This window comes from Ruegeria sp. CDSB113 (assembly GCF_059611045.1).
This window is the reverse complement of record NZ_JBXWOU010000001.1, coordinates 397,793-512,037: the sequence shown is the minus strand read 5'-3', so window position 1 is coordinate 512,037 and position 114,245 is coordinate 397,793. Positions and strand designations below refer to the sequence as shown.

The window sequence follows — 114,245 nt, the reverse complement described above, 5'->3', positions numbered from 1 at the left end:
GAGAAGGAAACCAGCAAGAATTGGACGATTGCGGCGGGTTCCGCGACCCCCATCCAGCCGACCCAGCGTTTGGCTGCGCCGATCAAGGGAACGATCGACTGCACGATTGCGACGAGGAAAGCGAGGATCAGGGCGAAATGGCCAAGTTCTGTAATCATGCCCCGGATATAATCCTGTTGCGTGACAAGCACCAATCACTTTCGCCCCCTTGCCGCGAACATAGTGTCGCGGGTCAGCCGGTCCTTTTACGCCGCCATGACTCTAACGCTGGGTTTTCGTCGGGTTCTATTATGTCTGCTGTCAGTGCCGCGTCTGGTCCGGGCTTGGCCACACCCACGCCGTCGCTACGCATCGCCGCCAGCGCCCTTAGGTTCTCAAGCACCTGCGGAGTGCGCATCATTGTGGCCGAAATTTCGCGTTGCAATTCTTGCACTTTTGCCTGATGGCGCGCGCCAAAATAGAAGGATACGATCACCCCCAGCAACCACCACAATGGCTCGGGTACCAAGGCGACCCCCTGCATACGCGCCGAAAACCAGATCGGATCGACCATGGCCGCCACGAAAAGACCAAGCGTTCCCAGCGCCATCGCGGGCCTCGGCAGGCGGTTAAGACCGTCGATAAACCGATCAAACGGAGCTTTTCCAGCGCTCTGAAATTCTGCCCCAAATTGACCGACGGCCTGCTGTCGGACTTGCAAACCCCTCTGGGCGCCGTTTTCTGCATTTTCCCGAAAGACCTCGGCGGTTTCGCGTATGATGTTGCGCTCGTTTCCAAACAGAAAACCCAAAATGCCCGAGATCAATCCCATCGTGAAACCCTCTTTTGAAACTCTGCATCCGTTAGGTGGTAGGGCGGCGAAACAAACTCTTCCGCCCGTCGGATCCAACCTCCTTTACCGCCCGCCCTGCTACGCGCGTATTTTCGGGACGCGGGCCTCCGATCCGCAAGACGGAAATAATAGTTGCGGCGCGCGACCCCATAGGCATCTGCGAACGTTACCGGGTCGGACTTGGCCGCGCTTTGGCATGCCCGAGCTGTCTGTGGACCGACAACACCGTCAACGGCTACGTCGAATCCCATTTCGCGCAACAATCGCTGCAGAATGCGGACTGCCTGCGAACCTGCATTGACGTACATGTCAAACACCGAGGGTTGGACCATCTCGGGCAACAGTCTCAAGCGCGGAAGCTCAAAATAATGCCGGACGAAAATGTCGATGGCCTGTTCTTTGCTGAGCCTTCGCACATCCGTTTGGTTCACCACTCCATCACCAGACAAATCCAGACCCAGACGCCGCATGGTATGAACGGTCACACCATAGTTTGTTGCGCCGCCCGGATCATCCGGGTCATCTACGAAACCGCCCTCTCGCCCGACGATCTCAGTCGCAATTTTCCGAACCGTTTGCATCGCACCCTCCGCCTGTGATTGCGCAAAGGCTCGGGCAAATTAGTTAACCCGTGGCAATGAAAAAGGGCGCTGTGTGCCATGTGCACGCAACGCCCCCCTGTTTGAAGTTAGGTATCGGTCCCGGATCAGCCTCCGTCGACCTCTTTGTAGACGCCCTGTTCTTTCAGGGCATCGACGACCTCTTTCGGCATATAGGTTTCATCGTGTTTCGCAAGAATTTCAGTGGCTTCGAAAACACCGTTTACGTAAGATCCGGTGCCGATCATTCCCTGATTTTCTGTGAACAGGTCCGGCAGAACGCCGGTAAAGGCTACGGGAACACTATCGCCACCATCGGTCACTACGAAGCGTACCGTCTTGCCCTGCCCCCGCACGATCGAGCCTTCTTCGACCAGCCCGCCAATCCGAAACACTTCGGTCGGCTTGGGGGGCTCGGCGATCACCTGGCTGGGTGAACGGAAGAAATTGATGCCGTCCCGCATGGCATACCCAATCAACGCCGTCGACAGCGCCAAAGCGACAGCTGCCAGCACAATAACCTGAATTCGACGACGTTTCTTGAGCGTTTTCATACCGTCCTCACGGGAACAAGGGGGCCATCATCAGGCCCCGGGTTTCATCCTCACCTAACATCAGGTTGGCGTTCTGCAAGGCTTGGCCGCTGCTACCTTTTGTCAGGTTATCCAACGCGCCAATCACGATGGCACGGCGTTCGATCCGGTCGGCGACCACGCCGATATGGCAGAAGTTCGATCCCCGCACGTGGTGGGTCGAGGGTGCCTCGCCAAAGGGCAGCATCTGGATAAAGGGTTCGTCTACGTAAGCCTTTGCCAGCGCCTCATATACGCTGCTCGGATCACCCTTGACATAAGTCGTTGCCAGAATACCCCGGTTGGCCGGGATCAGGTGTGGCGTGAATTGCACATGCACGGTCCGCCCGGCCAGAGCCGAGAATTCCTGATCAAACTCACCCAGATGTCGATGCGTGCCGCCAACCGCATAGGCGTTGTAACCTTCGCTAAGCTCTGCATGCAGCAGGTTTTCCTTCAGCGACCGCCCTGCCCCGGACACAGCGCATTTCAGATCCAACACAATATCGTCCAGATCAATGACGCCGGCCGAAATCAGCGGGCGCAGCACATACTGACCAGTCGCCGCATTGCAGCCGGTTCCGGCCACAAGGCGCGCATTGCGGATCTCATCCCGATAGAACTCGGTCAGGCCATAGACAGCCTCTTCCTGCTGCTCCATTGCCACATGCGGGTTTCCGTACCACTTCTCGTACTCTTCTGGGTCGCGCAGCCTGAAATCCGCAGACAGATCGACGATCTTCAGGGTCTTGGGCAAGTCCCGAATGACCTCTTGGCTGGTTTTATGCGGCAGCGCGCAAAAACACAGGTCGACTCGCGAAAAGTCGATCTCGGAGATTTTGCACAGATCCGGCAAGTCCATGTGCCGCAGATGCGGAAAGACCTGCGCCATCGACTGACCAGCCTTACGCTCGGCTGCCAGCGCGACGATGTCCATATTCGGGTGCTCGGCGATCAGCCGCACCAGTTCAGCGCCGGTATAACCAGATGCGCCCAAAATTGCGATTCTATGGGTCATGTGAGACCTCTTGTTTCAGTGTGTCACAGGATACGATCGCCGGTGTGACGGTCGTTGAACTACGGGATCAAACAGGCTGCGTCCTTGACCTAAGTCAGGCAGCCTCGAAGGTGATTTGTCGTCGGAGGAATTGCGTCGCCCTGTCACTGACAAACGCGGGCTTGCCGGTGGTCAAAAATCCACCCTCGCCGTTACCTTGCATTTTTGGGTGTCGTTGCAGGTAATCCGCAAGGCTTTCGGCCACAAGATCACCCTGACTGTACACCTGCACATCCGAACCTAGGGCCCGCTGGAAGGTTTCCGCCATCAGTGGGTAATGGGTGCAACCCAGAATCGCCGCTTGCGGTTCCGGCATTTTGCGTTTCAGCGCGTCCACATGGGACCGCACCAGCGCCTCGGCCAGAATCAAGTCACCGTCTTCAATCGCGTCGACCACACCACCGCAGGCCTGAGCCTCGACATCTACACCGATGGCCCGAAACGCCAATTCCCGTTGAAAGGCGCGACTGGACACTGTGGCGGGCGTTGCGAACAAGGCCACGTGTTTGACCGCGACTTCCCGCGGCGGGCTGTTGTCACCCCACTGCCGTTCCGTCAACGCCTCGATCAGCGGCACAAACACGCCAAGCACGCGTTTGCCCTCGGGCACACCTTCTTCCTGCATCCGGCGCAATGCAGCCGCACTGGCAGTATTGCAGGCTAGAATCACAAGATCACAGCCCCGGTTCCACAGATCGTTTACAGCCTTACGTGTCAGGCCATAGATGTTTTCGGCGTCCCGCACCCCATAGGGCGCGTGCGCGCTGTCCGCGAAATACAGAAAATCCACGTCCGGCAGACGTTTCTGCGCGGCGTTCAAGACGGTCAGACCGCCCAACCCGGAATCAAAGATGCCTACTGCCATTTGCCCCTTTAGGCGCGATGCCGTTCCTCAAATTCATAGCCGTAGTCATAGGACTTCAGCGGCTTTGGGGACAGCTCATACGTGGCTTTGCGCAAGAAATCCATCATCTTGCGTTTGTCGGTGGCTAACGGGTCCAAAACGTCGCGGGAAATCGGCTCTCCGATGACCACTTTAACCGGTGTATCGACGCGTTTCTTGAACTCTTTGATCAGCAATCCCATGCGCAAAGTGTTGTGCAGATGGCTGGCAACCTGGAACAGGCGCGAGGTGTGACCGTCAAAGAAAACTGGCACGACAGTCGCGTTAGATTTGGCCACCATTCTCGCGGTAAACCCGCGCCAGCCCGGATCCATCGGATGAGAGAACGGTTTTAGGCCAGTGCTGACCGTGCCACCCGGAAAAATCCCTATGGCACCGCCATCACCGAGGTAGTCCAGCGCGGTTTTGCGCGTTTCAATATTCTGCTTCATCGCCTCTTTCGTTTCTTCAAACGATATCGGCAAGACAATGTTGTCCAAGTCTTCAGCCTTGCGAAACACATGGTTTGCCAGAATGCGAAAATCGCCGCGCGTTTCGGACAAAATGTGACCCATCATCATTCCGTCCAAAATGCCATAGGGATGATTGGCAATCAGGATTAGCGGCCCGGTTCGGGGGATGTTCGACAACGATCCGCCAACCACATCCAGCGTAAGCCCATACCGCTCGACCATGACCGACCAGAAATCGCGCCCCTCGGCCACCTCCTTTTCATAGCCATCGGCACGCTTGATCAGACGCATGCGACCCGTTGTGTTCTCCATCAACTTGATGACCATACGTCCGCTTTTGGTTTCAGCGGAATAGGCATAAGAGATGTCACGAGCAACGTGGCGGCGCGAGGGCATTTCAGACTCCGGTACTTGGCATCCGCTAGATAATGGCAAGTAACAATTTTGCCTAGCTATCGTGACAGGCTTGTGACGGATTATTCGGCGGCGGCACGCAATTCCGGCCCTCCGTTACGAATGGTCGCCAACAATTCCTCTCGCCTTTTTGCGGCCTTAACCTCGTTTTCACGCAGAACCGGCCCAAAACCCTTTATCTCTAGTGGCAACTTGGCCAAAGCAACAACCGTATCGTGAGTTTGTGGTGTAACCAAGGGCGTTATCTCTTTGAGATCGTGTTCATATTGCCGGATCAAGGCGCGCTCCATCCGTCGCTCGGTGCTGTAGCCGAAGATGTCCAGAGGAGTACCACGCAGGCTCTTCAGTTTGGTCAAGAGCTTTAGCGGACCCAACATCCATTCACCGAAGGCGCGTTTGCGCGGCCTGCCCTCGGCGTCGGTTCCGCCCAGAATTGGTGGCGCAAGGTGCAGGGTCATCTTGAAGTCGCCGTCAAACTCGGCCGCAGCCTGTTCCCGACTGCGCAGCAACAGACGCGCAACTTCGTATTCGTCCTTGTAAGACAACAGCTTATGATACCCACTTGCGACGGCCTCTTTGACGGATTCATCCTCGAAGCTATCGACAAGCTTACGGTAACGCTTTGCCAGACGGGCGCTTTGGTAGTCGGTTAGATGCTGCGCACGGAAATCAATCAGCTGTTCTAAAGTTTTTGGCAGCTCGGTCACCTGAGGGCTCAAAATCGCGGCGACGTCCTGCGGATGCAGAACGGCCCAACGGCCGATATCGAAGGCGCGTTTGTTGCGCTCAACCGCGGTCCCGTTCAACTCGATCGCCTGTAACATCGCTTCATGGCTGATCGGTAGCAGACCACGTTGCCAGGCCGCTCCCAAGACCATCATGTTCGAATAGATCGAGTCGCCCATAACCGCGCGCGCCAGATCAGTGGCGTCAAATAACGACAGGCCCTCTTTCAACCGTGCCTGCAGCGCAAGCTCTAGTCGATCGCCGGGGATCTGAAAGTTTGTGTCGCGGGTAAAGTCGCCCGTCACGGTTTCATGGCTGTTAACCACGGCACCGGTTTGACCCGTGCGGGTCAGACCCAGGGTTTTGGCCCCAGCGGACACAACAAGGTCGCCCCCGATCAGCGCATGCGCCTCGCCTGTGGCCACGCGAATGGCGCTGATATCCTCGGGTCGGTTGGCCAAACGGCAGTGGATGTGTACCGCGCCACCCTTTTGGGCCAGACCCGCCATCTCCATCATACCGGCGCCTTTGCCGTCGATCTGAGCCGCTTGCGCCATCACGGCGCCTAGAGTGACCACGCCTGTCCCGCCAATGCCGGTAATGACCACGTTATGCGTACCATTGATCGTCGGCAGAACGGGCATCGGCAAGTCCGGCAAATCGATCTCGGTCGTGGCTTCTTTGCGGATCTTGGCCCCCTCCAACGTCACGAAAGACGGGCAAAACCCTTTCAGACAAGAGAAATCCTTGTTGCAGCTGGACTGGTCGATAGCGCGCTTGCGCCCCAACTCGGTCTCTTTCGGAACGATCGAGACACAGTTCGACTGAACACCGCAATCGCCGCATCCTTCGCAAATGTCCGAGTTGATGAACACGCGCTTGTCCGGGTCGGGGAAAGTGCCCCGTTTGCGACGACGACGCTTTTCTGCAGCACAGGTCTGAACGTAGACGATGACCGAAACACCTTCGATCTCGCGGAATTTCTTCTGCACGTTCATCAGTTCGGCACGTTCAAAGGTTTCCACGCCCGACGGCATCGCCTTGAAGTTCACATCTTCTTTTTCGTCGTAGACCACCGCCACGTGCTGCACGCCCATGGCCTTGACCTCGGCAACGATCCGCTCTGCGCTCAGGTCGCCTTCGTTGTCCTGTCCGCCCGTCATGGCGACGGCATCATTGAACAGGATTTTGAAGGTGATGTTGGTGCCTGCCGACAGCGCCGCCCGGATCGATTGAACGCCCGAGTGGTTGTATGTCCCGTCGCCCAGATTCTGAAACACGTGATCGGTCGTCGAGAACGGCGCTTCGCCGATCCAGTTCGCACCCTCTCCGCCCATCTGGGTGAACCCGGTGGTTTCCCGATCCATCCACTGCACCATGTAATGACAGCCGATCCCCGCATAGGCCCGGCTGCCGTCGGGCAGTTTGGTCGAACTGTTGTGCGGGCAGCCTGAACAGAAATACGGCAAACGCGTTGCAATTTCTTCCGCGTTATCCGCCCGGCGCGCCTCGGAAAGCTTGGCCATCCCGGCGCGCACCCCGTCCGTATCGCGCCCTTCCTCGATCAGGATATCGCCCAGCTTCTCGGCGATCATGATCGGATCCAGTGCGCCGCGTGTCGGGAACAGCTCTTCACGATGCAAGGTCCCGGCCCCACCCTTGTACCAGCCGTAGACGCGACGCCCGCGGCGGTCGTCAAAGATGGCCTCTTTGACCTGAACCTCGATCAGCTTTCGTTTTTCTTCAACGATTACAATCAGGTCCAAGCCCTCGGCCCAGTCATGGAAGCCTGCCATATCCAGCGGGAATGTCTGACCAATCTTGTAAGTCGTAATGCCCAGGCGCTCGGCCTCGGCCTCATCGATATTCAGCAGTGACATGGCGTGCGTCAGGTCCAGCCAGTTCTTGCCGGCCGCTACAAACCCGATTTTCGCACCCGGCTTGCCCCAGACACGCTTGTCCATCTTGTTGGCACGCGAGAACGTCTCGGCCGCGAACCGCTTATAGTCGATGACCCGTGCTTCCTGCAGGTGCGGTGTATCACCCAACCGAATGTTCAAACCGCCTTCAGGCATGTCGAATTCGGGAACCACAACATTCATGCGATCCGGGCTGCCATCCACCACCGAAGTAACCTCGATCGTGTCTTTCATCGTCTTCAGGCCGACCCAGACGCCCGCAAACCGGCTGAGTGCGAACCCGTAGATGCCATAGTCCAAGATTTCCTGCACACCAGCGGGGCTAACCACGGGCATATACATGTCGACCAAAGACCACTCGGACTGATGCAAAACGGTCGAGCTTTCGCCGGTATGGTCATCGCCCATTGCCATCAGAACGCCGCCATGTTTGGCGGTCCCAGCCATGTTCGCGTGGCGCATCACGTCGCCGGAACGGTCCACGCCCGGCCCCTTGCCGTACCAAAGTCCAAAGACTCCGTCGAACTTGCCGTCGCCGCGCAGGCCGGCCTGCTGACTGCCCCACAATGCCGTGGCCGCCAGATCTTCGTTCAGCCCGAACTGAAAGGTCACATCGCTTTCAGCCAGATGTTTCTGGGCTCGCATCATCTGTTGATCTACAGCCCCAAGGGGCGAGCCGCGGTATCCGGTCACAAGACCCGCAGTATTCAGACCTGCCTCATTGTCCCGTGCCTTCTGCATCAGCATAAGACGCACCAGCGCCTGTGTGCCGTTCAAAAGAACAGGGTTTTTCTCAAGATCGAACCGGTCGTTTAGCGATATTTGTGGCTGACTCATCGGACGCCTCCCCTCGTCAGATCAGTGTGCTTCATTCATACGCATTTTAGGTCAAAAAAGCTGACCTGTATAGGACCTACCAGTCTGTTATTGTAACGTTTCAACAGTTTGAATGTAGAACTTGTTACCTATTTCATATAGGGCTTCGGAAGGATAACGAAAGTTGCGGCGATGGATTGGGACAAGTTAAGGATATTTCACGCGGTTGCGGATGCGGGCAGCCTGACTCATGCGGGGGACAAGCTGAATCTGTCCCAATCCGCGGTCAGCCGGCAGATCCGCGCGCTTGAAGAGTCGCTTGATTCGACGCTTTTTCATCGCCACGCCCGGGGGCTGATTCTAACCGAACAGGGTGAGTTGTTGTTCGACGCAACTTCGGCCATGTCGAAACGTCTGGACGCCGCCGCTGCACGCATTCGCGACAGCGAAGAAGAAGTGTTCGGAGTTCTGCGCGTCACCACCACGTTTGGCTTCGGTACACTATGGCTGGCGCCACGTCTCCCGAAACTATACGAGCAATACCCCGACCTGAACATCGACCTGATGCTGGAGGAGCGTGTTCTCGACCTGCCGATGCGCGAGGCTGATGTAGCCATTCGCATGAAAGAGCCCAGCCAGGCCGATCTGGTGCGAAAACGCCTGATGACCGTGCAGATGCAGCTTTATGCTACGCCGGAATACCTGGAAGAACGCGGCAGCCCGGAAAGTCCCGAAGACATCTCGAAACACAGGTTGATCTGCCAGACACCCTCGGCCCCGCAGGTTGGCGCAAGCGCGATGATGGTCCGACACCTGATGACCTACAATCCGACCTCGCTGTTGACGGTGAACAACTATTTTGGCGTTTTACAGGGTGTTTTGCACAACCTCGGCATCGGTGTGTTGCCGGATTACGTGACCCATGACTTTCCGCATCTGCAGTCGATCCTGTCGGATATCGAAACCGCCGATGTCCCGGTTTATCTCGCCTACCCCGAGGAACTGCGCCATTCCAAACGCGTCGCGGCGTTCCGCGACTTTGTTCAGGATGAGATCATTGCGCAGCGCAAGCAGTTGAAGCAGATGGGAAAACTGTAGCTATGCGCCAGTAGCATAGCGGCAATGATCTGCGATCAGTCTATAAAACCTTGATAGTACACAAACCGCCCCCTAAATGAGCAATCGAAGGCGGTGATGCTGTAACGCTCATCATCTTCACCTCCCTGTTGGACTACGGCCGAGCTTAGTGCTCGGCCTTTTTTTTGCCCGCAACACTAATTTCATATCTGAATGGGTGAAACATCTGGGAAAATCCTGCACTTAAGCCTATGATCACGAAAAAATCATCAAGACTTATGGTCGAGGACAGATTCGATGTTTCACCTCACTCGCCTGTTAATGGCGTTCTTCTCCATTGCGCTATTATCTGGGCCAGCACTTGCCCAGGTCACTAGTACCCCTAGTGCACCGACTACCGTCACAATTCCCGAGGATCTGACGCCCGAACAAGTCGATGACATGGTCGCACGTATGTCCGACGACCAGGTCCGCGCGATCTTGCTGGAGCGTCTGGACGCGGTCGCGGAAAAAAACGCCGCCGAAGCGGAAGAACGCGAAGACCCAATCACGGAAATCAATGAGATCTGGGCCGAAATGGTGGCGTCGTGGACTCAGGTTATCGTCACGGTCCCGAACATCTTCAGCGCGCAAGCCGACGCTTTCAAAAACTTTTCGGCAACCTTTGGTACAACCGGCGCGTTTACCCTGTTGGGCCTAATCCTCAGCGTACTTGTCGTCGGCTTCCTCGCGGAAAAGCTGTTCGAATTCCTTACTCGGCGGTGGCACGAACATGCTGAAGTCGGAGATGAAAATGACCTTTGGGGCGCCGTCAGGTACCTGTTTCGCCGTTTTTGCCGCGAGATCGCAGGATTGGTCGTGTTCTATGTCGTCATCCGCGCGGTCGGGCGTGGGCTTCTGACTCCGGAACAAATCACCTACGCGGCACCCTTCGTTTTCTACCTGATCTGGATTCCGCGCTTGGGCGCAGCGGCCTCGCGGTTCGTACTTGCACCCAGCAAACCTCACTACCGGCTGGTGAACATCGATGATCACTGGGCGAAATACCTTCACCGCAACCTGATCGGCCTGCTTATTTTGGTCGGTTTCACGCTGTTCCTGCTTCATTTCAACAGGCTGAACGGCATTACCAGCGGCGAAACACGCATTGGTTTCTGGCTGAACGCAGCGATCCATATCTATATCGGCGTCATCGCCTGGACCGCGCGCGAAGGTCTGTCTCAGATGATGTTGGGTACCGACCCTGATCACTCCAAATTTGATGAGGAAGTCGCCCACTACTACCCCTACTTCGCAATCGGCGTGTCGGCGGTAATCTGGCTGCTTGTCGAGTTTATCGTAGCGCAACGCAATCCTTCGTCCTTGGCGCTGCTGGTCAAGGGGGCGCATTTCACCACCATGGCTTGGCTGCTGATCGCACCTGCCTTGGATACACTGATACGTGGACTGGTTCGCCATCTGCAACCGCCGATGCTGGGCGGAGGGCCGGTGGCTGAGCAAGCATACAAGTCTACCAAACGCAGCTATATTCGCATCGGTCGGGTGTTGGCCGGTATTCTTGTCATCCTGATGATCGCCCGGGCTTGGGATCTCGACCTCAGTGAAATCGCGGGCGGTGGAGATGAGTCTGGCAGCAAGCTAATACAGTTCTTCATCATCATTGCTGTTGGCTACATCCTGAACGAAGTCGTTTCGCTGTGGATCAACCGGCGGCTGGCCAAGGAACAAACTGCGGCTGAAGAAAGCCCCGATCAGGAAGCAGGCGAAGGCGGCGGTTCTGGCGGATCACGTCTGGCGACGGTTCTGCCCCTGCTGCGCGTGACCGCTCAGGTCGCGATTGCGGTTATCTTTGTCCTGCTCGCGCTTGGCGCGCTGGGTCTGGATATCACGCCGCTTCTGGCTGGTGCCGGTATTCTTGGCCTGGCCATCGGCTTTGGTGCGCAAAAGCTGGTTTCGGACATTGTCGGCGGGATCTTCTTCCTAATCGACGATGCGTTCCGGGTTGGTGAATATGTCGATATCGGCGGCACCATGGGAACGGTAGAAAAGATCTCGATCCGCTCCATGCAACTGCGCCACCACCGCGGCCTGGTTCATACCATCCCATATGGTGAGATTCAGAAGATCACCAACTTCAGCCGCGACTGGGTCATCATGAAGCTGAAATTCACCGTGCCCTTCGATACAGACCCGAACAAGGTGAAGAAAATCTTCAAGAAGATCGGTGCCGAGATGATGGAGGACGAAGTTCACAAGGACGGCTTCTTGCAGCCCTTCAAATCTCAGGGCGTGTTCGACTTTGACGATGTCGGCATGATCATCCGCGGCAAGTTCATGGCCAAACCGGGCAAGCAGTTCACCCTGCGCAAAGAGATCTTCAACCGGGTTAAGGCTGCCTTTAAGGAAAACGGCATCGACTTTGCCCGTCGCGAAGTTCGTGTCGCTATCCCGGGACTGGACGAAGCTGAAAACCTGACCGAAGAACAAAAAGCAGCAGTTGGCGCTGCGGCTGCGGATGCGTCCAGAAAGGCGCAGAACCCAGCTTAACGACATCGGATCATCCGCTGATGACATCCGCAAGGTCCAAACAACAGACGGAACCGGCCCAATCGCCGGTTCCGTTTTTTACTTTCACAATTGGCCTGCGCTGACTTGACCCTTTCCACAAGCGGCACCTTGCCCTAAAAGGCCCGCAATCCCGGCCAACTTGGACAAGGACACACGATGCAAGAGCCCGCCATCACCCCGGATCTGATTGCCGCACACGGGCTGAAGCCCGACGAATACGATATGATCCTGGAGATCATCGGGCGCGAGCCGACTTTTACCGAACTCGGCATCTTTTCGGCCATGTGGAACGAGCACTGTTCCTACAAATCGTCCAAGAAATGGCTGCGCACCCTGCCCACCTCTGGGCCCCAGGTAATCTGCGGACCGGGCGAAAATGCAGGCGTGGTGGATATCGGCGACGGTCAGGCGGTGGTGTTCAAGATGGAAAGCCATAACCACCCCTCGTATATCGAACCCTATCAGGGTGCGGCCACAGGTGTTGGCGGCATTCTGCGCGACGTCTTCACCATGGGCGCGCGTCCCATCGCGTCGATGAACGCGCTGTCATTTGGCGAGCCCGGCCACCACAAGACCCGCCAGCTGGTCAACGGTGTGGTCGAAGGGATTGGCGGCTACGGCAACTGCTTTGGTGTCCCTTGCGTGGGTGGCGAAGTTCGGTTCCATCCTGCCTACAACGGCAACTGTCTAGTGAACGCCTTTGCCGCAGGTCTGGCCGACAGCGACAAGATTTTCTATTCGGCGGCCTCTGGCGTCGGCATGCCTGTTGTGTATCTGGGTGCAAAAACCGGACGTGACGGCGTTGGCGGCGCAACCATGGCCTCGGCCGAGTTCGATGACACAATCGAAGAAAAGCGCCCCACTGTTCAGGTCGGCGACCCGTTCACCGAGAAGCGCCTGATGGAGGCGACGCTGGAGTTGATGCAGACCGGTGCCGTGATTTCGATCCAGGATATGGGTGCAGCGGGCCTGACCTGCTCTGCCGTTGAGATGGGCGACAAGGGCGGTCTGGGTGTGCGTCTGGATCTGGAAAACGTTCCCCAGCGCGAAGAAGATATGACAGCCTATGAAATGATGCTGTCTGAATCGCAAGAACGCATGCTGATGGTATTGAAACCCGAGCTTGAAGCCGAAGCCCGCGCTGTGTTCGAAAAATGGGACCTGGATTTCGCCATCGTCGGCGAAACCATCGCGGAAGACCGCTTCCTGATCCTTCACAACGGCGAAGTCAAAGCCGATCTGGTCCTGTCCAAGCTGTCCTCGACTGCGCCAGAATACGACCGCCCGTGGGAGCCGACGCCGGAAGCCGAAGAGCTGGCCGAAGTCCCGCAAATTGACCCGATCGACGGCCTGCGCGCCCTGCTCGCTTCGCCAAACTACGCAGGCAAGCAGTGGGTGTACGAACAGTACGACACCATGGTCATGGCCGACACCGCCCGCACGCCGGGTCTGGGCGCAGGCATGGTCCGCGTGCACGGCACTGACAAGGCGCTTGCCTTCACCAGCGACGTAACCCCGCGCTATGTACGGGCAAACCCCGTTGAGGGCGGCAAGCAAGCTGTGGCCGAGGCCTACCGCAACCTGACCGCCGTTGGGGCCAACCCCTTGGCGACCACCGACAACCTGAACTTCGGAAACCCCGAAAAGCCCGAGATCATGGGCCAGTTCGTCGGCGCGATCCAAGGCATCGGCGAAGCAGTAGCCGCGCTGGATATGCCAATCGTGTCGGGCAACGTCTCGTTGTATAACGAAACCGATGGTCAGGCGATCCTGCCGACCCCGACCATTGGCGCAGTAGGCTTGCTGAACCACACGGACGAGATCATCGGCAACGAGGTTCGCGAGGGCCATGTTGCGCTGGTGATCGGCGAAACCAATGGCCATCTTGGCCAATCCGCCCTGCTGGCCGAAGTGTTCAACCGCGAAGACGGCGACGCGCCGCATGTCGATCTGGATTCTGAAAAACGCAACGGCGAGTTCATCCGGGCCAACCGCGAGATGATCAAGGCCTGCACGGATCTGGGTGACGGTGGTCTGGCGCTGGCAGCCTTTGAGTTGGCGGAATCCGCAGGCGTCGGCGTTCACCTCGATGAAGCCTCGACTGAGTTCCTGTTCGGCGAAGATCAGGCCCGTTATCTGGTTGCGTGCAACTTTGATCAGGCCGAGGCACTGATGATCGCTGCTGGCCAGGCAGGTGTCCCTCTGGTGTCCGTAGGCCGGTTCACTGGCGACAACATTCGGGTTGGCAGCTCTGAGGCCGCGTTAGAGGATTTGGCTACCACGTTCCGCACCAGCTTTGCTGAGGCTGTCGCCTAACACCAAAGCAATCTTTGCAACATGAAACCTGCGCCCGTCCCGGCGCAGGTTTTGTTGTTTCAGGGCCTCTATCCTCCCCTTGCACGCCCCGTCTGGGCGCTCTACATCTTGAGAAAGACCTTCAGGAGAAACCTACATGCCGATGAGCGCCCACGAAATCGAAGCCCTACTGCGCGAAACCTTTCCGGATGCGGAAATTCAGGTTGGCGGCAGTGATGGCGTGCATATGTCCGCAATGGTCGTGGACGAGAGCTTTCGCGGGAAAAACCGGGTGCAGCAGCAGCGTGCAGTCTATTCGGCCCTGAAGGGCAAGATGGACGGCGCGGACGGAGAGTTACACGCTCTGGCGCTGACGACGAAAGTGCCTGAGTGAGCACGGCTTTTTGGGCATATTCTATTTGGGGCGCCGTGTTTGTCGGCATCGTGGGTATTTACGTCGTCGCCATTGTCAGGCGTAGCCGCTCCGCACGAAAACCCATCACGCGTGGACGCAAAGGGGCGACCCCCAGTCAGAATGCCAGCGTGGTCGCCTCAACGATGGACGGAGGCAGGGGGGGCGCGGTGAGTGCGATAGTTGTTCCGCGTGATCCGCAGCAATACGCAAAGACAATGGCTCCCAAAAAATGAACGGCTGGCTCTTCTGGATAGGCATCATTGCAGCATTGATAGTTGCCGCGGCGCTTTTCGAAGCCTATGTGAAGCGCAACAGAAAGCGTAAGCTGGCCGACATGCGCCCGGACCCGGACAAGATCAGCAAGGTCGGCGGCATTGAAAGATACGGGCTGGATCCGCTGGCCCTGGCACAAGCCGAGCATCGGCGACTAGAGGAAGAAGGATGGGTCCCGGACCCGTCACAGGATGAAACGACCGCCCCCGACGCGGGTGAAAAGGACAAGCAAGATGACCGACGTTAAGACTCAGATCGACGAAACCGTCAAAGCCAACGATGTGGTGCTCTACATGAAAGGCACCAAAGAGATGCCCCAATGTGGTTTCTCGTCCCGCGTGGCCGGCGTGCTGAACTACATGGGCGTTGAATATGCCGATGTGAATGTTCTGGCCAACGAAGAAGTTCGTCAGGGCATCAAGGATTATTCTGACTGGCCGACCGTGCCACAGCTGTATGTCAAAGGTGAATTCGTCGGCGGTTGCGACATCATCACCGAGATGACCCTGTCAGGCGAATTGGACACGCTGTTTGACGAAAACGGTGTTGAATTCAACAAAGAAGCGGCTGACAAAATTCGCGAAGCAAACGCCTGATCAGCGACTGCTGCAATTCTCCAGAACAACCTGCTCACTGGTGGCCCCACTGGCCGCCAGAAAGCTGACGGTTGCATCCCACCCTTTTGACCGAAGGATATAAGACCCGGTCTCGCCTTCGGATTCATAGCGAATACCTGATCCGCTGGGCACCTGCTGCAGGGCAACCAATTGGTTGTCTACCATCATCGCCGCCGCGCCAGAGCCGTCGGACGCATTGAAATATGCAACCTGCAACTCAACGCCATTCTGGCAGGTGAAGGTAACCGGCAGGATATCCATGTCTGCCCAGGCCAAGCCCCCCGGTAGACCGATTAAACCGGCCAACGCTACCGTTTTAAACGCATTCATTTCGCCGTATTCTCCTCAACCACCGAGGCCAAGGCCTCGGCGCGTGCGGCCAGTTCGGCCAGTGTGTCCGTGACCGAAGGCGGGACGACCGCCACTTCAATCCTTTCAGGCTCGGGCTCGGGCCGGTTGCGCAGGCTTTGCAATTCGGATTCAACCTCGGCCAGCTTTGCCTCTGCCCGTTTGAGCTTGTCATCTGTAGCGGCGGTCTTGTCGGCCAGCATCAGCCCGGCCATCAACAGCATGCGTGCTTCGGGCATCCGACCAATCTGATCAGACAAAACCTGCGCTTCGTCATCCAGCATTTTCGCCGCAGACTGCAGAAATGGCTCTTCACCGTCCTGACACGAAACATCAAAACCGCGGCCACCGATATGAATGGTCAATTCGGGCATTACTCTACCTCTCCCTCAGCCAGCTTTGCCTGCGACAGCAACGGTTCCAGCCGGGCCAGTACAGCCTGAGCTTCGGCAGCGTCCGTCGCCTGTGCAGCCTTCGTCGCCTCAAGCTCGGCCACGGTCGCGCGGTTCAACAGCTCGGCATCGGCCAGACCGTCCTTGCTGGCCGCCCGCAACTCATCAACCGAATTGCGCAATTGCTCATTCGCCTTGCGCATACGTTGAAGATCATCATCCAAACGCGACATGGCCGCGCCGTGGCTGGCACGTTCCGCTCGCAGCATCTCAAGCTCTGCGCTTAACTCCGCAACACGCTCGCTGTCGGCCAATTCGGACCGTAGTTTTTTATTCTCATCTTCAAGCGACTGCGTTTTGCTCACAACCGCTTTAAGTTCATCGTTTTCTGTCTTGAGAACAACCAGTTCGTCCTGGTTTTCCAATGCAGCTTTGGCCTCTGCCAACTCAGCCCTGGCCGCTTCGACCGCCGCTAATTTGGCAGTGGCCTCTGACAGTTGCTGACGCAACGCGCTGTTTTCAGGATCTTCGGCTGGCGTTGCTTTCAGCGCATCCATGTCGGCGCGCATCGCGTCGACTTCATTCTCGTGCCGTTCCTTGAGGGATTTCAGCCGCTCTTCCAGCTGCGCATTGGCGACGCGCTCGTCTTCCAATGCCGTGTGCAAAGCGCTGTCATCACCGCCACTTGCAGGCGTCGCGTCACGCAGGGCGTCGACCCCGGTTCCAATCCTCTCCATCGCGGCAACGATACGGCGCTGTAATTCTTCGATCTGGCTCATGCCCCTGCCACCTCTTTACCAAGGTTCACTTTTTCGCGGCCCATCCGAATCAATACAGGCCGGGTATTGGCCTAGTCTAACCGAATGAAACGGAAAATACCCACTGTTTGCTTTCAATCACTTGGACAGCATTCTTGAACCACGAACGCAACGCAAGCCCCAGTTCCACTTGCACTTTGGGGGGTGGATGGTATTGAGCGCCCCATCTGCCTGTAATCCAAAGGAACAACGCCCGTGGACCTGACTGCGCTGCGCAATGCCAATCCTGAACACTGGAACAAGGCTGCGGCCATCCGCACCCTGACCCTTGACGCCGTCGCCGCCGCCAATTCCGGCCATTCCGGTATGCCGATGGGCATGGCCGATGTTGCGACCGTGCTGTTTGAAAAGCACCTGAAATTCGACGCCTCGGCCCCGAACTGGCCTGATCGCGACCGGTTCATCCTGTCAGCTGGTCACGGTTCGATGTTGGTCTATTCTCTGTTGTATCTCACTGGTCATGCGGACGTGACACTGGATGAGATCAAGAACTTCCGCCAGCTGGGTGCAAAAACTGCGGGTCACCCGGAAAACTTCTTGGTGAACGGTATCGAAACCACCACCGGACCACTGGGTCAGGGCATTTCCAACGCAGTTGGTTTCGCCATGGCCGAAGAAATCCAGCGTGCGCATTACGGCAAAAAGGTCGTCGATCACTATACTTATGTGATCGCGGGCGACGGTTGCCTGATGGAAGGCGTCAGCCAAGAGGCCATCACACTGGCTGGCCGTCATGAGCTGAGCAAGCTGATCGTTTTCTGGGACAACAACAACATCACGATCGACGGCACCGTGGATATTGCCGATCGCACCGATCAAGTGCGCCGTTTCAAGGCTTCGGGCTGGAACGTGATTGAAATCGATGGCCATGATCCGATCGCGATTGATGCGGCCATTGTGCAAGCCAAATCATCGAACAAACCATCCATGATCGCCTGCGAAAGCCATATCGCGCTGGGTCACGCCGCACAGGATACCTCCAAAGGTCACGGCGCATTGACCGATCAGGATCAGCTGAAAGCTGCCAAGGATGGCTATGGCTGGCCCCATGATGCCTTTGTGGTCCCTGCTGACATCAAGTCGGCTTGGGAGGCCATCGGTGCCCGTGGCGCGACTGAGCGCGCCGAATGGGAAGAGCGTTTCGCGCAGATTTCCGAACGCAAACAGGCCGAGTTCAACCGCGCCTATGCGTTTGATGCACCCAAGAAACTCGCCGGTGCCATCCGTTCGTTCAAAAAGCAGATGTCGGAAGATCAGCCGAAACTCGCCACCCGCGCGTCTTCGGAAAAGGTTCTGAACGTAGTGAACCCGATCATGACCGAGACCGTTGGCGGTTCCGCCGACCTGACCGGGTCAAACAACACCAAATCTGCGGATTTGGGCGTGTTCCTGCCGGAAAACCGCAAGGGTCGCTATATCCACTACGGAATCCGCGAACACGGCATGGCCGCCGCGATGAATGGTATGGCGTTGCACGGCGGTATCCGCCCCTATGGCGGCACGTTCATGGCGTTCACTGACTATGCTCGCCCTTCCATGCGTTTGGCCGCCTTGATGAAGGTGCCGACGGTCTTCGTGATGACCCACGACTCGATTGGTCTCGGCGAAGACGGCCCGACCCACCAGCCGGTTGAGCATCTGGCCATCTCGCGCGCGACGCCGAACACCTATGTGTTCCGTCCCGCCGATGTGGTTGAAACGGCTGAGGCGTGGGAACTGGCGCTGACGTTCAAGGACAGCCCTTCGGTTCTGTCGCTGACCCGTCAGGGCGTGCCGACGGTGCGCAAAGAACACAAGGCCAAGAACCTGACCGCGCAAGGCGCATATGTTCTGGCCGATGCCGAAGGCAAGCGTCAGGCCATTCTGATCGCCACCGGGTCCGAAGTGTCGCTGGCGATGGAAGCCAAAGCGATGCTCGAGGCTGAAAGCATCGGCACCCGCGTCGTCTCCATGCCCTCGATGGAGCTGTTTGCGCAGCAAGATGAGGCCTATCGCAAGCGCGTCCTGCCGGGCGGCCCCGTCCGCGTCGGAATCGAGGCCGCAGTTCGCGCCGGTGGCTGGGATCGCTGGTTGCTGGGTGAACGTGGTCGCGAAGCCAAAGCCGGATTCATCGGCATGTCCAGTTTTGGTGCGTCGGCCCCCGCCGGTGAACTGTACAAGCATTTCGGCATCACCGCAGAGGCGACAGTGGCCAAGGTCAAGGAACTGCTGGGTCATTAAACGCTCGGCTCATCAGCCAGATACAAAAAAAGGGCGGCTTTGGCCGCCCTTTTTATTTGAGCACGGCCTCTGCCTTCAACTTCAATGCATCATAGGCTTTCAAGGCATAATCCAATCGCAACTCGTACCGCCCCTGCACAACAACCTGTTCAGGTGGTTGCAGGCCAATGCAGGACAGCGCTTGACACAGGTGCGTACCTGAAAGTGGAATGTACGATGGCGATTGGCGAGTCAAAGCGTTGTACAATCTCCCGCCAAACCAAAGACTGCGATTTTGCGCCTTGAGAGCCGTATCGACGCGAAAATGCACGAAACCGTAAAGCTCGTCCTGATTGAATGGTATTTCGTCGGCAGCGACACTCAGAGCAGAAAAGGTTGAGGATCTAGCGTTAGAATCGCGAGATCCCACCTTTCGGATGATGGGCCCATCAATCACTGTTTGCAGGCGTTAACGCGTCATTTCATTGGTTCGCATTCTTTTTGAACAACGGCCCGATCACCTTTGTCGCCACCGGGATCAGAACAAACCCCCAGGCCAGACCGAACACACCGTCCATCGTCGCCTTGGAGATCCATTCAACAACACCGGTCCACTGCTCAGACACAGAATGCCCGATGGCATAGGCCCAGTCGTGGATGTGATGTCCCAGCCAGCCAAAGCCCAGAACCTCCATCCCGTGAATGATAATGGAACCGCCGACCCACAGCATTGCGGCGGTGCCGACAATGGACAGGACTTTCATCACCACGGGCATGGCTTTGACCAACCCGCGCCCCAGCCCTCGCCCAATCGGTGTCGGTGCGTTTTGCGCGAGGTACAGCCCGACATCGTCCATCTTCACGATCAGGGCAACTGATCCGTAGACCGCCACGGTGACACCGATCCCCACAACCGCCAAGGTCGCGGCCTGCATCCACAGGTTTGGGGCCTCAATCGCGGCCAGCGCAATCGTCATGATTTCAGCCGAAAGGATAAAATCCGTCTTGATCGCGCCTTTGACCTTTTGCTCTTCCAGGTGGCCGGGGTCGCGAATGGCCATGTCTTCGTCGATAACGTGACTGCCATGAGGGAATAGGACATGAAATATTTTCTCGGCCCCTTCAAAGCATAGATATGAGCCACCGAGCATCAGCAATGGTGTAATCAGCCACGGAGCAAAATTCGCCAGTAGCAAAGCAACCGGCAGCAGCAGGATAATCTTGTTGAATATGGAACCACGCGCGATGCGCCAAATAATGGGCAACTCGCGCGCCGGGGCGAATCCCTGAACGTATTTCGGGGTTACGGCGGCATCGTCGATGATCACACCGGCGGTCTTTGCGCCCGCCTTTCCGGCCGCCGCGACCACATCGTCCACGGACGAGGCCGCAACCTTTGCAATACCTGCAACGTCATCCAACAGGGCCAACAGACCGCTCATGGTGTTTCCTTTCACTTCACCTGCCGCAACCGGAGCCTACCCGATCCGACGGCTAGCGCAAGCGTTAGCGCAACCGGCGCAGGTTTGCGCTAACACGTTAAAAATATGTCACTTTTGGTCTTTTGAGAAAGCGCATTGACAGCTATATGGCGTCCAACGCAAGCGCATTTGGAGACAGCACATGACCATCAAGGTCGGTATCAATGGTTTTGGCCGCATTGGCCGCTGCACGTTGTCGCATATCGCGGCATCCGCCCGCAACGACATCGAAGTGATCAAGGTCAACGCAACCGGCCCGCTGGAAACCACAGCGCACCTGCTAAAGTATGACAGTGTCCACGGACGTTTCCCCCGCGATGTCGCAATCGATGGCAAAACCATGGATCTGGGCCGCGGCCCGATGGAGATGTTCTCGACCTATGACATGAACGAACTGGACTGGGATGGCTGCGATGTCGTTCTGGAATGCACCGGTAAATTCAATGACGGTCTGAAAGCCAAAACGCACCTGGATCGCGGTGCACAAAGGGTCCTGCTGTCTGCCCCGGGTAAAAACGTCGATAAGACCATCGTCTATGGTGTAAACCACAACAGTCTTGTGACCGATGACAAAATGGTCTCGAACGGCTCGTGCACCACGAACTGCCTTGCCCCGCTTGCCAAGGTGTTGGACGAGGGTATCGGCATCGAGAACGGCATCATGACCACGATCCACGCCTATACCGGCGACCAGCCGACCCTGGACCGCCGTCACAGCGATTTGTACCGCGCCCGTGCTGCCGCAATGTCGATGATCCCGACATCGACAGGTGCCGCGAAAGCACTGGGTGAAGTTCTGCCCAATCTGAAGGGCCGCCTGGATGGTTCGGCCATCCGTGTCCCGACCCCGAATGTTTCTGCGGTTGACCTGACATTCCGCGCTGCTCGTGATGTAACGGTAGAAGAAGTGAACGCCATCGTACGCGAAGCCTCGCTGGGGTCGATGCAGCGTGTTCTGGGCTATGAACCCGCACCGCTTGTTTCGACCGATTTCAACAACACCGAAGAAAGCTCGATCTTCGCACCCGATCAGACCCGCGTTGTCGGCGACCGCATGGTTCGCGTTCTGGCTTGGTACGACAACGAATGGGCGTTCTCGGTCCGCATGGCAGACGTTGCAGTTGCCATGGGTCGCCTTAACTAAGGTTGCTTTGAAATCTTGAACCTTTTCGCCCGCTCAGGTTAACTGGGCGGGCGTTTTCGTCCGGGGCAAGCATGACAAATCAAATCGCCATCTGGCTTGCCCTGCTCATTCTGGGCTTGTTCGTTATCAGCTATGCCCTCTTTGGAACCGAACAATTCGTGTTCCTTGGCAAGAAACTCTACACCTTTCTGGACTGGCTCGCCTTCTGGCGGTGACAGAGGTTTTGCTTGACTTTTCCTCTGAACTGGCTTTGTTAGCGCTAACTTCACATTAGCCGCATTTCGGACGGAGCAGGACATGACACTCAAGCTGGCAATCAACGGATTTGGACGGATCGGACGCGGCGTGCTGCGGGCGGTCATGGAATCCGGGCGCACGGATGTTGAAATCGTTGCGATAAACGACCTGGCAAAGCCGGAAATGAACGCGCATCTGTTCGAATTCGACAGCGTCCATGGCCGGTACGGCAAACCGGTCACTTTGACCGAGGCAGGCCTGGACGTTGGAAACGGTCCAATCCGCCTGAGCAGCGAGCGTGAGCCGGAAAAACTGGATTGGTCCGATGTGGACGTCGTTCTGGAATGTACTGGCGTATTCCGCACACGCGAAGCTGCATCCCGCCATTTCACGAACGGATCGAAGAAGGTTTTGATCTCGGCCCCTGCCCGCGGCGATGGCGCTGTGAAAACGATCGTGTTTGGCGTCAACGATCACGAACTTACAGCCGAAGATAACGTGGTGTCCAATGCGTCTTGTACCACCAACTGCCTGTCACCGGTGGCCGCAGCGCTGGACGCAGGGCTAGGCATTGTCCACGGCAACATGACCACGGTTCACGCCTACACAGCCAGCCAACCGGTTCACGACACCGCCGGTAAAGACCCTTATCTGTCACGCGCGGCGGCATTGTCGATGATCCCGACCACTACGGGCGCGGCCTCTGCCGTTGGCCTCGTCCTGCCGCAACTGGCCGGCAAACTGACGGGTCAGGCCATTCGCGTCCCCACACCGAACGTGTCCGTGGTTGATCTGGTCGCCGAAGTCTCACGCCCGACAACCGAGGAAGAAGTCAACGCGCTGTTTACCGAAGCCGCAGCCAGAATCCCCGGGGTCCTGGCGGCAGAGAACCGCCCGCTGATCTCGGTGGATTTCAACCACGACCCACACAGCTCGACCGTTTCGCTGCCGGAAACCAAGGTGACCGACGGCACACTGGTGCGTGTGCTGGCGTGGTATGACAACGAATGGGGTTTCTCGAACCGGATGCTGGACACCGCCGCAGCGATGGGTGCCCTAGCCTAAACGGTCACACAGCGCGGCATTAACGCGGGGCGTGACGAATTTCGACACGTCCCCGTCCAACCGGGCGATTTCCTTAACCAATTTGGAGGCAATGGCCTGATGCCGCGCCTCGGCCATCAGGAAGACCGTCTCGACCGTGTCGTCCAACGCCCGGTTCATCCCGACCATCTGGAATTCATATTCAAAATCCGCAACAGCCCGCAGCCCGCGGACAATGATCTGCGCCCCAACATCACGGGCGCAGTCGATCAGCAGGTTTTCAAAGGGATGCGCAACGATTTCGGTTCCTGTTTGCTCGGTCAGATGGGCGCATTCCGCCTCGATCATCGCAACGCGTTCCTCTAGCGAGAACAAAGGGCCCTTGTCGCGGTTGATCGCGACGCCAATGACCAATTTGTCCACCAAAGCTGCCGCACGGCGAATGATGTCGATATGACCCAGGGTGATTGGATCGAATGTTCCGGGATATAATCCAACCCTCATCGCGGCCTCCTGCGCAATAAAATTTCTGCGCAAGCAAACATAACTTCGCCGCAGGTGCAAGAGGCAGCTTTGGGGTTCAAGGGCCTCAATGCCCCATGATCATGCCTTGCAGCGCGTCTTTTTCCATAGCCAGTTCTGCCAACTGCGCCTTTACCACGTCGCCCAGCGTCACGATCCCCACCAGCTTGCCATCTTCGACAACGGGCATGTGGCGAAAGCGCCCTTCGGTCATGCGCGTCATGATATCCTGAACTGTATCTTGTTTCGTGGCCGTCACCAGATCCCGGGTCATATACGCACTGACAGGTTGCGTGAGGCATCCGCTTCCGGTTGCGGCCAGTTCTCTTACGATGTCACGTTCCGACAGAATTCCTGCCGCCGTCTCACCGCCATCTTCCGACACGACCACAGTACCGATCCGCTTGTCCGAAAGGATTTTCGAAGCATCAGACACCGTGATCGACGGCAAGACAGTGACGACCCCTCCGCTGCCCTTGGATTTCAGAATGGCCTGAACGAGCATAAGCGTTACCTCCGAAATAATGTCCTGTTTTCCAAAACGTTGCCGGAATGTTTAAACCTGTCAAGGTGACACTTGGGCCTCAAGCCGCTCAACCTCTTCCCGAATACCCTGCGACAAGGCCTGCGCGAAGCGGTTCAACCTTTCATTTCGCTGATCGCCCTGATGTCGCACCAGGTGAAAACTCCGGGTCAAACTCACCTGATCCGTCAGGATTTTCTGCAGGTTGGGATGAAACGGCAAGGTGAAGTCATGTGCCACACAAACCCCCGTTCCAAGCGTGGCCTGCCGCAGCTGAACCGACACCGAATTCGATGCAAGCGCGACACGGTCAACACCGATATCCACTAGATAATCCAACTCGCGGTCAAAGATCATATCCGGAATGTAGCCAATCATGCGATGGCCACTCAGGTCCTGGATCGAACGGATTGCCGGGTAAGAGGCCAGATAGTCGCGCGTCGCAACAAGGTGCAGTTTGTAATCGGTGATTTTCTGGACCAGAAGGCTCCCAGCTGTTGGTGCACTGACGGTCACCGCCATATCAGCCTCGCGCCGGGACAGGTTGATCACGCGCGGCAGGGCCAGAATCTGAATATCCAGATCGGGGTTTGCATCGCTGATTTTCGCGCAGACTTGCGGCAAAAGATAGTTGGCCGACCCGTCCGGCGCGCCAATCCGTATTTGTCCGCTGAGCGTTTTTGACGTTCCCGCCATCGCGCCAGCCGCCGCGCGCATCGCCTCTTCGGCTTTCAGTCCGTGTTCCATCAGGCGTTGGCCCGCAGCGGTCAAAAGGTAGCCTTGTTGCGACTTGGTAAACAGGGGGGCTTCCAATGAGGCTTCCAACCGAGCAATCCGCCGCCCGACGGTGGCTGGGTCGATCTTCAGCTGACGCCCGGCAGCCGAAAGGCTTTCTTCTCGCGCGACGGCCAGAAAGACCCGCATATCATCCCAGTTTGGTGTCACCGCCTGCCCTTTGCATTTTTGCAAAACATCTTTGGGACATTGCCTCTGTTCAAGCTATTTATGCAAGCCTATTGTGCGCACAAACGCATCGGAGGAGATCTGCAATGACCGAGCTGTCCCATTTCATCAACGGCGAGAATGTCGCCGGAACCTCAGGACGATTTGACGACGTCTTTAACCCCGCCACTGGCGAGGTTCAGTACAAGTGCCCGATGGCAAGTGCTGCCGAAACCACGGCGGCAATCGAAAGCGCAGCCGCTGCGCAGCTTGCCTGGGGTGCAACCAATCCACAGAAACGTGCACGTGTCATGATGGCCATGGTTCACTTGATGAACCGCGACATGGACGAGTTGGCCGAGGCGCTCAGCCGCGAGCATGGCAAAACCATCCCAGACGCCAAGGGCGACTTGCAGCGCGGTCTGGAAGTGATCGAATACTGCATCGCCGCACCGCAGATGCTGAAGGGTGAGTTCACCGACAGCGCAGGACCTGGCATCGACATGTACTCCATGCGGCAGCCGCTGGGTGTTGTTGCATCCATTATGCCGTTCAACTTCCCGGCCATGATGCCGCTGTGGCACGTGGGCCCTGCCTTGGCCTGCGGCAACGCGGTGGTTCTGAAACCGTCCGAGCGTGATCCATCTGTGCCGCTGATGCTGGCCGCGTTGTTTGTCGAAGCTGGCCTGCCCAAGGGCGTCTTCCAGGTCGTCAACGGCGACAAAGAAGCCGTGGATACTTTGCTGGACAGCGACACCATTCAGGGCGTGTCCTTCGTTGGGTCGACCCCGATCGCGCAGTACATCTATTCCCGCGCAACCGCGAACGGTAAGCGCGCGCAGTGTTTTGGCGGCGCCAAAAACCACATGATCGTCATGCCTGACGCGGATCTGGACCAGGCGGCCGACGCTCTGGTCGGTGCCGGTTTCGGCGCGGCGGGCGAGCGTTGCATGGCCATCTCGGTTGCAGTGCCCGTTGGCGAGGAAACCGCCGACGCTCTGATCGAAAAGCTGATTCCACGTGTCGAAAAGCTGAAGGTCGGCCCTTACACCGCCGGCGATGACGTCGACATGGGCCCAGTTGTAACCGGTGCTGCTAAAGAGCGTATCCTCGGCCTGATCAACTCGGGCGTAGAACAAGGCGCGAAGCTGGTTGTTGATAACCGCGACTTCAGCTTGCAAGGCTATGAGGACGGCTTCTTTGTCGGCCCGCACCTGTTCGATAACGTGACGCCCGAGATGGACATCTACAAGCAAGAGATCTTTGGCCCAGTTCTGTCGACCGTGCGCGCAGGCTCTTATGAAGAAGCGCTGAAACTGGCGATGGATCACGAGTACGGCAACGGCACTGCGATCTTCACGCGCGATGGCGACACCGCGCGCGACTTTGCCAGCCGTGTGAATATCGGCATGGTCGGTATCAACGTTCCGATCCCAGTTCCGCTGGCCTACCACACCTTTGGCGGCTGGAAGAAATCCATGTTTGGAGACCTAAACCAGCACGGTCCGGACAGCTTCAAGTTCTACACCCGCACGAAAACCGTTACGGCCCGTTGGCCGTCGGGCATCAAAGAAGGTGGCGAATTCAACTTCAAAGCGATGGACTGATTTCCCACCCAAACAAATTCAAAAGGCCGCCCCGTTGGGCGGCCTTTTTCGTTGCGCGGCGAGGGGTCAATTCTGTAAAAATTCGCGCAATGTGACTCTGCCATCAAAATCCGCGTCAAACTCGGCCATGACCATCCGCAGCTCGTGTGCGGGGATACAAGCTTTGGCGATGCCTTCAATCTTGTCGCTTTCAACCATGGTCAGGCATTCGGCCGACAGCGGCTCATCCATTTCCGGATCGGGGAACTCGATGAGATCCCGCACTTCCATGGCCACAAATTCATCCGGGGACACCACGCCATTTTCGTCGGCATCATATTCGAGAAACTCCACCGCCCGCTCTGCCAGATAGAAGATTTCAAATTCAGAATATTCGACGTGACCGTCTGCGATGGAATCCGCTCGGTCGATCTCCTCAGCTGCAATAGCCTCTGGTGTGCAGGATTCTTCTGTCACATCACAATCATCCCCGACGATGAGGCCCTCTTCTTCCGTCAGGAATTGGTAGAATTCCGGTTCAGTAATCACCCCGTCCCCGTCGCGATCCAACTCGGCAAAGAAGATCCGCGCCATCGGCGTAGCTTGTGCAGGTGTTTGGGCAGACCCCCAATAAAAACCAGCCAGTAACAAGACCGGCAGCAGATAGAGCGTCTTAGGGGCAAAACGGCTGAGCGTTCGAATGGGCATTTCATCTTCTCCAACTGTGTCTGGTGAAGGCCCTGCCAGCTCGCGGTCGATCACACCACGCACGAGCTCGCTCATCGACGATCCGCGCTGTTCGCTCAGATCTGCCAACTTGCTTTTCAACTCATAAGATACACGAATTTCCAAGGTTTCCGATTTCTTGGTCATATCGTGCGGTCTCCGAACATCTGTGGGCCTGTCCCTTGGAATTGGAGCAGACATGCCCGAAAAAATACCCCAAGCGGTGTCCCGCAAACAGCAAAAACCTGTCCGGACACCGAGTATTCCCCCGTCCGGACAGGCAATAAACTGCGTCAAATGTGTAAATCTCACGGAAAATTTAAGCCAAGCATCTGGCCCTGAGGGAAAGCAGTTACTAAATTGCCGGAAACCATAGAGCATTCCTTCAGGAGGCATCCGTGTCCAGTTCCCGTATTAATCGTCGTACCGCCTTGCTGGGTGCTGCGTCCGTCCTAGCGACGCCGACGCTTCTGCGCGCCCAAAGCTCAGATGCTTTCCCAACAACAGAAGAGGCGATCAGCACGCAATTGCCGGTGCGCCGCAATGTCTCGTCCTTCTCGCAACAGAACTGGCAGGACCATTTTGACCAGCTGGGCGCAGGGGCTTTGCTGGCCGATATCACCAGCCGCGCGGTGCACTATTGGGGCCCCGATGGCACCTACAAACTGTACCCCAGTTCGGTACCGATGAGCGAAGAGCTGACGAAGCGCGGTTATACCAAGGTTGTGCGCAAAGCCGAGAATCCAAGCTGGACACCGACCGCGTCGATGCGCGAGCGTGATCCGCTTTTGCCAGTGCGTATGGAAGGTGGTGAACCAGGCAACCCGTTGGGCACCCGTGCAATGTATCTGGGCTGGCCAGCCTATCTTGTACACGGCACCCACGATACGCGGAAAATCGGGCGCCAAAGCTCGTCCGGGTGCATCGGCCTGTACAATCAACACGTCGAGGAATTATTTCCTCTTGTCCAGGTCGGAACCCAGGTCAGACTGGTCTGACGACAAAGCCCCGGCCATAAAAACCGGGGCTTTTTAATGGAATCAAAGTTTATTATTCCGGCAGGATCACAGCGTCGACAACGTGGATCACGCCATTGCTGGTCTCAATATCGGCCTGAATGACTTCGGCACCGTTCACTTTCACGCCGTTCTTGGCATTTACGCTCAGGCGATCGCCCTGAACGGTCAGAACCTTGACGCGCTTGCCAGCAATGTCACCGGACATCACCTTGGCGGGAACCACGTGATAGGTCAGAATTTCGACCAGTTGGTCTTTGTTCTCCGGCAACAGCAATGTTTCCACCGTACCTTCGGGCAGTGCCGCAAAAGCTTCATCAGTCGGTGCGAACACTGTGAACGGTCCGTCACTTTTCAACGTGTCGACAAGACCCGCGGCCTGAACGGCGGCGACCAATGTGTTGAAGGAACCGGCTGATACTGCGGTATCCACGATATCTGCAGCCTGTGCTTTTACAGGCAGTGTCAGTGCAATTGCGGCGGCGGCGCCCATAAACGTACGACGAAACATGGCTGTCATCTCCTCTCCAGCTTGGTTATGGAAAGGGGTACGGGCGCTTAGTCGCGCCGGATCACTAACTGATCAATTTTCTTTGACCTGCACCCATATACATTGAGCACGACCGTCCTTCAAAAATGGCAAGGATTCTACCGCATCGGGGCGATCCTGCTGTAGGTAGTAGCCGGGCCAAAGCATTGAATATGCACCAGATTGCAGGAGTGCATGCAGCATGTACTGCTCACCCCAGCCCGGGCAATCATAGAAGAACCGTTTGGGATATTCGTAGGGCAGAAAAACATCGTGCACATGAATGACCACACCGGGTTTGAGCGCCGGAATGATGCGGCAGAACAGGTGCGCGACGTCATTGCTCATGCGGACAACGTGGCTGGAATCGATGAACAACACGTCGCCAGCTTCGAGCTGTTCAAAGAGCGTCGGGTCGACCTCCTCCAAACGTTTTTGTTCGAACTCATCCACCACATGCGCGATATCTGCCCGTGGATACGGGTCGATTGCGGTGACGTTGGTCTGCAATCCGCCGTCAATTATCGCCTGTCGCGTCACACGGGTCGAGTTGCCGCAACCCACCTCGATCACACGCTTGGGTTTGAACCGGCGGATCATCAGATACAGCGCGTCCGCATCCGGACTGTCGTAGTAGCCGTTGTTGATATGGTATCCGGTCTTGTTGCGTTCCGGGTCTTTCAGAGCTTTCAGCGAAGCGGAATGTTCTTGGTATTCCGACACCAGCTGGGCAATGTCGAACCCCTCCATCCCCGGTGACAGAGCATAGGCAGGCCGGGTCAAACCCCCTGCCCGTTCGAACGCCTCAAGGCGCGCGCGCTCGTCGCGTTCGGTCACTTTGTCGATGAGTTTCACACCAAACCGGTCAAGCGCGGCGTTCAGCCGGGGGAATTTCCTTGGTTTCACGGGGGGCTCCGGGTTTGGTGACAGTCTAGACGCCTCCTTACCTGTGCGCATGGGGGCTTCGCAAGAACCCAGCTGGCAAACACTTGGCAAAAAGACAATTTCCGTATTCACTGGTTGGAACATAGTTGCGAGGGCCGGAATGCAGCAGGAATTTACGCTGGGCATCGAAGAAGAGTATCTGTTGGTTGATCGAGACAGTCTGGAACTCACCGAAGCGCCTGCCGCGTTGATGGAAGCCTGCCAGGCCGATTTTGAGGGACAGGTCAGCCCCGAATTCCTGCAATGCCAGATCGAGGTCGGTACGCGACCGCATGTGACCATCAGCTCTGCGCGCGAGGATCTGAAACGCTTGCGGTCCTGTGTTTCGAAACGCGCCGCCGAGCACAACCTTGCCCCAATCGCTGTATCCTGCCACCCCTTTGCCGACTGGAAAAAACAGCAACACACGCGCAAAGACCGATATGACGCGCTCCAACACGCGTTGGGCGGTGTCGCGCGGCGTATGCTGATCTGTGGCATGCATGTCCATATCGGGGTGGCCGATTCAGCCTTGCGCGCCGACCTGATTCCGCAGCTGTCCTACTTTCTGCCGCATCTCTTGGCCTTGTCGACGTCATCGCCCTATTGGAACGGTGAGGACACCGGTCTGTCTTCGTACAGGTTAACGGTGTTCGACAATCTGCCCCGGACCGGACTCCCGCCGATCTTTTCCGGCTGGTCCGAATATGAACGTACTACGGGCGTTCTGGTCGAACTGGGCGTGATCGAAGACACCACGAAAATTTGGTGGGATCTGCGACCGTCGCACCAGTACCCGACACTGGAAACCCGGATCATGGATGTGCAGCCCCGCATGGAACATGCACTGTCTCTGGCCGCGATGGTTCAAGCATTGACGCGCATGCTATGTCGCTTGAAAGACCGAAACCTAAGGTGGCGACAATACGATCGGTTCCTCATTGGCGAAAACCGCTGGCGTGCGCAACGCTATGGCGTTGGCGAAGGGATGATTGACTTCGGAGATCGCTCAATCAAACCCATGCCGGAACTTATGGGCGAACTGATGGGTCTGCTGGCCGAAGATGCCGAAGCTCTGGGCACCATGACCGAGCTGGCAAAGCTACAGCAGATTGCCCAGAACGGCACCTCGGCCACTCGCCAGCGCCGGATACATGCCGAGGCAGCGGCAAAAGGCGATGACCCCGGCAAGGCTGTGGTTCAACACTTGATTGACGAATTCCATCAAGACCTCTGAACCTTGGCATGTTTTCCCGCACAAGAATGTGCCCGTGATTGCCGGCCGTGCAAAATTTCTGTAAGGATTGGGAAATAAACACTCGTTCAATTCAACGGGCAGCGTGGGAGGAAATCCATGGATTTCGCAACAACCGAAGAGCAGAACGCAATCTTCGACATGGCCCATGATTTCGGGCAGGAAAATATCGCCCCATATGCCCGCCAGTGGGAGGCCGACGGCACCATCCCCAAAGACCTTTGGCCGCGCATTGGTGAACTGGGTTTCGGCGGCCTTTATGTCTCGGAAGACAGCGGCGGTTCTGGCCTGTCTCGTCTGGACGCCACGCTTGTGTTCGAAGCTTTGTCGATGGCCTGCCCCTCGGTCGCGGCCTTTCTGTCGATCCACAACATGTGCGCCAAGATGCTGGACAGCTTTGCGAGTGACGAGCTGAAATCCCGCATCATGCCCGATGTTCTGAGCTTGAACACCGTGCTCAGCTATTGCCTGACCGAGCCCGGCTCAGGTTCTGACGCAGCCGCTTTGAAAACCCGCGCTGAACGCACGAACGAAGGCTATACCCTGAACGGCACCAAGGCGTTTATCTCGGGCGGCGGGTACTCGGATGCCTATGTCTGCATGGTGCGCACTGGTCAGGATGGCCCCAAGGGCATTTCGACGGTCTATGTCGAGGATGGCACTCCCGGCCTTAGCTTTGGCGCGCTTGAACAAAAGATGGGGTGGAAAAGCCAGCCTACAGCTCAGGTACAGTTCGACGATTGCAAGATCCCCTCCGACAACCTTGTTGGTGTCGAGGGCGACGGTTTCAAATACGCGATGAAGGGGTTGGATGGCGGGCGTCTGAACATCGCGTCCTGTTCTCTAGGTGCCGCACAAACCGGGTTGAACATGACACTGCAATACATGTCCGAGCGGAAGGCTTTCGGGCAGTCCATCGACCAGTTTCAGGCCCTTCAGTTCCGTCTGGCAGATATGGAGATCGAATTGCAGGCCGCCCGGACATTCCTGCGTCAGGCGGCGTGGAAACTGGATCAAGGCGCGCCGGATGCAACAAAGTTCTGCGCTATGGCCAAGAAATTCGTGACCGAAACGGGATCGAAAGTGGTGGATCAATGCCTGCAATTGCACGGCGGCTATGGTTATCTGGCCGACTATGGCATCGAAAAACTTGTGCGCGATCTGCGCGTGCATCAGATATTGGAAGGCACGAACGAGATCATGAGGGTCATCGTTGCCCGCCAGATGCTCTCGCAGCGCTGAGGACTTTATGTCAGACATCTATATTCGCACAGCAGGTCGTGCCGGTCGTATCACCCTGACCCGGACCAAGGCGCTGAATGCGCTCAGCTATGATATGTGCCTGGCCATCGACACCGCTTTGCGCAACTGGCGTGAGGATGACGCGGTCGATCTGGTCATTCTGGATGCCGAGGGCGACAAGGCCTTTTGCGCGGGCGGTGACATTGCCGAGCTTTATGAGACCGGCACCAAGGGCGATTTTGAATACGGCCGAAAGTTCTGGCGCGATGAGTACCGCTTGAATGCTCTGATCTTCGAATACCCAAAGCCAGTAGTCAGCTTTCTTCAGGGTTTCACGATGGGTGGTGGCGTCGGCATCGGGTGCCATGGCAGCCATCGCATCGTGGGTGAAACGTCGCAAATCGCCCTGCCCGAATGCTCAATCGGTTTGGTTCCGGATGTCGGCAGCACGCTGATGCTGGCACTCGCACCCGGACGGCTTGGTGAATACCTCGGCACAACCGGGCATCGCATGGGGCCAGCCGATGCCATTCTGGCCGGGTTCGCAGATCATTTCATTCCAATCCAGCAGTGGCCGGATCTGATCGACATGCTTGAAGCATCCGGCGACGCCAGCATTCTTGAAAGCCATTCCGAAACGCCGCCCGAAGGCTCGTTGGTCGCAATGCAAGATGCGATTGAGGCGGATTTCGGGGGCGAAACTCTTGGAGATATACAGAACAGCCTCCGCAACTCGAACAATGACACCGCCGCTGACGCGCTGAAGTTGATTGGGCGCAATTCGCCACTCTCCATGGCCTGCACGGTCGAAATGCTGCACCGTCTACGCACTCCAAACCTGACCATACGCAAGGCATTGGAACTGGAGTACCGATTTACCTATCGCGCGATGGAACACGGAGACTTTCTGGAAGGTATCCGGGCGCAGATCATCGACAAGGATCGCAACCCGATCTGGCGCCATCAGCACCAAGACGTACCGGCAGTCGCTGTTTCAAAGATGCTACAACCTTTGGGCGCAGACACGCTGACTTTTGAGGAGGATTAAGGAATGAAAATCGGGTTTATCGGCCTGGGCAACATGGGCAATCCGATGGCGGCCAACCTTGCCAAAGCGGGGCATGATGTCAGCGGCTTTGACATGGCGGATGTCACCGTGCCGGGTGTCACCATGGCCAGCTCCGGCCCTGAGGCCGCGACCGGTGCCGATATCGTCGTGACCATGCTGCCTAACGGACAGATCCTGCGGGCAGTGGCAAATGAGATTATTCCCGCCATGGCGCCCGGAGCGGTCTGGATCGACTGTTCGACGGTCGATGTTGATAGCGCTCGCGCCGTCGCTGAGCAGGCCAAGGAAGCGGACGTTCTCGCAGTCGACGCCCCGGTGTCGGGTGGCATCGGCGGTGCGGCAGCGGGTACACTGACCTTCATGGCTGGCGGTAGCGACGCGGCGTTTGAAAAGGCATCGCCGCTGTTCGACATTATGGGTCAGAAAGCCGTGCATTGCGGCGAATCCGGTGCCGGTCAAGCGGCCAAGATTTGCAACAATATGATCCTGGGCGTGACCATGATCGCCACTTGCGAGGCCTTTGCGCTGGCCGACAAGCTTGGGCTGGACCGGCAAAAGATGTTTGATGTGGTCAGCACGTCCTCGGGCTATAGCTGGACGATGAACGCCTACTGCCCCGCCCCGGGCGTTGGACCTGCCAGCCCGGCGGACAACGACTATCAACCCGGCTTTGCGGCCGAGCTGATGCTAAAAGATCTGCGGCTCAGCCAGCAAGCGGCAGAAAGCTCGGACGCAGACACGCCCATGGGACAGGTTGCAACAGCACTTTATGAGAAATTCGTCGAATCCGAAGACGGGCTGGGCAAGGATTTTTCCGCCATGCTGCCACGGTTTGAAAAGCGTAATAGGGGCTAGCTGCCGCAGGGTGGCAGCTTCCTGCCCATCGAGTTGACCGGCGGACAAACAGCGGCCATCTGTTTCCTAACCGCGCTTTAACGCGAAAGGAAACATGATGTCGCGAATTCTGTCTGTTATTTTGACCATTGTCGCGCTTTCGTTGAGTCCGGCTACAGCAATGGCAGGGAACGGAAAGAGTAAGGCGGGTCATTGCCCGCCAGGCTTGGCAAAAAAAGCAGTGCCCTGTGTTCCGCCGGGTCAGGTGAAAAACCTGTACAAAAAGGGCGACTATATCACGCGCGACTACCGCTGGATCAACGATCCCTACCGTTATGGTCTGAATCGCGGCGGATCCTACATTCGCGCGGGCGATTACGTTTATCGTGTCGACCCCGAAACGCAAAAGGTGCTGAACTTGATCGGCGCAGTGGCTGATATTCTTTACTGAAGATCGGTCCTATTCCGCAGCGACACGCGCGCCATCCAACATCGGTTTGAGATACCTGCCTGTATGGCTGCGGTCGACCTCGGCCACATTCTCGGGTGTCCCGGTTGCCACGATTTCACCACCGCCATCGCCGCCTTCCGGGCCGATATCAATGATGTGGTCGGCGGTTTTGACGACATCCAGATTGTGTTCAATCACAACGACCGTATTGCCCTGATCGACCAGTTCATGCAGCACTTCCAACAACTTGCGCACGTCTTCGAAATGTAGGCCAGTGGTTGGTTCGTCCAGAATATACAAAGTCCGCCCGGTCGAGCGTTTGGACAATTCCTTTGAAAGCTTCACGCGCTGCGCCTCACCACCCGAAAGCGTTGTCGCCTGCTGTCCAACCTTGATGTAGCCAAGCCCGACACGGGCCAGTGCATCCATTTTATCGCGGATCGACGGCACGGCCTTAAAGAACTCCTGCGCGTCCTCGACAGTCATATCAAGGACATCGGCGATGGACTTGCCTTTAAACTTGATCTCCAGCGTTTCACGGTTGTACCGCGCGCCCTTACAGGTTTCGCAGGTGACGTAGACGTCGGGCAGGAAGTGCATCTCAATCTTGATGACGCCGTCACCCTGACAGGCCTCGCACCGGCCGCCCTTGACGTTAAAGCTGAACCGTCCCGGTTTGTAGCCGCGCGCCTTCGCCTCGGGCAAACCGGCAAACCAATCGCGGATCGGTGTGAAGGCGCCGGTGTAAGTCGCTGGATTCGAACGCGGAGTTCGCCCGATAGGGCGCTGGTCAATGTCGATGACCTTGTCCAGATGCTCCAACCCTTTGATGGTTTCGCAGGGCGCCGGCGTTTGCCGTGCGCCGTTCAGACGCATGGAGGCAGTTTTAAACAGCGTCTCAATCGTAAGCGTCGATTTTCCGCCGCCGGAGACACCTGTGACACAGACAAACTTGCCCAGCGGAAACTCGGCAGTCACGTTTTTCAGGTTGTTCCCGGTCGCTTTGACGACCGTAACCTTCTTTTTGTTCCCTTTGCGTCGCTCAGCCGGGACCGAGATCTCGCGGGTTCCCGACAAGTATTGCCCGGTCACAGAGGCTGCATCAGCCGCGATCTGGTCAGGTGTGCCCTTACTGACAACCTGACCACCATGCACTCCAGCCCCCGGACCGATGTCAAAAACATAATCCGCCTCGCGGATCGCTTCCTCGTCGTGCTCGACGACAATCACGGTATTACCCTGATCACGCAAGTTCTTGAGCGTCCCTAGCAAGCGGTCATTATCACGCTGGTGCAGACCGATGGACGGTTCATCCAGAACGTACAAGACCCCTGTCAAACCCGATCCGATCTGGCTGGCCAGACGAATGCGCTGGCTTTCGCCACCAGACAAGGTACCACTTGAGCGGGACAGCGTAAGGTATTCCAAACCAACGTTATTCAGAAATCCAAGCCGTTCGCGGATTTCCTTGAGAATGGCACGCGCGATTTCGTTTTTCTGCGCACTCATGTGATTTGGGGCGTCTTCGATCCAGGCCAAGGCCTCGCGGATCGACATCTGAACAACCTGCCCAACATGCATACCTGCAATCTTAACCGCCAGCGCCTCGGGACGGAGGCGATAGCCTTCACAGGCACCACAGGGACGGTTGTTCTGATACCGCTCAAACTCTTCACGGATCCATGCGCTGTCGGTCTCGCGATAGCGGCGCTGCATATTCGGGATCACTCCCTCAAAGCTGCGGGTGACCTGATAGACCCGCCCGCCTTCGTCATAGCGGAATTGGATTTCTTCGTCGCCGGAACCGCGCAGGAACACTTCCTGCACCTTTGGTGGCAGGTCCTTCCACGGCGTGTTCTTGTCGAACTCATAGTGTCGGGCAATCGCTTCGATGGTCTGCAGGAAGTACGGCGACTTTCCCTTGCGCCAGGGCGCCAACGCCCCATCGTACAGTTTCAGGGTCTGGTCCGGCACCACAAGGCGTTCGTCAAAGAACAGCTCGACACCAAGACCATCACAATCCGGGCACGCCCCGAATGGCGCGTTGAACGAAAACAAACGCGGTTCGATTTCAGGAATGGTGAAACCGCTGACGGGACAAGCAAAGTTTTCGCTGAACGTAATCCGTTCCGGGTCGCCCTCACGAGGTGCGGTTTCCAGAACGGCGATACCGTCGGCCAAGTCTAACGCGGTGCGCAAACTGTCGGCAAGCCGGGTCTCCATCCCTTCGCGCACGACCAATCGGTCGACGACGACATCAATGTCATGGCGATATTTCTTGTCCAGCGTCGGCGGTTCATCCAATTCGTAGAATTCTCCGTCGACCTTTACGCGCTGGAAGCCCTGCTTGCGCAGTTCGAGGAATTCTTTTTTGTACTCACCTTTTCGGTCGCGCACGATGGGGGCGAGCAAGTATCCGCGTGTCCCTTCCTCCATCTTCATGATGCGGTCGACCATGTCCTGAACCTGTTGCGCCTCAATCGGCTGCCCGGTGGCCGGGCTGTACGGCGTTCCGGACCGGGCAAACAACAAGCGCATATAGTCATATATCTCGGTGACCGTTCCGACGGTAGAACGCGGGTTCTTGGACGTAGTCTTCTGTTCAATCGAGATGGCTGGTGACAGGCCGCTGATGTGGTCCACATCCGGCTTTTCCATCATGTCCAAAAACTGGCGGGCATAGGCCGACAGGCTTTCAACGTAACGCCGCTGGCCCTCAGCATAGATCGTGTCAAAGGCCAAAGACGACTTACCAGACCCTGACAGCCCGGTGATCACCACAAGCTGATCACGTGGGATGTCCACGTCGATACCTTTGAGGTTATGTTCGCGCGCACCGCGCACTTCGATATTCTTCAGCTCAGCCATTTTTGGCCCCCAACACACAAGTGTCTTAGAAATAGGTGAACGACGCTGGAACTCCAACAGAAAAGTTAGAACAAAGCAAGAACTGTCATCTATTCGCCGATCCGACAAGGCAGCATCGCAATTGACACGCCGACGCGTGGCACAATTTAAGAATTTACCGCTGACTTTGTGGAAAATGGCGCGGTTGACGGGGCTCGAACCCGCGACCCCCGGCGTGACAGGCCGGTACTCTAACCAACTGAGCTACAACCGCGCATCTATTTTCGTGATCCCTTAACCCGGATCCAGGCTGACAGCAGTGGCGCGGTTGACGGGGCTCGAACCCGCGACCCCCGGCGTGACAGGCCGGTACTCTAACCATCTGAGCTACAACCGCCCGCTGTCTGTTCATCGCTGAACGTTTGGGTGTATTATGGCTACGCCCCGACATCGTCAAGCGGCGTTTTGAAGTTTTTTCAAAGAACCTGATTTTTTCCGATTGAGCCACCTGCCCCCGAGGCCGGAAAACCAGCTTTTCATGGGCTGGATCGAATTCACTACCGGCCATCTTGCCAACCGATCCGAGTCGCTGTAACAGCACCGCCTACGGGTGATTAGCTCAGTGGTAGAGCGCTTCGTTCACATCGAAGATGTCAGGAGTTCAAATCTCTTATCACCCACCATTCCCCTTCCACAGAATCAACGCCCTCTAAGGCCTTGAAATTACAATGCTTGCCAGCTTGCATTTCAGCTGCGTATCGTTCCTGCATCTGCCGTGTGATCAATCGGCGCTGAAGCACGGGGTTTCGCATGGCCAAATTGAAACGGGATATTGGCCTTGTCGGCCTGACCTTCATTTCGGTCGGTGGAATTATCGGTTCCGGCTGGTTGTTCGGTCCCCTCCTCGCAGTTCAACACGCAGGTCCTGCCGCTATCCTTTCGTGGATCATTGGCGCGGTGGCCATGTTCGTTCTTGCGATAACCTTCGCCGAGATTTCGGCCATGCTGCCCATTCCCGGAGGGATCGCCCGCGTCCCCCAGTTTTCGCACGGCAACATCGTTTCGATGGCAATGGGGTGGACGGCCTGGATTGGGTACAACACCACCGCCCCGATTGAGGTCGAGGCGATGCTAAAATACCTCGGGCCTTATGCTCCCTGGCTGCACACAGCCGATACGGGCGGTTTGACCGGCGCAGGTATCGCCGTGGCGTTGTTTTTCATGTTGTTGTTCGTTGTCATTAATGCGTTGGGGGTAAAATTCTTCACGCAAGTCAACGCGACGCTGACATGGGCCAAAATTGCCATTCCTATCGTGCTGTCGGTTCTGCTGATCGCAAGTCGATTTGACACCGGAAATTTCACCCAACCGGGTGGTTTTGCGCCGTACGGCTTGCAGGGCATAATGGCGGCCGTTTCAACCGGAGGCGTCATCTTTTCCTTTATCGGTTTCCGCCATGTGGTCGATATGGCCGGTGAGGTTCGAAACCCCAAAGTGGCCATTCCTGCGGCACTGGTGCTGTCCATCATTCTGTGTGCAGCCATTTACGTCGGATTACAGATCGCGTTTATCGGCGCACTTGACCCGGTGATGCTGAAGAACGGCTGGGCAAGCCTGAATTTTAGCGGTCAGGGGCCGTTGGACGGGGTCATCCTATCGGTTGGGATCGTCTGGTTCCTGAGCGTGTTGAACATAGGCTCGGTCATTGGCCCTTTTGGAAACGGTTTGGTGTCCACCGGCTCGAACGCGCGTATCGCGCTGGCGTTGTCACAGAACGGGTTCCTGCCAAAGCGTTTGCAAATACTGTCTTCTTTTGGGGTGCCCTTGTGGGCCTTGGCTCTGAACTTTGTGATCGGAATTCTGTTCCTTCTTACTGTCCCGTTCACCACCGTTATTGCCCTGAATGGTGCGGCCATAGTCGTATCTTTTGCCGTTGGGCCAATCGCCGTTGTGTGCTTGCGCCGCCTGATGCCGGACCACCCACGTTCCATTCGCATCCCCTTTGTCAAAGTGGTAGCCATCACGGCCTTTGCTGTCGCCACGCTCATCGTTTATTGGAGCGGATGGGACACCGTTTGGCGGCTTGGCATCGCGTTAATCGTAGGGTTTGTTCTTCTTCTGGCACGGTTCCATAATCGGCTGGACGAAATGGACGTGACCGAAGCCCTGTGGCTGGTTCCCTATTTCGGAGGGATCGGCCTGATCTCGTTCCTGGGACAGTTCGGGGAAGGTGCGCTAAAGCAAATCCCCTTTGGTTGGGATATTTTGCTGTGCGTCCTGTTTTCAATCGTCATTTTCGGTCTAGCGGTCCGATCCTCGCTGTCCGCCAAAAAGTTTCAGACTTACATCGCCGAGGAAGAGGTTCTGGACCCGAAGAAACCTGTTATCGGCTTCTGAAAAGGAAAAAGGCGGGGAAAACCCGCCTTTTCTTTGTCTATTGCCTATCGCTTAGTGCGTCGTGGCAGACGGGCTTGCGCTTTCAGTGGCCTTCGCGGCGGCTGCGGCAGCCTCTTCGGCGGCCTCATCCCACTCAATCGCTTCCGGCTCACGCACAAGTGCCTGTTTGAGGACCTCGGACACGTGCTCGACCGGAATGATCTTCAGGCCTTCTTTCACGTTGTCCGGGATCTCGGCCAGGTCCTTTTCGTTCTCTTCCGGGATCAACACCGTCTTGATGCCACCGCGCAGAGCCGCCAGCAGTTTCTCTTTCAAACCACCAATCGGCATCGCGTTGCCACGCAACGAAACCTCACCCGTCATCGCGATGTCCTTGCGAACCGGAATACCGGTCAGCACGGATACGATCGAGGTCACCATGGCCAGACCAGCTGAAGGCCCGTCTTTCGGAGTCGCACCATCCGGCACGTGCACGTGGATGTCTATCTTGTCGAACTTGGGCGGTTTCACCCCAATCTGAGGCGAAATTGACCGCACATAAGACGACGCCGCATCGATGGATTCCTTCATCACATCGCCCAGCTTGCCGGTGGTCTTCATCCGTCCCTTGCCCGGCAGTTTCAGCGCCTCGATATGCAACAGATCACCACCGACCGATGTCCACGCCAGACCGGTGACAACACCAACCTGATCGTCCTGCTCGGCCAGACCATATCGGAACTTGGGCACACCCAGGAACTCATCCAGATTGTCTGGCGTCACGGTGACCGATTCAGCCTCTTTCTTGATGATCTTGGTCAGCGACTTCCGTGCCACCTTGGCGATTTCACGTTCTAGGTTCCGAACGCCAGCTTCCCGCGTGTACGTGCGGATGATCGAATGCAGCGCGTCATCGGTCAGTTCGAACTCTTTGGCCTTCAGGCCGTGGTTCTTCACCTGCTTGCTGATCAGATGCTGCTTAGCGATCTCGCTTTTTTCGTCCTCGGTGTAACCGGCCAGCGGAATGATCTCCATCCGGTCCAGCAAAGGCCCTGGCATGTTGTAGCTGTTGGACGTGGTCAGGAACATCACGTTCGACAGGTCGTATTCGACCTCAAGATAGTGGTCCATGAACGTGCTGTTCTGTTCCGGGTCCAACACCTCGAGCATCGCCGAAGCCGGGTCACCACGGAAGTCCTGTCCCATCTTGTCGATCTCGTCGAGCAGGATAAGCGGGTTCGTGGTCTTCGCCTTTTTCAGCGCCTGGATGATCTTGCCGGGCATCGAACCGATATAGGTCCGACGGTGGCCACGGATCTCGGACTCGTCGCGTACACCACCCAGAGAGATGCGGATGAACTCACGCCCCGTCGCACGTGCAACCGACTTACCAAGCGAGGTTTTACCCACACCCGGAGGGCCGACAAGGCACATGATCGGGCCTTTCAGCTTCTTCGAACGCTGCTGAACAGCCAGATATTCGACGATCCGTTCCTTGACCTTCTCAAGGCCATAGTGATCGGCATCCAGAATGTCCTGCGCGCGGCCCAGATCCTTTTTCACGCGGGATTTCGTGCCCCACGGCAAGGCCAGAATCCAGTCCAGATAGTTGCGTACGACGGTGGCCTCAGCCGACATCGGGCTCATGTTACGCAGCTTTTTCAGCTCGCCTTCGGCTTTTTCACGGGCCTCTTTCGACAGCTTGGTCTCTTCGATTTTAGCTTCCAGTTCGGCAACTTCATTGCTGCCATCCTCGCCATCGCCAAGTTCCTTCTGAATGGCTTTCATCTGCTCATTCAGATAGTACTCGCGCTGCGTCTTCTCCATCTGGGTTTTAACGCGGGTCTTGATCTTTTTCTCGACCTGCAGAACCGACATCTCGCCCTGCATCAGGCCATAAACCTTCTCAAGCCGCTCGCTAACGCTGAGGGTTTCCAGCAGGTCTTGCTTTTGTTCGACTTCAATCCCCAAATGACCCGACACAAGGTCAGCCAGCTTTGCCGGTTCGGTGGATTCCCCAACCGCGGTCAACGCTTCTTCAGGGATGTTCTTGCGCACTTTTGCGTAACGCTCGAATTCATCCGTAACCGTGCGCAGCAACGCTTCGGTCGTGGTTACGTCCCCCGGAATCTCGGTCAGATACTCGGCGCGAGCCTCAAAGAACTCTTCGTTTTCCAGGAATTCCGTGATCATCACGCGGGCTTGGCCCTCGACCAGCACCTTCACGGTGCCGTCCGGCAATTTCAGCAATTGCAGTACATTGGCCAGCACACCAGACCGGTAGATGCCGTCCTCGGTTGGGTCATCGTCGCTCGGGTCGATCTGGCTGGACAACAGAATCTGCTTGTCGTCCTGCATCACTTCTTCCAGCGCCCGGACGGATTTTTCCCGACCAACGAACAGCGGCACGATCATATGCGGGAAGACCACGATATCGCGCAGCGGCAGCACTGGGTATGAGGAGTTCAGGGGCTCTTGCATGCTCTATCCTTATCATTGGCAAGACGGCTCTGGTCCCTCATCGAGGCAACGCCCGGCCGTCTCCTGTCTTGGACGATAAAGGTGGGGCAGTTAACGCCCTATTTCAACCTTACCGCCATCTCTCATGGTGAGAATGACCTGAGGTGTTCGGGACTGCAAGGCACCTGATGGACTATTCGGCGATTTTGATCACCAAAACGCCAAGCGCCTATCAAACAGGCTCAATATCCCCCTGCACCCGCTGCGCATGGAACTCGACCTGCCACGCCTCGAACGTTCCAGCGGCGATGGCGTCACGCATCCCCTGCATGATCTCTTGGAAATAATGCAGGTTGTGCCAGGTCAGCAGCATACCCGAAATCATTTCATTCGAACGGAACACGTGATGCAGATAAGCGCGGGAGTAGTTTGAACAGGCGGGACACGTGCAGTGTTCATCCAACGGGCGCGGATCGTCTGAATGGCGGGCATTTTTGATGTTCACCACGCCGTAGCGCGTGAATACCTGCCCTGTGCGCCCCGAACGGGACGGCAACACACAATCCATCATGTCAATGCCGCGCGCAACGGCGCCGACGATATCATCAGGTTTTCCAACGCCCATCAGATAACGAGGTTTGTCGACCGGCAGCATATCCGGCGCGAAGTCCAACACGTCGAACATCGCCTCTTGGCCCTCACCCACGGCAAGACCACCGACGGCGTAACCTTCGAAATCGATCTCTTTCAGCGCCTCGGCCGATTCCTCGCGGAAATCCTGCTCAAGCCCGCCCTGCTGAATGCCGAATAAAGCGTGACCGGGACGATCCCCGAAAGCGTCACGCGACCGCTCGGCCCACCGCATCGACAGGCGCATCGACTCGGCAATGCGATCCCGGTCAGCGGGCAGCGCCGGGCACTCGTCGAAACACATGACGATGTCGGACCCCAACAGGCGCTGAATCTCCATCGACCGTTCAGGCGTCAATTCGTGGCGCGAGCCGTCGATATGAGATTTGAAGGTCACACCCTTTTCGGTCAGCTTGCGCAACCCGGCCAATGACATGACCTGGAACCCACCGGAATCCGTCAAGATCGGCCGTTCCCAATTCATGAACTTGTGCAACCCGCCCAGACGGTCGATCCGTTCGGCGGTCGGGCGCAGCATTAGGTGATATGTGTTGCCCAACAGGATGTCCGCCCCTGTGGCACGTACGCTTTCCGGCATCATCGCTTTGACCGTTGCCGCGGTGCCAACGGGCATAAAGGCCGGCGTGCGAACTTCCCCGCGCGGAGTGTTGATTACTCCGGTACGGGCCTTGCCATCCGTGGCCTTCAGGTCAAATGAGAAACGGTCTGTCATGTGAATGCCTCAGGGTCGCTGAACCGGGCAGCAATTGCCCGATCTTCGCTGGTATTGCAAGCCGTCAGGGCAATGACGCAACGCGGTCAGTGAACAGGCTGACAACCCCTGCCCCGTCCACATCCCGGCATACGCGCACCGTTGGTCTGTTGGCATCCGGTCGGGTTGCCCCGATTTGCGGGCCATCCACCAAAACCTGAAGCCCGGTTTCGACTATATCGAACATGGGTTCATGCGTACAGGCAATCACGGCCGTCGAGTCGTGCAGGCCACACCCCTCCAATCCGCCGATATCCTTGTAGAACTTCAGGTAGAATTTCGAAATGTCGCGCAGGAACCCGCCCATGTCCGCGGAACGCGCCGCCAATGCATCAAAATCCGCAGTCTCGTACAGAGTTTTCAGCGTGACATCCAAGCCGACCAGAACGGTATCCGGCGGAGACGCGAACACTGCATCCGCAGCCTGCGCATCGTGATAGATGTTGGCCTCGGCATGCTCCGTGATGTTCCCGGGGCAAAACACGGCACCGCCCATGATCACCAATCGCTTGATGTTGCCTGCAAACTCTGGGTCCAATCGCATGGCATCGGCGACATTGGTCAACGGACCAATGGCGCAGACGACCAACTCACCCTTGTGTTCCCGCGCCTGCTCGACAAGGAATTCGGCCGCTGTCAGGGGGTGATTTTCCCCAATCTGCGGGATGTCAGTCAAATCACCGAATCCTTCGGGGCCGTGCACGTGCTCGGACGGGTCGTATGTGGTCGCACCAACTGGAAGCGGCGCCCCCTCAGCCACTGGCGCGTCCAGTCCCAGTTTATGGAGCAAGAACCGCGCGTTGCGGCTGGATTGGTGCACATGCGTGTTGCCGAAAACCGTGGTCAGGCCGATCAGGTCTATTTCTGGTGCAGCGGCGGCATAGGCAATGGCCATCGCATCGTCGATGCCCGGATCTGTATCAATTATCAGTTTCATCCCCGCCCGATAGCGCAATCACAACCGGATGCAAAGCAGCCACATTCAAAATATTCCACGCTACATTGTGGTTTTCAGAGATTTGCATCTATCCCCATTCCCGCCATACCAGAGTTGAAAATGGGCGAGTCAATCCCCAAGTGTATACCATAGTACACAATAATACAGAGGACAGATATGACCGAAGAACAGATCATTGGGTTGCTAACATCGAACATCATTTACCTGCTTGCGGCAGTTCTGATTGTCGTCGTTATTTTCAAAGGCATCAAAATTGTGCCTCAGTCCGAAAAATACGTGGTTGAACGCTTTGGCCGCCTGCACTCGGTGCTTGGCCCCGGAATCAACTTTATCGTTCCTTTTCTTGATGTTGCGCGTCACAAGATATCCATTCTTGAACGCCAGCTACCGAATGCGACGCAGGACGCGATCACCAAGGACAACGTTCTGGTTCAGATCGATACCTCGGTGTTCTACCGCATTCTTGAACCGGAAAAGACCGTGTACCGTATCCGTGACGTCGACGGAGCGATTGCAACAACCGTTGCAGGTATCGTCCGTGCCGAAATCGGTAAAATGGATCTGGATGAGGTGCAGTCCAATCGCGCGCAACTGATTGAACGCATTCAGGAAAGCGTCGAAACTGCCGTTGACGACTGGGGGATCGAAGTCACCCGCGCCGAGATTCTGGACGTAAACCTGGATCAGGCCACACGCGATGCGATGTTGCAGCAGTTGAACGCCGAACGCGCCCGCCGCGCGCAGGTGACCGAGGCTGAAGGTCAGAAACGTTCGGTCGAATTGAATGCCGACGCGGAACTTTATGCGGCCGAGCAGACCGCAAAAGCCCGCCGTATTCAGGCCGAGGCCGAAGCTTATGCAACCGGCGTGGTCGCCAAGGCCATTCAGGACAATGGTATCGAGGCTGCCCAGTATCAGGTCGCGTTGAAGCAGGTCGAATCCCTGAACGCGCTGGGTAACGGCACCGGGTCGCAGACCATCGTGGTTCCCGCCAATGCGCTTGAGGCCTTTGGCGATGCCTTCAAGATGTTGAAAGGAGGAAAGTAATGGCTGATCCCTTCTGGCTAACATGGTGGCTCTGGCTGGCCGGAGCGCTAGCTCTGGGCATACTTGAGATCGTCTTGCCGGGGTTCATCTTTCTTGGCTTTGCGATTGGAGCGGCGGTCACAGGGCTTTTGCTTGTGATCCCCGGTTTTGCCCCGAGCCTGGCGGTCTTGCTTTTGATCTTTGCGGGTCTTTCGCTTGTGGCCTGGCTGATCCTGCGGCGCATGTTCGCCCTGCCCCATGGCCAGGTGAAAACCTTCCGCCACGATATCAACGATTGATCCAAATCGACGCAGCGTCCCGGGGGCCACACGGCACCACTGGACGCTGCCCCAGCCTTTCCCTATATAATTTCTCAGGTAACAGCCCCGAGGCACGAATGACCCATCCAAGTGAACAGTTCGAAGGTACGCCGCTGATCGCGCCTTCGACCATCGATCATCCACTCTACGATTCCGTGGTCGAGGCTTGCAGATCCGTCTTCGACCCTGAGATTCCGGTGAATATCTACGATCTGGGTCTGATCTACACGATTGACATCACCAAGGAAAACGCGGTGAAGGTCATCATGACACTGACCGCACCCGGATGCCCGGTCGCCGGTGAAATGCCGGGCTGGATTGTCGAAGCCATCGAACCGGTCGCTGGCGTCAAAGAGGTTGACGTCGAGCTGACATGGGAGCCCCCCTGGGGCATGGAAATGATGTCGGACGAAGCGCGTCTTGAACTGGGCTTCATGTAGAATTTCGCTCAGCTTTACCGAGTAAAGCATTGAAGGATAACAAAATGGGCTGTCCATGAACCGGGGCAGCCCTTTTTTCGTCAAAGGACTCGAGCGGCCTATTCCACGCCGCAGGTCGATTTTATCTCAGCCGCGCGTTGATCTAGCTCTTTGACGTAATCGCCATTCAACATGCTGAGCCTTTTCTTCTCGGTCCCCGTGGCCAGTCCCAGCAATGCACCTGCTGGGGTAATCGCAATGATACTTTCTGCCTGCTGGTCTTCTGCGTGCTTCTTTTCTGCGGCGATAGCCCGAAGATCCCCCTCGGCGGTTGCGCAATTCACCGGATGCCGAGCGCCATCCGTTGCTGCATGCGCCAGACCTGCGGTCAGAAACACCGTAGCAATAGCTTGTATCGTGATGATTTTTCTGTGGAAATGCCTGATCTTTACCATCTTCCTTCGCCCTTCGCTCAAATATCTTGTTACAACCGTCAGGCTAAGGCGAAGACCGAGAGTGACGCAAGTTTGCTGTGGTAGTTGGTCGTTTGGCGACATCACCGCCGGTAAAACTTAGGTCAGCAGGTCTGCTATGTCTTGAGCCTGACGTCTCTCGGCCCTAGATTGGGGATAACGTAGCGCAACGGAGACCATCATGTTTGGCATTCCCGGCAAACAGGCCGTGACAATGACGACCAAAGCGGCCGAGCAGATCGCGCGCCTGATGGCGACCGGCGGTCACGCCGGGTTGCGCATTGGCGTCAAGAAAGGCGGCTGCGCTGGCATGGAATACACCATGGACTACGTGGATGAAGCCGATACCAATGACGAAGTGGTCGAACAGGACGGTGCCCGCATCATGATCGCGCCAATGGCGCAGATGTTCTTGTTCGGAACTGAAATCGACTATGAGGTCTCGCTTCTGGAAGCCGGGTTCAAGTTCCGCAACCCGAATGTCGTGGACGCTTGCGGTTGCGGCGAATCCATCAAATTTGACGAGACGCTTTCCACACAAAACTAAGTCGCCTGCAGGTGCAGATAGGTTTCGTTGTAGCGCCGGGTAAGATGGTCACCTGCGCTGATCGTTTTGCCTGAGCTTGGCGGAGCAACATTGGTGTCGTAGGACGGGTTAAAGAAAAGCGGGACCGAAATGCGTTCCTGCGTCCCGCCTATGACGCGATGCTCGGTGGCTTTGACTTTTCCGGCGGTCCAGAATTCCAGCATCTCTCCAAAGTTGATGATGAATGTACCAGGCGCCGCAGAGACAGGTTGCCAGCTGTTATCCGGCATGCGGACCTCAAGCCCTGAGACCCCGTCCGTGGCCAGCAATGTCAGACACCCGTAGTCTGTATGCGCCCCGATGCCAAAATCCCGATCACCTGCCCATGCCGGGCGTTCTGGATAGTAGTTCCCGCGCAATAGGGCCATTGGCGTGTCAAAGGCACGGTCAAAGCTGAGTTCATCCCGGCCCAAAGCGACCGCAATGGCCCGAAGAACGCGCATCGCCACATTGCAAGCGTCACTGTAGTAAGATCTGATAATATGCTGGAAATCCACGGGATTATTCGGCCACAGGTTCGGAGCATACACACTGAGCCCTTTTCCGGCATAAGAATTGCCCGCAGGCAATTCGTAACCACAGTCGAACACTTCCTTGAAATCCGGATTGGCCTTTGGGTCGACCTGTTCTGATCGCGGCGCGCCCCACCCTCGGTTTGAACCCGTCATCGCCATATCAACGGTTTTTTTCTGGGCGTCCGGCAAATGGAAGAAGTCGCGATACACCTCGATCACGTTTCGGACTTGACCGGCGTTCAACCCGGTGTTGGACACCGTTAGAAACCCAACTTCACCAATGGCATGCAGCAGCATTGCCATCTCTGAAGCCTCGCGTTCATCCAGTTTTCTCAGATCCAGATCGTCGATCATGCCGCCCTCCACAATAACGCGGAACCTGCCGTTGTGGTCGGACCTTTGCAACCGGAATTGTCAGGCTCGGCTGGTGGTGCTATCCGATGAGCAAACAACGACTTATTTGGGGGTACGCGTTATGCGGCGCAAGCTGGCAGCTGGAAACTGGAAAATGAACGGAACGGCGGCTGCTTTGCCCGAGCTTCAGTCGCTGGCTACATCGTTTCCTGATGCATCGGTGGACGTCTTGATTTGCCCACCGGCAACCCTGCTGCATCGCGCGGCAGAGGCGGTGAAAGACACCGAAATTGCCGTCGGCGGTCAAGATTGCCATGCAGCCGAATCCGGCGCACATACCGGCGATGTCAGTGCTCAGATGCTGGTTGATGCAGGGGCAAGCGCCGTCATTCTTGGGCATTCAGAGCGGCGCGAAGATCACGGCGAGCAGAATGAGGATGTCCGCGCCAAAGCACGTTCCGCGATGGACGCAGGCCTGAAAACCATCATTTGCGTCGGCGAAAGTTTGGAACAGCGCGAGGCTGCGAACACGCTGGACATCATCGGTGGTCAGATGTCCGGCTCGATCCCAGATCAGTCGACCGGTGAGAACCTGGTTGTCGCCTATGAACCGATCTGGGCCATTGGCACTGGCAAAGTCCCCACACTGGACGAGATCGGAGAAGTGCACGACTTCATCCGCGCCCGGCTTGAGCGTCGATTTGGCGAAGGCGTTGGCCGCTCGGTCCGGTTGCTTTATGGCGGTTCGGTCAAACCGGGCAACGCAGCCGAAATCTTTGCCGTCTCCAACGTAGACGGGGCGCTGGTGGGCGGCGCAAGCCTGAAGGCCGAAGACTTTTCCGGTATTATCGACGCCCTGCAAAAGGCCTGAGGTCAAGCCAATTTCATCGTCACCAGCCCGGCCACAATCAGGGCCGCCGCGACTAGGCGGGGCGCGGTCAGCGCCTCACCCAGAAACATCACGCCGATCATGAAGGCACCGACGGCGCCGATGCCGGTCCAGATCGTATAGGCCGTGCCTAAGGGCAGATCCCGCATAGCCAACGCCAGTAATCCAAACGACCCGATCATCGACGCGCCCATCACCGTCGTTGGCCACAGGCGCGTAAAACCAGCAGATTGCTTCATGGCCACTGCCCAAACAATTTCCAGCAGACCGGCGAATAGCAAGAATATCCAGGGCATTTGGACACCTCATATCTCTTCGGGTCGTCCCGAATGATCAGCCAAATCGGCGAGGTCGTCCTCTTTCCCCTACATAAATTCTCTTGCCCGGTATTCAAGAGGGCGCGGCGTGCAGATCATAATCTCCATAGGGGTGCGAAACAAAAAACCCAGCAAGCGTCGCGCCCTTCGGTGATCCCTGCCCCAGATGACAGCATCCGGGTATGGAGGTCACACCGTCGCCGGACCTATCGCGGGATCTCGCCGGGCGCTGAATACTTTAAGAATAGCGGCACAAAAAAGGCCGGGTCTGGTATAGACCCAGCCTTGTCTTGTCGCGGTCTGACCCGCTAGTTCGTCACGATTTCCGGCCCCATAAAGGTGTTGGGCAGGTAAGTCGAAATCCACGGTATGTACGTCACCATGATCAGGAAGACGAACAATACGGCCAGGAACGGCAGCGCCGCCTTCACAACGCTCATCATCGGCATTCCGGCAACGCCCGAGGTCACGAACAGGTTCAGACCGACCGGCGGAGTGATCATCCCAATCTCCATGTTCACCACCATGATGATGCCCAAATGGATTGGGTCGATGCCCAACTCGATGGCGATCGGGAACACCAAAGGTGCCACGATGACCAACAGTCCCGAAGGTTCCATGAACTGACCACCGATCAGCAGGATTACGTTGACCACGATCAGGAAAGTAACCGGTCCCAGACCTGCAGACAGCATCGCATTGGCAATATGCTGTGGTACCTGCTCATCGGTCAGAACGTGTTTAAGGATCAGCGCGTTGGCGATGACAAACAGCAATGTCACAGTCAGCTTGCCGGCCTCGAACAAGGTATGCTTGGTATCGGGGTGGAAGAACGCGGTGACCAGAGCATAGGGCTTTTTCAACAGTGGGATTTTCTGCGTATTCCCATCGGTGCTTAGCGGCCCCATGTCCTTGTAGACAAAGCTGGCGATGAAGAAGGCATAAACGGCAGCAACCGCAGCGGCCTCGGTCGGGGTAAAGATCCCGCCATAGATACCACCCAGAATAATCACGATCAGGAACAGGCCCCAACCAGCTTCGCGCGCCGAGGTAAAGACTTCGCCCCACCCTTTCCAGTCACCTTTCGGCAGGTTCTTGACCTTGGCCATGACGTAAATCGTGACCATCAGCATCAGCCCCGCCAAAAGGCCGGGAATTACGCCCGCAAGGAACATCCGACCGACCGAGACTTCGACCGCAGCAGCATAGACCACCATCACAATGGATGGCGGGATCAGAATTCCCAGCGTGCCCGCGTTGCAGATCACCCCGGCGGCGAACTCTTTCGAGTATCCAACCTGCCGCATTCCGGCGATTACAATGGAACCGATGGCCACCACGGTGGCCGGAGAAGAGCCTGAAAGCGCCGCGAACATCATACAGGCAAATACGCCCGCGATGGCCAGACCGCCCGGCAGGTGTCCGACGCAGGCAATCGAGAACCGGATGATCCGCCGTGCCACGCCGCCCGTTGTCATGAAGGACGAGGCCAGAATGAAGAACGGGATCGCCAGCAGCGTAAAGTGGCCTTCAAAGGCTTCGAACAGGGTTCCCGCGACCGAAGCCAACGAACTGTCGGAATAAATCAGCAGAAACAAGGTCGAGCTGAGGCCCAGGGCCACCGCAATCGGCACACCGATCAGCAACAGGCCGATGACCATAGAGAATAGAAGTACGACGTCCATTAGTCATGCTCTCCTTGCTGAGCCCGGACTTCTTCGATCTCGTCCTCGACTTCGTGGCTGGCAACAAGACGGTCGGTCTCACCACGCCAGATTTGTACTGCGACTTGAGCAAAGCGGATCACTAGAAGCAGCATCGACACCGGCAGCACCAGATACGGCACCACCTTGGGCAATTTTTCATACCCCTCGCCGTAGTTGATCAGATCCTCAAGGAAGCGCAGTGGCGCGACCATCGGAATATCGTCAACTTCGTAGAAACTCTGGCTGCGTGCATCGAAATTGAACCCAGTCGGGAACCAGCGACCGGATGTGGGCGGCAGGTCCGCAAACACGGCCCAGTAGTCATACGACCCTTTCAGCAGCAAAAGTGAGAACACCAGACAACACGCCACCGAGATCAGCGCCAGAATACGGCGCGGCGCCGGGGCCAGCATGTTCAGGATCGCATCCACACCCAGATGTGCGTGCTTTTTGACCGCATAAGACGCGCCCAACAACACCAGCCAGCCAAAGGTGAAAACTGTCAGCTCTAGCGCCCATAAGATGTTGGAATTGAAGACAAACCGCGCGATCACATTGGCGAAGGTCACGACCGTCATCAGACCTAACAGCGCCGCAATCAGGGTCTCTTCGATATGGTCGATCAGCCCGCCTTGGCCGAGTTTCGAACCAGACATTTTTCTGTCCCCACATTATTGGTGATGAGAGTTGGGTGTGACGGGCCAAATTTCGGCCCGCCCGGCCTGCGTGTCCGCCACTCCCCAGTCTTAAGACACGCGGCCTCAACCGGGATCAGAACCCGGCGTTGATGGCCTGAGCGGCGTCGATCTTATCCTGACCTACGTCATCGGAAAACTGGTCCCAAACGGGCTTCATCGCATCGACCCAGGCCTGACGCTGTTCGGGGTTCAGTTCGCGGATGATGCCGCCGGCATCAGTGATTGAAGCCTTGGCTGCTTCGTTCACCGAGAAGGCTTCCTTGTTCCGTGTCTCGGTCACTTCGCCCAGAATGGTCAGGAACTGATCGCGCACTTCGGGATCAAGACTGTCCAGCCAGTCAACCGATGTCACGACCAGATAGTCGATGATGCCATGGTTGGTCTCGGTGATGCCGTCCTGCACTTCGAAGAACTTCTTGCCGTAGATGTTGGACCAGGTGTTTTCTTGGCCATCCACAACGCCCTGCTGCAGCGCACCGTAAACTTCCGAGAACGCCATTTTCTGCGGGCTACCGCCAATGGCTTCCATTTGGGCGACCAGAACGTCCGAGGATTGAACACGGAATTTCAGGCCTTCGGCATCCGACGGAGCCTCGAGCGGTTTGTTGGCCGACATCTGCTTCATGCCATTGTGCCAGAACGCGAGCCCCTGCAGGCCGCGGCGCTGCATGCTGTCCTTCATGGCCTGACCATCCGCCGAAGCCTGGAATGCATCCACGGCATCGATGTTCTTGAACATGAACGGCAGGTCGAACAGACGGAATTGCTTGGTAAACTTCTCGAATTTCGACAGCGACGGCGCGGCCAACTGGACGTCGCCTTGCAGCATCGCCTCAAGCACCTTGTCGTCATTATAGAGCGTTGAGTTCGGATAGACCTCAATGCACATCACGCCATTCATCTCGTCATTGACGCGCTGCTCCAGCAGCGATGCCGCGATGCCCTTGGGGTGTTTGTCACTGTTCGTGACATGCGCGAACTTGACGACAATCTCGCCGTCATCACACGCGGCCATACCGGCGGTTGCTGTAACACTCAACGCCAGCGCAGTAGCGGCAGTTGTCAGGAATTTCATCTGTCTTTTCCTCCCAGACTTCCATGAAACCTTCAGTCAACGCCAGATCGGCGTCTCGTGTGGCGCAGTGAAGCGAATCAAGGGACACCGCTCAACTTTTTGTTCGAAATCTGGAAAGATCAAATATTTTTGTTTTATTTCATAGTTTTAGAAGACACTTCCCCGCCATCAAAAGGCAGTGACACTACCTGTTGTGCGAAAATCCGCACATCTATTCCCCCGGATGTGCGGATTTCCGCACGCACTTCGAATCAGATCGAACGACTCACCCCCTAATTCTCTGGTGACCACCCTCAGCCTGCGAATGCAGGCTGCCCGGCCCAACGCCTTTAAATGCATGATAATGCAGTCAAAGGCGGCGGGAGCCCCCGTTAGCGCCGATAATCCTCGGGGCGAATCTGATAGCGCGTCAGTTTGTCGTAAAATGTCTTGCGCGGCAGTTTCAACGCTCTTGCCGCATCCGAGGCTTTGCCATTGTGCCGACCCAACGCGGCAATCAGCAACGACCGCTCTACGCGCGCCATTTGCTCGTTCAGCCCCAGATCGGCGGCACGTGCAACCTCTTCCGGCATCCCCAACACGAACCGCATCGCCGCCGACATCAGTGATCTGGCGTTACCCGGCCAATCGCTGGCCATCAGTGACGCAAGTTGCTCCGAGGTTATCTCGGGCTCGGCAATGCCCGCCTGTTCTGCCGCTTGCGCGACATAATGGCGAAAGATCACAGGTATATCTTCGGGTCGTTCCGCCAGCGACGGGATGCGCACACGCATGACATCCAAGCGATAGAACAGGTCGGCATTGAAGTTGCCCTGCACTGACAGCGCCGCCAGATCTGCGGTTGTTCCCGCGACAATCCGTGAACCGGTGCCCTGCTCTATCATTTCAAGCGCGGCGTATTGCGTGGCGTCTGGCATGGCCGAAACCTCATCCAAGAACAACGACCCACCGGCCGCATCTTCGCACACGCGTACCAACCCCTCGGGCGTCAGCCCTGAGGCCGGGCGCTTGACGAACGGCCCCTGCCCGACCGGCGACATCAGATGAACGACTTCGGCCACTTTCGATATCCCGCTGCCCGGTGGCCCGGTTACCAGAACTTCTGCCCCGGTGGGGGCGACGGATCGGACTCGTTCACGCAGGGCCTCGGCCTGTGAGGAAAGGCCGAACAAAAGCCGCGCTGCAGGATCGCCGCGCTCAAGCTCTGATTTGAGGGCACGCTGTTCGATCACCTGCGCGCGCGCGTCAAAGGCTCGTTCCAACACGGGCAGCAGGTCCGCCGCCGCACATGGCTTTTCCAGAAAATCAAAAGCTCCCTGTCCCATGGCCTGCACCGCCATCGGGATGTCGCCCTCACCGGTCAACAGGACAACGGGCAAGTCTGGATCAACCTCACGCGCGTAGTTCAGCAGATGAAAACCATCCCGGCCCGGCATACGGATGTCCGAAACGATCACGCCCAGAAAGTCGGCGCGAATATGGTCTTTAGCTGCCACAAAGGATCCCGCCGTAACCGGATCATAATCTGCCAGCTCAAGCGTTTGCGCCAAAGCTTCGCGGACGGCAGCGTCGTCATCAACCAGTAGAATTTTCCGCGTCATGCGACCTCGTGCTCCGTGAAAGGCTCAAGCTCGACGGTAAACAGCGCCCCGGTGTCCAGATTTGCACCCCGGATGTTACCCCCAAAGCTTTGCACCAGACCATACGAGATCGAAAGCCCAAGCCCCATCCCCTCAGAGGATCCGACAGCCTTGGTCGTATAGAACGGTTCGAACAGTTTTTCCGAGTTTTCGATGCCCGGGCCGATATCGCGGACAGTCACGGCCAGCTTGTCGCCGCGGTCGATCGCAATGCGAATGAGGCGGTCGTCTTGCCCACTCATCGCGTCGGCGGCATTGTTAATCAGGTTGACGAACACCTGAACCAACCGCACTTCGCCGCCCCATGCGTAAACCGGGTTATTGGGCGGGGCCCAATCCATACCGACATCCTCGGTCCGCAATCGCGCCTCGGTCAACTCGACCGCCGTATCGATCACCTGAATCAGGTTAACCTTGCCCATCGGTTCACTTTCGTTGCGCGAAAAGGCACGCAGGTTCTTGATGATACGCGCCATGCGCGCCGCCATAGCAGAGATACGCGTCAGGTTCTCCGACGCTTTCTCATCCCGGCCGCGGGATAGAAAAGCCGCGCCATTGTCTGCGAATTGCTGGATTGCCATCAGCGGTTGGTTCAGTTCGTGACTAATACCGGCCGACATCTGGCCCAACGCGCTGAGTTTACCTGCCTGGATCAGCTCTTCCTGAGCGTGTTTCAGAGCCGCTTCTGCGTCTTCACGTTCACGCACTTCATGGCGCAGAGCAGTGTTTGCAGCTGTCAACGCATGCGTCCGTTGCGCGACCCGGCTTTCCAGAATCGTGTTGGCCTCGGCCAATGTGCGCCTGCGTTCGGTCGCCAGATACAGCAGCGCGCCGAAGGCCAGACAGATTGCAGCTACGGTTGCCGCCTGCAACCCCGCCAAACGCCGCGCGGGGGCCACATCCACCAGAACCTCAGCCGTCATGTCGATCACCGGCAAATCCAGCATCAGGTGTAATGCGCGGCTGGGCAGATACCGTCCCCAGTTCAGCTGCCAGACCTCGTGTGGACCGACCAGAACCGAAGCAAAATCGACCAATCCGCCGTCTGGGGGTGTCAGGCCCAATTGACCCTCATCCCGGTGCCAAAACAGCAGATCCGATCGGTTTGAGATAAAGACGACACCGTCCCCGTCGGTGAAGAACACCGCCTCGGTACTGCCGCGCCAGGTCTGTTCCACATCTTGCACATCGGCCACAACGATCAATACACCTTCAACCTGACCAGCATCGCCAAAGGCTGGGGCGGCGTAGGAATAGGTGCGATCTCCGCTGCTTTCCACTACCCCATGCGCGCTGCCCATTGCGCCCTGCAATGCGCGCCGAAACGCGGGATGGTCCGCCATGTTTGGCCACACAACCGGCTGCGCCGAGGCCAGCACCTGACCGCTTCGATCAAGATACATCATGTTGACGGCCGAGGTTTTGTCGGCGACGTCCAGCAATATCGCGCGCGCCGCCCGTTGTTGCACTGGTGTCTCTAGGGCGCGCAGGACCGGATGCGTGGCCATCAGCACGGCCAGTTCCTGATAGACCTGCATCTGAGTGCTGAGCCGGTCAGCAGCCAGTTCAAGGTCAGCCTCGGCCTTTTCGCTGAGCTGCGACAGCGCTTGACGGTAGCCATAGGACCAGACACCAGCGGCCAACAGGCCGACAGCAAACAAAAATCCCAGAATTACCCAAACGCGTTGCATGATATAGGGTCTTGCATTCGGCGCGCCGCATGGCAAGTCTGCGCCGCATGAAGACGGTATTTCAATCTCCGGTCGATCCGGAATTCGTGCAAAACCCCTACCCGCTCTATGATAAGGCCCGCGCGAGCGGTGATCTGGTCTATTGGGAGGACTATGGGAAAGTTGCGGCTGTATCACACCGGGCGGTCTCGGCCCTTCTGAAAGACCGCCGCTTTGGTCGGGAAGTGCCCGAAGAAATGCGAACCCCAGGTCCGGCGCATCTTGCCCCTTGGCTGGCGGTCGAGGCGCATTCGTTGCTGGAAGCCGAACCGCCAAGACACACACGCTTGCGCGCGTTGGTGATGCGGGCATTCACGTCGCGTGCCATATCGGCGCTGGAACCTTCGATTCACGACCTAACCCATTCTTTGATTGACGCATTTCCCGACCAGCCGTTCGATTTGCTCTCTACCTTTTGCACCCAAATTCCGGTCATCACAATCTGCCGCCTTCTGGGCGTGCCCGAGGATATGTCACCCAGCCTACTCCGCTGGTCACATGATATGGTGGCAATGTATCAAGCCAGCCGTACGCCCGAGACTGAGACCGCTGCCGCAGCCTCATCCCAAGCATTCACCGACTTTCTGATTGACTACATCGAGCAGCGCCGCAGCGATCCGCAGGACGATCTGATCACACGGTTGATCGTGGCCGAGGAAGATGGCGAAAAGCTCTCACGCGAAGAACTGGTCGCCACCTGCATCCTGCTTTTGAATGCCGGGCATGAAGCAACCGTGCATTCACTTGGAAACGGCGTGAAGACCGTTTTGCAAAATGGCATCGGACCGCAATACTTTGCGCCGGACAGCATCGACCGCACGGTAGAAGAGATATTACGCTATGACCCGCCGCTGCACATGTTCACCCGCTATGCTTATGAAAACATCGACGCATTTGGGCACAGTTTCAAACGTGGTGATGAGGTCGCATTACTGCTAGGCGCTGCGAACCGGGATCCAGCAATCTGGAGCGACCCGGGCAGGTTTGATCCCACCCGCGCCATCGTCACGAACACCAGTTTCGGTGGCGGCCTGCACTTTTGCGTTGGTGCCCCGCTGGCACGGATGGAAATGCGCATCGCACTGTCCACGCTTTTTGACAGATATCCGAACCTGCGCCTGAGCGCAGAGCCCGAGTATTCGAACACTTACCATTTCCACGGGCTGACCAAATTGATGGTGCAGATCTAGCTTTCGATCAGCGCTTTCAGAGGCAGCATGGTGGTGGACTTGATCTCTTCCATCGACAGCAAGGCGGTCACGTTGTGAACGCGCACTTCTGAAATCAGCGCCTGATAGAATTCGTCATAGGCACGGGCGTTCTTGACCCGCACTTTCAGGATATAGTCGATGTCTCCGGCCAGCCGATGCGCCTCTTGCACTTCGGGCCTGTCCCGCAGGGCTTTCAGGAATTTATGCTGCCAGTCAGCCTCATGTTCCGACGTTCGGATCAGAACAAAAAACGTGGCTTCAAATCCCAGCGCTTCGGCGTCCAGCAAAACGGTCTGCTGCCCGATCACACCGGCCCCTTTCAGCTTGCGTATCCGATTCCAGACCGGGGTCTTGGAACTGCCGACACGAGCGGCTATTTCGTCCAGCGATTGACTGGCGTCCCGCTGCAGCTCGACCAAAATTTTCCGATCCGTATCATCAATCCGCACCGACATTCCAAATTTCCCTTCGTTTCGAAACCAATGTCCCGTTTTGCCGTGGGCGTGGAACATTTGTCCTTATTTGTTCGCCTATATGGCGCATTGGTGGGAATATTTCCTATATTGCAACACAAGTCAAACCACACTCGGGACACGAAATGCAGCTTACGCAATCATATGATGGCACAGGACATGTCGACTTTGTCGGCGCGGGTCCGGGCGATCCTGAATTGCTGACGCTCAAGGCGCTGAAAGCCTTCGAGCGCGCGGATGTTGTTCTGCATGACCGCCTCATCAGTGATGCGGTCCTGGCATTGGCCGCAAAGACCGCTGTTCTGGTCGATGTTGGCAAGGCCGGTTTCGGCCCGTCTTGGAAACAGGAAGACATTGACGCCCTGCTGGTCGAGCACGCCCTGAAAGGTCAGCGCGTCGTGCGCCTGAAATCCGGCGATCCAACCGTATTTGGCCGTCTTGATGAAGAGATTGAAGCGGTTGAGGCTGCTGGTATCTCGTGGCGGATCGTACCGGGCATCACAGCTGCATCGGCGGCGGTTGCCGGAATTGGTCAAAGCCTGACACGGCGTGGGCGCAATTCTTCGGTCCGTTTTCTGACCGGCCACGACATGAAGGGCTTTGCCGATCACGACTGGACCGCTCTGGCACGCGCTGGCTCGGTTGCAGCGATCTACATGGGCAAAAAGTCCGCTCGTTTCATTCAGGGCCGCCTGATCATGCACGGTGCGGATCGCCAAACACCGGTGACGCTGATCGAAAACGCCACGCGCCCCGATCAGCGCATTCTGGAAACAACGCTGGACCAGTTGCCCACCGATTTGAACGCCGCCGATATGGACGGCCCCACCCTGACCTTTTATGGCCTCGCCCCGCGCCAAGCGACCGCGGCCCTGACCGAATTTAAGAAGGAGCACGCCTGATGGCCCGCGCTTTTACCCCCAAAGTGGTGACCGCCAACGACCTGTTGGAAGGTGACGTCATCTATCTGACCGAAGACGATCGGTGGTCGCGCGAGCTGACCGAGGCGGAGTTGATCACCGACGAAGCCCACGCGCAGGTGCGTCTTCTGGATGCCTCGCGCCAGGCCAACAAAATCGTCGGGGCATATCTGGCCGACGCCATTGCCGGCGAAGATGGCCCCGAGCCCACCCATTTCCGGGAAGACTTCCGCCGCACTGGTCCGTCCAACTATGCCCACGGCAAACAGGAATCCTCCCCGCAGCCCCGGGCCTGACCTCTGGCCCGTCTCTCTCTCCTCTTCTCAAGGCCCCAAGGTTCGGGGCTGCAACTAAGGACAGCTAATCATGTATCGCTACTCCGAGTTCGACACAGCATTTTTGGCAGAACGTAACGCGCAGTTCCGCGCGCAGGTTGAGCGCCGCATTGACGGCTCGCTGACCGAGGATGAATTCAAACCCCTGCGCCTGATGAACGGCCTGTATCTGCAGCTGCACGCATACATGCTGCGTGTCGCCATCCCATATGGCACGTTATCCAGCGCGCAGATGCGTCAACTGGCCCTGCTGGCTGAAAAGTGGGACAAAGGCTACGGCCATTTCACCACCCGTCAGAATATCCAGTACAACTGGCCGAAACTGAACGATGTGCCGGATATGCTGGACGCGCTGGCCGAGGTTGGCATGCACGCCATTCAGACTTCGGGCAATACCATCCGCAACGTGACCGCCGACCATTTCGCCGGTGCTGCGGCGGATGAGGTCGCCGATCCGCGCCCCTATGCCGAACTGCTGCGCCAGTGGTCGACCGACCACCCGGAATTCCAGTTCATGCCGCGCAAGTTCAAGATCGCCATCACCGGTTCGGAAAACGACCGTGCCGTGATCAAGGCGCATGACATCGGCTTGCAACTGGTTGAGCGTGACGGCGTTCTGGGTGCCCGCGTTATCGTGGGTGGTGGCCTGGGCCGTACGCCGATGATCGGTAAAGAACTGTCCGAGTTCGTCGCCTTTGACGACCTGCTCGCGTATCTCGAAGCCACTGTTTCGGTCTGGAACCAGATCGGCCGCCGCGACAACAAGTACAAGGCGCGCATCAAGATCACCGTGCATGAGCATGGCATCGACGCGATCCGCGCCAAGGTGAACGAGCGCTTCCTGAGGGTTCGCCCGCAGTTCAAAGGCGCGGATATGAACCTGTTGGAAGAGATCAAGGGCCACTTTGCGCCGCCAACCTTCCGTGAAGCCTCGGTTGCGTCGTTTGAAAGCGCCTACACCAACGATCCGGTCTTCCGGTCGTGGGTCGACACCAATATCGCGCCGCACAAGAACGCGGATCACGCGATCGTCACGATCTCGATCAAGAAGCACGGTCAGACTCCGGGCGATGCGACTGCTGAGCAAATGCGCGTAATGGCCGATCTGGCTGAAGAGTTCGCTTATGACGAGCTGCGTATCAGCCACGAGCAGAACGTAATCCTGCCGCATGTCCACAAGTCGGACCTGCCAGCGATCCACGCTCGTCTGAAAGAGCACGAGCTGGCCACCGCCAATATCGGCCTGATCAGCGACATCATCGCCTGCCCCGGCATGGATTACTGCGCGCTGGCAACAGCCCGTTCAATCCCGGTTGCACAGGAAATCGCGACCCGTTTCGATGATCTGAAGCTTGAGCATGATATCGGCCACCTGAAGATCAAGATCTCGGGCTGCATCAACGCATGTGGTCACCACCACGTGGGTCACATCGGCATCCTGGGTCTGGATCGCGCTGGCGTCGAGAACTACCAAATCACTCTGGGTGGTGACGCGACCGAAACTGCAGCAGTTGGCGATCGCACCGGACCTGGCTTTGCCTATGATGAGATCGTGCCTGCTGTCGAACGCATCGTCGAAACCTATCTGGAACAGCGCGACGGCGCCGAAGAGACATTCCTTGAAACCTATCGCCGCGTAGGCATGGCACCGTTCAAGGCAGCCCTCTACCCCGAGGCGCGAGCGAATGCCGCTTGACCTGATCCAGACGGAACTGGGGGTTGACCGCGCAGAGCTGACCGAAAAGGTCGAAGCGCTGAACACCCAGTTCCGCCACCACAGTGCCCATGACGTCATGCATGGCGCGCTGGAGGCAATCGAAGAGCTTGCTTTGGTCTCCAGCTTTGGGGCGGAATCGGTGGTGTTGTTGCACATGGCAGCCGTGGTCGACAAAGCCACACCGGTCCTGTTTGTGGACACGCAGATGCTGTTCACCGAAACGCTGGAATATCAGCAAGACGTTTCTGATCGGCTTGGCCTGAAGAACGTTCACATCATCCGCGCAGATGATGAGGATGTTCAGCGCGAAGACCCATACGGCGCCTTGCGCCTGAGCGACACGGATGCCTGCTGCAACCTGCGCAAAACCTTCCCGCTGCAGCGTGCTTTGGCGGGCTATGACGGCTGGATCTCGGGTCGGAAGCGGTTCCAGTCTGGCACACGCGCCGCGCTTGACTTCTTTGAGGTCGAGGACGGCACTGGCCGGATCAAGGTGAACCCACTGGCCCACTGGGCGCCCGAAGACGTGCGCGCCTATATGGATGAAAACAACCTACCCCGGCATCCGCTGGTGGCCAAAGGTTACCCCTCGATCGGTTGTGCGCCTTGCACCTCGCCGGTCAAAGAAGGCGAAGACCCCCGCGCCGGACGCTGGCGCGATCAGAACAAAGAAGAATGCGGCATCCATTTTGTCGACGGCAAGATGGTGCGCGCTGGAGAGAAAACATGAACGTAATCGTTACGGATGAGGGGTTCGCCCCTGACGACTGGACAGATGGCTTTGTCACGCTTGAGGACGCTGCCAATGATGTGGTTGCGCTGGACGTGGCCTCGGGCACTGATCCTGATGAACTGGTTGACCGCCTGGGCAGCGCCCGCATGGTCCGCGTGGACTTCCCGTCTTCGGCGGATGGCCGCGGCTTTACCATCGCGCGCGTGCTGCGCCTGAAAGGTTTCACAGGCCGCCTGCGGGCCAGAGGCCACGTTCTGGCCGACCAGTACGCCATGGCGCGCCGCAGCGGGTTCGATGAGGTCGAAATCGACGACGCACTGGCCAATCGCCAGCCCGAAGATCAGTGGCTGGCCCGCGCCAACTGGAAAGATCATAGCTATCAGGCCCGCCTGCGCGGCTAACCCCGCCAATCGCCAGCTTGTGACTGTAAAGGGGCATTTAGCCCCTTTTCCTGACTTGGATCAAAGATTAAACGGAGATGTCGGTTTACCCAACCGGCAGTGAAACGATGACAGAGATGAAACCCGTGACCGAAGCAACCGCCGTCAAGGCCCCCGTCCTTCCGGACGCCCAGACCGTAACAGACGTCAAACATTGGACCGACAGCCTGTTTTCCTTCAAGGTCTCGCGTCCCGCCTCACTGCGCTTCCGCTCGGGCGAGTTCGTGATGATCGGCCTGCTGGGCGACAACGGCAAGCCGCTGTTGCGCGCGTATTCCATCGCGTCGCCATCCTGGGACGAAGAGCTGGAGTTCTATTCGATCAAGGTGCAGGACGGCCCACTGACATCGAAACTGCAACACATCAAACCGGGTGATCAGATCATCCTGCGGCCCAAGCCTGTTGGCACGCTGGTGCATGACGCGCTGTTGCCCGGCAAACGCCTGTGGTTCTTTGCCACCGGAACAGGTTTTGCGCCCTTCGCGTCCTTGCTGCGCGAGCCGCAGACCTATGAGGATTACGACGAGGTGATCATCACCCACACCTGCCGCGAAGTGGGTGAATTGGAATATGGCCGTCAGCTGATCGAAAGCATCCGCCAGGATGAGATGCTGGCCGAGCTGATGGGCGAAGGCTTTGCCGACAAGATCCGCTATTATCCGACCACCACACGGGAAGAGAGCCCCAAAATGGGCCGCATCACCGAATTGCTGAAAGACGGCACGGTTTTTGCTGATCTGGGCATCGAAGGCGGCATCAAACCGGAAACCGACCGCGCGATGGTCTGCGGGTCTTTGGCCTTCAACTTGGACATCAAAAAGATTCTGGAGGAGTTCGACCTGCGCGAAGGTGCTAATTCCGAACCCAAGGAATTTGTCATCGAAAAAGCCTTTGTTGGTTAACCTGATGCACCTGATCCGGGGCATTTGGCCCCGGACTGGCGAAAAACTCTGACAAACCCCGACTTTTCGGGCTGGCCTGCACTTATGCCGCTTGAATCGGCGTGCAGGCCAGTCTAAATTCCGGCCTTGAATTTCTGCAATCATCAAAGGAATGAACCCATAGCCCGCAGACCTCACAACGCGCCGCCGCAAAGAGACACCGGCCCCCGCGTCAATGATAAGATCCGTGCCCCCGAAATCCGTCTGATTGGCGCTGAAGGTGAAAATGTCGGGGTGGTTCATCCCGCCAAAGCCATGCAGATGGCAGTTGATGCCGGTCTTGATCTGGTCGAAATTTCGCCCAACGCAAACCCGCCGGTCTGCAAAATTATGGACTTCGGTAAGTTCAAATACGAGACGCAGAAACGCGAAGCCGAAGCCCGCAAAAAACAGAAGATCATTGAGATCAAAGAGGTCAAATTCCGACCCAACACTGACACTCATGATTACGACGTGAAAATGCGGAACGTGTTCAAGTTTCTTGAAAACGGGGACAAGGTCAAAGTGACCCTGCGTTTCCGCGGCCGTGAAATGGCACACCAAAATTTGGGTCGTGAGCTTTTGGAACGTGTTGCAGCCGACACCAAAGAGATCGGCAAGGTTGAAAACATGCCGAAGATGGAAGGCCGTCAGATGATCATGCTGATCGGTCCGCTGCCACAGAAATAAACCCCTGTGCATATCGAATTTGAAACCCTGTCAGATCAGCTCTGACAGGGTTTTTGTTGGTTCTATGGTACAGGCCAAGCGGCGCTTCAGCCGGGGATCGAGGTCGAGATCGCCCGACGAAGTTTGCCCACAAGCTCGTCTATCTGCGCGTCTTCTATGATGAACGGCGGAGCCAGCAGGACATGATCCCCAACCCGCCCATCCCGTGTACCGGCCATGGGGTAGCAGATCAGCCCCTCGGCCAAGGCGGCTTTCTTGATTTTGCTCGCAACGCCGTGGGACGGATCAAACGGCGTTTTTGTTTCGCGGTCAGCCACCAACTCCAGCCCTCGAAACAGCCCCCTGCCGCGGATATCCCCGACATTCGGATGCTGTCCGAATTCGGCCCGCAACGCCTCTTGTAGCTTTTCGCCCATCACGCCGGCGCGCGCGGGCAACGCGCGCGCGGTCAGTTCGGTGACAACAGCCAGGGCCGCTGCTGTCGCAACCGGGTGACCGATATAGGTGTGACCATGCTGAAAGAACCCGGACCCGTCACGGATTGCATCATAGATTTTCCCGGTGCACATCATCGCACCAATCGGTTGGTATCCAGCACCCAACCCTTTGGCGATGCACAGAATGTCCGGCGAAATTCCATCATGATCGCAGGCAAACAAATGCCCGGTTCGCCCCATGCCACACATGACTTCATCTAGAATCAACAGAACGCCATATTGGTCACATATCTGGCGAATACGCTGAAAATACCCCTCAACGGCAGGAACCGCACCCAGCGTTGCCCCCACAACGGGTTCTGCCATGAACGCCATAACCGATTCAGGACCCAAGCGCAGGATCTCGACCTCCAACTCATTCGCGACGCGCTGGCCGTAGTCAAAACTGCTCTCAGTATCCGGCTTTTCAGCGTATTCGAAGCAGGGCGCGATATGTGTCATCTCGATCAACATCGGTGCAAATTGCGCGCGTCGCCATTCGTTACCTCCAGCCGACAACGCGCCCAAAGTGTTCCCGTGATAGCTCTGCCGCCGCGCGATCACCCGGCGACGCTCGGGCTGGCCGATTTCAAGAAAGTACTGCCGCGCGAGTTTCATCGCCGCCTCGGTCGCCTCGGACCCGCCTGAGACGAAATACACACGGTCCAGACCATCAGGAGCATGTTCCACCAACAGATCGGCCAGTGCTTCGGCAGGTTCGGATGTCATGAAACCGGTATGTGCAAAAGCGATCTGTTCGACCTGCCGCTGCACGGCTTCGATAACCGCCGGGTTCGAATGCCCGAGGCACGACACCGCAGCGTCACCACAATCCAGATAACGTTGCCCCTGATCGTCGATCAGGTAACACCCGTTGCCACCAACGGCGACTGGCAAGTTCGATTTGGTATGACGAGGAAAAACGTGGCTCATTGCTGAGGTCCTTTCAAAACCGCGACCAGCGCCGAAACCGACGCTGCGTTGTTCGCCCAGGCACTTCCGTCCTGGTCGGTCAAACTGTTTTCAAATCCAACCCGCACATCCCCGCCACGGTCCGCAGCCGTTTTTAGGCAAGTATGTTCCTGCTTTCCGAATGCACAGACCATCCAACTGGAGCGGGTTTGCGGAAAGTGATCAAGGTCTTCTGGTGCGGATTCCTGCCCCGAGGTGTAACGCCCCAGAACCAACAGCCGCTCAGTTTGCCCATCGCGGACGATACCGCGGGCTTGCCAGTCAGCCAGCAGAGCTGCGTCTTCATCGTTATAGAGTATATGCTGAACACGCGTTCCCTGCTCGGCACACAGGCCGTAAACCTTACCCACGAGGTCCGGCGCGCGCGCGACTTCCCGAACTGAGATCGAAGCCCATTTTGGCTTTACGTGCTGCAAACAGTGCAATTGGGCCGGGACATCAAAGATACCCGCCGCCTCGGTCGTGATCTGAACATCCATCTCTGGCACGGCACGTCGCAACTCTGCCATCGTCTCAAGATAACGCCCGGCATCCAGAGAATGCTGCCCCTGTTCATCGCGCACATGCAGGTGGATTCCATATGCACCGGCCCGAAAACAGCTTTGTGCAGTCGATACGATCTCCTGCACCGACACCGGAAGCTGAACGTGATCCGCATGCCCCCTCCGGGCACCGTTCGGCGCCACCAGAACATAGGGCGTATGCGATTGCGGCAGTGTTTTGGACATAAGAGCACCCTTTTCAACTTTTAACCCAGTTAAGGACCTTAGGCGCGTTTTCAATTTACATCTTTCAGAACATTTGTTTTCTTTCGCGGATGACCAAGTCTTTGAGCCAGCTTACCGAAGCTCTGCGACAGCAGATCGACCAGTTGCCACCCGGATTGCAGATGGCGGCAAAATACATCCTCGACCATCCCGGAGATTTTGGGCTGGACTCAATTCGAGAAACCGCAGCAAAGATCGGCGTCAGCTCGAACGTTCTGGTCCGGCTGGCGGATCGGATGGGATATGACCGCTTCGACGGCCTGCGCGCTCCGTTCCGCGATGCGTTGGTCACAGATGGTGAGGATCATCTGAGCCAAAGTTGGCTTGCCGACATGCAAGACGGTGACGCATTCAGTGCCGCTCAGGCAAAATTTGCCCAGAATGCGCAGAACGTCGTTATGCGATCCCTGAGGTTAATGAACCCTGAACGCGTCAAGCGCGCCGTTGAAATTATGACGTCTGCTGACAGGTGCTTTGTCACCGCCACCCGCGCCAGCTATGCCTTGTCTTACTATTTTTCATATGCCGGACGCATGGCACACCCCGGCCTGCAACTTATTCCTCGCCATACGGGGTCCGCGGCAGATGATCTGTTAGACGCACGCCCCAACGATTGCCTGATTGCAATCACCGTCCATCCCTATTCCGCCGACACCATCCAATCAATGCGATTGGCGCGACGCATGAACTTGCCGCTCATCCTGATTGCCGACAGCGAAGTGATCGCACCCGGGATCGAGCCGGACGTGGTTTTCCCCGTCAGCACGCGATCTCTGCACCACTTCTCGAACTATGCCGGGGCCATGGTGGTTCTGGAATGCCTACTGGGTCACCTGTTTCAGGCGGGCGGAGACGTCGCGCGCGATCGCGTGGACAATTACCAACAGTCCCGAGAAGACACAGGCGCATACTGGCAACCATCCCAGCCGCCCAGAATAAGGCGGACATAAAAAAGCCCCGGCCATAAGGTCCGGGGCTTTTTTGATAGTTTTGAGCTTACATGCAGGCTTCAATGGCCCGCTTGGTCATGACACTGACCAGATGCGCGCGGTACGCCTTGCTGCCGTGCAAGTCGGCAATCATATTCGCGGGATTGATGCTCAGCCCGGTCAAGGCATCCTGCCGAAACTCCTTGTTCAGGGCTTCCTCTGCCTCGGACCAGCGGAACACACCATCCTCACTGGCCCCTGTTACCGCAACGCGAACACCGTCGGCGAAACGTGCCAAATACACTCCGACCAGCGCAAAGCGCGATGCGGGTTGCAGGAACTTCTGATAGCTGGCCGCTTGTGGCACCGGGAAATTGACCGTGGTGATGATCTCACCTTCTTCCAGGGCTGTACTGAACAAACCCTCGAAGAAATCATCCGCTGCGATTTGGCGCGTATTGGTGATGATCGTCGCACCTGATCCCAAAGCGCCCGCAGGATAGCAAGCGGCCGGATCATTGTTGGCCAGTGAGCCACCGATTGTTCCCCGATTGCGCACCGCAGGATCGCCAATTTGCCCGGCCAGTGCGGCCAGTGCCGGATAGCTGCCGGCGGCCTCTGACGCCACCGTCGCGTGGGTCGTCGCGCCACCAATGGCCACCGATCCGTCATCCTCGATACAGACGCCCTGTATGTCGGGAATCCCACCAAGCGATACCAGTGTTGACGGTGCTGCCAATCGCTGTTTCAGCGTTGGGATCAGCGTCTGGCCACCCCCCAACGCCTGTGCATCCTCGCCTCCCAACGCCGAAACGGCGTCAGCAACGGTCGAGGGCTTTTCAAACTCGAAATTGTACATTTCGCTTTTCCTTTCCGAAAGGCGCGGATCCGCCCTTCATCTGGCTGTAAATATCCCGGGGGTCTGGGGGCAGAGCCCCCAGCCTACCCGACCAATCAGCTGTTCATCGCCGCCCAGACACGGGACGGGCTCACCGGCATATCGATGTGATCGACTGCTTTTCCGCCCGAGTTCAGCGCATCCAACACCGCATTGACCACCGCCGGCGGCGAGCCAATTGCACCGGCTTCACCGCAGCCCTTCACACCCAATGGGTTATGCGTACAGGGCGTCTGGCTGGAATGATCCACACCATAGAATGGCACGTCATCCGCTCGCGGCATCGCGTAATCCATGAAGGACGCGCTCAGCAACTGACCGTTCTCGTCGTAGGCACAATTCTCAAGCAAAGCCTGGCCGATGCCCTGACCAATGCCGCCATGGACCTGACCGTCGACAATCATCGGATTGACGATGTTGCCAAAGTCATCTGCAGCGTTGAAAGCCTCGACGGTCACCTGACCGGTCTCGGGGTCAACCTCGACCTCGCACGCATATGCACCGGCCGGGTAAGTGAAGTTGGCCGGGTCGTAAAACGCGGTCTCCTCCAACCCGGGTTCGACTTCCAGCGGATAGTTGTGCGGTACATAGGCCGTCAGGGTTACATCGCCCCAGGCTACCGACTTGTCGGTGCCCGCGACGCTAAACTGACCGTCTTTCAGTTCAATATCCGCCTCGGACGCCTCCAGCAGGTGTGCTGCGATCTTCTTGGCTTTCTCGATCACCTTCTCGGTCGCTTTGACCATGGCCGAACCACAAACGGCCAGCGAACGCGAGCCATAGGTCCCCATGCCAAACGGGATCTTCGAGGTATCGCCATGCACGATCTCGACCATTGACTCATCAATGCCGATCATGTCGGCCACAACCTGCGGGAAGGCTGTCTCGTGCCCCTGCCCGTGGCTGTGTGCGCCCACCATGACGCTGATCGAGCCGGTGGCGTTCACCCGAACAGTTGCGGCATCATACAGACCCGCGCGGGCCCCCAGCATGCCGACGATGTTTGAGGGCGCGATACCGCAGGCCTCGATATAGCAGTTGATGCCCAGACCACGCAGTTTGCCGTTGGCTTCGCTTTCGGCCCGACGCGCGGCAAATCCCGCCAGATCGGCAGCGACCTCAAGCTTGTCCATCGTCCCGTTGTAATCCCCGGTGTCATAGGTCAGTGCGACCGGAGTGTCATAGGGGAACTGCGTGATAAAGTTTTGACGGCGCAGGGCAATCGGATCAACACCCAACTCGCGTGCGGCTTTGTCAACGACACGCTCCAGTTGGTAGGTCGCCTCAGGGCGTCCAGCGCCGCGATAGGCGTCCACCGGCACCGTGTTGGTAAACATCGCCTTCACGTTCACCTGAATGACCGGCGTCTTGTAGTTGCCAGCCATCAGAGTGCCGTGCAGCCAGGTCGGAACCGAGCTGGAGAAAGTCGACAGATACGCACCCAGATTGGCATAGGTGTTCGTGCGCAGACCGATAAAGTTGTTGTCTGCGTCCAGTGCCAATTCGATCTTGCTGACATGGTCGCGACCATGGGCATCCGACATGAACGCCTCGGACCGGCTGGATGTCCACTTGACCGGACGGTTGCAGGCCTTGGCGGCAAAGGTGCAGAACGCTTCTTCTGCATAGTGGAAGATCTTGGTGCCAAAGCCGCCGCCCACATCCGGCGCCACGACGCGCACTTTATGCTCGGGCAGGCCCAGAACAAAGGCGCACATCAGCAGACGGATCACATGCGGGTTCTGCGAAGTGGTAAAGAGCGTGTAATCGCCCGTGCCAGGCTTGTACTCACCCACCGCCACACGCGGTTCCATCGGGTTTGCGACCAGGCGGTTGTTGACCAGATCCAACGTCGTTACGTGGGCTGCATTGGCAAAGACCTCATCGACCTTGGCGTCGTCCGTCTCACCCAATTGCCAGTCATAGCAGATGTTGTTCTTCAGATCGTCATGAACCAGCGTCGACCCATCCTGAGCAGCAGCTTTCATGTTCATGACAGCCGGCAGTTCTTCGATATCCAGATCGATCGCCTCGGCCGCATCACGGGCCTGCTCCAGACTGTCGGCCACAACGGCCGCAATCGGGTCGCCCACATGGCGCACCTTACCTTGTGCCAAAATGGGGTGCGGCGGCTCCTGCATCGGCGCGCCGTGCTTGTCGGTCACTTCCCAACCGCAGGGCATCCCGCCCACGCCTTCGAAATCTTTGCCGGTGAAAACCTTGACCACTCCCGGCATAGCTTCGGCGGCTGAGGTGTCGATACTCTTGATGCGGCCATGCGCAATGTCGGACCGCAGGAAATGCACATAAGCCTGGCCATGTACGTTGATGTCGTCGGTATAATTTCCCGCTCCGGTCAGAAAGCGTACGTCTTCGCGTCGCTTGGAACTGGCTCCGATGCCACTGTCTTTGGGCATTGCTTGTTCTCCTCCCATAAACGGATGCGTGTGCACCCTATGTCATCCCACGGGCGTATATTTGGACGCCCGCAGCGGCATCATTCGGCAGCGATGCTGCTGACGTCTTGACCCGATGCGGCCATGATCGCCTTGACGATGTTGTGGTATCCGGTGCAACGGCACAGGTTGCCTTCCAGATACTTGCGCACTTCGGCCTCAGTCGGGCGCGGGTTCTCTTTCAACAGCGCGGCCGCGCTCATCACCATGCCTGGCGTGCAGAAACCGCATTGCAGGCCATGGTGGTCCTGAAATGCTTGCTGGATCACATTCAGCGAACCATCCGCGTTGGCCTGGCCTTCGATGGTGCCGACATCGGCCCCGTCCGCCTCAAGCGCCAGCATGTTACAGGATTTGACCGCCTCGCCGTTCACATGCACGACGCATGCGCCGCACTGCGCGGTATCGCATCCGACATGAGTGCCAGTCAGCGACAGGTGTTCACGCAGAAAACCGGACAACAACGTCCGGCCCTCGACGTCACCGCTCACGGACTTTCCGTTCACGGTCATTGAGACCTGTGTCATAGATTCCTCCCATTTCGTATTATTCTTGGTCCCGAGTTAAACACGGGAAAATTTGTTTGAGAACAAAAATATTTAGCATCAATATCCGACGTTCGTCGGGGTCGTCTTTTCTTTCATAGCCGCCTAATAAGAAAAACTATTTTGCGCCTCATCACCGTTTGCGCGCAGATCTCGGTTGCGGTCTTGTTGGGATTTCTTTCAGCAGCCCGCCAACGCCCATCGCCGCAATATCTGCGCCGGTTGTCTCGATCCCGCACGCAACGCGCGACAAGACCCAGTCCGCTCCGTTCAACGCAGGCGAACGGGCACATCCGGGAAGTCCAATCACCGGCTTGGAGCCTAGTGTTCCAAGAAACAGCAGATTACCAGGATCAACGGGCATGCCGAACCTGTCCACCTGACCACCCGCAGCGCGCACAGCCTGAGGCGCAACATCAAAAGCATCAGAGGTGGCAGAGCCGGTCAGGATCATCACGATGTCGCCCACCGCCGCTGAAATGGCGTGCGACAGCGGTTCGGCTTTGTGTGACACGATCCGTACATCGCTTAGGTCCATGCCAAGGGCCTCAACACGGCCGCGAATTGCTGCGATGCCTTTTTCGTTTGGCGGACCGCCCGGAATATCCGTAACGATCAATCCTGCCGATTTGTGTACAGGGGCCTTCAGACGAATCGAAGCTTTGGCCAGATCGGCGGCTTGCACGACGTCCTCTTTTGAGACCGCATAGGAAATCACCTTGATCGTGGCAACCATCCCGCCCGGGCCCATCTGTTGAAATTGCGGCACCGTCGCTACTGTGATCATCGGGTTGACGCAGTTGAACTCCTGCAGGGCCGCAACGTCCAATTCGACAACCCCCGGCCTGTCGGCCAGCAGGTTCACACGCCCGGTAAACGGCTGCGTCACCCGCAAACCTGCGGCATGCGGTTCAGGTGCAAGCGCCGCGGCCAGCACTTCAGCGGCCTCGTCTTCGTGGCAATCTCCGGGCTCGAGCTGTGCAACCGTGACGTCGCCATACCCTGCAGCAGTTAGCTGAGCGCAATGTTCGGCCGTCAACAGCAGTCCCTTGCGCAGTTTGGTGTCCTGAACCTGAACGGAATGCGCAAGGATCGCGCCAGTGGCCTCGGAGACAGGAACCGGGCCGAACTTCACGCCTTGCCCCGCAGCACGGCCGTCATTTGTGCGAGGATGGCTACCGCGATCTCGGACGGATCCGCCGCGCCGATGTCCAATCCAATAGGTCCGTGGATCTGAGCAATCTGGTCGTCCGCAAAACCAGCCTCTTTCATGCGCGCGACCCGCTTGGCGTGCGTTCGCGTCGAGCCTAACGCTCCGATATAAAACACGCCCGCCTTCAAGGCGGATTCCAAAGCCGGGTCGTCCAACTTGGGGTCATGCGTTAGCAAGACAACAGCGGTTCGCGCATCCATGCCCAGCTTGGCCACCGCCTCGTCCGGCCAATCAGTCAGGATGGTTTCGCCCGGGAATCGGGCACCAGAGGCAAAGGCGTCGCGCGGGTCGATGATGGCCGGATCATACCCGGCGATCCGGGCCATCGGAACCAGCGCCTGCGCAATATGCACTGCCCCCACTATTATCAATCGCAGCGGAGGGTTGTGGACCGCAACAAATGTCTGTCCGTCCTCTTCGATCCCGGAACGGTCCATCCGCATTCGAACCGGATAAGCGTTGCGGCGCAAAGCCCGGTGACCGGTTTCGGTGTTAACTTCATAGGCCACCGGTTCCCGCTGTGCGCGGGCTTTGACCAGATCTCGCAACATGGACTCTGGCAGGACCGAACCGATAGGCTCCACTAAAACGCGGATCGTTCCGCCACAGGCCAGACCCACAGCAAAAGCGTCCTCATCGCTAACGCCAAATTCCAACAGACGCGCATCACCTTCGTCCATCGCTTCAAGCGCTTCGACGATGACCGCGCCTTCGACACAACCGCCGGAAACCGACCCCTCGATCCGCCCGTCTGCGGCGATCACCAACTGGGCACCGACGCGACGCGGCGCGCTGCCCCAGGTCTCAACCACAGTTGCCAGCGCGGTTGGATGACCCTCAGCATGCCACTTCAGTGCCGTCTCTGGGCTGTTGTCGAATCTGTCCATTGCACCCTCCCGGCGTGTTCTGATCCAACATAGGCAGGTTTGGCGCAATGAAAAGTAAGCCTTAAGGCGAATACCGGATGTTCGGCCTGTCTGTTAAACTCAGAATTGTATCGGCGTATACAAGCCCAGATTACCAAGTAGCCCACAAATCATTGATTGCACCCGGACCAGATTCTAGCCTACATGCGTAGCTGCTGCATTCCAGTATGCGCATATTAATTTTTGACAATGGAGACAGAGAGTTGAAACGCATTTTTACACTCGGAATGGCACTTGGCCTGTTCACCGCAAGCGTTGCATCTGCAGACACGTTCCTGCGTTATGGCGAGGTCGAAGGTTGGAAAGTATTTATCGACGAGGACAAGAAATCCTGCCTGATCGAAGCTGTTGATGATGCTGAAAACGTCGTTCAGATGGGCCTGACCGAAGATCGTGGTGTTGGCTATGTTGGCGTGTTCACCAAGGCCAAGACCGATATCAAGCGTGGCGAGAAAGAAGCCGTGGCGGTCCTGTTGGGCGACAATATCTATGTCGGCGAAGCGACCGGAATGAAGGGTAACATCACCAAAGGTTATTCGGGTGGTTACGTCTTGTCAGATGACCCTCAATTCGCGGACGACCTGGCCAAGCAGAAAGTCATGGTCGTGTTCCCGGAAAAGGAATTTGCCTTCACTGTTGACCTGACTGGCACCTATAAGGCCATGGAAATGGCGCGCAAGTGTAACGAAGAACAGCTGAGCTGATACTCAGTCGGAAAGCGCGGTCATCAACCGCGCTTTCTCACCCACGTCATCGGGTTTTGAGATGACGGCAGCCAGATCTTCCAGCGACGCAATCGAATGGCCGGCACGGAAACTGTCCACATGGGGCAGCATGGCCGCAACACCCTGCGCTTTGGGCGCGAACCCATCCCACCGCAGCAATGGATTCAACCAGATCAGTCGGCGCGCGGACAGGTGCAGACGCTCCATCTCTTTACCCAACGCCGCGGGGTCTCCGCGATCCAGCCCGTCCGAGATCAATAGGACCACAGCGCCCTGCCCCATGACCCGCCGCGACCAATCGCGGTTGAACGCGTGCAGACACTCGCCAATCCGCGTTCCCCCTTCCCAATCCTGAGCCTCAGCCCCGGCGGCGGCCAGTGCGGCATCTACGTCGCGCTGCTGAAGATGACGTGTGATATTCGTCAGACGCGTCCCAAAAGTGAATGCGTGAACCTTGGCCCAGCCCGCCCCTTTGGCGTTCGACACCGCATGCAGGAAATGAAGGACGATCCGGCTGTACTGGCTCATCGACCCCGAGATATCGCAAAGCACGACAAGATTGGGCCACCGAGGTTTCGGCTTGAGCTTGGCAATATCGCGCAACTCTCCACCCTGACGCATCGCGGCGCGCAATGTCCGCGCCCGGTCGATGCGATGCCCCAGATGGCTGGCCTGACCACGTCTGGATTTTATTGGCTTCACCGGCAGAGCAAGCCGCGACAGCATGCGCTTGGCTTGCACGATCTCGGCGGTGCTCATCTGCTCAAAGTCCAGACTACGCAGACGTTCCTCAGAGGACGCCGTTTGCGAGGCGTCGATCTCTAACTCGGACTCTTCTTCCTGCTCAGCCACCTCGGGCAGATCACGTTCAACCCCGTCCAACAACGCCTCGGCCGCGCGCTTTTCGGCCGCGTCAGCCTTGCGTTCTTCCTGTACGCCGCGAATGGCCGGCAGCATCATGGACATCATGTGCTCAAGATATCGGGGGTCACGCCAATAGAGGCGAAAGACCTGCGCAAATACAGTGCGGTGTTCCGGGCGGTTCACGAAACAGGCGTGCAATGTCCAGTAGAAATCCTGTTTTTCCGTGAACCCCGCCGCCTGCACCGCGCGAATAGCATCCACCACTCGACCCGTCCCAATCGGTAGCCCGGCCTTACGCAAGGCGCGAGCGAAATGGGTGATGTTTTGCGCCAGCTTGGGGTTATCCGGAATGTCGATCGGAAGCTGTTCAGCCATCAGGCTGGTTCCAGCGACGCTTTGGCTTGATCCAGTATTCGTTTCGCCTCGGACCCCTGCAATTTCTGGATGTCGTCCTGGTATTTCAAGATCGCACCCAGAGTATCTCCGATGACTTCGGGGCTGAGGTTGATGACGTCCAGAGCCAACAGGCATTTGGCCCAATCTATCGTCTCAGCCACACCCGGTTTCTTGAATAGATCTTCGGTGCGTAGATGCTGAACAAAGGCCACGACCTCACGACTAAGCGCTTCGGCAGCTTCCGGCGCGCGCGCGTGCAGGATTTCGATCTCTCGGTCGAAATCGGGGTAGTCGACCCAATGATAGAGGCAGCGTCTTTTTAGTGCATCATGCACCTCACGTGTGCGGTTCGAGGTGACGATAACGATGGGCGGCTCCGGTGCTTTGACCGTGCCCAGTTCAGGAATCGTGACCTGAAAATCGCTGAGCGCTTCGAGCAGGAACGCCTCGAACGGTTCGTCTGTGCGATCAAGCTCGTCGATCAGCAGAACCGGCGCGCCGTTTTCATCCGGACGCATCGCCTGCAGCAGCGGGCGTTCGATCAGGTACTCGTCCGAGAATAACTCGGTCTGCAATGTGCCCCGATCCGCCCCGCCCGAGGCTTCGGCCGTGCGGATCGCCACCATCTGCGCCGGAAAGTTCCATTCGTAAACAGCGGAAGAAGCATCCAGACCTTCGTAGCATTGCAGCCGGATCAGGCGCCGATTCAGACCGGCGGCAAGGGCCTTGGCGATCTCGGTCTTGCCCACCCCAGCCTCACCTTCCAGAAACAGTGGTCGGCCCAGTTTCAGGGACAGAAACACCACCGTCGCCAGCGCACGCCCGCAGACATAGCCCTGTGAACCCAACATGGATTGGACGGCGTCGATGGAATCTGGCTGTGTCATGTTTCGATCTCTCCCTTGCCACAACAGTTCATGACCACCCGCGCGCGTCAAGGCCGTGTTCTTTCCGGGACTTACGACGATCGGACTGATTGACAAGGTCTGGGACCGAATTGAAGGTCTTTCACCGCCGGGTCCGCTGTGCTAGCGGAAGGCCATGACCGATACCCTCACGATCCGCCGCCCCGACGACTGGCATCTGCACCTGCGCGATGGCGCGATGTTGCAGGCCGTCCTGCCCGAAACCGCGCGTCATTTTGCCCGCGCGATCATCATGCCGAACCTTGTGCCGCCCGTCGTGCGCGGCGATCAGGCCGCCGCCTATCGCGACCGCATATTGGCCGCGCTGCCCGAGGGCATGACGTTCGAGCCGTTGATGACGCTGTACTTGACCGAGGATACCGACCCCGAAGACATGGCCGCAGCTCATGCAAGCGGTCTGGTCAAAGCGGTCAAACTGTACCCGGCGGGCGCAACAACCAACTCTGCCTCGGGCGTACAGGATTTCGACAAAGTGCGTCCGGTGCTGGAAAAGATGGCCGAGATTGGCCTGCCCATGTGCGTGCATGGTGAGGTGACCGACGCCGAGATCGACATTTTTGACCGCGAAGCTGTGTTCATCGACCGTGTTCTGGATCCGATCCGCAAGGCCACACCCGGACTGCGCGTGGTGATGGAGCACATCACGACCGCGAACGGTGTCGAATACGTCAAATCCAATGACAAAGATCTGGGTGCAACGATCACGGCGCACCACCTGATCATCAACCGCAACCACATCCTCGTTGGTGGAATCAAGCCGCACTACTATTGCCTGCCTGTCGCCAAGCGCGAAGAACATCGACTGGCTCTGCTGGCGGCAGCGACTTCGGGCGATGCGCGGTATTTCCTGGGTACGGACAGCGCACCCCACACCGACGCAAACAAGGAAATGGCCTGTGGGTGTGCGGGATGTTTCACGGCGACCAATACAATGTCGCTGGTGGCGGAAATGTTTGACCGTGAAGGCGCTTTGGACAAGCTGGAAGGCTTTGTTTCGCTGAATGGCCCGGCTTTCTATCGCCTGCCGGTGAACGAGGAAACCATCACCCTGACCAAGGGCGAACCAGTAGATTACTCGGACAAGATCGAATCCGATGACGGACCCGTCACAGTGTTTGAACCGGGTTTCCCGTTGCACTGGCGCGTGACTTAACCCGCCAGCAACGCAGACAAATCGCGGACGCGGCCTCCGGTGCGCAGCATCGACCAGACCGCGTCCGCGTCATCTGTTCCGATTAGCTTGTTGGCCTTGCCGCGCACCCGGTCCTCACGATCTGACAAAGTCATGGGGGCCAACAGGTCATGCGTGGCCTCGCGCCTTGCCCCATCCCGGCGCAACAAGGTCAGCTGCGCCTGCGTTTCTGACAAACTGTTATCCGCTTCGACAGAGACTCGGTCCCGCAAGGATACTAGACGCGGGTCAGCGCATATCTTGTCCGAATAGCTGCCTGGCAGGGCCGTATCATAGCCAAGCGCCTGCATCGCAATCACCGTCCGATATGAGAACTTGGCACCAAGGCCAGTTGTCGGGGATGTCTGGTTGCAGACGCTCATCCACCTTGGATGCGTCTTGATCTTGATCTCGGCCACTTCCGGTTCGGCGATATCCAGGTCGCGCGCGGCCTCAAGCGCGGCGTGCAATCCGTGGCAACAGGCATGAAACTTGTGACTGACGCTTTCAAAAAGCCATTCCGCACCTAGCCCATCCAATGAGGCTGCAATGTCAGACTGTCCTTTATGTGTCGCGCCGAATCCATAGGACCCTTCCAGCGCGTCTGAATTGGGTTCGAATCCCGATGCCACCAACAAAGCTGCCTCAACCCCGGCAGAGGCCGCAAGACCCGCGTTATAAGGTTTTCCCATCGTTCCGAATTGCGCCTTTAGACCGGCAGCCCTAGTCGCTGTCAGGCCCAGAACTTTGCGCATCTGTTCGACGTCGAACCCCAGTATGCGCCCTGCAGCGACAGCCGCACCAAACGCACCGGACGTTGCCGTTTGGTGAAAGCCCGCCTGATAGTGATCACGCCCCAGCCAGAGGCCGATCCGAATGGACGTCTCCATCCCAACCGGCGCGGCTTCAAGGAGATCGACCAGAATACGATCGTCCCATTCGCTTAGCGCCAGCGCCGCCGGAAGGACGGCAACCGATGGATGGCCGATATGGGCGAAATGCGTGTCGTCATAGTCTAGGGCATGCGACACGGTTCCGTTTACCAATGCAGCACCGCGCAGGGGTGCCGCACCTCCACCAAAAAGGCGTGCTTGTTCCGCACCCCCTTCGCCAAGCACGAGGTCGCGCACTGTCCGGGAAACAGGCTCATCAACTCCGGCACGCCCGACAGCAATCCAGTCCAAAACAGAAAGAGACGTAACGACCCGCGTCTGCAAAGTCGTCGTGATAGGCCCCGCCGCGAAGGCTGCCAGTGATGTGGTAAAATCGGTCATGGGCGCAGTCTAGCGACCGCCAACCCGGGGTAAAGACCTAGCTGTACAAGTCCTTTGCGCGGGTCTCAAAGGCCTGAACGATCCGATGCATAGCCTCGTTGAAGACCACGCCGATGATCCCCTGAAGGATCGCGTTCTTGAATTCGAAATCCACGTGGAACGTGATGTTGCATCCGCCATCGTCGGCGTCAGCGAATTGCCAGTCGGATTTCATGTATTTGAATGGGCCGTCCAGATATTCAGTGTCGATTCTTCTCTGATCGGCAAACAATGTCACCCGGCTGCCGAACCGTTCGCGGAACACTTTGAACGAGATCACCAGATCCGCTTCCATGACCTGCGCCTCACCCGCCGCATAGGTCCGACGAATGCGGGCGGCTGCGCACCACGGCAGAAACTCGGGATACTTTGCCACGTCCGCGACCAGCTCGTACATCTGCTGCGCAGTGTAAGGAAGGTGACGTGTTTCCGAATGAGTAGGCATGGCGTCCGGTTTTTCAGGTGACAATGGCGCGTCATGTCGTATGTTGCGCGCCAAAGATCAAGGGGGCAGCGATGAGCGACCGCGCATATGTGATAGATACGATGATCTCGGCCAAGGCGATTGCAGCCCGAATCGAGGAATTATGCCGCGAAATCACGGCAGAATTCGGAGATACCGACAAGCTGATCGTGGTCGGTCTGCTGCGCGGCAGCTTCGTCTTCATCGCGGATCTGGTGCGCGAACTGGACCTGCCGATCGAAGTCGATTTCCTCGAAGTATCCTCGTATGGAGACGCGATGGAAAGCAGCCGGGAAGTACGCATTCTCAAGGACTTACGTGGCGCGATTGAAGGGCGCGATGTTTTGGCCGTCGAAGATATCGTCGACACCGGCCACACGCTGAACCACGTCACAAAACTGTTGCGCAGCCGCAAACCAAGCCGACTTAAGTCCATTGCCCTGCTGGACAAACCCAGCCGACGCGAGGTCGATTTTCGTTCCGATTGGATCGGCTTTGAAATTCCGGACGAATTTGTTGTGGGTTACGGGATCGACTACGCGCAACGCAATCGCAACTTGCCATTCATTGGCAAAGTTCGATTTGTCGAAGACTAAACCGGGTTACCCCCGTTCAGGCTTGGGCGTCGCCTAAAACCTGCCGGATAGCCGACAGGAAAACCCAGGTTCCAACGGGTATCAACGCGTCCGGGAAATCATAGTCGGGGTTATGCAATTGCGGGTGACCCTGCCCCGCGCCCAGCCAGAACATCGCCGCCTTTGCGCCTTTGCCGAATTGCCCGAAATCTTCTGAGAACTTTTGCGGCGTCTTTGTTGAATGGCACGGCACTCCACGCTCAGTGCAGGCTGTTGCGATGATGCTCACCGCGTCGCTGTGATTGACGCAGGCTTCGAAGACATCGTCATAGGTGATCTCAACCCCCAGACTGTCGGCGGATGCAGCGCGGCGCGCCAGCGCTTCGGCCTCGGTCATCAGCGTTTGCATCCGAGTGTCTGAAACGGTGCGCAAAGTCACCCAGATCTCGGCCTGTCCCGGAGCGACGCCGAAAGTCGGCTCTCCCAAACGGGCATGCGTCACAGTTGTCAGCGCAAAATCGGCATCCAACGCGCCGCCCGCGCCCAAGCCTGCCAGTTGCAACATCAATTCAGACATTGCCCGAGCAGGTGAAACCCCATCCTGAGGCGCAGCCGCATGGGACGTCTTGCCGGTCAGGATAATTTTCATCCCGCGCGAGGCGCAATTGGCCGAACCCTGACACAACTCAACTGCACCAAGTTCCAACCCCGGCAGGTTGTGCAAAGAGAACACATAGTCCAGCGCGATTTGCGCGAATTGGGGGTCCGCGCGAAACGCGATAGCGCCCTGCCCGGTTTCCTCAGCCGGTTGAAAGATCAAAACCACCCGACCCTTTTGGGGTCGGTGGCGCGCCAGGTCTTCGGCAACGCCAAGCACCATCGCCATGTGCCCATCATGGCCACACAGATGTCCTTTGCCCGGAACCTTCGACACATAAGGGTGCGTGCCAAGTTCTTGAATCGGCAGCCCGTCCAACTCGCACCGGATACCTACGGTCGGCCCAGCCTGCCCACTGTCAAAAACCGCGGCAATGCCATGCCCCCCCAGTCCGGTAAGCACATGGTCCGCACCGAATCCCTGCAACAGCTTTGTCATCCGGGCAGCGGTCTCACGCTCCTGCCCGGAAAGTTCGGGATATTGATGCAGGTCGTGGCGCAGGCGTGTCAGCCGCGCGTGCGCTTCGGGTGTCACCCCTGTTCCAGCTTTTTCTGGCGAGCCTCACGCAACCGGGCAAAGTCATCCCCCGCGTGATAGGACGACCGGGTAAGAGGTGTCGCGGACACCATCAGAAAACCTTTGCCATAAGCTGCCTTTTCATAGGATGCGAATTCTTCCGGCGTCACGAACCGATCCACACCATGGTGTTTGGGCGTGGGCTGCAGATACTGACCGATGGTTAGAAAGTCGATATCGGCGGCTCGCATGTCATCCATGACCTGCCGAACTTCTTGCTCATTCTCACCCAAGCCGACCATGATTCCCGATTTGGTGAAAATAGACGGGTCCAGCTCTTTGACGCGCTGCAACAGCCGCAACGAGTGGAAATAACGCGCACCAGGACGCACTTCGAGGTACAGGCCAGGTACGGTTTCCAGATTGTGGTTGAACACATCCGGCTTGGCCTCGACGACAGTCTCAAGAACGGAAGAGTCACATTTCAGGAAATCAGGTGTCAGGATTTCAATCGTCGTCTTCGGAGACCGGTGCCGCACCGCACGTATCGTCTGCGCGAAATGATCGGCCCCGCCATCCTTCAGATCGTCGCGGTCTACGGATGTGATCACGACGTGGTTCAGCCCCAGCTTTTCGACCGCATGCGCAACGCGTCCTGGTTCAAACGCATCCAACGAGTCCGGACGACCCGTTGCAATGTTACAGAAGGTACAGCCGCGCGTGCAGATCTCGCCCATGATCATCATGGTGGCGTGGCCCTGGCTCCAGCATTCGCCGACATTTGGGCATCCTGCCTCTTCACAGACAGTGACCAGATTATTCTCGCGCATGATCTTATGCGTCTCGGCATAACCCTTACCGCCGGGTGCCTTGACGCGTATCCACTTGGGCTTTTTAGGCTGCGCATTGTCTGGACGATGCGCTTTTTCGGGATGACGTTGTTCTGGGATCTTCAGATCACGCACGGCTGGCTTTCCTGACTTTGGGTCAATTTGCTTTGCCCTAACATAATACGCCCGCGCAGACTATGCCACCCGGGCATACCCGCCATGCACGATAGGTTTGCACTCGCAGAATACGGCCCCGCATTTCAAACACTCAAGGCAGATTTAATTTCGTTTACCGCCACTTAAAGTTATATCGCAATTGCAGCATTTCTGGCGTTGAAGGCGGTTTAGAACTGTTTTAAGTCACCATTAATTCTAATGTGAATCACAGGAGCCCGTAGATGAAAACCGGCGCAAAACTGCCTTCCGTTACCTTCCACACCCGCGTCCGCGACGAAGCAATCGAAGGACCCAACCCGTTCCGTTGGGAAGACAAGACAACCGCGGATTACTTCGCAGGCAAGCGCGTCATCCTGTTTTCCCTGCCCGGTGCGTTCACACCCACATGCTCGACGTTCCAACTGCCCGGTTTCGAAAACGGCTATGCCGACTTCACCGCCAAGGGCATCGATGAAATCTACTGCATGTCCGTGAATGACAGCTTTGTCATGAACAAATGGGCACAGGATCAGGGCCTGAAAAACGTCAAAGTCATCCCTGACGGTTCGGGCGAATTTACCCGTAAAATGGGCATGCTGGTCGACAAGGAAAACCTGGGCTTTGGCATGCGTTCGTGGCGCTACGCTGCCATCGTAACCGATGGTGTAGTCGAAGCTTGGTTCGAAGAGCCCGGCCTGATGGACAACTGCCCCGAAGACCCCTATGGCGTTTCGTCCCCGGAAACCCTGATGAAGCACCTGGAAGAAGCCAACGAACCGGCACTGGCATAAGAATTGTCAGGCTGACGTATCAAGGGCTCGCCTCTGGCGGGCCATTTTTTAATGACGGGTCGCGGTTACGATATCTTCGCCAACACGCCGGATAACTTCCGCCAGACTGTCGAACCAGTCTTCATGTCCTGTCGAAAGGCGCCGGACCAATCCCACAGTCCGCGCAGGTTGCGGTGCCCCGAACCGCATGAGCTTGAGCCCCGGAACAGCTTCGGTTTCCGAGCGGGCCGCGAGTTCAGGCATAAGTGTCAGACCAAACCCTTCGGCAACCAGTCGCGACAGAGTCGCCAATGAGGACGCCCCCATATTGATCAAACCGCTGCTTCTGTCCTGACCACAGACCTCAAGCGCCTGATCCGTCAGGCAATGTCCGTCATCCAGCAACATCAACTGCGCGGTCTGCAGATCCACCGGGCGCAAGGCATCCGGGTCCGAGTGTACTGTCCCAAGCCGCCCCGCGCTTCCGGCAAGCAGAAAACGATCCTCAAAAAGCGGCAATTCGAACAATTCGCTGCCACCGGCCGGCAAGGCCATCACACCGGCATCGATTTCCCCGGCCCGCAGCATGGCCAGCAAGCGCTCGGTCCGTGCTTCGCGGATCTGCACCCGCAAGGAGACGTCGGCTGTGCGCAGCCCGGCAAGAACTCCGGGCAAAAGATATGGCGCAATCGTCGGAATGATCCCAATCGCCAAGGACCGATGCCCAACGGAATGATCCTTGGCGAACTGGTCCAGACGGTCTGCCGCGCCAAGCACCTGACGGGCGTAGTCCAGCACATCGCGCCCCAACGGCGTCAGCAGGATGTCGCGGGCCTGACGTTCGAACAGCGGCCCGCCCAAAGTCTCTTCCAACGCTTTGATTTGAACCGACAGCGCGGGCTGCGAAACATGGCAGACCTGCGCTGCACGGCCAAAATTGCGCTGATCCGCCACCGCATTGAAATACTGAAGCTGTCTGAGGGTAAAATTCATAGGCAATTCCTATCACTACCCCCTGAAACCTCAACTGCGAATTATGGAATTTCTACCCAATCAGGCGAGTTTTCTCTGCTTGATCTTCGTAATGGCGCTTTAGACGTTGCAGGGCGATGCGCAACACGATCTTCCCGGAACGCGCCGACCACCCCATGCGTTTTTCGGCCAATTCCAGCCCCTCAAGGTAACAGCAGCACCGAAGTGCCACATCGCTTAGCCCCGGTCCCAGATCCGACAGGGCACGTTCAACCCGAGCGCGCGCGTCTGACGATCCCTGGCCTGCATACGTTCCATTGGTAAAACTTCCCCGCCCCCCGGCAGTTAGAAAGTGATCCCAGTTTTGGGCAACCTGCGGACCGATCTGCGACAGTTCAAAGTCTTCGCGCAGCCGTTCGCCAGCGCCGACTAGAGTTTCGTCGAGAAAGGGCTTTCCGTCCTTGTCCCGCCTGCGCGCCAACGCGATCAGCGGGCTTTCGGCGGCACTGTAGCGAATACGTCTGGCACCGTGCGGCGACCTGTCCTGTCTTTGTTCGCCATGCGGCTGAAACGGCGATTGCGCCTCGGCCATGCCGAACTCGTTTCTGGCGCGCGCTTTGTTCTCGGCCTCGGCGATCAGTTGGCTTAAGGCCGACCGCCCAGAGGAAGAGATGCGATACCGGGAAATACGTCCGGGATTATCGCAGGATATCCAATCATTCAGAGCCAGCGCTTGCGCAATCGTACATTCGACGACCGCAGTTCTTGCGGTCCCGCTGTCGCCGGTGTCCCGAACGACCACAGCCTTGTCCATCTCTTCCGCCACAGCCAGAACCGCGCCGGTTTCGCAAAGGCGGCGCAGAATTCGAAGAGCTTCGCGGTTGAACTCATCATCCTTGGTCGCCGCATCGTCGGCCTGAACCCCCAAAGGCTCTTTTAGGTACCCAGCGCGCGCCTGTTGATCCGTGAAATGGACCTCTGCCAGTGCTTGCAGCGCAGCATCCACCAATGGATCGTCGCGGCGCATTTCAATACGTCGGATCTGTCTGAGTATGGTTGACGCATGGCACCCCACGGATCGCGCGATGTCGCGGATCGATTGACCGGTTTCGGTATGCGCCAGGTATCTCTGCGCCCCTTCAGGCACCCACGCCGGAATGGTGAAAGCCATGTTTTCTTGCATAGTCACTTGCCCTCGTCGACAAAACAATCGGTTCTCAATCGCCCCCGGTGAATGTGTTAACCAATCCTAACTAGAGCCGCTTTCGTTACTCGTTCGTTAACCGGGAGAGACAACAACCAGATTTGATTCAAAATCATAAACACTCATGAAGTCAGAGTTCGGAGGGAACCCACACAAGGCAACACTCGCTTAGGTTGTGTGACAAATGGCTATCTTCTGTTCAACCAAGGGATCACCGAAATGCAGGACCTGATGACCATGATTACAACGCTCCGCCGCCCACGCCTGTTGGCACGGGCTGCAAAAATTGGAGCGCAGGAATATGATCGGGATCGGCATCTTCAGCGTGTTCTGGGATACGGGTCGCTTCCCGGCACAGGGTCTGCGCTGGTTCGTCTATTGGAATTGGAACGAGAGGTTAACACCCAAAGGCTGGCCGAAGACGCCGCCTATTCGCTGGTCCGCCATCTGGACCTGCTGATCGCGCTTTTGGGCGAGGCGCAACTGTTCAAAGCCAGTCGCGCCGCGCAATATCAATGATCAGGTGAAGGCATCCGGCATGGATGCTTTCTTTTCCGCCACGTATGCGTTCAATGCTTCGTTGACGGCGGGGTCGAGTTGCGGTTGCTGGTAATTGGCCAGCAGATGCTCGACCCGCGACGTGGCCAATTGGCGTGTGTCGCGCCCGCCTTCGTCTTCCCAGGTCTCAAAGGGTTTGTAATCCAGAACATCGGACTTCCAGAACGCTTCTTTGAAATTCTCCTGCGTATGGGCGCAGCCCAGGTAGTGACCGCCGGGGCCAACCTCGCGGATCGCATCCATCGCCTGCGCATTCTCATCATAGGCCACGCCTTTGGCCAGGCCGTGAAGAACACCCAACTGGTCGGCATCCATGACAAATTTTTCGAAATCCGCCACCAGACCGCCTTCAAGCCAGCCGCAGGAATGCAGCATGAAGTTCACGCCAGCCATCAGCCCCATGTTCAGCGAGTTTGCGGTCTCATAGGCTGCCTGTGCATCAGGCAGTTTCGAGCCGCAGAACGACCCGGCCGAGCGGAACGGCAGGTTCAGACGTCGCGCCAGCTGGCCCGCACCGTAGGTAACCATCGATGCCTCGGGCGTACCAAATGTCGGCGCGCCAGAGTTCATATCGATCGATGACACAAAGGCACCAAAAATCGCAGGTGCGCCCGGGCGGATGATCTGACTGTACGCGACGCCAGCCAGAACTTCGGCCAGAACCTGCGTCAGTGTCCCCGCAATCGAAACCGGCGCCATCGCACCACCCACGATAAAGGGCGAGATGATGCAGGCCTGATTGTTCTTCGCATAAACTTCCAGCGCGCCCATCATCACGTCGTCGAAGGTCATCGGCGAGTTGATGTTGGTCAGCGAGGTCATCACCGTGTTTTCCTGAACGAACTCTTTCCCAAACAGAATCTCGCACATTTCAACCGAATCCTGCGCGCGGCTTGGATCGGTGACCGAGCCCATGAACGGCTTGTCCGACAAGGTCATGTGCGCCATCAGCATGTCCAGGTGACGCTTGTTCACCGGAATATCTGTCGGCTCACACACGGTCCCGCCCGAATGGTGCAGCCACTTGGACATATAGGCCAGTTTCACGAACTTGTTGAAATCTTCCATGTTCGCATAGCGACGGCCACCTTGCGCGTCCCGCACAAAGGGCGGGCCGTACACCGGGGCCAGAACCAGATTGCGGCCACCGATGACAACCGATTTCTCGGGGTTACGGGCATGCTGCGTGAATTCGCTGGGCGCGGTTTTGATCAGCTGACGTGCCAAACCACGCGGAATGCGGACGCGTTCACCATCGACATCGGCGCCAACATCTTTCCAGCGCTGCAACGCCGCAGGATTGTCGACAAAGTTCACGCCGACTTCGGCCAGAATGGTTTCCGCATTGGTTTCGATGATTTCCAACGCTTCTTCGTTGAGAACCTCGAAGTTCGGAATATTCCGTTCGATGTATTTCGCCGTTTCGATGCGAACCGCGGTACGTTCGGCCCGGCGGGCGGCGCCACCGCCACCTCTTGCCCGACGCCGGGTGTTTGCCTCTGCCATGAGAAGATCCCGTCTATTGATTGATTTGATCAGTTTGTTACAGCAAGCATTTGGGGCAAAGCATCTAATTTACGGCGCTATAGGGGGAAAAGCGACATCCGCAGGAACCAAAACCGTCAGGCACTTGCTCTGATCACTTAAGTTCCTTCTCCATCAGGATGGTCTTCCCGCTTACCTCTTTCTGGTGCCACCCCAAGTATAGGTACATGGAGACTGTCGCTTGCATCAATTTATGTGTTCGCAACCTGAGCTTAGTGATGCCTGTTCCCTTGGCTTCTTGTTCAACTAATTCGATCAACCGCCTCGCCAACCCTGCCCCTTGTGCCTTTGGCGAGACGGCGAGGTTAAAGATCTTCATCGCAGAATCGACCCGGTCAAAAACAATAAACCCGACGATGTCTTCATCCTTCGCGGCAACCCAAGCATGATGCGCAGCGATGTCTTCGCCAACGCCGTCCGTGACATCGGGCAGATCAGGAATATCGCGCAATGCATCCGCATACGCTGCCGCAATGCAGATTGTGACGGCTTCGGTATCAGCAGCACTTGCGCGGCGTAGTATGATCTCGGGCATCTCGCGCTCTTTCTGTATTATCCTGAGGCACAATTGCACAAATGACGTCATAGCGCTTGCACATGCAAGGCTTGCGACCTAATAGCCAACCATGACCCAAGACACCCATGACCGCCTTCTGATCATCGACTTCGGCAGCCAGGTTACGCAGCTTATTGCGCGCCGCCTGCGCGAGCTGAATGTCTATTGCGAAATCCACCCCTATCAAAAAGTCACGATGGACTTTGTGCGGGAAATGGCCCCCAAGGCCGTGATATTCTCGGGCGGTCCTGACAGCGTGACGCGTGAGGGTTCGCCCCGTGTACCGCAAGAGATCTTTGATTACGGCGTTCCAATCCTTGGTATCTGCTACGGCCAGCAGGTGATGATGCACCAACTGGGCGGCAAGGTTGAAAGCGGACACGGTACGGCCGAGTTCGGGCGTGCTTTTGTTACCCCGCAGGCAAAGCTGGATATTCTGGACGGCTGGTTCACCGATGGCGATGAACAAGTCTGGATGAGCCACGGCGACCATGTCAGCGAAATCGCGCCCGGTTTCAATGTCTTTGGAACCTCGCCCAACGCGCCTTATGCGATCACCGCGGACAGCGACCGTCACTTCTATGCGGTTCAGTTCCACCCCGAAGTGCACCATACGCCCAAAGGTGCAAAGCTGTATGAGAATTTCGTCAAGCTGGCCGGGTTCAAGGGCGACTGGACCATGGGTGCCTATCGCGAACAGATGATCGAAAAGATCCGCGAGCAGGTCGGCGACAAACAAGTCATCTGCGGTCTGTCCGGTGGTGTCGACAGCTCGGTCGCGGCGATCCTGATCCACGAGGCAATCGGCGATCAGCTGACCTGTGTATTCGTGGACCATGGCTTGCTGCGCAAGAACGAAGCCGAAGAAGTCGTCGGAATGTTCCGCGACAATTACAACATCCAGCTGATCCACGCGAACGAAAGTGACCTGTTCCTTGGTGAACTCGAAGGTCAAAGCGACCCCGAAACCAAACGCAAGATCATTGGAAAGCTGTTCATAGACGTGTTCCAGAAACACGCTGACACCATCGATGGTGCAGAGTTTCTGGCGCAAGGCACGCTGTATCCGGACGTGATTGAATCGGTGTCCTTCTCGGGCGGCCCCTCGGTCACGATCAAGTCGCACCACAATGTAGGCGGCCTGCCCGAAAAGATGGGCCTGAAACTAGTCGAGCCGCTGCGCGAGCTGTTCAAGGACGAAGTCCGCGCGCTGGGTCGTGAGTTGGGCCTGCCCCAGAGCTTTATCGGCCGCCACCCCTTCCCCGGTCCCGGTCTGGCGATTCGCTGCCCCGGTGAGATCACTCGTGAAAAGCTGGATATCTTGCGCGAAGCGGATGCGGTCTATATCGACCAGATTCGCAAGCACGGTCTGTACGATGACATATGGCAAGCCTTTGTGGCCATCCTGCCCGTGCGCACGGTGGGCGTCATGGGCGACGGTCGCACCTACGACTACGCTTGTGCCCTGCGCGCGGTGACATCGGTGGATGGCATGACCGCAGACTATTACCCTTTCAGCCATGAGTTTTTGGGCGAAACGGCCACACGGATCATCAACGAGGTCAAGGGCATCAACAGATGCACCTATGACATCACATCAAAACCACCCGGAACCATCGAGTGGGAATAATGCGAAAGCCGGGCTCTGTCCCGGCTTTTTTGTTTTTCACGCCGTGAAAAAATCGATAGCAATCAAATTGGTATAACCAAAATCTACAGGCGCCCGGATGGAAATGGCCAGACCACAGATCGGCAAGGCAGCGCTCTGGATGACCGGGGCGATTGCATCTTTCTCGTCCATGGCAATCGCGGGCCGCGAACTGAGCGTGACCCACGACACGTTCGAGATCATGTTCTACCGCAGCCTCGTCGGCATCTGCGTGGTCGCCCTGATCCTGACTCTGACGCGAAAGTGGCACCAGGTTTCGACTGAACGGATCGGCTTGCACGGCATCCGGAACGTATTGCATTTCACCGGGCAAAACCTCTGGTTCTATGCGGTCAGCGTCATTCCGTTGGCGCAGGTTTTTGCGCTGGAGTTTACGCAGCCCATATGGGTCATCCTGCTGTCTCCGCTTCTGTTGAAAGAGCGCCTGACGACCGTGCGCATGTTATCGGCGCTGATCGGCTTTGCTGGAATTCTTCTGGTCGCCCGGCCGGGCACCGTGCCTCTCAGTGCAGGTGTGATGACCGCTGCTATGTCCGCTGTTTTCTTCGCCTTAACAACGATATCGACAAAGTCCCTCACTCGTTTTGCCAGCATCGGATGCATCATGTTCTGGCTGACAGTAATGCAAGCCGTGCTGGGGCTGATCGCATCGGGTATCGACGGACAAATCACCCTGCCCTCGGCAGGCACAGCTCCGTTTTTGTTACTGGTGGGACTGGCCGGGCTGCTGGCGCATTACTGCATCACAAATGCGCTGGCGATTGCCCCGGCAACCGTTGTGGTGCCGTTTGACTTTGCACGCCTGCCCACAATCGCGGTCATAGGTATGGTTCTGTATCACGAACCGCTGGATCACTGGACCCTATTAGGCGCTGCGGTAATTTTCGTAGGTATTTTCCTGAACGTTCACGCCGAGAATCGTAACAGTTTGGCAACACCTCTACGCGACACTCAACACAAGTAACGCACGGTCACCAGTTGACGATAAGGTAAAGCTCAAGAAAATATCGAGCACCACAATGCAGGTCAGTCCGCACCACATATCAACAGGTGCTGACCTTCAGGAGACCTAGAGGGAGGAACTAATGAAAAAAGCGCTTCTACAGGCGTGTGCGGTATGCGTTGGCGCAACCGGTGCTTACGCAGGCGGTCTTGATCGCAGCGGCCAGGGCGTCAACATTCTGTTTGAGGAAGGTTCTGTTGTTCAGTTCCGTTTGGGTTACGCAAACCCCGACGTGAGCGGTGAGCAGAACGGTGTTGATTCCGGAAACATCGCCAAAAGCTTCTGGACACCACACCTGGCATACAAGCATTCGTTTACCGATCAGTTGGACTTTGCTCTCATTTATGATGAACCGTACGGTGCCGATGTCGAGTACCCGTCGAACTATCCTTTGTCGCAGAATCCCTTGGCCGCTTTTGGTGGCCGCACCGACGTTTTGCGCGCTAAAGCGGATGTTGATGCGATTACTGCCCTGGTGCGTTACAAGTTCGATGGCGGCTTCAGCGCAATCGGCGGCATTCGCGCACAGCGAGCCAAGGCAACGGTTGCTGTCCCTGTTGTTGCTGGCTACGAGTTTGAATCCGGCTCTGAGGTTGACTTCGGTTACGTCGTAGGCGTCGCATGGGAACGTCCCGACATCGCCGCACGTGTCGCACTGACCTACAACTCTAAAATCACGCACGATTTCGACTCGACAGAGTCCATCAACCGGAGACCACCGCCCGTCCCCGCACCGCTTGTGACCGCACAGACCGAAACCGAAGTTGTGACGCCTCAGTCAGTGAATCTGGACTTCCAGACCGGTGTAGCACCAAAAACGCTGCTGTTCGGCTCGATCCGCTGGGTTGACTGGCCACAGACAGTTCTGGCACCGCCGGTTTATACAGCCGCTGCACAACAGAACCTGGTTGACTACGCGGACGACACCTTCACCTACACACTGGGTCTTGGCTACAAGTTCACCGAAGAGTTTTCTGGCGCGATCTCTGCGGGCTATGAAACGTCCTCAGGTTCTGCTGTTTCGAACCTCGGCCCCACCGACGGTTTCTGGAGCCTTGGCGTAGGTGGTACATACTCCTTCGAGCAGGCGCAGATCTCTGGCGGCATCCGCTATACCGACATCGGAGACGCGACCACCACTACAGGTGGCGAGTTCTCGGGCAACTCGGCATGGAGCGTCGGTCTGCAGCTCACATACACGCTGAACTGATCCCGCCTACCGAACCAACTACAAAAACCCCGCCACTTTCGGCGGGGTTTTTCTTTGCGCAAGTTTCGGGTCGAACATCGCCTTGGGGAATGCAAGAACGGGCTATGGAACCTCAAAAACACCTTTCTCCAAGGGCTTGGGCCGAACTGTTGCTTCTGGGCGTGATCTGGGGCGCATCCTTTATCGCGATCCGCGTCGCATTGGACACGATCCCGGTCATGACCTCGGTTCTGCACCGCGTTTTCTGGGCGATGCTGGCGCTGTGGATCGTTGTCTGGGTCAAAAAGCTGAGCGTTCCCACCAGTCCGCGTATCTGGGGCGCATTCCTGATGATGGGGTTGTTGAACAATGCCATCCCTTTCTCGCTTATGGCTTGGGGGCAGCTTTACATCGAGACTGGCCTGACCTCGATCCTGAATGCCGCAACCGCTGTTTTCGGCGTTCTGATCGCCGCAATGTTCTTCAAGGACGAGCGATTGACCCTGGCGCGCGGAGTGGGTGTCGGTCTGGGTTTTCTGGGTGTTGCAATTGCAATTGGCCTGAAGAATTTCGCAACTTTCAACCTTCAAAGCGTTGCCCAACTGGCAATCATCGCCGGAACAGTTTCTTACGCGTTGGCCGGAGCGTGGGCCAGAATCAAGTTGTCAGGCTTGTCTCCCATAGTTGCCGCTGCTGGCATGCTGACCGGCTCAACCATTCTGATTTTGCCAGTTTCCCTCGCGGTCGACGGCCTTCCCGTTTTGAACCTGCCGGCGATCACGTGGGCGGCCATTGCCTATTACGCCCTGATCGCAACAGCCGGAGCGTACTTGCTGTACTACCGTGTTCTGGCCATGGCCGGGGCCGGAAACCTGATGTTGGTAACGCTTGTCATACCGCCAGTCGCCATCGTTTTAGGCACATTGGTGCGCGACGAAACCTTACCGCCGCAGGCCTTTTTGGGCTTTGCCGTGCTGGCAATAGGATTATTGATTCTCAACTGGTCCCGCTCACGTGATTGACGCCGCCCCCTGCCCGTTTTAGCTAGGTCAGAAAAAGGGACAGCGGATAATGATCTACAGCTCGGCAAAGGACTGGCGCGAAGCGGCCCGGAAAAAAGTGCTGTTCTTCGGCATGTCTGGGCTGGGCAAGACCTATGTGTCGAACGTGCTGCGTGATTCCGGGGACTGGTTCCACTACTCGATCGATTACCGCATCGGCACCCGGTACATGGGCGAATACATCATCGACAATGCCAAGGCCGAGGCGATGAAGGTGCCCTTCCTGCGCGACCTGTTGCTGTCGGATTCGATCTATATCGGCTCGAATATCTCATTCGAAAACCTGACACCGGTTGCGACCTATCTGGGCAAACCGGGTAACCCGGAACTGGGTGGCTTGGAACTGACGGAGTATCGTCGCCGGCAGGAGCAGTTCCGCCTGGCTGAGATCCACGCCCTGCTGGACACCGAGTATTTCATCGACCGTGCCAAGCGTTTGTATCAATACCCGAACTTCATCTGCGATACCGGTGGATCAATTTGCGAATGGGTCGATCCCGAAGACCCGGCTGATCATGTCTTGTCCGAGCTGTCCCGTCAAACTCTGATGATCTGGATCAAGGGCGATGAAGATCACACCGCAGAACTGATCCGCCGTTTCGATAAGGCCCCCAAGCCGATGTCCTATCAGGCAGAGTTTCTGACCCGGGTCTGGGACGAATACCTCACCGAACATGGTTACGCGCCCGAGAATGTCGACCCGGACGCCTTTATCCGCTGGACTTATGCACGCGCATTGGCCCACCGCCAACCGCGCTATCAGGCCATGGCCGACAATTGGGGTGTCACAGTCACCGCTGATGACATGCACAAGGTCCGCGATGCGGGTGATTTCGATGAGTTGATCGAACGCACCCTTGAGACCCGGACAAACCCGGCTTAATTACCGCCTCTACACAGTAACTCCAAAGGCTTGCACCTGATGCCGATCAAGATCCCTTCCGACCTGCCCGCTTACGACGTTCTCACCAAAGAGGGCGTCATGGTCATGGCCGCGGATCAGGCAATGCGTCAGGACATCCGCCCCTTGCGGATCGGATTGCTGAATCTGATGCCCAAGAAGATTCAGACCGAAAACCAGTTCGCGCGTCTGATTGGTGCCACGCCTCTGCAGATCGACCTGTCGCTGATCCGCATGACCGAACATCGCACCAGGAACACCGCCGCGGATCACATGGCCGAGTTCTATCAACCGTTCCAAGAGGTAAAGGATCAGAAATTCGACGGCCTGATCATCACGGGCGCGCCGATCGAGCATCTGGAGTTCGATGACGTCACCTATTGGGACGAGATGACCGAAGTATTCGAATGGACACAGACAAACGTCCATTCCACCTTTGGCGTCTGCTGGGGTGGGATGGCGATGATCAACCATTTCCACGGCATCGACAAACAGGCGCTCGATGCCAAGGCGTTTGGTTGCTATCGGCACCAGAATCTGGCCCCTTCTTCCCCGTTTTTGCGTGGGTTTTCCGATGATTGCGTGATCCCTGTCAGCCGCTGGACCACAATGAACCAATCTGAGATCAACAGCGCGCCCGGCCTGACGACATTGTTGGGCAGCGATGAGGTCGGCCCCTGTCTGGTCGAAGACCCCTCGCATCGTGCGATCTATATCTTCAACCATTTCGAATATGACAGTGACACGTTGAAGCAGGAATATGATCGTGATGTCTCAAACGGGACCCCCATCAATGTGCCAATGAACTACTATCCAGACGACGATCCATCACAACCGCCGCAAAACAGATGGCGCAGCCACGCACATCTGCTGTACGGCAATTGGATTAACGAGATTTACCAGTCCACACCGTTCAACATGGAAGACGTTGGTCATTAAAGTTCTGATATTCCTTGGCCTCGTTCTATCGGGTCTGATCGTGCTGACCGTCTGGCGCGCAGCACAGAACGAAGCTGCGGCTGAGGCTCGTTTCCCTCCTGAGGGTGAAATGGTGATGGTCGACGGTATCGCCGTCCATGCGGTGGTCATGGGCGACGGCCCCGATGTGGTTCTGATCCACGGGTCCAGCGGCAACACCCGTGACATGACTTTTGCGCTTGCACCGATCTTGGCCGAGAACTTCCGTGTGATCGTGTTCGACCGACCCGGTCTGGGCTATAGTGACAGCTTCAATCCGAACGGCGAAACCATTGAGGAGCAAGCGTTAATTTTGCAAAAGGCCGCTGCCAAGTTGGGTGCGGAAAAACCTATTGTCGCTGGGCAAAGCTATGGCGGGTCCGTATCGCTGGCTTGGGCGGTCACCCGGCCAGACAACATTTCTGCCCTTGTTTTGATCGCACCAGCTGCGATCCCGTGGGAGACGCCGCTGGACGGTTTCAACAAGCTGGCGTCGACTGAAGCGGGCAATACGCTGGCCCTGCCCCTGATCACCGCGTTCGTTCCCGAATGGTATGTGGAACAGGCGTTGGACAAGGTCTTTGCCCCGCAGACAGCACCCGAAGGATATTCACAGCATTTCGGCCCCGGCCTGACAATGCGGCGTGCCTCGATGCATGCAAATGCCAAGCAGCGGGCCAACCTGTTGGACGAGGTCCGCGCCCTGCAGCCCCGCTATGGCGAAATTTCTGTGCCGACAGAGGTCGTTCACGGAACGGCCGACACCACTGTCAAATTTGCATGGCATGCAGAACAACTGGTCGACCAAATCCCTGACGCGGAACTGATCGAGCTTCCGGGTATTGGTCACATGCCGCAGGTTGTGGCCGGCCCCGAGGTCGCATCAGCTATCGACCGCGCCGCCGAGCGAGCGGGTTTGCGTTAAACTGCCAGCTAATCCATAGTAGGATATGGATTTTATGGCGAGGTAGCTAATGGCCCGTTCGGACAAAGGTTCCATTGAAAAGTATTTCCGCAAGGACGCCCCGAAAGAGGTGCGGTCGGCCATTGAAAATGCAAAGAAAGACGACATTCTGAACCCGACCTACCCTTACGAAGAAAGAATGAAGCGTAAGGATTACGAGAAAGAAATGGATCTGCTGCAGATCGAGCTGGTCAAAATGCAATCCTGGGTCAGGGAAACGGGCAACCGCGTTGCGATCATTTTCGAAGGCCGCGATGCCGCCGGAAAAGGCGGTACAATCAAGCGCTTTCGCGAGAACCTAAATCCGCGCGGCGCCCGCAACGTGGCGCTCAGCAAACCCTCTGACACCGAACGCAGCCAATGGTACTTCCAACGTTACGTTCAACACCTGCCTGCGGCAGGAGAAATCGTATTCTTTGACCGCAGCTGGTACAATCGCGGCGTCGTCGAAAACGTATTTGGCTTTTGCGAAACCGAAGAACGCGAACGTTTTTTCAGGCAAGTTCTTCCGCTTGAATCCGGACTTGTGAATGACGGGATCAAACTGTTCAAATTCTGGCTTAACGTCGGGCGCGCGGAACAACTGAACCGCTTTCTGGCACGTGAGACAGATCCGCTAAAGCAATGGAAACTCAGCCCAATCGACATTGCGGGCCTTAGCAAGTGGGACGAGTACACGCAATCGATCTCGGAGACTCTGACCCGCAGTCACTCAGACCTTTGCCCTTGGACCATCATTCGCTCGGACGACAAAAAACGCGCTCGAATTGCAGCCATCCGAACTGTATTGCACGCGCTGGACTATGATGAAAAAGACAAGAAGGCTATTGGCAAGATCGATCCACTGATTTGCGGCGGACCCGAGGTGTTGGAAGCGTGATGACATTTTCGCGCTCCATTGCAGGCAAGGGTTGGACGAACCGGCAGGCGTGGATTATGTCTTGGTTCCCCGGAACTTAAACAAAAAAGGCTCGTGACACAGGCATGGCGAAACGCGGGTATCACCACGGCAATCTCAAGCAAGCCCTGATCGAGGCCGCCCTTTCGCTGATCGAAGAAAAGGGACCGACCGGTTTTACCCTGTCCGAGGCCGCAAAGACCGCAGGCGTAACACCTGCAGCTGTGTACCGACACTTTCAGGGGCGCGAGGACCTGATCGCCGAGGCCGCCCGTCAGGGCTTTGAAATGTTCGCCGACCTGATGCAGTACGCCTATGACACGGGCCAACCGTCTGCCTTGGCAGCGTTTGAGGCAACTGGTCGAGCCTATCTGGCTTTTGCCCGCAAGCACCCTGGCCACTACATCGCCATGTTCGAAAGCGGGATATCCGTAAACCGAACGCCGGAATTGGCGCTGGCCGCGAACCGGGCCAAGAGCGTGCTGGAAAAAGCAGCCGCAGATCTTTCGCAACACATCCCGCCAGAAAAACGCCCACCCGCTTCGATGTTCAGTGCCCATATCTGGGCCATGAGCCATGGCGTTGTTGAGCTCTATGCCCGAAACACAGGTGCCAGCTCTCCCTTTCCACCGGAGGACCTGCTGGAAAGCGGCATCGGTATCTATTTGCGGGGTTTGGGCCTGGTGCCGCAGGACGACTGATATCCGCGCTAGAACCTGGTCCTTGGCGCCGGAACACTAAGGCCCGAAGTGACGTTAATCAGATCCATCTGACCCATGCCCTTGATATCCACCGGCCCAATATCCGAGACCTGAAACTCGTCAATCAGCGCGTATTTCATCTCTTCCGGGGCGACAATATTCATTGGGTTTGCAAAGACTTGCAGGCGTGAAGCAATATTCACGGCGGGACCAAACACATCGTAGACGTATTTCTGAATACCCACGACCGAGCCGACTGCCGGCCCCATACCCAGACCGATCCGAGCCTGCCATTTATGCGGATGACTTTCGTTGCGCCGTTCGAGGTAACGCAGGAACCGGACCGCGCAATGGGCCACGGCGGTCGCATGATCCGGTGTTGCGTCCGGCATACCCGAAACCGCCAGATAAGCATCCCCGATAGTCTTGATCCGTTCGCACCCATATTGTTCGACGATCCTGTCGAAGGCCGTGAAAACGTCGTTCAACTCGCTGAGTGTCACAGTCGGGTCGGTCTTTGCCGCAAAATCCGTAAAGCCCACAAAATCCAGCATCACGACCGAGACCTGATCGTAGAGCTGCGGCGTAACGACACCAAAGGTCTTGAACTCTTCGTACACAGCGCGGGGCATGAGGTTCAACAGCAGCCGTTCGACCCGCTCTTTCTCGCGTTCCAATTCGCGCGTATTACGTTCGACCATGGTCGAATAACTGTCGATCATGCTCTCAAGCTCGCGAATGCGGGTGATGTTCTGAAATTCGACCACCAGCACCTGTTCGGAAAGGCCGTTGGCCAAGGACACCGCGACCGCGAATATCAGCGTCCGGCGCTTGGGCTTGACCTGCAGCTCGGCCGAATAGCGCAAGCCGGATTGCTTGACGTCTTCAAGCTCTTTTGGATCAAGGTCGGGAAAATAGTCCAACAGGGTCTGACCTTCGGCCGGTGCCCCAAACCACTCGGTAAATGGACCGTTGTGAAACACGAAACCCAAATCCGAAGCCCGCACAACAGCGACGCCGACACCGATCGCGCGGAGCAACTGTTCGTTTATGGCCAGAATACTCATGCGGCGTCGCGTGCCACGATGATGGCTCGTTTTGACTCGATGGCATCAAGGGCAACTTTTATATGCGCGTCTTCCATTCCATGCATCGACAGGGCCTCGCTGAAAAGCGCGGCCATCTCGTCAAAATCGGCGTGAGAGATGTTCAGGTGACGATGAACCGCCTCGATCCTGTCATCGCTAAAGGATGCAGGTCCACCAACCAAGGACGAAACAAACTTGGTCTGATGATCAATCAACCGGGGCATATCAATGTCTTCGAAATGACCGCCGATCTGATCGGACTCCAACGCCATTTCGTAAAAGGTCATCACGATCCGCGAGATCGTTTTGAAGCCACCGTATCTTTCGTAAATTGTCTGCCCCACGACACATAACCCAAACGTTATTCACCACTAACGTCACGAGGTTATATCATATTGACAGTTTTGTTAACGCAAATGACGCGGATGCACCGCGGGACGACCATTTTGGTGGCGTGGTGAGACTTGAATTCACACGCTCAGATCGTCGGCGCAGGGGATGAACCCGACGTATCCCCCCTGTTCCAGCAATCGCGTCTGGCCCCCCACGCGCCAATACAGCTTGCGCCGCGCCGCGACCAATTCCCGCCGAAGGCGGAACCAAAGCGGCCCCTTATCCAGCCCGCTGTTGGTTTCCTGGTCTAGGGATCGTTCGCTGACCTTCACCTCTTCGACCGTGTGATCTTGCTGTTTCGACCAGATCATCTGCACCCCAACAGCCGGAAAGCACTGATACATCCGCCAATCCGACCGTGGGATGGAGACGAAATCATCCAGGTGATCCGAATACTTTTCGGACCAATTCAGCAGTTTCTGGCAGGCCCACTGAGAAAGCACATAGGCGGCCGCACTCGGCGCCATCTCCAGCATGGGCCGGACGTCAACTCCCGCAATGCGCATCTCAGGCCCAAAACGAAGGGGCTTGGGGGAATAGTCCAGCTTGACCATGTCAAAGGCATCCGGGACCTCCAGCAAGGCGGCGATTATCGATCCTGCCTGAACAGACATTTCGACGTCATCTTCGAAAACGGCCACCGCATTAAGGTTTTGATCCACCGCAGTCTGCCAAACCGCGCGATGGCTTTCAAAACAGGCGATTTCGCTTTGCGTCAAACCCCAGCGACTGCCCGTTCCAGCAACATAGCCACTAGCGTCCACAACTCCGGGTTTCTGGGCATCCGTCGCGCCAAACCGGGTGGCACCCACCAAGCCTGCATGATTGAACTGCGCTTCCATGAAGTCACGGCGCACTGGGACCCGATCCAGATTGATAAAAAAGGCACCCGTCTCTGGTGGCAGTTCGTGACGTCCCACGGTGTTTCCTTTCAAGCGGTTACGCCAGATACACACTGGCAAGGCGGACAATCAAGTCCGCGCTTGAGCAATATGTATCCGGTTTCGCCTATCCTGATTTAGAAGTCCCGATTAAGCTGCGCTGGGAAAACAATAAACAGGATTCTTGCAATGACGTCTCATGGATATTCCGGCGGTCGCCTGAACCTGCCGTTTGTGGGTATTTCTACCTTTGGCAAATCGCCATATGTCCCGGATTGGGATCAAATCGATGCTGACGTCGCCGTCATGGGGGCGCCTTTTGATTTCGGAACCCAGTGGCGTTCCGGCGCCCGGTTCGGACCTAGGGCCGTGCGAGAGGCATCGACTCTTTTCAGCTTCGGCCATGCCGGCGCATATGACCATGAGGATGATGCCACTTACTTGGATGGCTCGGTCCGGATGGTCGATATCGGCGACGCGGATATCATCCACACCAAGACCGAAGAAAGCCATGCCAACATCCAGTTCGGTGTGGAAAAGATGCTGAACGCAGGTGCCCTACCCGTCACCATCGGCGGCGATCACTCGGTCAATATTCCCTGCATCAACGCTTTCGAAAACGATTGCGAGAAAAACGGGCCTATCCACGTCGTTCAAATTGATGCGCATCTGGATTTCGTGGACGAACGGCATGGTGTGACCGCCGGGCACGGCAACCCCATGCGGCGCGCAATTGAAAAGCCATACGTTTCGGGCATGACGCAACTGGGCATCCGAAACGTGTCGTCGACCGCCAAAGAAGGATACGAGGACGCACGCGCCCGTGGATCGGACATTTTGTCCGTTCGGCAAGTGCGCAAGCTCGGTACAGACGGCGTGTTGGCACGCATACCTGAAGGTGCTCGGTACTATGTCACAATTGATATCGACGCATTCTGCCCGTCCATCGCCTCTGGCACCGGCACGCCCAGCCACGGCGGGTTCCAGTACTATGATGTCTTGGAAATAATACAGGGCCTTGCGAAACGCGGAGACGTAGTCGGTATCGACCTTGTCGAAGTGGCTCCGAATTACGACCCGACCGAAAGCACGCAGATATTGGCCGCTCAGGTTCTGCTGAACTTTATCGGATTCATCTTCCACGAACGTGGCAAGAAGGGCTGACCGCCCTTCTTGCCGGATCGATTACGCGCTAATCGTGTTGTGTTCGGGTCCATAGGGGAAGCCGGTAATGTTTTCGGCACCGGTTTCCTCGACCACCAGAATGTCATGCTCACGGTATCCGCCAGCGCCTTTCTGACCTTCGGGAATCCACAACATCGGTTCGATCGAGACTACCATGCCGGGTTCCAGAACCGTGTCGATGTCTTCACGCAATTCCAGGCCTGCCTCGCGCCCATAGTAATGGCTAAGGATACCGAAGGAGTGGCCGTACCCGAAGGACCGGTACTGCAGCAGACCCTCGTCGGCGAAGAAGCTGTTGATTTCCTCGCAGATCCCCGAGCAGGTCGCGCCGGGTTTAATCAGGCTCAGACCCAGCTCATGCGCGGCAACGTTGGCTTTCCAGATGCGCAGGCTATCGGCGTCGGGTTCGCCTAGGAACAGAGTGCGCTCCAGCGCTGTGTAATAACCTGAAATCATCGGGAAAGTGTTCAGGGATAGGATATCGCCCTTTTCCAACGCGCGCTTGGTGACCGGGTTATGTGCACCATCTGTGTTCAGGCCTGACTGAAACCAAACCCATGTGTCGCGGTATTCGGCATCCGGATAGGCGCGGGCAATCTCGGCCTCCATTGCGTCACGTCCGGCCATGGCGATCTCGATCTCGGTCGCGCCTTCACGGATCGCGGCGTGGATAGCCGCGCCACCAACATCCGCAGTACGCGCGCCGCCTTTGATCAATTCGATCTCTTCGGCTGATTTCACCATCCGCGCAGCCATCGTATCAGGCGCGATATCGACCAGTTCCGGCCCACCCAACATGTCCAGTGCAGTGTCGCGCATTGCCAGGGTCATGTGGTCCGCCTCGATACCGACCCGGCGGGCAGAGCCGATCAGGCTGGCCACGGCACGCCAGTAATTGTTCCGCTTCCAATCGGTGTAGATCACGTTCTCTTCGACCGACCGGCGCCAGGGCTGCCCTGCGTCGATATTGGCCGAAACCGTGGTACAGGCATCCTGCGTTACAACACAGCCGTAAGGGCGACCAAACGAGCAGTACAGGAAGCCCGAGTAGTAAGCGATGTTCTGCATCGACGTCAGCAGAACTGCGGGAATGTCCCGTGCCGCCATCGTCGCGCGCAGGCTGGCAAGGCGACGGTCGTATTCAGCCCGGCTGAATGGCAACGGCGCTTTGTCACCGTTATGGCAGGTGAAAAACTCGGGGCGGTTGTTCAGATCTTTCATCTTTGACTCTCCTCAACGCCGGACTGGCATCGCCCGGCCACAAGTCCCGGCGTTCAGGACGAGCGGCCTCGGGATCCGAGAGCCATGCACCCCGCGTTGCGTCACGACGCCATCGTGACCGGGGTACATGGTGAAATCGCTAAATCAGCTTTTGAGTCGCGTCAAGCCGGGGTGAGACCCCGCAGGCGTTCAGACCGCCGCCGCAGCAGTTCAACCGTGGTCAGCAGCGCGATCGAGATCACGACAAGGATGGTCGCAACGGCCAGAATGGTCGGGCTGATCTGTTCGCGCAGGCCGGTGAACATCTGCCATGGCAGTGTTTTCTGGCTGGCTGATCCGACAAAGAGAACCACCACAACTTCGTCAAACGAAGTGATGAAGGCAAACAATCCGCCCGAAATCACACCCGGCAGGATCAGCGGCATCTGGATTTTGAAGAACGTCCGCACCGGACCCGCACCCATATTCGCAGCAGCACGCGTCAACGACTGATCGAAGCCAACCAGCGTGGCGGTCACCGTGATGATAACAAAGGGAATCCCCAAGACCGCATGGGCCAGAACAACTTTCACATAGCCAACAAAGTTCTTGTTCATGCCCAGCGTGCCTTCCATAAAGCGGCCGATGTCGCTGTAGAAAAAGAACATACCCGTGGCCGAGATGATCAGCGGAACGATCATTGGCGAGATCAAAATGCCCATGATGGCCCGACGCCCCGGAACATGCGACTGGCTGAGACCTATCGCCGCCAGAGTGCCAAGCGATACCGAAATGACGGTCGCAATTGGTGCGATGATCAACGAGTTCTTGAAGCTGCGCTGCCATTCATTGTTGGTGAAGAAGTCGCGGTAATGCTTCAGTGAATACCCTTCAGGGTCCAGACGCAGCATTTCGGGCGTGAAGGTGAAAAAGTCTTGCGCGTTGAAAGACAGCGGCAGAACCACAAGGATCGGGGTGATCAGGAACACGAAGATCGCCCCGCAGATCACCCGGAAAGAAAAGTGCCACAACACCTGACCTGCCGTCATGTAAGGCAGCAATTTTTGCCGATAGCGCCCTTCGTAAAGCCAGAAGATGAAGAAGGCAAAGAACCAACCTGCCAGCAGCCCGACGATCAAGCCTGTAATGCCTGCAAAGAAAAATCCGATTGCGGCCAGGCCCAGAATCGTAATCCAGCGCGCAACACGTTCGTTGTCCAGCAGGTTGATATACAGCCATGCTAACCCTGCCATCAAAACAGCGCCGATCAGGATACCCAGCAGGACGCTGCCCTGCCCGGCTCCAACGAACATGCCCAGAAACCCTCCGGCGATTGCGACAGCCGGCAGAACCACCGACAACGGTTTGCGGGATATTGGTGTAAGTGCAGCCATATTCTTTATCCCAGCTTGACGTTATCAATGCCAACGATCTTGTCGTAGCACCAGTAGAGTAGAAGAACGACCGCCAGCAAGATCGTCCCCAGCGCCGCAGCCAGTCCCCAGTTCAGAGAGGATGAGATGTGGTACGCAATCCGGTTCGAGATGAAGACACCCTTGGTGCCGCCCACGATCTCGGGCGTGATGTAGTAGCCGATGGACAGAATGAACACGAGGATCGAGCCCGCGCCGATACCTGGAATGGATTGCGGGAAGTAAATCCTCCAGAAGGTGGTCCAGTTCGTTGCCCCCATCGATTTGGCCGCGCGTGTATAGGTTATCGGGATCGTCTGCATGACCGAATACATTGGCAGGATCATGAACGGCAGCAGGATATGCGTCATCGCGATAATCGTGCCGAACTGGTTGTTGATGATCACCAACCTGGCATCATCTGCAACAAGCCCCAGCCAGACTAGCGTTTCGTTGATCACCCCTTGTTGTTGCAACATCACTTTCCATGCTGAAGTGCGCACCAGCAGCGATGTCCAGAACGGAAGCAGTACCAAAATCATCAGCATGTTCGAAACGCGCATCGGCAGATTGGCCAAGAGGTATGAGACCGGATAGGCCAGCAGAATACAGGACCCGGTGATGATCAGCGACATGAACAATGTCCGGCCGAACAGCTTGATCAGGATACGTTTGTCCTCAGGCTGGGCCTGCGCACCTTCTGGCGTGCGTTGCATATCAACGGCGTTCAAGAAGTATCCATTGGTGATCGGCACCGCATGCGTTTTGATCACACGCCATGTATCAACGTCACCCCAGCCTTCGTGAATTTCGATTAGTTTGTCCTTGAACGGACCATCAGCCTCCGGATCTATCCGTTTGATCTGGCGACCGGACTTTCGGAACATCGACGACATACCCGTCTGCTCATAGTTCAGGCGGGTACCCAGTCTTGTGTGTTGCTTGGCGTCAACAGCAACAACCATGTCGCGAATAAATGCTTCATACAAAGCTTCGTCCGGCAATTCCCCGCTCTCGGCGTCCCAATGCTGCAACTCAACGACTGTCAAAGGAAGTGTCTCTGAGACAATCCCGTTTTCGACCGATCGGAATAGCATGGAAATGATAGGGATGACGAAGGAAAGCAGTACAAATAGCAAAAGTGGCGCAACCAGAGCCAACGCCCGCAATTTACGCCGACGCAATGAACGCGCCAGTGATTTCTTCAGCGGCGTACCATCTGCCGCCAACATCGGACCTGATTGAGTTGCGTCGCTCATCTGCGTTCCCTGACTTTTTGACGCCGGGGCCCAACTTGGCCCCGGCTGGTTTTTTGGTTCAATCAGCGATTACTTCGCCAGCCAAGCCTGGAACTTTGCTTCGATGTCATCGCGATAGTCAGCCCAGAACTCGTAGTTGTACAGGAACGTGTTCTTGGCGTTCTCGGGATCGGTCGGCATGTGAGGTGCCATGTCGATGCCCAGGTCCGCGTGCTGACCCACCAGCGGCGCCGAAGATGCGCGGGCCGGACCGTACGAGATGTACTTGGCCTGATCCGCCAGGCGCTGCGTATCGGTTGCGAACATAATGTAGTCCAGCGCGCGCTTCTGGCGCTCTTCGCTCAGACCAGCAGGAATAATCCAGCCGTCCAGATCAAAGATCTGCGCATCCCACAGCATTGCAACGGGTTGCTTCTGCTCTTCGATCACGCTGAACAGGCGACCGTTATAGGTCGAACCCATGATGATCTCGCCGTCCGCCAGCAACTGCGGCGTGTCCGCGCCTGCAGACCACCAGACAACGTTGTCTTTGATGGTGCCTAGCTTGGCCAGGGCCTGATCCTGCCCTTCAGGAGTCGCCAGCACGTCATAGACGTCGTCTTTGGCTACGCCATCACAAATCAGCGCCCATTCCATGTTGTTGATGGCACGCTTTTCAAGCGAACGCTTGCCAGGATACGCTTCCAGATCGAAGACTGCGCAAACATCCGACGGCGGTGTGTCACCCACCAGATCCGTGCGATACCCGAATGTAGTCGAATAAACGATTTGCGGAATGAAACACTCGCTGACAAGCAAGTCACCGAAATCATCGGCAGCTGAGGTTCCGTCAGGTGCCGGGGCCAGCATGGTGTCCGGATCGATTTCCAGCGCCAAACCTTCGTCACACAGACGAATTGCGTCTGCCGCCACAACGTCGACCACGTCCCAGGTAACGTTACCCGCTTCGTTCATCGCACGCAGTTTCGCAACCGCCTCGGCCGAGCTGTCGTCGTTCAGGATCGTGACGCCGGACTTCTCGGAATAGGGCTCGTGATATGCTTTCAGCTGCGACTTGGAGTATGCGCCGCCCCATGAGACAATTGTCATTTCTTCGGCTGATGCAGCGCCGGCAACTGCCGCGATAGCACCTGCCATAAGAGTGGTTTTTGTTACTTTCATCGTTAACTCCCTGTTATTCCCGTTAATTTTGATCTTTTTGGTTGGGCCACGGGGTAACCCACCCATGCCTTTCCCCGCGCACTTTGGTGTCGTGAACGGGTTGTTCCCTGATCAGGCGTCCAACGCCCGACAGTCACGCGCAAGCCAGCCGATCTCGACTTCTTGGCCCGGTGACAGTTTGATCGCGTCCGGGGCGTTTCGCGTTTTGATGATGAAGTCGTCGTTCCCGGCAACTGAAAGCCGGAACCGGAATACATCACCCATGTAGATGAACTCTTTCACCGTTGCTTTCAGGGTATGCGCATCGGCGTGCAGGCGATCCTTGTTGAATTCCACACGCTCAGGCCGGATCGACACTTTCGTTCGATCACCTGCCGCATGGACATTGACCGGCTTGGCGTCAATTTCAGATCCGTCATCCAGCGCCACAACACATTCGTCGCCGTTAATTGACTTAATAACGCCTTCCAACGTGTTGTTTTCACCGATAAACTGAGCAACAAAGCTGTTCTCTGGCTCTTCATACAGAAGATCCGGCGGCGCAAGCTGTTGAATGCGCCCATCGTCAAATACGGCAACGCGATCCGACATTGTCAGCGCTTCGGTTTGGTCATGGGTCACGTAGACGGTCGTAATCCCAAGTTCATGGGCCAGACGCGTGATTTCAAACTGCATATGCTCGCGCAGCTGTTTATCAAGCGCGCCCAGAGGTTCATCCATCAGAACCAACTCGGGTTCGAACACCAACGCGCGCGCGAGGGCGATCCGCTGTTGCTGACCACCGGACAATTGCGCCGGTCGACGGCTGCCAAAGGCCCCCATCTGCACCATATCAAGCGCCCGGCGGACTTTCTCTTCTCTTGCGTCCTTGCCGATATTCCGCACTTCCAGAGGGAAAGACAGATTTTCTGCCACCGTCATGTGCGGAAAAAGAGCGTAATTCTGGAAAACCATGCCGATACCGCGCTTGTGCGGTGGGATGTTGTTGATCGGCCGTCCGTCCAACATAATCTCGCCATGTGTGGCTGTTTCAAACCCTGCCAGCATCATCAGGCAAGTTGTCTTGCCGGATCCCGAGGGCCCAAGCATTGTAAGAAACTCACCCTTCGGCATGGAAAGGTTAAGGTCTTTTACAACAAGGATCTCGCCATCATAAGATTTTTGGACATGCTGAAACTCGACGAACGCTGCGTCATTAGACATTTACCGATTAGTCTCCCCTGTGCAGTCCTTGCCTGCCCGGTTCATCCGGATCTCAAAGACCTGTCGCGGCCATTTAAGGACATGCAGGGTGCGGCACGCAACCAAAATATGACACGTGGGTAACTATTAGAAAGGAAGCAGCAGAGTTTTTAGGCAGAATTCAACTTACGCATGTGCCATGCGAGGCTTTGATTGCTAGACAGTACTGGCTTTTTAAGGCGTTCCTGCACAATCGGGATAACGTCGAAAGTTCTTAGATTCGTGCAGCTTAGAAAAATAGCTTCAACCGAATCGTCCCGCCCGAGATTCACCGCGGCGTCGATCAGAGATTCTTGGGAAATCCGGGCAACCTTGGCCTCCTCAGCTTCCCCGAAGGTGCCAAAAACATCCATTGAGATGCCATTTTGCGCAAAAGCACTGCGTAAGGGATCGTTCACTTCTTCGATATATGGCGACAAAAGTGCAAACTTTGCTACGCCAAGTTCGTGGGCGCAGGCCGAGGCCGCGCGCAACGGGTTTGTAACAATCGCCGCCTCGCAAGTTTTTTGAACCATTTGTTCGACCTGTTCCGAGCCGATCACCGAGCTGGCAGAGGTGCACCCGTATCCGACCACTCGATATGGTCGCGTCTTGGGCAACAAATCAGCAGCGGCAGGCAGTGCCGTTTTCATTTCCGCCAGAGTATCAGTCGTCACCTCTTTGCTGCTGGGAATTCTAGAGACGTAAATGGGACAGCTGCGATCAGAAAAATACGCGTTGAACTCCGGCTCAAGGGTCTCGTCTGTCTGCAAGACGATCAGGCCCATTGGGGACGTGGCGGGATCATCTGCATCAACGGTATAAGGTAAACGCGTCATATCTCGGGCAACTCCATACCAGCGCGCGGGCTAAGGAAGCGGGGCTCTCCTTCGGTTATGACGATGTTTTCTTCGTGGACAAGGATTTTCCCACCCACGGCAATGCCCGGTTCAAGCGTCAAGACCATGCCTGGTTCCAAAACTGTGTGGTCGGTTGGTATGAGGGACGGCCATTCCGTCAGCGACATCCCCAATCCATGCCCCAAACGCCCTGCCCCAGTGTCAGCATCGTGGCGCGACAGCACAGAGTTCATCGCCTGAAACAAGTCCGCGGCCGTGGCACCGGGGCGCGCAATCTCAAATGCCGCATCCGATGCTTCAATCAATGCACCGTAGGCTGACTTAACCTGCGCGTTCGCGGACCCTATTGACCAGTTGCGGTCGTAATCACTGAAATACCCGTCCCAAACCAGGCCGGTGTCCAGCATCAATACATCACCATGCTGCAGCAGCGTATCCGATGCCGGGGAAATCACGTCAGAGTAACCGCCCTGTTCCGCACCGCCGGCAAGGTAAGGAACCCAATCGGCCCCCTCGTCCAAGCACAGCATCTGAAACCGGCGAAACACAGCATCCAGCGCCACGCCTTCTTTGGCGATTTCGGGTACCCTCTGAAAGGCGCGCCCGGCGATGGCACATGCCGTTTCGATCTTTGCAATCTCCGCTGATGATTTCACCATCCGAAGCGCGCGTACGATCCCGTCGTCGCCGCAAATGTCTCGCTGACCGACTGCCTGTTGCAGACGTCGAAGGTCTGCCAACGGCATCCTGACATGCGTTTCATGCCCATCGGGCAATCCAATTTTAGCGTCGCTGGGGGTCACCTCGCGAAGCGTATCGGCCAAAAGAGTAATGCCATCATCGACCAGATCCGGCGCAGCCCAGGTTCGGATATCGTCGAGCCATGTCTCGGCCATAAGTGCAGCCCCGATCGAAGGGATCACCGCAATCGGCTTGCCACTGGCAGGTACAATCAGAAACCAAGGCCGTGTCGGGCTTTCCCAAAACCGCGTCAGGTAGCCGGTAAAATATCGGACCTCAGGTTCCGTCGTTAGCAACAGCGCCGACAGATCAGAGGCCTGCATCTTGTTTTGCGCGCGTTCCGTTCGTGCTGCAAACTCAGATGTGTCAAACCCCCTCATTTCGTGACCTCAGAGAAAAAGCAGATAACCTGCGCGTCCGCGTCAATTCTCAAGCAAGCGCCATTGATCAGCTTTTGGCCGCCGCGATGGGGGGGAGGTGAGATTCTCAATTTGGTGTCTTTCCCGTGATGCCCATTGACGTGATCGCATTCGTCAAGTTCTGTCAACAAAACTCGCCCAAGGCAGGAGCCTAAAATGCCCCATTCAGATCCGGCCTTCAGCCGCGCCGAGTATGACCGCAGATTGGCAAAGACCCGCGCCGCCATGGCAGCGGCGGGTTTGGATGCCTTGTTTGTCGAAGATCCTTCAAACATGGCATGGCTGACCGGGTATGAAGGCTGGTCATTCTACGTGCATCAAGGGGTACTTGTGCTTCAGGATGCTGACCCGATCTGGTGGGGCCGAAATCAGGATGCCAATGGCGCACGTAAAACTGTTTGGATGCCCAATGACCGTATCTATGGCTATGCGGACGAATACGTACAATCCACCGTGCGTCACCCCATGCAGGATCTGGCAGCGCTGATTGCGGATACTGGTATCGCGAAGGGGCGGATCGGTGTCGAGTTGGACAATTATTATTATTCAGCCAAAGCGCACCTGACTTTGCTGGCAGAGTTGCCCGACGCAGAGCTGGTCGACGCAAACACATTGGTGAACTGGCAGCGTGCCGTGAAATCCGATGAGGAAATTGCGCTAATGCGAAAAGCTGCCCAGATATCCGAGCATGTGACCGACGGCGTATTGGAGCGCATCGAACCGGGTATGCGCAAGAACGACCTCGTCGCGCAAATCTACCATGACGCAGTCACCGGAGTTGGCGAGGATTGGGGCGATTACGCGGCCATTGTGCCGCTGCTCCCGTCCGGCCCGGATGCCGCCGCACCACACCTGACTTGGGATGGTGAACCGTTCAAATCCGGAGAGTGTACATTTTTCGAACTGTCGGGCTGCTATCGCCGCTACCACGCGCCCTTCTGCCGCTCGGTCTTTTTGGGTAAGCCACCCGACTATTTGCTTCGTGCTGAAGCCGCGCTGGTAGAAGGTCTTGAAGCGGGACTAGAGGCCGCGCGGGCCGGCAATCAGGCGCGTGATATCGCGTTGGCTCTGGCTGCCCCTCTGGAAAGGGCGGGTATCGAGCGCGGCGCGCGATGCGGGTATCCGATTGGCCTCAGCTATCCACCGGACTGGGGCGAGCGCACGATCTCTCTCCGCCCCGAGGATGAGACGGTGCTGGAACCGGGCATGACCTTTCACTTCATGCCCGGCCTCTGGATGGATGATTGGGGGTTGGAGATCACTGAGCCGATCCTCATCACAGATTCCGGACCTGCCGAATGTTTCTGCAACCGCCCCAGAAAGCTGTTTGTGAAGCCATGACTTTACCCAGAACCATGGAAATTTTGGCCGACCTGATCGCTTTTGAGACGGTGTCTGCGGACTCGAATCTGGAAGTGATCAGCTACCTGACCGAACGGCTCGAGGCATTGGGCGCACGGTGTATCGTTACGCGGGACAAGACCGGGGCAAAGGCCAATGTGTTTGCCACTATGGGGCCTGATCAACCCGGCGGCATCCTTTTGTCCGGCCATACGGATGTTGTGCCAGTGGCCGATCAGGACTGGACAACTGATCCGTTTCAGATGGCCGAGACCGACGGCAAACTCTACGGTCGTGGCACATGCGACATGAAGGGCTTCATCGCTGCGGCGGTAGCTTTCGGTGAGACGCTGGATGCGGGCAAGCTGAGCCAACCGCTGCACTTTGCGTTTACCTACGACGAGGAAGTCGGCTGCCTTGGTGCGCAAACTCTGGTCGACGACCTGTCTGAACGCGGCATCGTTCCGGACATCGCCATTATCGGCGAACCGACCGAGATGCGCGTGATTGAGGGGCACAAGGGCTGCTTTGAATATACGACCCGTTTTACCGGGTTAGAGGGACACAGCTCTGCCCCCGATGACGGGGTGAATGCTGCGGAGTATGCCGCGCGATATATCGGCAAACTGCTGGAGCTGCGCCATATCCTCAAATCCCGCGCGCCCGCCGACAGCCGGTTCGAGCCGCCTTGGACCACCGTCAATATCGGCCAAATCTCTGGGGGCGTTGCCCATAACGTCATAGCCAGCAAGGCTGAGGTTTTGTGGGAGATGCGACCCGTGCAGGCAAGTGACGCCGACCTCGTCAAAAAGACCCTTGCGGACTACGTGGAGCATTCCTTGTTACCGGAGATGCAAGCAGTCCACAGCGACTCGAGCATCACGCAAGAGGCCATCGCCGAGGTCGAAGGCCTTGAACCCATGGAAGAAAACGCGGCCCGTGATCTGGTGGCCGAACTGACCGGCGCGAATGGCACTGGCGTTGTCGCCTTTGCGACCGAAGCGGGCTTGTTCCAGAAACTGGGCGTTCACGCAATTGTCTGCGGGCCGGGTTCAATCGCACAGGCCCACAAGGCAAACGAGTTCCTTGAAATCGAACAGCTGGACCTGTGCTGCAGAATGCTGACCCGATTGGGTCAGCGCCTGACCCGTTAACCGGTTCCGTGCGTCCGGTCGTATTTTGATCGACCCGGTTGGACATGCGCCGCGCGTGCTTCCTCGCCGGGATCGTAGACTTCCATCAACAACGGATGGCAGGCAGCGGTATCCGAGGAATGTTCCGACGAACAATCCCCGCCGGGACACGCAGACAGGCCAACGATCAGGTCAATCTCAGCGTAGAACTCGAGATAATCGCCAGGCCGCACCGGGCTGGCCTTCATGAAATACTGGCCCGTATCGCGGGTAAATCCGGTGCACATGAACACGTTCAGCACGTCATGCACCAGCATTTCGGCCTCATGCAGCGGCAGGTCGCAATGGCCGGCCAGCGCGCGGGTCAGGTTTGAATGACAGCAATAGTGATAGTCATCCCCTGAAAGCAAACGCCCGGTATACGGATCACACCGTGTGCCAATCACGTCATGGACAGAACCGCCATAGGTATCGAACCCGTACCAATCCAGCGTATCGGCAATGATCGTCGCCATCGGTCGCATGTTGGGAAAGCTCGACCACATCCGGTCGCCGGTAGACAGATGCGTGCCATGCAGCGCGCGGGTTTTGCCGGAATAGAACCGCTCGGTCAGGTCATGCTTATTCCACATGTTCAGGTCGCCAACCTGAGGACCGTCGACCGAAACCACCCTGACAAAAGCGCCAGCCGGAACATCAATGCATGCCGCATCGCGTGGCGCCGCAGTGACCTCGGCCACCTTTACCGCACCCTCGCGCAGTTTGCCCAAACCAATCATATCAGGCTGCTGCAACGCGTCTGGCGGATAGCAAATTACTGGGGCAATGGCCTTGCGGTCGGCGGCATCGGCCGGTGATGGGAAGTTTGGTTTCGTCAGTTTCATGCGCCCCTCACTTCCCTGCGGAAATCCCTGCCTTTCCGAATCCTTAGCGCATTATGAAAGGGTTCGCCATCGGCTCTTGCGCGGTGCTGATCCAGGTTGTCTTGGTTCTGGTGTAATCCAGTATCGCCTCAACGCCGGCCTCGCGACCATAGCCCGACTGGTTGAACCCGCCGAACGGCGCGATTGGTGAGATTGCGCGGTAGGTGTTCACCCAGCAAATACCCGCCCTGATCCGTTTCGACACACGGTGTGCGCGCGCAAGGTTCTGCGTGAACACCCCCGACCCCAACCCGTAAGGGGTGCTGTTTGCCAGCGCGATAGCCTCTTCTTCGGTATCGAACGGCAGCAAGGACATCACCGGCCCGAACATTTCGATTTTCAACGTTTCGGTTTCGGGGGACGCGCATTCGACCAAAGTGGGGTTCATATAGTTTCCGGGACGGTCGGCAGCTTTTCCCCCGAAGTGGATCGTCGCACCCTGCCCTCGAGCCTTGCCCAGTGTGTCTGCAATTTTATGCACTTGCGCCGCGGTACACAGCGGACCGACATGCGTTTCCGGCTGCAAAGGATCACCCAAACGGATGGCGCTGGCCTTTTCGGCGATCCGCTCGACCAGAGGCCCAAGGATTGACCGATGCACCAGTCCGCGCGTACCCGCCACACAGCTCTGACCGGATGCGCCGAAATTACCTGCGATCAGGCCGTTTGCTGCACCGTCCAAATCGGCGTCCTCAAACACGAGGATCGGGGATTTGCCACCCAACTCCAATGACGTGACTGCAAAGTTCTCAGCCGAGTTTCGCACCACATGGCGTGCAGTTTCAGGCCCACCCGTAAAGGCAATTCGGTCGACATCCGGGTGGCGGGTCAGTGGGATCGCGCAGTTTTCGGCATCACCGGTGATCACCGACACAACACCGGGCGGGAACCCGGTCTGTTCGATCAACCTGGCGAACTCCAGCATGGGTGCGGGCGCAATCTCCGATGCCTTCAGCACAACGGAACACCCGGCAGCCAACGCCGGGCCCAGCTTGGTCGCGGTCAGGAACATCTGCGCATTCCACGGCACGATCGCGGCCACGACGCCAATCGGTTCTCGTGAGGTAAAGACATGCATGTCCGGCTTGTCGATGGGCAGGACCGTGCCTTCGACCTTGTCTGCCAGACCCGCATAGTAGCGGTAGTAATCGGCAACATATCCGGTTTGTGCCGAGGTTTCCGCCAACAGCTTTCCGCTGTCGGTCGTCTCCAACTCACCCAGACGCGCGGCGTTTTCTGCCACCAGATCAGCAAGGCGGTACAGCAGCTTACCCCGCTGGGTCTGTGTCATATCCCGCCATTCCGGGTCATCCAGAACCCGTTTGGCAGCGGCGATGGCGCGCTCAACATCTATGGGCGAGGCGCACGCGAATGTGGCCCACCCCTGGCCTGTGGCCGGGTTCTCGGACGTCATGACCTGCGAGGCTGAACCTTCGGTCCAGACGCCGTCAATGAACAGCTGAAAATGCGGTAGGTTTGCCATGGTGGTCCTCACTGAAATGCCGGCATCACGTCGTCGATGAATCGCGCCAAAGAGGCGCGCTTGCGTTCGTTGGTCATGCCGCTGTCGACCCAGAACGAAAACTCGTCATAACCCAGATCTTCATAGCGCTTGATCCTGTCGATCACCTGTTGCGCGGTCCCAACTGTCAGATCACGGCCCAATTTTTCTTTGGTATACATCGGGTTCGCATCCATCTCGGCCTCGGCAATCGGCTTGATCAAGCCCTGTTCAACTGGCCGTTTGTTCATGAACCATGCACCAAAGTAATTGTAGTACCGGCGCAGATTTTGCACGCCCTGCGCAACATCCTCGTCATCTTTGCCGACATAGGTGTGGTGCAATAACATTATCTTGGGGCGCGGACCCGCGTAGCTGTCACAGGCATCGTTGAACCGCCCCATCAGGGTCTCGATCTCTTCCATGCCCTGCCACAGCGGGGTGACCTGAATATTGAATCCGTTGTGAACGCCGAATTCATGACTGTTAGGATCCCGCGCGGCGATCCAGATTGGCGGGCCGTCCTCCTGATAAGGTTTCGGCGCCGAAGTTGCCGCCGGAAACGCATAGAACTCGCCTTCATGGGCGCAGTCGCCTTGCCAGATCTGCGGCAACAGCGGTGTGGATTCGCGCATGCGCTGCCCCGCTTCCCATGCGTCCATTCCCGGCATCAGGCGTTCATATTCATAGGAATACGCACCGCGCGCGATCCCCAACTCGATACGCCCTTTCGTCATCTGATCCGCTGCGGCAGCT

General features: G+C 57.2%; 110 protein-coding genes and 3 tRNA genes (2 of these 113 running past the window's edge). 50 read left to right on the top strand and 63 right to left on the bottom strand.

Annotated features, from left to right (window positions below; translation table 11 throughout):
- The 8 genes from AC2FIS_RS02540 to AC2FIS_RS02505 form a co-directional block, all read right to left on the bottom strand.
- Positions 1-158: the 5' end (the start) of a heme lyase CcmF/NrfE family subunit gene (locus AC2FIS_RS02540; RefSeq protein ID WP_496771849.1), read on the bottom strand. The gene continues 1,807 nt to the left of window position 1, outside the view; only the first 158 of its 1,965 coding nucleotides appear in the window; the start codon lies at positions 156-158; its stop codon lies off the left edge, out of view.
- 74 nt (positions 159-232) lie between these two features.
- A complete protein-coding gene (locus AC2FIS_RS02535; RefSeq protein WP_496771848.1) occupies positions 233-811 on the bottom strand; it encodes a holin family protein in 579 nt (192 codons plus the stop codon).
- On the bottom strand, positions 802-1,413 hold the full coding sequence (locus AC2FIS_RS02530) for a holin-associated N-acetylmuramidase (protein ID WP_496771847.1): 612 nt from the start codon (positions 1,411-1,413) through the stop codon (positions 802-804). The genes AC2FIS_RS02535 and AC2FIS_RS02530 overlap by 10 nt, the downstream gene beginning before the upstream one ends.
- Positions 1,414-1,538: 125 nt before the next feature.
- On the bottom strand, positions 1,539-1,985 hold the full coding sequence (gene ccmE, locus AC2FIS_RS02525; RefSeq protein WP_108858699.1) for a cytochrome c maturation protein CcmE: 447 nt from the start codon (positions 1,983-1,985) through the stop codon (positions 1,539-1,541).
- 7 nt (positions 1,986-1,992) lie between these two features.
- Positions 1,993-3,021 (bottom strand): N-acetyl-gamma-glutamyl-phosphate reductase, encoded by a 1,029-nt coding sequence (argC, locus tag AC2FIS_RS02520; protein ID WP_496771846.1) that lies wholly within the window; start codon positions 3,019-3,021, stop codon positions 1,993-1,995.
- A 94-nt stretch (positions 3,022-3,115) separates the two neighbouring features.
- Entirely contained in the window at positions 3,116-3,925 is an 810-nt protein-coding gene (gene murI, locus AC2FIS_RS02515) for a glutamate racemase (RefSeq protein ID WP_496771845.1), read from the bottom strand.
- Positions 3,926-3,933: 8 nt separating this feature from the next.
- Positions 3,934-4,812 carry a lysophospholipid acyltransferase family protein gene (locus AC2FIS_RS02510; protein ID WP_496720306.1) on the bottom strand — a complete coding sequence of 293 codons (879 nt, stop codon included), beginning with the start codon at positions 4,810-4,812 and terminating at the stop codon, positions 3,934-3,936.
- A gap of 80 nt (positions 4,813-4,892) precedes the next feature.
- The gene (locus AC2FIS_RS02505) at positions 4,893-8,312 is read right to left on the bottom strand and encodes an indolepyruvate ferredoxin oxidoreductase family protein (protein ID WP_496771844.1); all 3,420 of its coding nucleotides are present in this window, start codon (positions 8,310-8,312) and stop codon (positions 4,893-4,895) included.
- 171 nt (positions 8,313-8,483) lie between these two features.
- Here AC2FIS_RS02505 and AC2FIS_RS02500 point away from each other — a divergent pair, with 171 nt between their 5' ends.
- The 6 genes from AC2FIS_RS02500 to grxD all read left to right on the top strand — a co-directional run bounded on the left by AC2FIS_RS02500 (position 8,484) and on the right by grxD (position 15,515).
- Complete coding sequence (locus AC2FIS_RS02500; protein ID WP_058271530.1) at positions 8,484-9,389, top strand: LysR family transcriptional regulator; 906 nt, start codon at positions 8,484-8,486, stop codon at positions 9,387-9,389.
- Positions 9,390-9,665: 276 nt separating this feature from the next.
- Positions 9,666-11,915 carry a mechanosensitive ion channel family protein gene (locus AC2FIS_RS02495; protein WP_496771843.1) on the top strand — a complete coding sequence of 750 codons (2,250 nt, stop codon included), beginning with the start codon at positions 9,666-9,668 and terminating at the stop codon, positions 11,913-11,915.
- 177 nt (positions 11,916-12,092) lie between these two features.
- The gene (purL, locus tag AC2FIS_RS02490) at positions 12,093-14,252 is read left to right on the top strand and encodes a phosphoribosylformylglycinamidine synthase subunit PurL (RefSeq protein WP_496771842.1); all 2,160 of its coding nucleotides are present in this window, start codon (positions 12,093-12,095) and stop codon (positions 14,250-14,252) included.
- A gap of 136 nt (positions 14,253-14,388) precedes the next feature.
- Positions 14,389-14,625 carry a BolA/IbaG family iron-sulfur metabolism protein gene (locus AC2FIS_RS02485; protein WP_108858706.1) on the top strand — a complete coding sequence of 79 codons (237 nt, stop codon included), beginning with the start codon at positions 14,389-14,391 and terminating at the stop codon, positions 14,623-14,625.
- A gap of 250 nt (positions 14,626-14,875) precedes the next feature.
- The gene (locus tag AC2FIS_RS02480) at positions 14,876-15,166 is read left to right on the top strand and encodes a hypothetical protein (RefSeq protein ID WP_496771841.1); all 291 of its coding nucleotides are present in this window, start codon (positions 14,876-14,878) and stop codon (positions 15,164-15,166) included.
- Positions 15,153-15,515, top strand: a complete 363-nt coding sequence (grxD, locus tag AC2FIS_RS02475) for a Grx4 family monothiol glutaredoxin (protein ID WP_496771840.1) — start codon at positions 15,153-15,155, stop codon at positions 15,513-15,515. The genes AC2FIS_RS02480 and grxD overlap by 14 nt, the downstream gene beginning before the upstream one ends.
- Here grxD and AC2FIS_RS02470 read toward each other — a convergent pair whose 3' ends face one another.
- Genes AC2FIS_RS02470 through AC2FIS_RS02460 form a run of 3 tightly spaced genes read right to left on the bottom strand, consistent with a single transcriptional unit; the run spans position 15,516 to position 17,055 of the window.
- On the bottom strand, positions 15,516-15,866 hold the full coding sequence (locus AC2FIS_RS02470; protein WP_496771839.1) for an MliC family protein: 351 nt from the start codon (positions 15,864-15,866) through the stop codon (positions 15,516-15,518). It abuts the gene before it with no gap.
- Complete coding sequence (locus tag AC2FIS_RS02465) at positions 15,863-16,258, bottom strand: cell division protein ZapA (RefSeq protein WP_496771838.1); 396 nt, start codon at positions 16,256-16,258, stop codon at positions 15,863-15,865. Before AC2FIS_RS02465 ends, AC2FIS_RS02470 begins: the two co-directional genes overlap by 4 nt.
- Positions 16,258-17,055, bottom strand: a complete 798-nt coding sequence (locus AC2FIS_RS02460) for a hypothetical protein (RefSeq protein ID WP_496771837.1) — start codon at positions 17,053-17,055, stop codon at positions 16,258-16,260. Before AC2FIS_RS02460 ends, AC2FIS_RS02465 begins: the two co-directional genes overlap by 1 nt.
- A gap of 234 nt (positions 17,056-17,289) precedes the next feature.
- Between AC2FIS_RS02460 and tkt the strand changes: the two genes are divergently transcribed.
- Positions 17,290-19,314: a transketolase gene (tkt, locus tag AC2FIS_RS02455; protein WP_496771836.1), complete on the top strand. Its 2,025-nt coding sequence runs from the start codon at positions 17,290-17,292 to the stop codon at positions 19,312-19,314.
- A gap of 461 nt (positions 19,315-19,775) precedes the next feature.
- Here tkt and AC2FIS_RS02450 read toward each other — a convergent pair whose 3' ends face one another.
- Positions 19,776-20,735, bottom strand: coding sequence for a DUF808 domain-containing protein (locus AC2FIS_RS02450; protein WP_496771835.1), 960 nt, complete (start codon positions 20,733-20,735; stop codon positions 19,776-19,778).
- A 181-nt stretch (positions 20,736-20,916) separates the two neighbouring features.
- On the opposite strand from AC2FIS_RS02450, the gene gap (AC2FIS_RS02445) reads away from it, so the two are divergent.
- From gap (AC2FIS_RS02445) to gap (AC2FIS_RS02435), 3 genes are all read left to right on the top strand, one after another.
- Positions 20,917-21,918 (top strand): type I glyceraldehyde-3-phosphate dehydrogenase, encoded by a 1,002-nt coding sequence (gene gap / locus AC2FIS_RS02445; RefSeq protein ID WP_058271518.1) that lies wholly within the window; start codon positions 20,917-20,919, stop codon positions 21,916-21,918.
- Between the two features lie 71 nt (positions 21,919-21,989).
- Complete coding sequence (locus tag AC2FIS_RS02440) at positions 21,990-22,133, top strand: hypothetical protein (RefSeq protein WP_058271517.1); 144 nt, start codon at positions 21,990-21,992, stop codon at positions 22,131-22,133.
- 82 nt (positions 22,134-22,215) lie between these two features.
- Positions 22,216-23,220: a type I glyceraldehyde-3-phosphate dehydrogenase gene (gap, locus tag AC2FIS_RS02435; RefSeq protein ID WP_109311589.1), complete on the top strand. Its 1,005-nt coding sequence runs from the start codon at positions 22,216-22,218 to the stop codon at positions 23,218-23,220.
- Here the strand turns inward: gap (AC2FIS_RS02435) and coaD are convergent.
- The 3 genes from coaD to AC2FIS_RS02420 form a co-directional block, all read right to left on the bottom strand.
- Positions 23,212-23,703: a pantetheine-phosphate adenylyltransferase gene (gene coaD / locus AC2FIS_RS02430; RefSeq protein WP_496771834.1), complete on the bottom strand. Its 492-nt coding sequence runs from the start codon at positions 23,701-23,703 to the stop codon at positions 23,212-23,214. The genes gap (AC2FIS_RS02435) and coaD overlap by 9 nt on opposite strands.
- Positions 23,704-23,788: 85 nt before the next feature.
- Positions 23,789-24,226: a CBS domain-containing protein gene (locus AC2FIS_RS02425; protein WP_496771833.1), complete on the bottom strand. Its 438-nt coding sequence runs from the start codon at positions 24,224-24,226 to the stop codon at positions 23,789-23,791.
- Positions 24,227-24,286: 60 nt separating this feature from the next.
- Positions 24,287-25,189 (bottom strand): LysR family transcriptional regulator, encoded by a 903-nt coding sequence (locus AC2FIS_RS02420; protein ID WP_496771832.1) that lies wholly within the window; start codon positions 25,187-25,189, stop codon positions 24,287-24,289.
- Between the two features lie 104 nt (positions 25,190-25,293).
- Here AC2FIS_RS02420 and AC2FIS_RS02415 point away from each other — a divergent pair, with 104 nt between their 5' ends.
- The gene (locus AC2FIS_RS02415; protein WP_496771831.1) at positions 25,294-26,793 is read left to right on the top strand and encodes a CoA-acylating methylmalonate-semialdehyde dehydrogenase; all 1,500 of its coding nucleotides are present in this window, start codon (positions 25,294-25,296) and stop codon (positions 26,791-26,793) included.
- 66 nt (positions 26,794-26,859) lie between these two features.
- On the opposite strand, the gene AC2FIS_RS02410 is transcribed toward AC2FIS_RS02415, so the two are convergent.
- Entirely contained in the window at positions 26,860-27,645 is a 786-nt protein-coding gene (locus tag AC2FIS_RS02410) for an EF-hand domain-containing protein (protein WP_496771830.1), read from the bottom strand.
- Positions 27,646-27,896: 251 nt separating this feature from the next.
- On the opposite strand from AC2FIS_RS02410, the gene AC2FIS_RS02405 reads away from it, so the two are divergent.
- On the top strand, positions 27,897-28,496 hold the full coding sequence (locus AC2FIS_RS02405) for a L,D-transpeptidase (RefSeq protein ID WP_108858717.1): 600 nt from the start codon (positions 27,897-27,899) through the stop codon (positions 28,494-28,496).
- 52 nt (positions 28,497-28,548) lie between these two features.
- Here the strand turns inward: AC2FIS_RS02405 and AC2FIS_RS02400 are convergent, their stop codons facing one another.
- Together AC2FIS_RS02400 and AC2FIS_RS02395 are read right to left on the bottom strand one after the other, a co-directional pair.
- Entirely contained in the window at positions 28,549-29,025 is a 477-nt protein-coding gene (locus AC2FIS_RS02400) for a fasciclin domain-containing protein (RefSeq protein WP_496771829.1), read from the bottom strand.
- A gap of 72 nt (positions 29,026-29,097) precedes the next feature.
- Positions 29,098-29,949 carry a class I SAM-dependent methyltransferase gene (locus AC2FIS_RS02395; RefSeq protein WP_496771828.1) on the bottom strand — a complete coding sequence of 284 codons (852 nt, stop codon included), beginning with the start codon at positions 29,947-29,949 and terminating at the stop codon, positions 29,098-29,100.
- A 139-nt stretch (positions 29,950-30,088) separates the two neighbouring features.
- Here AC2FIS_RS02395 and AC2FIS_RS02390 point away from each other — a divergent pair, with 139 nt between their 5' ends.
- The 5 genes from AC2FIS_RS02390 (at position 30,089) to AC2FIS_RS02370 (ending at position 34,818) form a co-directional block, all read left to right on the top strand.
- Positions 30,089-31,204, top strand: coding sequence for a carboxylate-amine ligase (locus AC2FIS_RS02390; RefSeq protein WP_496771827.1), 1,116 nt, complete (start codon positions 30,089-30,091; stop codon positions 31,202-31,204).
- A 117-nt stretch (positions 31,205-31,321) separates the two neighbouring features.
- Entirely contained in the window at positions 31,322-32,464 is a 1,143-nt protein-coding gene (locus AC2FIS_RS02385) for an acyl-CoA dehydrogenase family protein (RefSeq protein WP_472723689.1), read from the top strand.
- Positions 32,465-32,471: 7 nt separating this feature from the next.
- The gene (locus AC2FIS_RS02380; protein ID WP_496771826.1) at positions 32,472-33,512 is read left to right on the top strand and encodes an enoyl-CoA hydratase/isomerase family protein; all 1,041 of its coding nucleotides are present in this window, start codon (positions 32,472-32,474) and stop codon (positions 33,510-33,512) included.
- A gap of 3 nt (positions 33,513-33,515) precedes the next feature.
- The gene (gene mmsB / locus AC2FIS_RS02375) at positions 33,516-34,388 is read left to right on the top strand and encodes a 3-hydroxyisobutyrate dehydrogenase (protein ID WP_496771825.1); all 873 of its coding nucleotides are present in this window, start codon (positions 33,516-33,518) and stop codon (positions 34,386-34,388) included.
- Between the two features lie 205 nt (positions 34,389-34,593).
- A complete protein-coding gene (locus tag AC2FIS_RS02370; RefSeq protein ID WP_472723686.1) occupies positions 34,594-34,818 on the top strand; it encodes an excinuclease ABC subunit A in 225 nt (74 codons plus the stop codon).
- 9 nt (positions 34,819-34,827) lie between these two features.
- On the opposite strand, the gene uvrA is transcribed toward AC2FIS_RS02370, so the two are convergent.
- The 3 genes from uvrA to AC2FIS_RS02355 all read right to left on the bottom strand — a co-directional run bounded on the left by uvrA (position 34,828) and on the right by AC2FIS_RS02355 (position 38,062).
- Positions 34,828-37,686 carry an excinuclease ABC subunit UvrA gene (gene uvrA, locus AC2FIS_RS02365; protein ID WP_496771824.1) on the bottom strand — a complete coding sequence of 953 codons (2,859 nt, stop codon included), beginning with the start codon at positions 37,684-37,686 and terminating at the stop codon, positions 34,828-34,830.
- 176 nt (positions 37,687-37,862) lie between these two features.
- Positions 37,863-37,939, bottom strand: a tRNA-Asp gene (locus tag AC2FIS_RS02360).
- Positions 37,940-37,985: 46 nt separating this feature from the next.
- A tRNA-Asp gene (locus tag AC2FIS_RS02355) sits at positions 37,986-38,062 on the bottom strand.
- A 211-nt stretch (positions 38,063-38,273) separates the two neighbouring features.
- Here AC2FIS_RS02355 and AC2FIS_RS02350 point away from each other — a divergent pair.
- Both AC2FIS_RS02350 and AC2FIS_RS02345 read left to right on the top strand, forming a co-directional pair.
- A tRNA-Val gene (locus AC2FIS_RS02350) sits at positions 38,274-38,348 on the top strand.
- Positions 38,349-38,475: 127 nt separating this feature from the next.
- On the top strand, positions 38,476-40,062 hold the full coding sequence (locus AC2FIS_RS02345; RefSeq protein ID WP_496720268.1) for an APC family permease: 1,587 nt from the start codon (positions 38,476-38,478) through the stop codon (positions 40,060-40,062).
- A gap of 51 nt (positions 40,063-40,113) precedes the next feature.
- Here the strand turns inward: AC2FIS_RS02345 and lon are convergent, their stop codons facing one another.
- The 3 genes from lon to AC2FIS_RS02330 all read right to left on the bottom strand — a co-directional run bounded on the left by lon (position 40,114) and on the right by AC2FIS_RS02330 (position 44,840).
- Positions 40,114-42,522, bottom strand: coding sequence for an endopeptidase La (gene lon, locus AC2FIS_RS02340; protein WP_496771823.1), 2,409 nt, complete (start codon positions 42,520-42,522; stop codon positions 40,114-40,116).
- 211 nt (positions 42,523-42,733) lie between these two features.
- Positions 42,734-43,864 (bottom strand): tRNA guanosine(34) transglycosylase Tgt, encoded by a 1,131-nt coding sequence (gene tgt / locus AC2FIS_RS02335; protein WP_496771822.1) that lies wholly within the window; start codon positions 43,862-43,864, stop codon positions 42,734-42,736.
- Between the two features lie 64 nt (positions 43,865-43,928).
- Positions 43,929-44,840 (bottom strand): nucleoside hydrolase, encoded by a 912-nt coding sequence (locus tag AC2FIS_RS02330; protein WP_496771821.1) that lies wholly within the window; start codon positions 44,838-44,840, stop codon positions 43,929-43,931.
- 177 nt (positions 44,841-45,017) lie between these two features.
- Here AC2FIS_RS02330 and AC2FIS_RS02325 point away from each other — a divergent pair, with 177 nt between their 5' ends.
- The 3 genes from AC2FIS_RS02325 (at position 45,018) to AC2FIS_RS02315 (ending at position 46,647) form a co-directional block, all read left to right on the top strand.
- On the top strand, positions 45,018-45,908 hold the full coding sequence (locus tag AC2FIS_RS02325) for an SPFH domain-containing protein (RefSeq protein WP_058277825.1): 891 nt from the start codon (positions 45,018-45,020) through the stop codon (positions 45,906-45,908).
- On the top strand, positions 45,908-46,186 hold the full coding sequence (locus AC2FIS_RS02320) for an NfeD family protein (RefSeq protein WP_108858729.1): 279 nt from the start codon (positions 45,908-45,910) through the stop codon (positions 46,184-46,186). The genes AC2FIS_RS02325 and AC2FIS_RS02320 overlap by 1 nt, the downstream gene beginning before the upstream one ends.
- Positions 46,187-46,284: 98 nt before the next feature.
- Complete coding sequence (locus tag AC2FIS_RS02315) at positions 46,285-46,647, top strand: SUF system Fe-S cluster assembly protein (RefSeq protein WP_058271500.1); 363 nt, start codon at positions 46,285-46,287, stop codon at positions 46,645-46,647.
- A gap of 98 nt (positions 46,648-46,745) precedes the next feature.
- On the opposite strand, the gene AC2FIS_RS02310 is transcribed toward AC2FIS_RS02315, so the two are convergent.
- Positions 46,746-47,081, bottom strand: coding sequence for a hypothetical protein (locus tag AC2FIS_RS02310; protein WP_496771820.1), 336 nt, complete (start codon positions 47,079-47,081; stop codon positions 46,746-46,748).
- A gap of 199 nt (positions 47,082-47,280) precedes the next feature.
- Here AC2FIS_RS02310 and AC2FIS_RS02305 point away from each other — a divergent pair, with 199 nt between their 5' ends.
- Positions 47,281-47,646 carry a HesB/IscA family protein gene (locus tag AC2FIS_RS02305; RefSeq protein ID WP_058271498.1) on the top strand — a complete coding sequence of 122 codons (366 nt, stop codon included), beginning with the start codon at positions 47,281-47,283 and terminating at the stop codon, positions 47,644-47,646.
- Here AC2FIS_RS02305 and AC2FIS_RS02300 read toward each other — a convergent pair.
- Positions 47,643-48,554, bottom strand: a complete 912-nt coding sequence (locus AC2FIS_RS02300) for an isopenicillin N synthase family dioxygenase (RefSeq protein ID WP_496771819.1) — start codon at positions 48,552-48,554, stop codon at positions 47,643-47,645. The genes AC2FIS_RS02305 and AC2FIS_RS02300 overlap by 4 nt on opposite strands.
- Positions 48,555-48,675: 121 nt before the next feature.
- Here AC2FIS_RS02300 and tpiA point away from each other — a divergent pair, with 121 nt between their 5' ends.
- Positions 48,676-49,425: a triose-phosphate isomerase gene (tpiA, locus tag AC2FIS_RS02295; RefSeq protein ID WP_496771818.1), complete on the top strand. Its 750-nt coding sequence runs from the start codon at positions 48,676-48,678 to the stop codon at positions 49,423-49,425.
- 2 nt (positions 49,426-49,427) lie between these two features.
- Here tpiA and AC2FIS_RS02290 read toward each other — a convergent pair whose 3' ends face one another.
- From AC2FIS_RS02290 to AC2FIS_RS02265, 6 genes are all read right to left on the bottom strand, one after another.
- Positions 49,428-49,739, bottom strand: a complete 312-nt coding sequence (locus AC2FIS_RS02290) for a DMT family transporter (protein ID WP_496771817.1) — start codon at positions 49,737-49,739, stop codon at positions 49,428-49,430.
- A gap of 329 nt (positions 49,740-50,068) precedes the next feature.
- Positions 50,069-51,445 (bottom strand): TRAP transporter large permease, encoded by a 1,377-nt coding sequence (locus AC2FIS_RS02285; RefSeq protein WP_496771816.1) that lies wholly within the window; start codon positions 51,443-51,445, stop codon positions 50,069-50,071.
- Entirely contained in the window at positions 51,445-52,122 is a 678-nt protein-coding gene (locus AC2FIS_RS02280) for a TRAP transporter small permease (RefSeq protein WP_496771815.1), read from the bottom strand. Before AC2FIS_RS02280 ends, AC2FIS_RS02285 begins: the two co-directional genes overlap by 1 nt.
- A 115-nt stretch (positions 52,123-52,237) precedes the next feature.
- Complete coding sequence (locus AC2FIS_RS02275) at positions 52,238-53,239, bottom strand: DctP family TRAP transporter solute-binding subunit (protein ID WP_496771814.1); 1,002 nt, start codon at positions 53,237-53,239, stop codon at positions 52,238-52,240.
- 371 nt (positions 53,240-53,610) lie between these two features.
- Entirely contained in the window at positions 53,611-54,840 is a 1,230-nt protein-coding gene (locus AC2FIS_RS02270) for a sigma-54-dependent transcriptional regulator (RefSeq protein ID WP_496771813.1), read from the bottom strand.
- Positions 54,837-56,570: a sensor histidine kinase gene (locus AC2FIS_RS02265; protein WP_496771812.1), complete on the bottom strand. Its 1,734-nt coding sequence runs from the start codon at positions 56,568-56,570 to the stop codon at positions 54,837-54,839. Before AC2FIS_RS02265 ends, AC2FIS_RS02270 begins: the two co-directional genes overlap by 4 nt.
- 47 nt (positions 56,571-56,617) lie before the next feature.
- Here AC2FIS_RS02265 and AC2FIS_RS02260 point away from each other — a divergent pair, with 47 nt between their 5' ends.
- Positions 56,618-57,799, top strand: coding sequence for a cytochrome P450 (locus tag AC2FIS_RS02260; RefSeq protein ID WP_496771811.1), 1,182 nt, complete (start codon positions 56,618-56,620; stop codon positions 57,797-57,799).
- Here AC2FIS_RS02260 and AC2FIS_RS02255 read toward each other — a convergent pair.
- A complete protein-coding gene (locus tag AC2FIS_RS02255) occupies positions 57,796-58,275 on the bottom strand; it encodes an Lrp/AsnC family transcriptional regulator (RefSeq protein ID WP_058271489.1) in 480 nt (159 codons plus the stop codon). The genes AC2FIS_RS02260 and AC2FIS_RS02255 overlap by 4 nt on opposite strands.
- Positions 58,276-58,418: 143 nt before the next feature.
- Between AC2FIS_RS02255 and cobA the strand changes: the two genes are divergently transcribed.
- The 7 genes from cobA to infC all read left to right on the top strand — a co-directional run bounded on the left by cobA (position 58,419) and on the right by infC (position 64,048).
- Positions 58,419-59,195: a uroporphyrinogen-III C-methyltransferase gene (gene cobA, locus AC2FIS_RS02250; protein ID WP_496704288.1), complete on the top strand. Its 777-nt coding sequence runs from the start codon at positions 58,419-58,421 to the stop codon at positions 59,193-59,195.
- Entirely contained in the window at positions 59,195-59,509 is a 315-nt protein-coding gene (locus tag AC2FIS_RS02245; RefSeq protein WP_496704289.1) for a DUF2849 domain-containing protein, read from the top strand. The genes cobA and AC2FIS_RS02245 overlap by 1 nt, the downstream gene beginning before the upstream one ends.
- Positions 59,510-59,579: 70 nt before the next feature.
- Entirely contained in the window at positions 59,580-61,244 is a 1,665-nt protein-coding gene (locus AC2FIS_RS02240) for a nitrite/sulfite reductase (protein ID WP_496771810.1), read from the top strand.
- Positions 61,234-61,995, top strand: a complete 762-nt coding sequence (locus AC2FIS_RS02235) for a phosphoadenylyl-sulfate reductase (RefSeq protein WP_282168401.1) — start codon at positions 61,234-61,236, stop codon at positions 61,993-61,995. The genes AC2FIS_RS02240 and AC2FIS_RS02235 overlap by 11 nt, the downstream gene beginning before the upstream one ends.
- Positions 61,992-62,399 (top strand): DUF934 domain-containing protein, encoded by a 408-nt coding sequence (locus AC2FIS_RS02230; protein ID WP_496720239.1) that lies wholly within the window; start codon positions 61,992-61,994, stop codon positions 62,397-62,399. Before AC2FIS_RS02235 ends, AC2FIS_RS02230 begins: the two co-directional genes overlap by 4 nt.
- 107 nt (positions 62,400-62,506) lie before the next feature.
- Positions 62,507-63,340 (top strand): ferredoxin--NADP reductase, encoded by an 834-nt coding sequence (locus AC2FIS_RS02225; protein WP_113789088.1) that lies wholly within the window; start codon positions 62,507-62,509, stop codon positions 63,338-63,340.
- Positions 63,341-63,466: 126 nt separating this feature from the next.
- Positions 63,467-64,048, top strand: coding sequence for a translation initiation factor IF-3 (gene infC / locus AC2FIS_RS02220; RefSeq protein WP_199520007.1), 582 nt, complete (start codon positions 63,467-63,469; stop codon positions 64,046-64,048).
- Between the two features lie 86 nt (positions 64,049-64,134).
- On the opposite strand, the gene AC2FIS_RS02215 is transcribed toward infC, so the two are convergent.
- Both AC2FIS_RS02215 and AC2FIS_RS02210 read right to left on the bottom strand, forming a co-directional pair.
- Entirely contained in the window at positions 64,135-65,457 is a 1,323-nt protein-coding gene (locus AC2FIS_RS02215; protein WP_496771809.1) for an aspartate aminotransferase family protein, read from the bottom strand.
- On the bottom strand, positions 65,454-66,224 hold the full coding sequence (locus AC2FIS_RS02210) for a beta-keto acid cleavage family enzyme (RefSeq protein ID WP_496771808.1): 771 nt from the start codon (positions 66,222-66,224) through the stop codon (positions 65,454-65,456). Before AC2FIS_RS02210 ends, AC2FIS_RS02215 begins: the two co-directional genes overlap by 4 nt.
- Before the next feature lie 89 nt (positions 66,225-66,313).
- Between AC2FIS_RS02210 and AC2FIS_RS02205 the strand changes: the two genes are divergently transcribed.
- Positions 66,314-67,213, top strand: a complete 900-nt coding sequence (locus tag AC2FIS_RS02205; protein WP_496771807.1) for a MurR/RpiR family transcriptional regulator — start codon at positions 66,314-66,316, stop codon at positions 67,211-67,213.
- A gap of 46 nt (positions 67,214-67,259) precedes the next feature.
- On the opposite strand, the gene AC2FIS_RS02200 is transcribed toward AC2FIS_RS02205, so the two are convergent.
- From AC2FIS_RS02200 to AC2FIS_RS02180, 5 genes are all read right to left on the bottom strand, one after another.
- Positions 67,260-68,051, bottom strand: a complete 792-nt coding sequence (locus tag AC2FIS_RS02200) for an FAD binding domain-containing protein (protein ID WP_496720229.1) — start codon at positions 68,049-68,051, stop codon at positions 67,260-67,262.
- Between the two features lie 95 nt (positions 68,052-68,146).
- Positions 68,147-70,507, bottom strand: a complete 2,361-nt coding sequence (locus tag AC2FIS_RS02195; protein WP_496753868.1) for a xanthine dehydrogenase family protein molybdopterin-binding subunit — start codon at positions 70,505-70,507, stop codon at positions 68,147-68,149.
- 80 nt (positions 70,508-70,587) lie between these two features.
- The gene (locus tag AC2FIS_RS02190; protein ID WP_108858746.1) at positions 70,588-71,073 is read right to left on the bottom strand and encodes a (2Fe-2S)-binding protein; all 486 of its coding nucleotides are present in this window, start codon (positions 71,071-71,073) and stop codon (positions 70,588-70,590) included.
- A 151-nt stretch (positions 71,074-71,224) separates the two neighbouring features.
- Positions 71,225-72,226: a molybdopterin-binding protein gene (locus AC2FIS_RS02185; protein ID WP_496771806.1), complete on the bottom strand. Its 1,002-nt coding sequence runs from the start codon at positions 72,224-72,226 to the stop codon at positions 71,225-71,227.
- Positions 72,223-73,191 (bottom strand): XdhC family protein, encoded by a 969-nt coding sequence (locus tag AC2FIS_RS02180; RefSeq protein ID WP_496771805.1) that lies wholly within the window; start codon positions 73,189-73,191, stop codon positions 72,223-72,225. The genes AC2FIS_RS02185 and AC2FIS_RS02180 overlap by 4 nt, the downstream gene beginning before the upstream one ends.
- A 242-nt stretch (positions 73,192-73,433) precedes the next feature.
- Between AC2FIS_RS02180 and AC2FIS_RS02175 the strand changes: the two genes are divergently transcribed.
- Positions 73,434-73,934, top strand: coding sequence for a hypothetical protein (locus tag AC2FIS_RS02175; protein WP_082637106.1), 501 nt, complete (start codon positions 73,434-73,436; stop codon positions 73,932-73,934).
- A 3-nt stretch (positions 73,935-73,937) separates the two neighbouring features.
- Here AC2FIS_RS02175 and AC2FIS_RS02170 read toward each other — a convergent pair whose 3' ends face one another.
- Positions 73,938-75,194 carry a vWA domain-containing protein gene (locus AC2FIS_RS02170; protein WP_496771804.1) on the bottom strand — a complete coding sequence of 419 codons (1,257 nt, stop codon included), beginning with the start codon at positions 75,192-75,194 and terminating at the stop codon, positions 73,938-73,940.
- Positions 75,194-76,102: an AAA family ATPase gene (locus AC2FIS_RS02165; RefSeq protein ID WP_496738605.1), complete on the bottom strand. Its 909-nt coding sequence runs from the start codon at positions 76,100-76,102 to the stop codon at positions 75,194-75,196. The genes AC2FIS_RS02170 and AC2FIS_RS02165 overlap by 1 nt, the downstream gene beginning before the upstream one ends.
- A gap of 154 nt (positions 76,103-76,256) precedes the next feature.
- Between AC2FIS_RS02165 and pyrC the strand changes: the two genes are divergently transcribed.
- Positions 76,257-77,294, top strand: a complete 1,038-nt coding sequence (gene pyrC / locus AC2FIS_RS02160; RefSeq protein WP_496771803.1) for a dihydroorotase — start codon at positions 76,257-76,259, stop codon at positions 77,292-77,294.
- Here pyrC and AC2FIS_RS02155 read toward each other — a convergent pair.
- The gene (locus AC2FIS_RS02155) at positions 77,291-78,586 is read right to left on the bottom strand and encodes an MmgE/PrpD family protein (RefSeq protein ID WP_496771802.1); all 1,296 of its coding nucleotides are present in this window, start codon (positions 78,584-78,586) and stop codon (positions 77,291-77,293) included. The two genes, pyrC and AC2FIS_RS02155, sit on opposite strands and share 4 nt — an antisense overlap.
- Positions 78,587-78,623: 37 nt before the next feature.
- Positions 78,624-79,070, bottom strand: a complete 447-nt coding sequence (locus AC2FIS_RS02150; RefSeq protein ID WP_282118567.1) for a type II toxin-antitoxin system RatA family toxin — start codon at positions 79,068-79,070, stop codon at positions 78,624-78,626.
- A 71-nt stretch (positions 79,071-79,141) separates the two neighbouring features.
- Here AC2FIS_RS02150 and hpt point away from each other — a divergent pair, with 71 nt between their 5' ends.
- Positions 79,142-79,684 (top strand): hypoxanthine phosphoribosyltransferase, encoded by a 543-nt coding sequence (gene hpt / locus AC2FIS_RS02145; protein WP_058271886.1) that lies wholly within the window; start codon positions 79,142-79,144, stop codon positions 79,682-79,684.
- Positions 79,685-79,700: 16 nt separating this feature from the next.
- Here the strand turns inward: hpt and AC2FIS_RS02140 are convergent, their stop codons facing one another.
- Positions 79,701-80,855: an amidohydrolase gene (locus AC2FIS_RS02140; protein WP_496771801.1), complete on the bottom strand. Its 1,155-nt coding sequence runs from the start codon at positions 80,853-80,855 to the stop codon at positions 79,701-79,703.
- Positions 80,852-81,802 carry a lipoyl synthase gene (lipA, locus tag AC2FIS_RS02135; RefSeq protein ID WP_058277796.1) on the bottom strand — a complete coding sequence of 317 codons (951 nt, stop codon included), beginning with the start codon at positions 81,800-81,802 and terminating at the stop codon, positions 80,852-80,854. The genes AC2FIS_RS02140 and lipA overlap by 4 nt, the downstream gene beginning before the upstream one ends.
- 263 nt (positions 81,803-82,065) lie before the next feature.
- Between lipA and AC2FIS_RS02130 the strand changes: the two genes are divergently transcribed.
- The gene (locus AC2FIS_RS02130) at positions 82,066-82,614 is read left to right on the top strand and encodes a peroxiredoxin (protein ID WP_496771800.1); all 549 of its coding nucleotides are present in this window, start codon (positions 82,066-82,068) and stop codon (positions 82,612-82,614) included.
- Positions 82,615-82,662: 48 nt separating this feature from the next.
- Here the strand turns inward: AC2FIS_RS02130 and AC2FIS_RS02125 are convergent, their stop codons facing one another.
- Both AC2FIS_RS02125 and AC2FIS_RS02120 read right to left on the bottom strand, forming a co-directional pair.
- On the bottom strand, positions 82,663-83,586 hold the full coding sequence (locus AC2FIS_RS02125) for a hydrogen peroxide-inducible genes activator (RefSeq protein ID WP_496771799.1): 924 nt from the start codon (positions 83,584-83,586) through the stop codon (positions 82,663-82,665).
- Positions 83,587-83,638: 52 nt separating this feature from the next.
- Positions 83,639-84,748, bottom strand: a complete 1,110-nt coding sequence (locus AC2FIS_RS02120) for a DUF6456 domain-containing protein (RefSeq protein WP_496771798.1) — start codon at positions 84,746-84,748, stop codon at positions 83,639-83,641.
- A gap of 240 nt (positions 84,749-84,988) precedes the next feature.
- Between AC2FIS_RS02120 and AC2FIS_RS02115 the strand changes: the two genes are divergently transcribed.
- Positions 84,989-85,288 carry a DUF6477 family protein gene (locus tag AC2FIS_RS02115; RefSeq protein ID WP_496771797.1) on the top strand — a complete coding sequence of 100 codons (300 nt, stop codon included), beginning with the start codon at positions 84,989-84,991 and terminating at the stop codon, positions 85,286-85,288.
- On the opposite strand, the gene AC2FIS_RS02110 is transcribed toward AC2FIS_RS02115, so the two are convergent.
- On the bottom strand, positions 85,289-86,833 hold the full coding sequence (locus tag AC2FIS_RS02110; RefSeq protein ID WP_496720202.1) for a trimethylamine methyltransferase family protein: 1,545 nt from the start codon (positions 86,831-86,833) through the stop codon (positions 85,289-85,291).
- A 133-nt stretch (positions 86,834-86,966) separates the two neighbouring features.
- Entirely contained in the window at positions 86,967-87,407 is a 441-nt protein-coding gene (locus tag AC2FIS_RS02105; RefSeq protein WP_496771796.1) for a GNAT family N-acetyltransferase, read from the bottom strand.
- A 91-nt stretch (positions 87,408-87,498) separates the two neighbouring features.
- Between AC2FIS_RS02105 and guaA the strand changes: the two genes are divergently transcribed.
- The 9 genes from guaA to AC2FIS_RS02060 all read left to right on the top strand — a co-directional run bounded on the left by guaA (position 87,499) and on the right by AC2FIS_RS02060 (position 96,771).
- Positions 87,499-89,058, top strand: coding sequence for a glutamine-hydrolyzing GMP synthase (gene guaA / locus AC2FIS_RS02100; RefSeq protein WP_496771795.1), 1,560 nt, complete (start codon positions 87,499-87,501; stop codon positions 89,056-89,058).
- 97 nt (positions 89,059-89,155) lie between these two features.
- On the top strand, positions 89,156-90,061 hold the full coding sequence (locus AC2FIS_RS02095; protein WP_496771794.1) for a DMT family transporter: 906 nt from the start codon (positions 89,156-89,158) through the stop codon (positions 90,059-90,061).
- 121 nt (positions 90,062-90,182) lie between these two features.
- Complete coding sequence (locus AC2FIS_RS02090) at positions 90,183-91,310, top strand: OmpP1/FadL family transporter (RefSeq protein ID WP_496771793.1); 1,128 nt, start codon at positions 90,183-90,185, stop codon at positions 91,308-91,310.
- A 104-nt stretch (positions 91,311-91,414) separates the two neighbouring features.
- Positions 91,415-92,311, top strand: coding sequence for a DMT family transporter (locus AC2FIS_RS02085; protein ID WP_282151571.1), 897 nt, complete (start codon positions 91,415-91,417; stop codon positions 92,309-92,311).
- Positions 92,312-92,360: 49 nt separating this feature from the next.
- Complete coding sequence (locus AC2FIS_RS02080) at positions 92,361-93,233, top strand: ATPase (RefSeq protein ID WP_282151078.1); 873 nt, start codon at positions 92,361-92,363, stop codon at positions 93,231-93,233.
- Positions 93,234-93,272: 39 nt separating this feature from the next.
- Complete coding sequence (gene metA, locus AC2FIS_RS02075) at positions 93,273-94,190, top strand: homoserine O-acetyltransferase MetA (protein WP_058271457.1); 918 nt, start codon at positions 93,273-93,275, stop codon at positions 94,188-94,190.
- Positions 94,180-95,133 (top strand): alpha/beta fold hydrolase, encoded by a 954-nt coding sequence (locus AC2FIS_RS02070; protein WP_496771792.1) that lies wholly within the window; start codon positions 94,180-94,182, stop codon positions 95,131-95,133. Before metA ends, AC2FIS_RS02070 begins: the two co-directional genes overlap by 11 nt.
- Positions 95,134-95,182: 49 nt before the next feature.
- Positions 95,183-96,052, top strand: a complete 870-nt coding sequence (gene ppk2, locus AC2FIS_RS02065; protein ID WP_496771791.1) for a polyphosphate kinase 2 — start codon at positions 95,183-95,185, stop codon at positions 96,050-96,052.
- 104 nt (positions 96,053-96,156) lie between these two features.
- Positions 96,157-96,771 (top strand): TetR/AcrR family transcriptional regulator, encoded by a 615-nt coding sequence (locus AC2FIS_RS02060; protein ID WP_058271885.1) that lies wholly within the window; start codon positions 96,157-96,159, stop codon positions 96,769-96,771.
- 8 nt (positions 96,772-96,779) lie between these two features.
- Here AC2FIS_RS02060 and AC2FIS_RS02055 read toward each other — a convergent pair whose 3' ends face one another.
- The 3 genes from AC2FIS_RS02055 to AC2FIS_RS02045 form a co-directional block, all read right to left on the bottom strand.
- Complete coding sequence (locus tag AC2FIS_RS02055) at positions 96,780-97,838, bottom strand: adenylate/guanylate cyclase domain-containing protein (protein ID WP_496695282.1); 1,059 nt, start codon at positions 97,836-97,838, stop codon at positions 96,780-96,782.
- Positions 97,835-98,203, bottom strand: coding sequence for a group I truncated hemoglobin (locus tag AC2FIS_RS02050; protein ID WP_058271453.1), 369 nt, complete (start codon positions 98,201-98,203; stop codon positions 97,835-97,837). The genes AC2FIS_RS02055 and AC2FIS_RS02050 overlap by 4 nt, the downstream gene beginning before the upstream one ends.
- A gap of 126 nt (positions 98,204-98,329) precedes the next feature.
- Entirely contained in the window at positions 98,330-99,187 is an 858-nt protein-coding gene (locus AC2FIS_RS02045; protein ID WP_496771790.1) for a glycosyltransferase family 25 protein, read from the bottom strand.
- Positions 99,188-99,322: 135 nt separating this feature from the next.
- On the opposite strand from AC2FIS_RS02045, the gene speB reads away from it, so the two are divergent.
- Positions 99,323-100,297 carry an agmatinase gene (gene speB, locus AC2FIS_RS02040; protein ID WP_496720185.1) on the top strand — a complete coding sequence of 325 codons (975 nt, stop codon included), beginning with the start codon at positions 99,323-99,325 and terminating at the stop codon, positions 100,295-100,297.
- 21 nt (positions 100,298-100,318) lie between these two features.
- Here speB and AC2FIS_RS02035 read toward each other — a convergent pair whose 3' ends face one another.
- The 7 genes from AC2FIS_RS02035 to AC2FIS_RS02005 all read right to left on the bottom strand — a co-directional run bounded on the left by AC2FIS_RS02035 (position 100,319) and on the right by AC2FIS_RS02005 (position 108,552).
- The gene (locus tag AC2FIS_RS02035; RefSeq protein WP_496771789.1) at positions 100,319-101,539 is read right to left on the bottom strand and encodes an aminopeptidase P family protein; all 1,221 of its coding nucleotides are present in this window, start codon (positions 101,537-101,539) and stop codon (positions 100,319-100,321) included.
- Between the two features lie 161 nt (positions 101,540-101,700).
- Positions 101,701-102,912, bottom strand: coding sequence for an ABC transporter permease (locus tag AC2FIS_RS02030; protein ID WP_496771788.1), 1,212 nt, complete (start codon positions 102,910-102,912; stop codon positions 101,701-101,703).
- A 5-nt stretch (positions 102,913-102,917) separates the two neighbouring features.
- On the bottom strand, positions 102,918-104,189 hold the full coding sequence (locus tag AC2FIS_RS02025) for an ABC transporter permease (protein ID WP_496771787.1): 1,272 nt from the start codon (positions 104,187-104,189) through the stop codon (positions 102,918-102,920).
- Between the two features lie 69 nt (positions 104,190-104,258).
- Positions 104,259-105,350: an extracellular solute-binding protein gene (locus tag AC2FIS_RS02020; RefSeq protein WP_108858772.1), complete on the bottom strand. Its 1,092-nt coding sequence runs from the start codon at positions 105,348-105,350 to the stop codon at positions 104,259-104,261.
- 111 nt (positions 105,351-105,461) lie between these two features.
- On the bottom strand, positions 105,462-106,553 hold the full coding sequence (locus AC2FIS_RS02015) for an ABC transporter ATP-binding protein (RefSeq protein ID WP_496720180.1): 1,092 nt from the start codon (positions 106,551-106,553) through the stop codon (positions 105,462-105,464).
- Between the two features lie 149 nt (positions 106,554-106,702).
- Positions 106,703-107,410, bottom strand: coding sequence for a maleate cis-trans isomerase family protein (locus AC2FIS_RS02010; protein WP_496771786.1), 708 nt, complete (start codon positions 107,408-107,410; stop codon positions 106,703-106,705).
- On the bottom strand, positions 107,407-108,552 hold the full coding sequence (locus tag AC2FIS_RS02005) for a M24 family metallopeptidase (RefSeq protein ID WP_496771785.1): 1,146 nt from the start codon (positions 108,550-108,552) through the stop codon (positions 107,407-107,409). The genes AC2FIS_RS02010 and AC2FIS_RS02005 overlap by 4 nt, the downstream gene beginning before the upstream one ends.
- 195 nt (positions 108,553-108,747) lie before the next feature.
- On the opposite strand from AC2FIS_RS02005, the gene AC2FIS_RS02000 reads away from it, so the two are divergent.
- Together AC2FIS_RS02000 and argE are read left to right on the top strand one after the other, a co-directional pair.
- Positions 108,748-109,932, top strand: coding sequence for a M24 family metallopeptidase (locus AC2FIS_RS02000; RefSeq protein WP_496771784.1), 1,185 nt, complete (start codon positions 108,748-108,750; stop codon positions 109,930-109,932).
- On the top strand, positions 109,929-111,086 hold the full coding sequence (gene argE, locus AC2FIS_RS01995; RefSeq protein WP_496771783.1) for an acetylornithine deacetylase: 1,158 nt from the start codon (positions 109,929-109,931) through the stop codon (positions 111,084-111,086). Before AC2FIS_RS02000 ends, argE begins: the two co-directional genes overlap by 4 nt.
- Here the strand turns inward: argE and AC2FIS_RS01990 are convergent.
- The 3 genes in view from AC2FIS_RS01990 to AC2FIS_RS01980 are tightly spaced (at most 43 nt apart) and all read right to left on the bottom strand, a layout consistent with a single transcriptional unit that may run on beyond the window.
- The gene (locus AC2FIS_RS01990; protein WP_496771782.1) at positions 111,083-111,949 is read right to left on the bottom strand and encodes an urea carboxylase-associated family protein; all 867 of its coding nucleotides are present in this window, start codon (positions 111,947-111,949) and stop codon (positions 111,083-111,085) included. The genes argE and AC2FIS_RS01990 overlap by 4 nt on opposite strands.
- A gap of 43 nt (positions 111,950-111,992) precedes the next feature.
- Positions 111,993-113,471 carry an aldehyde dehydrogenase gene (locus AC2FIS_RS01985; protein ID WP_496771781.1) on the bottom strand — a complete coding sequence of 493 codons (1,479 nt, stop codon included), beginning with the start codon at positions 113,469-113,471 and terminating at the stop codon, positions 111,993-111,995.
- An 8-nt stretch (positions 113,472-113,479) separates the two neighbouring features.
- Positions 113,480-114,245, bottom strand: the 3' portion of a protein-coding gene (locus tag AC2FIS_RS01980; RefSeq protein WP_496771780.1) for an LLM class flavin-dependent oxidoreductase. 269 nt of this gene lie beyond the right edge of the window; 766 of the gene's 1,035 nt are visible here — the last part of the coding sequence; its start codon lies off the right edge, out of view; the stop codon is at positions 113,480-113,482.

Bases quoted from the DNA above. Each gene is read 5' to 3' on its own strand.
- AC2FIS_RS02210 (WP_496771808.1), bottom strand. From the start codon at position 66,224: ATGTCCAAAACACTGCCGCAATCGCATACGCCCTATGTTCTGGTGGCG.
- AC2FIS_RS02485 (WP_108858706.1), top strand. From the start codon at position 14,389: ATGCCGATGAGCGCCCACGAAATCGAAGCCCTACTGCGCGAAACCTTT.
- AC2FIS_RS02285 (WP_496771816.1), bottom strand. From the start codon at position 51,445: ATGGACGTCGTACTTCTATTCTCTATGGTCATCGGCCTGTTGCTGATC.
- AC2FIS_RS02200 (WP_496720229.1), bottom strand. From the start codon at position 68,051: ATGTACAATTTCGAGTTTGAAAAGCCCTCGACCGTTGCTGACGCCGTT.
- metA (WP_058271457.1), top strand. From the start codon at position 93,273: ATGCCGATCAAGATCCCTTCCGACCTGCCCGCTTACGACGTTCTCACC.
- AC2FIS_RS02535 (WP_496771848.1), bottom strand. From the start codon at position 811: ATGGGATTGATCTCGGGCATTTTGGGTTTTCTGTTTGGAAACGAGCGC.
- AC2FIS_RS02290 (WP_496771817.1), bottom strand. From the start codon at position 49,739: ATGCCCTGGATATTCTTGCTATTCGCCGGTCTGCTGGAAATTGTTTGG.
- AC2FIS_RS02095 (WP_496771794.1), top strand. From the start codon at position 89,156: ATGGAAATGGCCAGACCACAGATCGGCAAGGCAGCGCTCTGGATGACC.
- AC2FIS_RS02305 (WP_058271498.1), top strand. From the start codon at position 47,281: ATGTTTGGCATTCCCGGCAAACAGGCCGTGACAATGACGACCAAAGCG.
- argC (WP_496771846.1), bottom strand. From the start codon at position 3,021: ATGACCCATAGAATCGCAATTTTGGGCGCATCTGGTTATACCGGCGCT.
- ccmE (WP_108858699.1), bottom strand. From the start codon at position 1,985: ATGAAAACGCTCAAGAAACGTCGTCGAATTCAGGTTATTGTGCTGGCA.
- AC2FIS_RS02205 (WP_496771807.1), top strand. From the start codon at position 66,314: ATGACCAAGTCTTTGAGCCAGCTTACCGAAGCTCTGCGACAGCAGATC.
- AC2FIS_RS02390 (WP_496771827.1), top strand. From the start codon at position 30,089: ATGCAGCAGGAATTTACGCTGGGCATCGAAGAAGAGTATCTGTTGGTT.
- AC2FIS_RS02195 (WP_496753868.1), bottom strand. From the start codon at position 70,507: ATGCCCAAAGACAGTGGCATCGGAGCCAGTTCCAAGCGACGCGAAGAC.
- AC2FIS_RS02330 (WP_496771821.1), bottom strand. From the start codon at position 44,840: ATGAAACTGATAATTGATACAGATCCGGGCATCGACGATGCGATGGCC.
- AC2FIS_RS02055 (WP_496695282.1), bottom strand. From the start codon at position 97,838: ATGAGTATTCTGGCCATAAACGAACAGTTGCTCCGCGCGATCGGTGTC.
- grxD (WP_496771840.1), top strand. From the start codon at position 15,153: ATGACCGACGTTAAGACTCAGATCGACGAAACCGTCAAAGCCAACGAT.
- cobA (WP_496704288.1), top strand. From the start codon at position 58,419: ATGCAGCTTACGCAATCATATGATGGCACAGGACATGTCGACTTTGTC.
- purL (WP_496771842.1), top strand. From the start codon at position 12,093: ATGCAAGAGCCCGCCATCACCCCGGATCTGATTGCCGCACACGGGCTG.
- AC2FIS_RS02470 (WP_496771839.1), bottom strand. From the start codon at position 15,866: ATGAATGCGTTTAAAACGGTAGCGTTGGCCGGTTTAATCGGTCTACCG.
- AC2FIS_RS01985 (WP_496771781.1), bottom strand. From the start codon at position 113,471: ATGGCAAACCTACCGCATTTTCAGCTGTTCATTGACGGCGTCTGGACC.
- AC2FIS_RS02440 (WP_058271517.1), top strand. From the start codon at position 21,990: ATGACAAATCAAATCGCCATCTGGCTTGCCCTGCTCATTCTGGGCTTG.
- AC2FIS_RS02465 (WP_496771838.1), bottom strand. From the start codon at position 16,258: ATGCCCGAATTGACCATTCATATCGGTGGCCGCGGTTTTGATGTTTCG.
- AC2FIS_RS02255 (WP_058271489.1), bottom strand. From the start codon at position 58,275: ATGTCGGTGCGGATTGATGATACGGATCGGAAAATTTTGGTCGAGCTG.
- AC2FIS_RS02115 (WP_496771797.1), top strand. From the start codon at position 84,989: ATGCAGGACCTGATGACCATGATTACAACGCTCCGCCGCCCACGCCTG.
- AC2FIS_RS02030 (WP_496771788.1), bottom strand. From the start codon at position 102,912: ATGGCTGCACTTACACCAATATCCCGCAAACCGTTGTCGGTGGTTCTG.
- gap (WP_109311589.1), top strand. From the start codon at position 22,216: ATGACACTCAAGCTGGCAATCAACGGATTTGGACGGATCGGACGCGGC.
- AC2FIS_RS02275 (WP_496771814.1), bottom strand. From the start codon at position 53,239: ATGAAATTCCTGACAACTGCCGCTACTGCGCTGGCGTTGAGTGTTACA.
- AC2FIS_RS02215 (WP_496771809.1), bottom strand. From the start codon at position 65,457: ATGAGCCACGTTTTTCCTCGTCATACCAAATCGAACTTGCCAGTCGCC.
- AC2FIS_RS02380 (WP_496771826.1), top strand. From the start codon at position 32,472: ATGTCAGACATCTATATTCGCACAGCAGGTCGTGCCGGTCGTATCACC.
- AC2FIS_RS02165 (WP_496738605.1), bottom strand. From the start codon at position 76,102: ATGACACAGCCAGATTCCATCGACGCCGTCCAATCCATGTTGGGTTCA.
- AC2FIS_RS02190 (WP_108858746.1), bottom strand. From the start codon at position 71,073: ATGACACAGGTCTCAATGACCGTGAACGGAAAGTCCGTGAGCGGTGAC.
- AC2FIS_RS02510 (WP_496720306.1), bottom strand. From the start codon at position 4,812: ATGCCCTCGCGCCGCCACGTTGCTCGTGACATCTCTTATGCCTATTCC.
- argE (WP_496771783.1), top strand. From the start codon at position 109,929: ATGACTTTACCCAGAACCATGGAAATTTTGGCCGACCTGATCGCTTTT.
- AC2FIS_RS02060 (WP_058271885.1), top strand. From the start codon at position 96,157: ATGGCGAAACGCGGGTATCACCACGGCAATCTCAAGCAAGCCCTGATC.
- AC2FIS_RS02480 (WP_496771841.1), top strand. From the start codon at position 14,876: ATGAACGGCTGGCTCTTCTGGATAGGCATCATTGCAGCATTGATAGTT.
- AC2FIS_RS02345 (WP_496720268.1), top strand. From the start codon at position 38,476: ATGGCCAAATTGAAACGGGATATTGGCCTTGTCGGCCTGACCTTCATT.
- AC2FIS_RS02450 (WP_496771835.1), bottom strand. From the start codon at position 20,735: ATGAGCGGTCTGTTGGCCCTGTTGGATGACGTTGCAGGTATTGCAAAG.
- AC2FIS_RS02385 (WP_472723689.1), top strand. From the start codon at position 31,322: ATGGATTTCGCAACAACCGAAGAGCAGAACGCAATCTTCGACATGGCC.
- AC2FIS_RS02105 (WP_496771796.1), bottom strand. From the start codon at position 87,407: ATGCCCGAGATCATACTACGCCGCGCAAGTGCTGCTGATACCGAAGCC.
- AC2FIS_RS02000 (WP_496771784.1), top strand. From the start codon at position 108,748: ATGCCCCATTCAGATCCGGCCTTCAGCCGCGCCGAGTATGACCGCAGA.
- AC2FIS_RS02155 (WP_496771802.1), bottom strand. From the start codon at position 78,586: ATGACCGATTTTACCACATCACTGGCAGCCTTCGCGGCGGGGCCTATC.
- mmsB (WP_496771825.1), top strand. From the start codon at position 33,516: ATGAAAATCGGGTTTATCGGCCTGGGCAACATGGGCAATCCGATGGCG.
- AC2FIS_RS02410 (WP_496771830.1), bottom strand. From the start codon at position 27,645: ATGACCAAGAAATCGGAAACCTTGGAAATTCGTGTATCTTATGAGTTG.
- AC2FIS_RS02120 (WP_496771798.1), bottom strand. From the start codon at position 84,748: ATGCAAGAAAACATGGCTTTCACCATTCCGGCGTGGGTGCCTGAAGGG.
- AC2FIS_RS02170 (WP_496771804.1), bottom strand. From the start codon at position 75,194: ATGGCTGAACAGCTTCCGATCGACATTCCGGATAACCCCAAGCTGGCG.
- AC2FIS_RS02225 (WP_113789088.1), top strand. From the start codon at position 62,507: ATGACAGAGATGAAACCCGTGACCGAAGCAACCGCCGTCAAGGCCCCC.
- AC2FIS_RS02035 (WP_496771789.1), bottom strand. From the start codon at position 101,539: ATGAAAGATCTGAACAACCGCCCCGAGTTTTTCACCTGCCATAACGGT.
- AC2FIS_RS02180 (WP_496771805.1), bottom strand. From the start codon at position 73,191: ATGGACAGATTCGACAACAGCCCAGAGACGGCACTGAAGTGGCATGCT.
- AC2FIS_RS02265 (WP_496771812.1), bottom strand. From the start codon at position 56,570: ATGCAACGCGTTTGGGTAATTCTGGGATTTTTGTTTGCTGTCGGCCTG.
- AC2FIS_RS02080 (WP_282151078.1), top strand. From the start codon at position 92,361: ATGATCTACAGCTCGGCAAAGGACTGGCGCGAAGCGGCCCGGAAAAAA.
- lon (WP_496771823.1), bottom strand. From the start codon at position 42,522: ATGCAAGAGCCCCTGAACTCCTCATACCCAGTGCTGCCGCTGCGCGAT.
- AC2FIS_RS02130 (WP_496771800.1), top strand. From the start codon at position 82,066: ATGAAAACCGGCGCAAAACTGCCTTCCGTTACCTTCCACACCCGCGTC.
- AC2FIS_RS02240 (WP_496771810.1), top strand. From the start codon at position 59,580: ATGTATCGCTACTCCGAGTTCGACACAGCATTTTTGGCAGAACGTAAC.
- uvrA (WP_496771824.1), bottom strand. From the start codon at position 37,686: ATGGCTGAGCTGAAGAATATCGAAGTGCGCGGTGCGCGCGAACATAAC.
- AC2FIS_RS02025 (WP_496771787.1), bottom strand. From the start codon at position 104,189: ATGAGCGACGCAACTCAATCAGGTCCGATGTTGGCGGCAGATGGTACG.
- AC2FIS_RS02500 (WP_058271530.1), top strand. From the start codon at position 8,484: ATGGATTGGGACAAGTTAAGGATATTTCACGCGGTTGCGGATGCGGGC.
- AC2FIS_RS02110 (WP_496720202.1), bottom strand. From the start codon at position 86,833: ATGGCAGAGGCAAACACCCGGCGTCGGGCAAGAGGTGGCGGTGGCGCC.
- AC2FIS_RS02495 (WP_496771843.1), top strand. From the start codon at position 9,666: ATGTTTCACCTCACTCGCCTGTTAATGGCGTTCTTCTCCATTGCGCTA.
- AC2FIS_RS02425 (WP_496771833.1), bottom strand. From the start codon at position 24,226: ATGCTCGTTCAGGCCATTCTGAAATCCAAGGGCAGCGGAGGGGTCGTC.
- gap (WP_058271518.1), top strand. From the start codon at position 20,917: ATGACCATCAAGGTCGGTATCAATGGTTTTGGCCGCATTGGCCGCTGC.
- AC2FIS_RS02300 (WP_496771819.1), bottom strand. From the start codon at position 48,554: ATGATCGACGATCTGGATCTGAGAAAACTGGATGAACGCGAGGCTTCA.
- guaA (WP_496771795.1), top strand. From the start codon at position 87,499: ATGACCCAAGACACCCATGACCGCCTTCTGATCATCGACTTCGGCAGC.
- tpiA (WP_496771818.1), top strand. From the start codon at position 48,676: ATGCGGCGCAAGCTGGCAGCTGGAAACTGGAAAATGAACGGAACGGCG.
- murI (WP_496771845.1), bottom strand. From the start codon at position 3,925: ATGGCAGTAGGCATCTTTGATTCCGGGTTGGGCGGTCTGACCGTCTTG.
- AC2FIS_RS02260 (WP_496771811.1), top strand. From the start codon at position 56,618: ATGAAGACGGTATTTCAATCTCCGGTCGATCCGGAATTCGTGCAAAAC.
- AC2FIS_RS02005 (WP_496771785.1), bottom strand. From the start codon at position 108,552: ATGAGGGGGTTTGACACATCTGAGTTTGCAGCACGAACGGAACGCGCG.
- AC2FIS_RS02125 (WP_496771799.1), bottom strand. From the start codon at position 83,586: ATGAATTTTACCCTCAGACAGCTTCAGTATTTCAATGCGGTGGCGGAT.
- ppk2 (WP_496771791.1), top strand. From the start codon at position 95,183: ATGGCCCGTTCGGACAAAGGTTCCATTGAAAAGTATTTCCGCAAGGAC.
- AC2FIS_RS02020 (WP_108858772.1), bottom strand. From the start codon at position 105,350: ATGAAAGTAACAAAAACCACTCTTATGGCAGGTGCTATCGCGGCAGTT.
- AC2FIS_RS02505 (WP_496771844.1), bottom strand. From the start codon at position 8,312: ATGAGTCAGCCACAAATATCGCTAAACGACCGGTTCGATCTTGAGAAA.
- AC2FIS_RS02085 (WP_282151571.1), top strand. From the start codon at position 91,415: ATGGAACCTCAAAAACACCTTTCTCCAAGGGCTTGGGCCGAACTGTTG.
- hpt (WP_058271886.1), top strand. From the start codon at position 79,142: ATGAGCGACCGCGCATATGTGATAGATACGATGATCTCGGCCAAGGCG.
- pyrC (WP_496771803.1), top strand. From the start codon at position 76,257: ATGACCGATACCCTCACGATCCGCCGCCCCGACGACTGGCATCTGCAC.
- AC2FIS_RS02150 (WP_282118567.1), bottom strand. From the start codon at position 79,070: ATGCCTACTCATTCGGAAACACGTCACCTTCCTTACACTGCGCAGCAG.
- AC2FIS_RS02090 (WP_496771793.1), top strand. From the start codon at position 90,183: ATGAAAAAAGCGCTTCTACAGGCGTGTGCGGTATGCGTTGGCGCAACC.
- AC2FIS_RS02460 (WP_496771837.1), bottom strand. From the start codon at position 17,055: ATGAGCCAGATCGAAGAATTACAGCGCCGTATCGTTGCCGCGATGGAG.
- AC2FIS_RS01990 (WP_496771782.1), bottom strand. From the start codon at position 111,949: ATGAAACTGACGAAACCAAACTTCCCATCACCGGCCGATGCCGCCGAC.
- AC2FIS_RS02530 (WP_496771847.1), bottom strand. From the start codon at position 1,413: ATGCAAACGGTTCGGAAAATTGCGACTGAGATCGTCGGGCGAGAGGGC.
- AC2FIS_RS02415 (WP_496771831.1), top strand. From the start codon at position 25,294: ATGACCGAGCTGTCCCATTTCATCAACGGCGAGAATGTCGCCGGAACC.
- AC2FIS_RS02315 (WP_058271500.1), top strand. From the start codon at position 46,285: ATGACCCATCCAAGTGAACAGTTCGAAGGTACGCCGCTGATCGCGCCT.
- tgt (WP_496771822.1), bottom strand. From the start codon at position 43,864: ATGACAGACCGTTTCTCATTTGACCTGAAGGCCACGGATGGCAAGGCC.
- coaD (WP_496771834.1), bottom strand. From the start codon at position 23,703: ATGAGGGTTGGATTATATCCCGGAACATTCGATCCAATCACCCTGGGT.
- AC2FIS_RS02245 (WP_496704289.1), top strand. From the start codon at position 59,195: ATGGCCCGCGCTTTTACCCCCAAAGTGGTGACCGCCAACGACCTGTTG.
- AC2FIS_RS02320 (WP_108858729.1), top strand. From the start codon at position 45,908: ATGGCTGATCCCTTCTGGCTAACATGGTGGCTCTGGCTGGCCGGAGCG.
- AC2FIS_RS02010 (WP_496771786.1), bottom strand. From the start codon at position 107,410: ATGACGCGTTTACCTTATACCGTTGATGCAGATGATCCCGCCACGTCC.
- AC2FIS_RS02325 (WP_058277825.1), top strand. From the start codon at position 45,018: ATGACCGAAGAACAGATCATTGGGTTGCTAACATCGAACATCATTTAC.
- AC2FIS_RS02235 (WP_282168401.1), top strand. From the start codon at position 61,234: ATGCCGCTTGACCTGATCCAGACGGAACTGGGGGTTGACCGCGCAGAG.
- speB (WP_496720185.1), top strand. From the start codon at position 99,323: ATGACGTCTCATGGATATTCCGGCGGTCGCCTGAACCTGCCGTTTGTG.
- AC2FIS_RS02230 (WP_496720239.1), top strand. From the start codon at position 61,992: ATGAACGTAATCGTTACGGATGAGGGGTTCGCCCCTGACGACTGGACA.
- AC2FIS_RS02270 (WP_496771813.1), bottom strand. From the start codon at position 54,840: ATGACGCGGAAAATTCTACTGGTTGATGACGACGCTGCCGTCCGCGAA.
- AC2FIS_RS02310 (WP_496771820.1), bottom strand. From the start codon at position 47,081: ATGGTAAAGATCAGGCATTTCCACAGAAAAATCATCACGATACAAGCT.
- AC2FIS_RS02400 (WP_496771829.1), bottom strand. From the start codon at position 29,025: ATGTTTCGTCGTACGTTTATGGGCGCCGCCGCCGCAATTGCACTGACA.
- AC2FIS_RS02015 (WP_496720180.1), bottom strand. From the start codon at position 106,553: ATGTCTAATGACGCAGCGTTCGTCGAGTTTCAGCATGTCCAAAAATCT.
- AC2FIS_RS02280 (WP_496771815.1), bottom strand. From the start codon at position 52,122: ATGTCTGGTTCGAAACTCGGCCAAGGCGGGCTGATCGACCATATCGAA.